Consider the following 115,343-nt stretch of genomic DNA (forward strand, 5'->3'; position numbering starts at 1 on the left):
GAGGCGACGGCGCTGGTCACCGTCGAGCGCGAGGGCGTGCTGTCGAGCTTCGTCACGCCGCTGAAGGGCACCGACCCGGTGGTGAAGGTCAAGCTGCCCGCGACCTATGCCCCCGACGTCTATGTCTCGGTGATGGCGGTGCGCGGGCGCGTGACCGGCGGCGAAAGCTGGTTCCGCAAGATGAAGCGCGCGGTCGGCTTCCGCATCGAAAACAGCGAGGGCGCGCCGCCCACCGCGCTCGTCGATCTCGCCAAGCCCGCCTATCGCATGGGCATCGCGCGGATCAAGGTCGGCTGGGAAGGCCACCGGCTCGGCGTCAAGGTGAAGGCCGACAAGGAGAAATATGCGGTGCGCGAAACCGCGAAGGTGGCGATCGAGGTCAGGACCCCGAACGGCAAGCCCGCCGCGGGCGCCGACGTCGCCTTCGCCGCGGTCGACGAGGCGCTGCTCCAGCTCGCGCCGAACGACAGCTGGGCGCTGCTCGACGCGATGATGGGCGACCGCACGCTCGACGTGCTGACCTCGACCGCGCAGATGCAGGTGGTCGGCAAACGCCACTATGGCCGCAAAACACTCGCCCCCGGCGGAGGCGGCGGCGGCGACCTCAGCGGCCTGACGCGCGAGGATTTCCGTCCCGTCCTGCTGTGGAAGGGGCATGTCCCGCTCGACGCAAAGGGCCGTGCGACGGTCGAGGTGCCCATGTCCGACAATCTGTCGGGCTTCCGCCTCGTCGCGATCGCCACCGACGGCGCGCAATATTTCGGCACCGGCGAAACGAGCGTGCGCACCGTGCAGGACCTCGCGGTCTTTGCCGGGCTTCCCGAGCTGGTGCGCACCGGCGACACCTATGACGCGCGCTTCACGCTGCGCAACGGCACCGACCGACCGATGGAGGTCGTTGCGACCCCGACGCTGTCGCCCGCGGTGGCGACCGGCCAGTCGCTGACCGTCACCATCCCGGCGGGCGGCGCGGTGCCGATCAGCTGGTCGATGACCGCCCCCGCCGAATCGGGACCGCTTGAATGGACGATCGAGGCGGTGTCGAAGAACGGCCGGCAACGCGACCGGCTGGTTTTCGCGCAGCAGGTCGAACCCGCCGTGCCGGTCGAGACATGGGCCGCCAGCCTGTTGCGCGTCGGGTCGGACACGTCATTGCCGATCGCCATTCCGGCGGGGGCTCTGCCCGGCGGCACCGTCGACATCGCGCTGGCGGGCACGCTCGCGCCGCCGCTTGCCGGGGTGCGCGACTATATGGCGATATACCCCTACGACTGTTTCGAACAATCGACTTCGCGCGCGGTCGCGCTTGGCGACCTCGGCCGCTGGCAGGCGCTCGCGGGCGCGATGCCGACCTATCTCGACGACGACGGCCTGCTGCGCTATTGGCCGAGCAGCCGGCTGGAGGGTTCACCCGAGTTGACCGCCTATGTCCTCGCGATCACCGCGGCGAACGGCTTCGCGATCCCCGAGGCATCGAAGACGAAGATGGTCAAGGCGTTGCAGGCGGTCGTCGAGGGACGGTTGGCCCGCAAGGGATACGGCCCCTACGATATCCGGCCGGTGCGCGTTGCCGCGCTGGCGGCGCTCGCGCGCAATAATGCGGCCAGCCCCGCGCTGGTGGCCGCGATCGACATGGCGCCCGCCGACATGGCGACCGGCACGCTCGCCGACTGGCTCGTCGCGATCGAGCGGACGCCGGGCGTCCGGGGCGCGGCCGCGCTGCGCACCGCCGCCGAGGCCGAACTGCGCAAGCGGCTCGTCTACGAAGGCACGCGTCTCGACCTCGTCGACGACGCGAAGGCGCCATGGTGGATGATGACGAGCGGCGACGAGATGGCGATCAAGACGCTCGAAGCCGTGCTCGGCCGCAAGGGCTGGGAAGACGATGCGGGCCGGCTGATGGTCGGCGTCGCGCAGCGCCAACGCAAGGGTCATTGGGACACCACCCCCGCCAACGCCTGGGGCGCAGTGACGGTGCGCCGCTTCGCCGATCTCCATCCGGCGAGCGCGATCACCGGCACCACCACCGTCGGCCTCGCGGGCGCCGGCGCGTCGCAAGGCTGGCCGCTGCCCGCCGACGCCGCGCCGCTGCGCCTTCCGCTCGCCGCCGCGCCGATGACGCTCGCCCACCAGGGCAGCGGAGCGCCATGGGCGACCGTCCGCGTCCGGGCGGCAGTGCCGCTCAAGGAACCGCTCAACGCCGGCTATCGCATCAAGCGGTCGATGCACATCGTCAAGGCGGCGAACAAGGACCGGCTGACGCGCGGCGACGTCGTCAAGGTGCGGATCGAGATCACCGCGGCGGCGGGCCGGACATGGGTGATCGTCAACGATCCGATCCCGCCCGGCGCTACGATCGTCGGCAACCTCGGCGGCCAGTCCGAAATGCTTGCCGATCAGGCCAGCGGGACGGGCTGGCAGCCGAGCTATGTCGAGCGCGGGCGCGACAGCTGGCGCGGCTATTTCGGCTGGATGCCCGCGGGCACCCACGCGGTCGAATATGTCGTGCGGCTCAACGGATCGGGCCGCTTCACCCTGCCCGCGACGCGGGTCGAGGCGATGTATTCGCCCGCGATCCGCGGCCAGTGGCCGAACGCACCGCTGACGGTGGCGGCGGAGTGATGGAGCCGAAGCGCATCTTTCCATCGCCGTGATGATGGCGCGCATCGCAAGTTCGCAGTCCGACGATGACTGAACACGTCCCCCGCAAACGCCGCTGGCGCAACGCCCTGCTGTGGACCGCACTTGCCATGCTCGTTCTCGTCACGATCGCGCACCTTCTCACCCGACCGCCCGCGATGCCCGATTACGAAACGGTGCGCGCCGGCTGGAAGCCCAGCGAGGCGTGGCTCTACGACCGCGACGGCCGCCTTCTCGACAGCGAACGCGTCGATTTCGAGCGGCGGCGGACGGCGTGGGTGCCGCTGGCAGCAATCGGTCCCGCGCTGCGCGACACGGTGGTCGCGGCGGAGGACAAGCGTTTCTGGTCGCACGGCGGCGTCGACTGGCTCGCGATGGCGAGCGCGGCCCGCGCGCGCTGGAGCGGCGGACGGTCGCGCGGTGCATCGACGCTGCCGATGCAGCTCGCCGCCTTCCTCGCGCCCGAACTCGCACAGCCGGGGCAGCGCGGCTGGCGCGCGAAGCTTCGCCAGATGCGCGCCGGGCAGGCGCTCGCATCGCATTGGACCCGCGAACAGATGCTCGAGGCCTATTTCAACCTCGTGCCGCTGCGCGGCGAGGTCCAAGGGGTCGGCGCCGGCGCGCGCAGCCTGTTCGGCAAGCCACCGGCACAGATGACGCGCACCGACGCCGTGCTGTTCGCGGCGCTGCTTCCCAATCCGGCGGCGGACGCCGGGGCGCTCGGGCGGCGCGCCTGCCGCCTCGCACGCGCCGCCGACTGCGCCCCATTGCGCGCCGCCGCCGCGACTTTGGCGGCGGGCGAGCGCGCCGCGCGCTTCGACCCCGCGCTCGCCCCGCATCTCGCGGTGCGCCTGCTCGACGCGCCGGGCAAGCGCGTGACGACGACGATCGACCGCCGCATCCAGGGCGCGGCGATCGTCGCGATGCGCCGCCAGCTCGCCGGACTCGGTGCTGATCGGGTGCGCGACGGCGCGGTGGTCGTCCTCGACAATGCCACCGGCGACGTGCTCGCCTATGTCGGCGGGGTCGGGCTGAAATCGACCGCCGCCGCGGTCGACGGCGCCAACGCCCGGCGGCAGGCGGGCTCGACGCTCAAGCCGCACCTCTATGCGCAGGTGATCGAAAAGGGCTGGCTCACCGCCGCCTCGATCCTCGACGACAGCCCGGTGCAGCTCGACACCGCCTCGGGCCTCTATGTCCCCAAGAATTACGACCGCAGCTTCAAGGGGCCGGTCAGCGTGCGCCACGCGCTCGCCGCGTCGCTCAACGTTCCCGCGGTGCGCGCGCTCGTCATCGACGACGTCCGGCAGTTCCGCGACCGGCTGTGGGCGCTCGGCTATCATGGGCTGGTCGAGGACGGCGACTATTACGGCTTCAGCCTCGCGCTCGGGTCGGCGGAGGTCAGCCTCGTCGAGCAGGCGAACGCCTTCCGCACCCTCGCCAACCGGGGCCGCTGGTCGCCGGTCCGTTTCGTGAAGGGCGCGGCACAGGGGGAGGAGCGCCGGATCGTCGATCCCGGCGCCGCCTTCATCGTCGCCGACATCATGGCCGATGCCACGGCGCGCGCCGACGCCTTCGGTGCCGACAGCGCGCTGCGCCTGCCCTTCTGGGCCGCGGCAAAGACCGGGACGTCGAAGGGAATGCGCGACAATTGGTGCGTCGGCTTTTCGGATCGCTACACGGTCGCGGTCTGGGTCGGCAATCTGGAGGGGGATTCGATGCGCGCGGTATCGGGCACGTCGGGCGCGGCGCCGGTGTGGCGCGACGTGATGCTCGCGCTCCACGCCGGCCGCCCCGGCAGGCCGCCGGGGATGCCCGAAGGCGTCGAGGCGCGCCGCGTCAGCCTGCCCGGCACGCGCGAGCCGCCGCGCCGCGAATATTTCCTGCGCGGCACCGCGCAGGCCGAGATGGCGGCCGCCCCCGCCGCCGCGCGCCGCCCGCGCATCACCAGCCCGGTCAGCGGCAGCGTCTATGCGCTCGACCCCGACATTCCGGCGGGCCGCCAGCAGCTCGCGGTCGTGGTCAGCGGCGAGGTCACGGGTTTCCGCCTGATCCTCGACAAGCAGGTGCTCGGCGACGCCGACGCGGGACAGCAGATCGTGCCGCGCCCCGGCAGCCATATATTGACCCTCACCGATCCCGGCGGGCGGACGATCGACCGCGTGCGCTTCACGGTGCGATAGGACAGGCCGGCCACCGAACCGCGCCCAGAGCCGCCGAATTCACGGCGGAGCGATGGAAGCGAAGTTAAGCCATTCCCCATGAAATTATGTTGCGCTGACCGGCGGAGCGGTTAGTCTGCGCCGCCAGGAGACGGGCGGCGGCCCTTGCCGCCCGACAAGGGGACACTCGCATGATATTTGGTCGTGTCAAACCGCTGGACGCCATATTGGCGACGGCGGAAAAGAAATCGTTGCACCGTTCGCTCGGCGCCTTCCAACTCACCATGCTGGGGATCGGCGCGGTGATCGGCACCGGCATTTTCGTGCTGACCGCCGAGGCGGCGCAAAAGGCCGGGCCGGGCATGATGATCAGCTTCGTCATCGCCGGCTTCGTCTGCGCCTTCGCCGCGCTCTGCTATGCCGAAATGGCGGCGATGGTGCCGGTTTCGGGTTCGGCCTATACCTATAGCTACGCGGTGATGGGCGAACTGATCGCCTGGATGGTCGGCTGGGCGCTGATCCTCGAATATGCGGTGGCCGCGGGCGCGGTCTCGGTCGGCTGGTCGGGCTATGTCGTCGGGCTGGCGGAGAATGCGCTGGGGATCGACATACCCTCCACATGGGTGCTCGGGCCGTTCGATGGCGGGATGATCAACCTGCCGGCGATGGCCATCGCGGGGCTGGTCACCTGGCTGCTGGTGATCGGCACGCGCGAATCCGCGACCGTTAACGCGATCCTCGTCGTCATCAAGGTGGCGGCGCTGACGCTGTTCATCGCGCTTGCGGTGCCGGTGATGAACATGGAGAATTTCGAACCCTTCGCACCGCTCGGCATCGGAGGGATCGGCGCCGCCGCCGCCTCCATCTTCTTCGCCTATGTCGGGTTCGACGCCGTGTCGACCGCGGCGGAGGAAACCAAGAATCCGCAACGCAACATGCCGATCGGCCTGATCGGCAGCCTCGCGATCTGCACCGTCTTCTACCTGCTCGTCGCCGCGGGCGTCATCGGCACCGTCGGCGCGCAGCCGGTCGGCATCGACGCCGCCACTGGTCATGCGCTGGAACCCGGGAGCCGCGCGCTGGCGTCGGCATGCGGCGCGATCGGCGACCAGGCGGTCGTCTGTTCGAAGGAAGCGCTGGCCTGGACGATGCGTGAAATCGGCTGGCCGCAGGTCGGCAACTTGATCGGCCTCGCCGCCGGGCTCGCCCTGCCGTCGGTCATCCTGATGATGATGTTCGGCCAGACGCGCATATTCTTCGTGATGAGCCGCGACGGGCTGCTGCCGCAGGCCTTCTCGCGGATTCATCCGAAGTTCCACACCCCGCATGTCATCACGATCATCACGGGCATTGCCGTGGCGCTGTTCGCCGCCTTCTTCCCGGTCGGACAGCTCGCCAACATCTCCAACTCGGGCACGCTGTTCGCTTTCGCCGCCGTGTCGATCGCGGTGATGACGATCCGCCGCACCGATCCAACCCGGCACCGGCCGTTCAGGACGCCGATGATCTTCGTCACGGCGCCGATCGCGGTCCTCGGCTGCATCTATCTGTTCTTCAACCTCGATCACAAGAGCATCACGCTGTTCCTGATCTGGGCGGCGGTCGGCCTCGTCGTCTATTTCATGTACAGCCGCTCGCGCAGCTATGTCGGCCGCGGGATCATCGACGTGCACGAAGACGACCCCGACGCACCGCCGCAGCCGGTGCCCCCGATCCCCTGAGCCGGCGATCGGAACTCGAAAGACGAAAGGGGGCCTCGCGCCCCCTTTCTCTTGCGTGTCCTATTCTGTTGTGCGGGGGCGCCGTCCGGCGCATCAGAAGGGGGTTTTGGCCGCCGTCCCCGGCCGGGTGAACAGCTTGCCGCGCTCGGCCCACAGGACCAGCGCTAGGCCGATGACGGCGCAGGCGCAGAAGGCATAGGCGAGCGGCAGCGTCGTCCCGTCGTACAATTGCCCGATCAGCGCCCCCGCCCCCGCGGCGAGCAGCGTCTTCGCAAAGCTCTGATAGGAGGAGGCGACGCCCGCCATATGGCCGAAATCCTCCATCGCGATCGAACCGAAATTGCTGCCGATGAACCCGATCAGGCCGACGTTGATCATCATCAGAACCGTGAACATCCACAGCGTCTCGCCGCCGCTCAGCGCGACGAGGATCTGTGCGATCGACGTCGCCATGAAGGCGAAGACGGCGCTTTGCGACACGCGCCGTGCACCGAAGCGCTCGACGATCGCCGCGTTCGAGAAATTCGCCGCCGCGATGCCGATGGCGACGCAGGCGAAGACCAACGGAAACAGGCTTCGCGCGTCGAAGACGTCGGCGATGATCTGCTCGCTACTATTGAGATAGCCATAGAGCGCGGCCTGCATCATGCCCGAGGCGATCATGTAGCCCGCGGCGCGGCGGTGCCGCGTCACCGTCGCCCAGCCCGCAACCATCGTGCGCCAGTCGAGCGGGCGCACGTCGGCGTGAGCGAGCGTTTCGGGCAGCCGGCGCAGCCAGAGGATCATCACCACCCCCATCACCGCGAGGACGATGAAGATCGCACGCCAGCCGGCGACCGCCTCGACCCCCGCGCCCATCGTCGGGGCGATGATCGGCACGACCATGAAGACGAGGAAGATCAGCGACAGGCGCTTCGCCATCGCATCGCCCGAAAAGAGATCGCGGATCACCGCGACGACGATCACGCCCAGCGCAGCGCTGACCAGCCCATGCCCGAAACGCAGCGCGAGCAGCATCGGAAAGCTCATCGCGAGCCCGCAGCCGATCGACAGGATCACATAGCCGACCAGCGCCGGCACCAGCACCCCCTTGCGCCCGAAGCGGTCGGCGAGCGGGCCATAGACGAGCGAACCGATCCCGATGCCGAGCAGATAGACCGAGATCACATATTGGCGGTGGTTCGCCACCGCGACCTCCAGCCCGCGGCCGATCGCGGGCAGCGCGGGCAGCATCGAATCGATGGCGAGCGCGTTCAGCGCCATAACCATCGCCATCATGATCACCATTTCACGATCGCCGGGGAGGCTCAACCGCGGCGAAGGCTCTGTCATTTTGTGCATTGCAACAATGTATGCACATGCCGCCGCTTTGGATAGCCCCTATCCACGTGCCGGCCGGCGAAAGACTGGACGGCCCCATAAGCAAAGGGCCGCCCCGGTCGCCCGGGACGGCTCTCTGCCGGAAATATGATCCGGATCGGACGGTCAGGCCTGGCGGGTGCCGGTCATCGCCATCGAACCGAAGGGACCGGCCTTGATCGTGCCGGTCAGCGTGTCGCCGTCGATGGTCGCTTCGCATTCGAGCGTCATCGGCATCGGCACCTTCATGTTCATCGTCCAGTTCAGCTTGTTGCCGTCGACCTTGCCGTTCTCGACGTCGAGCGATCCCATCGTGCCGGCGTTCTGGCCGGTGAAGCTGTCGCCCTCGCTCTTCACGGTGAAGACCGACTTCTGGTCGCCCATCGGCGACTTGGTCACGCAATCATAGCTGCCGTCGACTTGAGACATCGAAACCCTCCTACTGAAACTAATGTCAATTAGCTGGAGCCACTGTTTCGACGTTCAAACCCAGTCCGTCAAGCTGTGGTTTCACGATCGAGGCGTCGCCGACGACGACATAGACGAGATCGTCGACGCTCAGCGCCTCGCGCGCCGCGGCGTCGACGGCGGGCATGGACATCGCCTCGTATTTCGCGGCGATCGTCTCGTAATAATCGTCGGGGCGATCGAACTTGACGATCGAGCGCAGCCCGCCGAGCACGTCGCCCGACGTCTCGAAGCTGCCGGGCAATTCGCGGACGCTGCCGTTGACCGTCCGCTCCAGCTCCGCCGCCGTCACCCCCTTGTCGCCGAGGAAGGTCTGGAGGTCGCTGCGGAACTCGCGGATCGAATCGCCGGTGCGGTCGGCCTGCACCGGCGCGACCACGACCCAGGTCAGCCGGTCCTTGTCGGCGGAGACCGCCGAACGCACGCCATAGGACCAGCCCTTGGTCTCGCGCAGGTTCATGTTGAAGCGCGACAGGAAGTCACCGCCGAAGATGTCGTTCGCGGCGCGCAGCACCTCGAGGCTGTCGGAGCCCTTCGCGGCGAGCACCTTGCCCGCCATGATGACCGATTGCGGCGATTTGGGCCGGTCGACCAGCAGGATGCGCGGCTGCGGCGCGGGGATGGCGATGTCGAAATGCTTCTCGCCCTTCGGCGCCGCGGGCGGCTTCCACTGACCGAGCGTCGCGTCGAGCTGCCGCCGCACTTCGGCGAGCGTGGTATCGCCGACGACGAAGATGCGGGCGTTGTCGGGGCGGATCCACGCCGAATGGAAGGCGACGAGCTGGTCGCGCGTCGCCGCCGCGACCGCCTTGGCATTCCCGAGGCCCGAGGGCGGGATACCATAGGGATGGTCGGCGCCATAAAGCGCCGGCCGCAGCACGCGCGAGGCGATCGCGTTCGGGTTGTTGAGCTCGGCTTTCAGGCGATTGAGCTGCTGCGCGCGCACCCGCTCCAGTTCCTGCGCGTCGAAGGCCGGGTGGCGGATATAGTCGGCGAGCAGGCCAAGCGAGGCGCTGAGGTTGGGCTTGAGCGCGAACAGACTGAACACGGTCTCGTCGGCGTTGGCGGTGCCGTCGATCTGCGCGCCGAGCCGCTCCTTCGCCTCGGCGAAGGCGATCGAATCGAGGCTGGTCGTCCCCTCGTCCATCAGGCTGAGCATCAGCGACTGGGTGCCCAGCGCATCGTGCGGGTCGGCGGCATAGCCGGCGTCGAAGCTGACCGCGACCTGCACCGTCGGCACCGCGGTCCGCCGCGCGAAGACGACCTCGATCCCGTTGCGCAGCGTCGTGCGCTCGATTGCCGGGAAGTCGAGCGCGGTGAGCCCGCTCACCGCCGGCAGCTGCGACCGGTCGGCGATCGCCGTCGCGCCCATCGCGCCCGTGTCGGGTCCGACGTCGCCGAGCGCCGCGTTCCAGTAGCGGTCGGGCGCGACAGCCGCCGCGGCCTTGCCCGCCGTCACCGCGCCGCCGCGGTTCTCGCCGCCCTCGGTCCGCTCGCCGGGCGTGTAGGTGAGCGAAAAGGCCGGTCGCGCCATCCATTTGCGCGCCACCGCCGCCGCCTGCTCGGGGGTCGTCTTCGCAAGCCGGTCGAGCTCGGTCCGGTAATGATCCGGATCGTTCGAATAGAGCGCGCCCTCGGCCAGCGTCACCGCCTTGCCGCCGAAGCCACCAACCGATTCGAGCCCGGCGATCGTGCCGCCCAGATAGCTCGCCGCCGCGCGTTGCAGTTCGTCGGCGGTCGGCCCGGTTTCGAGGAATTTGGCGATCTCTGCGTCGAGCCGCTGGCCAACCAGCGCCGGATCGACGCCTTCCTTCACATCGGCCTGGACGATCAGTATGCCGGCATCCTCGAAGGTCTGGGCAAAGGCGGCGACCGCGACCGCGACCGGGTCCTTGCGGACCATCGCATTGTCGAGCCGCGAAGAGGACAGCCCGCCGAGTACGGTCGCCGCCATCTGCAGCGGCACCGCCTCGGGATCGTTGAGGCCGGGGATCGCCCACATGCGATAGAGGCGCGTCGTCGGGATCAGGTCACGGACCTCCCTGGCGAGCGGCGCGGGCAGCGTCGGCACCGACACCGGCGGCGCGGTCACCGCCGGGCCCTGCGCAATGTCGCCGAACCATTCGGTCACCTTTGCCTTCGCGGTCGCGACATCGATGTCGCCCGCGAGCACGAGCACCGCGTTGTTCGGTCCGTAATGGTCGGTGAACCAGCGCTTCACATCGTCGAGCGACGCCGAATCGAGGTCGGCCATCGAGCCGATGGTGCTGTGATGATAGGGATGGCCGGTGGGAAAGAGATTCTCGAAAATCTCGTAGCGCAGCAGGCCGAAGGGATTGTTGTCGCCCTGCCGCTTCTCGTTCTGGACGACGCCGCGCTGGTTGTCGAGCTTGTCCTGCGTCACCGCGCCGAGCAGATGCCCCATGCGGTCGCTTTCGAGGAACAGCGCGCGGTCGAGCGCGCCGGTCGGCACCGTCTCGAAATAATTGGTGCGGTCCATGCTGGTGGTGCCGTTGAAATCGGTCGCGCCGACCTGTTGCAGCGGCTCGAAGAAATCGCCGGGCGCATTCTCCGACCCGTTGAACATCAGATGCTCGAACAGGTGCGCGAAGCCCGTCTTGCCCTTCGGTTCATGCTTCGACCCGACGCGATACCACACCGACACCGCGACCACCGGCGCCTTGCGATCCTCGTGCACGATCACGCGCAGGCCGTTGTCGAGCGTGAAAGCCTGCCACGGAATGTCGACCGCCTTCACCAGTTCGGCGACCGGCGCGGGCTGCGCCGCCTTGCTTTTGGCGAGCGCGGGACCGGCGGCGACCAGCGCGGTCGACAGGGCAAGGGCGGCGAGACGGGAAAGACGCGGCATGGACATCCTCTCGAACGGGGAGAAACCGGCCGGCCTGCGGACCGGCCGTGCCGAACGGCAGTGTATCAATGGTGTAGGACGGCCGTGCGGGGCTTTCAAGGCCGATAGAAACGCGCCCCGCTGGCGCGCAGCGCCGCCGGGTCGAACAGCACCGGCTTCAACCTGTGCGCCACGAACAGCGGCGCCTGGTCGTTATAGTGCGGACTGTCCGGCCGCGTCGTCGCGGCCCCGAAGGGCTGGATTGATTCCGAATGCACCCGCCCGTCGCGGTCCCACGTCACGAACAGGATGAAGCTGTCGCCGTGGCGCACTTTCAGGCGCCCGTCGGGCTCCACGTCCCACAGCGTCGAGGCGCGGATCGTGTCGTTGCCGCCGTCGAGCGGCAGGTCGACACGGTGCGGTCCCTCGCCGTGCCGCAGCCGCAGCACCGTGCCCAGCTTCGGATCGAGCGTCGCGAAATGGTCCTGCAGATGCACGACCGTCTGCTTGAGCACGGTCAGCGGGTCGGGCGGCGGGCGTCGCTGGTAATGGCGCCCGCCCGCGGGGCGCAGCAGCATCAGCGCCAGCGCATCGCCATGCCCCTTGCCGTCGAGGTTCCAGTCCCACTTGCGCAGCAGCTGCTGCGCCTCGGCCAGCGCCGGGTCGCCGCTGACGTCGAGCGCGAGCAGCCGGTCGATCCACGCCTTGGCATAGCCGGTCTTCGCATAGCTGGTGTCGTATTTGATCGCCTTCAGCCGCGCCTCGTCGATCAGCCCCGACGCCTCGAACAGCTCGATCAGCCGAGCCGCGCGGTTGGTCATGTCGTCCTCGATCCCCAGCAAGGGCGAAAAGGCCGCAGCGTCGAGCTCGTCGCCCGGCCCCGCCGCGACCCACGGCGTGTTGTTCGCGTTCATCACATAGCCCGAGCGCGGATTGACCAGCGCCGGCACCCGGTCGAAGGGCAGCGCCTTCGTCCACAAATTCGCCGATGTGTCGCCCGGCAGGACGCCGCGCCAATTATAGCCGGCGGGCCGGTCGGGGAACATCGCATTATAGAAGAAGCCGATATTGCCCCTGGCATCGGCATAGACGAAATTGGTCGCCGGCACGCCCTGCCCCGCCATCGCCGCACGCCACTCGGCGAAATCGCGCGCCTTGTTCAGCCGGTAATATTGCGTGACCATGTTCGCCTGGTCGATCCCGGCATAGCGGATGGCGAAGGCGCCCTTGGCACCGACGATCACCGGCCCGTGCACCGAGCGATGGACGGTGCGCGGCACCGGCAGCACGAAGGGACCATATTTGACGCGCAGCCAGACCCGCTTCGTTTCCAGCGGCACCCACTTCCCGTCGAAGCGGTAATTCTCGCCGCTGTCATCGAGTGCCAGCTGGTAGACGTCGATCAGGTCGGGCCGGTTCACCGTGTTGGTCCAGCCGAGATACTTGTTGTGACCGAGGAAAGGATAGGGCGACCCCGGAAAATTCGCCCCGGCGAAATCCCAGCCCTCGCCCGAATGGACGACCAGTTCGTACCAGGCGACGCCGCCCGTCCACGGCTGGTGCGAGTTGGAGACGAGCCGCGTCGCGCCGTCGGTCGAGCGCGACGGTGCGACCGCCATCGCGTTCGAGCCATTGTCGTCGGGATCGCGCCCGACCGGGGTCAGGTCGCGCGCGACCGGCTGCCCCTTGGGGTCGAGCGCCGGCCCGCCCTCGCGCGCCAGCGGCGTGCCCTCGGCGAGCGAGCCGATCGTCGAATCGAGCCCGAAGAAGAAGGGCGACCGCAGCACGAAGCCTGCGACGACATCTTCGCCGGTGACGGGGAACAGCCCCGACAGGCGGACCTCGCCCGGATGCTTGTCGGCATAATGATTGAGCCCGGCGGCATAGGCGGTGAACAGCGCCCGCACGTCCGCAGGCAGGCGCGGCCAGTCGCGCGCGGTGGTCGCGCGCACGCCGAGCAGTTCGGCGACATAGTCGATCTTCGCCCCATCCTCGCCCAGCATCGCCCCGGCGCGCCCGCGGGTCATCGCAAGCACCTCCTGCAGGGTCGAGAAATCATCCTCGGCATGGGCATAAGCGACGCCATAGGCGACGTCGGCATCGGTCTTGCCGAAGATGTGCGGCACCCCGAATTTGTCGCGCGCGATCTGGACGTCGGTCGGCCGGAAGGCAGGCGCGGCGGGCGCCTGCGCCGTCAGCGGCTCCCACAAGGCCAGCCCCAGCGCGGCGGCCGCCAGCAGCAGGAGCAATCCCAGCAAAGCCCGTCGCAGCATGTCCGCCATCCTTCCTGTCTTCGGCCGCGATGGTGTGGCGGGCGAACGGTGCGAAGGCAAGCGGCTGTGTCGCCTGGGGGCTTCGGAAACGATTCGCGCAGAGGCGCAGAGATCGCAGAGATTATGTTCACGCGGAGCCGCGGAGGCGCGGAGATATGGTTAGGGCCGACAGGCCCCATATTTTCCCGATCTCGGCGCCTGACGACAAGGTGGGCGAGAAGAAGCCGCTTCGCGGCAAGCGCGATTTCTCCGCGTCTCCGCGGCTCCGCGTGAACCCGATTCAAACTCTCTGCGCCTCTGCGCGAATCTTCCCCAACACTGCGCTCCTCCCGGCCGATTTTCGCCGCACCTCCCCCTCTCCACGCGAATCTCGAAACGCGCTCTTGTGTTGCATAACGGCAACACTATCTCTGTCGGCAAGAAAGGGGATCCTTTACATGAACCTCGAAAAATTCACCGATCGCGCCAAGGGTTTCCTCCAGTCGGCGCAGACGATCGCGATCCGCATGAACCACCAGCGGATCGGCCCCGAGCACATCGCCAAGGCGTTGCTCGAGGACAAGGACGGCATGGCCGCCGGCCTGATCCAGCGCGCCGGCGGCGATGCCGCCCGCGCCGTGCAGGGCATCGACGCCCTGCTCGCCAAGGTGCCCGCCGTGTCGGGATCGGGCGCGCAGGCCACGCCGGGGCTCGACAATGACGCGGTGCGCCTGCTCGATCAGGCCGAACAGGTCGCCAGCAAGGCCGGCGACGGCTTCGTCACCGTCGAGCGGCTGCTGCTCGCCATGGTGCTCGCCGCGACGACCCCGGTCGGCAAGGCCTTCGCCGACGCCGGCGTGAAGGCCGACGCGCTGAACACCGTCATCAACGAGCTGCGCCGCGGCCGCACCGCCGACACCGCGGGCGCCGAGGACAGCTTCGAAGCGCTCAAGAAATATGCCCGCGACCTCACCGAAGTCGCGCGCGAGGGCAAGCTCGACCCGGTGATCGGCCGCGACGAGGAAATCCGCCGCACCGTGCAGATTCTCGCGCGCCGCACCAAGAACAACCCCGTCCTCATCGGCGAACCCGGCGTCGGCAAGACCGCGATCGCCGAAGGGCTCGCACTGCGCATCGCCAACGGCGACGTCCCCGACAGCCTCAAGGACCGCCGCCTGCTTGCGCTCGACATGGGCGCGCTGATCGCGGGCGCCAAATATCGCGGCGAGTTCGAGGAGCGCCTCAAGGGCGTGCTCGACGAGGTCAAGTCGGCCGAGGGCGAGATCATCCTGTTCATCGACGAGATGCACACGCTGGTCGGCGCCGGCAAGGGCGAGGGCGCGATGGACGCCTCGAACCTGCTCAAGCCCGCGCTCGCGCGCGGCGAGCTCCACTGCATCGGCGCGACGACGCTCGACGAATATCGCAAATATGTCGAGAAGGACCCCGCGCTCCAGCGGCGGTTCCAGCCGGTGTTCGTCGGCGAGCCGACGGTCGAGGATTCGATCAGCATCCTGCGCGGGCTCAAGGAGAAATATGAGCTGCACCACGGCGTGCGGATCACCGACGGCGCGATCGTCGCCGCGGCGACGCTGTCGAACCGCTATATCACCGACCGCTTCCTGCCCGACAAGGCGATCGACCTGATGGACGAGGCCGCGAGCCGCATCCGCATGGAGGTCGAATCGAAGCCCGAGGAGATCGAGACGCTCGACCGCCGCATCATCCAGATGAAGATCGAGGAAGCCGCGCTCGGCAAGGAAAGCGACGACGCGTCGCGCGACCGGCTTGCGAATCTGCAGGCCGAACTCGCCAACCTCGAACAGCAGTCGGCCGAACTCACCCAGAAGTGGCAGGCCGAAAAGGAGAAGATCCACGCCGAGGCGAAGATCAAGGAACAGCTCGACGCCGCGCGCGTCGCGCTCGACCAGGCGCAGCGCGCGGGCGACCTCGGCAAGGCGGGCGAGCTCAGCTACGGCACCATCCCCGCGCTCGAAAAGCAGCTCGAGGAGGCGCAGGCCGTCGCGGGCAATGCGATGCTGCGCGAGGAGGTCACCGCCGACGACATCGCCGCGGTGGTCAGCCGCTGGACCGGCATCCCGGTCGACCGGATGCTGGAGGGCGAGCGTGAGAAGCTGCTCGGCATGGAGGCGCATCTCGGCCAGCGCGTGATCGGGCAGGACGAGGCGGTGCGCGCGGTCTCGACCGCGGTGCGCCGCGCGCGCGCCGGGCTGCAGGACCCGAACCGGCCGCTCGGCAGCTTCCTGTTCCTCGGCCCGACGGGTGTCGGCAAGACCGAACTGACCAAGGCGCTGGCGCGCTTCCTGTTCGACGACGACAATGCGATGGTCCGCATCGACATGTCCGAATTCATGGAAAAGCACAGCGTCGCGCGGCTGATCGGCGCGCCGCCGGGCTATGTCGGCTACGAGGAAGGCGGGGTGCTCACCGAAGCGGTGCGCCGCCGCCCCTATCAGGTCGTGCTGTTCGACGAGGTCGAGAAAGCGCATGGCGACGTGTTCAATATCCTGCTCCAGGTGCTCGACGACGGGCGGCTGACCGATGGGCAGGGCCGCACGGTCGACTTCACCAACACGCTGATCATCCTGACCTCGAACCTCGGCAGCCAGGCGATCGCCGCGCTTCCCGACGACGCGCCGGTCGAACAGGCCGAACCCGCGGTGATGGAGGTCGTCCGCGCCCATTTCCGGCCCGAGTTCCTGAACCGGCTCGACGAGATCGTGCTGTTCCACCGCCTGGGCCAGCAGCATATGGGCGGCATCGTCGACATCCAGGTCGCGCGCGTGCAGAAACTGCTCGCCGACCGCAAGGTGACGCTCGACCTCACCGACGCGGCGCGCAGCTGGCTCGGCCGCGTCGGCTACGACCCCGTCTATGGCGCCCGCCCGCTGAAGCGCGCGGTGCAGAAATATCTGCAGGACCCGCTCGCCGACCTCATCCTCAAGGGCGAGGTCAGGGACGGTCAGACGGTCAAGGTCGACGAGGGCGACGGGGCGTTGGTGCTGACGCCGGTATAAGGAGGCCAAAGACAAGACCACCGGTCTGGATTCGATCCAGACCGGTGGTTCTGAAATCCGCTTCTACCGTATGTCTCGCCGTGTCGTCAGACTATACTGTTCGGCGCCGACGATTATTGCCCGCTCGGGCGACCGCGGCTGTAATCGATGATGTCGCGGGCGGTCGCATTGCCGGAATCCGCCAGACGGCGCCATTCGCCGCGCGTCTTGCACACCCGTTCCTTGCGGGCGAGCGAGCCGGTCACGTCGACCCGGCGGCAAACCATTTCCGCATCGGGGTCGTCTTTCTTGTCCGCCACGGGCTGCGGGTTGGACGCCTGCAAGAGGGCGCTCAGGATAATGGATGCCACGTACATGTCTGCCCCTTCCGGCCAATCAGCCCGAATTACCAATGGATCGCGCCACTCGCAAGAGGCTCATCGCGCCGCCGGCTCGGTCAGCGTGTCGGCTGTCCGGCAATAATCGGCGATGACGGCCTGCTCTTCGGGGCTCAAATGCGGGTTCCACACGTCGAAGATGAGGATGGCGCGCAGCGAATCGCTTTCGTTCCAGGCTTCATGTTCGATGGTATCGTCGAAAGCGAAGGGCCGGCCTTCGACCCATTCGCGCGTCTCCCCGCCGACGCGGAAGCCGCAACGCGGCGGCACGATCAGCGGCAGATGGATGATTGCCCGGGTATTGGTGACGCCGGTGTGCGGCGGAATGCGCGTATGCGGGCGCAACATCGAGAAAAAGGCGCTGGGCGCCCGGCCCGGAATATGCGCGCTGGGCGTCGCGGCGAGCGCGGCAGCGGTTTCCGGACAGCGGTCGAGGACGGGCTGGTTGGGCTGGCCATACTCCCACAGGAAGCAGGCGCTCCAGTCGGCATTGTGGTCCAGCTGGTCCCACTGGCTGCCCGATGCACCTTTGTCCATGCGGACATAGGGCCGCAGCGCGTCGCCGGGATCGGCGAGCAACGCCTCGAGTTCGGCGCGGATTGCCGGAGCGCGCGCGGCCAGATCGTCGAACCACGGAAAATGGTGGTCGTCGAAATATTCGTCGGCCGGCAGGAACGGATAATGGAGGCCTGCGCACTGGTTCCGATAGACGCGGCGACGCCCGAGGGCATGGTCGAGGAAAGCGGTGGAACGCCGGCGCGCCGTTTCATCGAGCGCCGAAAGGCGCGAACCGAATTCGCGCTCGACGAAGCCGGCGAGCGCGGCCTGTTGCGCCTGGCAATAGGCGCGCGCATGGTCGAGGATCTGCACAAAGGCCGGCGCCGGATCGGCGATCTGCTCGCCGAGCTGGAGCACCGCCGACCAGCGCAGAAGCGCGTCGCGCGTTTCGCCGCGCCGTTCGTGCAGTTCGGCCAGCCGGACGAGCGCGGCAACGTCGCGCTGGTCGGTCTCGAGCGCGCCTTGCAAGGCCCGCCGCTCACCGTCGTCGTCACCGAGCAGGCGGTGCGCATGCGCGAGATTGCGCCACAGGCTTCCGGCTTGCGGATCGACTGAGACGGCGTGCGTGAACAGCCGAACCGCGGTCGCGGAATCGCCGACGTTCAGCGCGACGAGCCCCTGAGCATTGGCTTCGTGGGACGAAAGAGTCGACTTGGACATGACTTTCCCTACGCTGCGAACGGCGCATTGGAAAGACGGCGCTTGTCGCCCGGCCGGTCGCGATTATGGTGCGACCATGGTTTCCACGCCCGCTTTCGATCCCGCCGATCCGACATGGCTTGCACACCGCTACGACATGGCGGCGGACCGCCTGCTGTTCCGTCACGTGCCCCACGCAATGCACGCCGCAGGACCATTTCTGACCGACGAGCTCGTCGGCGGGCAGCCCGAGATCGTGGCGCCGCGCGCCGCGAGCGTCGAGGCCGCGCGCGGTAACGCTGGCGCGATCCATTTCCTGTTTCATTCCGCCTTCTGCGCCTCGACGCTGCTCGTGCGGGCGCTGGATATTCCGGGTCATTCGATGGGTCTTTCCGAACCCGTCCTGCTCAACGACATCACCGGCATCCATCGCCGTGGCGAGCGCGGGGGGGCGGAGCTTGCACATCTGCTCGACGATGCGCTCCTGCTGCTCGCGCGGCGCTGGACACCGGCGGAGACGGTCGTGGTCAAGCCTTCCAACATCCTTGCGGGGCTGATGACGCCGATGATGGCACTGCGCCCCGACGCCCATGCGCTGCTCCTGCACGCACCGCTGCGCGAGTTTCTGCTGTCGGTCGCACGCAAGGGTTTATGGTGCCGTCTATGGGCGCGCGAGCTTCTCGAAGGATTGCTGCGCGAGAATCTCGTCGATCTGGGGTTCGAGGCCCGCGACTATTTCCGGCTCAGCGACCTTCAGGTGGCGGCGGTCGGGTGGCTGGCCCAGCAGCGCCTGTTCATCGCACTGGCCGAACGCTTTCCCGATCGCGTCCGCACCCTCGATTCGGAAAGCCTGCTGGCCGACCCCGCCGCCACGCTGAAGGCGCTCGCGGACTTTTCGATGCTTCCGGCCGCAGCGGCGGCAGGCGGCGACCTGGCCGGCCGCACCGTCTTCTCGCGGCACAGCAAATCGGGCGCCGATTTCTCGGTCGAAGCGCGCAAGCAGGAGCGCGCCGCGGCGACGGCAGCCTATGGCGACGAGATCGACAAGGTGCATGATTGGACGCTAGCGGTGGCTGACACCGCCGCGATCCCGCTGGTCCTGCCAAACGCCCTGCTACCCCCTGCCGGTGCGCGTTAGCGCGGGACGACTGTCGCTAGAATCGCCGGCGAAAGCGGGGTCCGCGCGAGGCGGACCATGCTATCTGGAACCTCGCTTTCGCCGGGGTTCCGGAAGGCGAAACGGTCTCCGACCAAGGCGATATGGCTTTGGATCGGGAAGATGGATCGGCTGTCCCGCTCACGTGCGGCGTTTCGAATCGATTTCCCTGACATAGCGAAAGGCGTGAATGGCGTTGCCGCCCAGAAGAACCGTGCCTCCCTTTCGAGTAAAACCGTTCGAGCCATTCTTCAGCGATCACCCATAAAAAAGGGAGCGGGCATCACTGCCCGCTCCCGATTTTTTCGCGTATTCGCTCTTAGAAGCGGACGCGAGCCGCGGCGACGTAACGGCGTCCGATCGAATCGTAGGTCGACGGGAAGGTGTTGCCGCTGTTGTAGGTCGTCGAACCCGCTTCACCACCAACCAGCGGCGGCTTCTTGTCGAACAGGTTCTGCACGCCCACCGTCACGGTCAGATTCTCGAGAACGTTGAACCGCGTCGTCAGGTCGAAATAATCATATGCCTTGATACGATTGAAGTTAACCTGCTTGCCGGACAGGGTGCCCGTGCCGGCGCCCAGCGCGCCCTCGAAGATCTCGCGCGAGTTGTCATCGAAGCCACGGTCCGCGTAGTCGCTGGCCAGACCTTCATACTTGCTGCTGCCGATGTGGCGCCACAGCAGCGAGACGTCGAAGTCGTCGAACGCCAGCGAGGTGCGAAGCGACCACTGCCACTCGGGAATCGGCTGACCGCAGTTTGCCGAGAAATAGCCGACGCAATCGCGATTATAGCTGCCCGGAGCCGACTGGAACTTCGACTGCTCCGTCCAGTTCAACTGGCCGGCAAAGCTGAGGTTCGCGAAGCCCACGTCGCGCGAGTAGTTCAGGTTGACGTCGATGCCGCTGGTTTCCAGCGTGCCGAGGTTCGACGTCGTCAGGAACAGACCCGGTGTCGTGTTCGGATCGCCATTCAAACCACCCGTCAGCGGATCGCGACGGATCGACGTACAGGCGGCCGTCGACGACGCACCAGCCGCCGGCGACGAGGGATCGGCACCGAAGCAGGCCGAGATAGCGTCACCAGGGGTCGGCGACGTGATCGCACCCGTGATCTTGATGTGGTAATAGTCAACCGACAGCGACAGCTTCGGAACGAAGCTGGGCTGCAGCACGACGCCGACCGTCCAGGTCTTGCCGATTTCCGGCCCGAGGTTCAGGTTACCGCCGCCCGTGGCGTTGGCCTGGCCCGAAATCGGCTGGGCGATGAAGTCCACCGTGCTGGCCGGCGTGCCCGGCGCGAGCTGCGCAATACAGACAGCGCGCAGTTCGCCGGTCGGATTGGCCCGAATGATGTTGCCGTTATCGTCGCGCGTCGCGCACGGGTCGTCCTGCAGGTTGGTCAGTCCCGTATTCACCGGCGAGAACAGTTCGGCGATATTCGGCGCACGAACCGCCCGCGCATAGTTGCCGCGGAACTTGATATCGCTGATCGGGGTCCAGCTGCCGCCGACCTTCCACGTCGTGGTGTTGTACGACGGGCTGCCGACCGCATCGACCTTGTAGGACGAATAGCGGATGCCGCCTTCGATGGTCAGATCCTCGAAGAAAGGCTTGTCCTGGACGAGCGGAACGATGAGTTCACCGATCGCTTCATAGACGTTGAAGCCACCATCGATGTTCGGCGCGGCACCGCCAGCACCGCCGAGGTCACCGCCGGCCGCGAGTGTATCGGACGCCTGCGACGCCTTATACTCGCGATATTCGCCGCCGACCGCGAAAGAGATCGGGTCTGACGCCATCGGGCTGGCAACGCCGAAATCACCGCTGAGCATCGCGCGGGCCTGCGCCATCGACGTCTTGGTGCGGACCGTCGACACCTCGTTCAGGAAGCTGATCGCCTCGGGCGTCCAGCTGCTGTTGCCTTCCACGCCGAACCAGTTGATCGGAACGCAGCCTGCGGCCGTGCCGTCAAAACAGCTTGTCGTGTTGTTCGCGAGGAAGCTGTCGCGCACCCGCGAGTTCAGCGTATAACCGCCGATCTGCTGCAGATTTTCGGATTCGCCATAGCTGCCGAAGACATCCCAGCTGATCGTATCGGTGACACCACCACGGAAACCCAGCCGATAATCGAAGAAGTTGGTCGTGTATTCGCTGATACGCGGACCGACTTCGGTCGCACGACGGAACAACGAACTCGTCACCGTCCGATAGGCCGCATCGCCCGGCGTCAGAGACGGATCGGCGGCGGCAGTGCAGGTCGCCGCATCAATGCCGTTCGCATCACAAAAGGTGGTGCGCAAAGTATCGTTGAGGAACGGGTTGTTCAGCGGAATATTGACCCCGATACCAAACGCGCCCGACGGTGCGATGATCGTGCTGACGGTATTCTTCGAGAAAACGCCGCGCGTATAGACTTCAAGCGCATCGCTGATCTCATAGTTGGCAGCGCCGTACATGTTGAACCGCTTGAAGGGCGTCTGGTAGACGTTGTACGGGTTGAAGTTGAACGCCGTAAAGCTGGTGCCCGGATTGAAGTCCGTGCCGGCGGCGTTGATTTGCCGCGTACCCTGCCCAGGAAGCGAAAAGCGCGACGGAACCGCGGTGCCCGAGCCGCCCGCGCCACCAGAACTGGAGCTGAGGGCATAGAGGCCATGCTCGCGGCCGCCCTGATAGATGGGATCCGATTCCTGATAGCCGATGCTGAACACGGCGTTGCCGCGACCATCGTCGAAGTTCGCGCCGATCGTCACGTCGGCGCGTAGCGTGTGGCCGTCGCCGCGCTCGGTGATCTGGTTCGAGATGTTGGCTTCGATACCCGCGAAGTTGCGCTTCGTGATGAAGTTGACGACGCCCGAGACGGCGTCGGCGCCGTAGGTCGTCGAAGCGCCGCCGGTCAGCACATCGACGCGCTCGATCAACGCCAGCGGAATGTTGTTGAGGTCGAAGCGACCATTCAGTTCGGCCGGCACCAGACGGACGCCGTCGATCAGGACGACGTTGCGGTTCGAACCGAGGTTGCGCAGGTTGACGAACGACGCACCGCCGTTGCCGTTGTTGACCGCCGAGCCGATCGACGGCGTGACGCCGGGCAGTTCGCGCAGCAGTTCTTCGGCGACGTTCGCCTGCTGCATGTCGATCTCATCCGCACCGATGGCGGTAACGGGCGAGGCCGATTCCAGGTTCGGGTTGCGGATCAGCGTGCCGGTCACGACGATTTCCGAGCTGCTGGTCGCGCCTTCGTCCTGCGCATAGGCAGGAGCCGAAACGAGGGCGACGCCGAGCACCAGCGGCGCAGCGCCCAGCTTCAGCTTCGAATATTGGGTTTTCTTCACAGTGCAGTCCCTTGCTCTGATGGATCGAGATACCCGGGCATACACGGCGTGGACGATTCAACGCCCCCGCATAGACACCCCGATAGCGTGCGGGATGGCCGGTCATTCATCTGGAGTAAAGGAAATTCCCGGCGCTTTCTGCCGTTTCGCCAGCGATTGTGACGTATTTGCAACAACCCGGAGACGCCGCGAAACACTATGCGCCGGGGCGGCCGCTTTGCGTTATTTTGTTTCAACGGTTACGATTTTGCGGCTCGGCTCCCGTTGGTCAGCGCGGCATCGGACCCGCGAGCGTGCCGGGGTCGAGCCGCGCGCCGCGCCACATCAGGCCCCAGTGCAGATGTGGCCCTGTGGCGCGGCCGGTCCGGCCCACCGTCCCCAGCACCTGCCCCTGCGCCACCCGGTCGCCGACCGCCACGTCGAGCCGCTGGCAATGCAGGAAGGCACTGTTGAGGCCCATGCCGTGGTCGACGATGAGCAGATGGCCTTCGAGCGTGAAGGGGACCGCCGCCGCCAGCACGACGACGCCGTCGGCGGGGGCGCGGAAGGGGGTGCCGGCGGGAACCGCGACGTCGGTGCCGCTGTGATAGCTCCCCGGCTTGCCCTGATAGACGCGCTGCGACCCGAAGAAGCCCGATAGGCGGCCGGTCGCCGGCCAGCGGAACGTCTGGCGCCAGCCGTCCGAATCGGCCTGCACCGCGCGCGCCGCGCGGATTTGCGCCAGCTCGTCGGGGCGCCGCCGCTCGAACTCCGCGTCGCTCGCCGCGCTGCCGCGCCAAGGCGCGTTGACATGCTCGATCCGCCACTGGCCCACCGCGACCGCCAGCGTCCGTTCGACCCGTCGCCCGTCGGACAGCGTCGCGACGAGGCGCTGGGCCGCGGGCGCGTCGCGGTCGAAGGCGACCAGGAATGCCCCGTCGGCGGCGAGCGCCACCGCTTCGCCGTCGAGCGCCAGCGCGCGCGTGCCGCCGGGCGCCTGCCCGATCAGCGCACCGCCCTGGATGGCGGTACCGCGAAAATGGAAATCGGCGGGTCCTGCGACAGCAGGCGGCGGCGCGGGCGGCGTCGGGACGGACGCCTCGGGCGCAGGCGGTCGCGGAGATGGGGCCGGCGGCGCGTCCTCCGCCACCGGAACGCAGCCGGCGACGGCGATCGCGCCAAGCAGCGACAGGAAGACCGGACCCCGGGGCCGCGCCCCGCGTGCCGTCATGCGCCGGGCACCGCGTCCAGCATCGCCCGCGTCGCGATTGCGGCGCTCGCATAGGGTTCCTGACGCGCCACCGACCAATAGCGCAGTTCGTCGAGCCCGATTGGCGCGCCGCTGACCGCGCACAGCACATGGTCGCCGGGCGACAGGGTGCGAAAGCCGTTCGGGCCGTATTGCAGGCGGGCGAGGCGGTTGCGGCTGGCGATCAGCATGATTCGATGTCCGTTCGAGCGTAAATCATGGCAGAGCTTATAGCAGCTCCGCCCCCGGCGGCCACCCCCGCCGCCGTCAGAACAGCTCGCCCTGCCCGCGTCCGGGCGCAGCGAGCGGCGGCTTGCGGGCGGGTTTCGGCGCGGGCGTAGGCGGCGTTCCATCGGCCGCCGCCTGCACCGGCACCTCGCCATCGGCGAACTGGAGCCGCAGATGCCCCGCCGCGCGCGCGCCGGCCGCGGTCGTCACGATCGTCCCGCCGGCATCGCGCACCATCGCATAGCCGCGCGACAGCAGCGCGCGCGGATCGAGCGAGGCGAGCAGCCGCGCCAGGCCCGACAGCCGCGCCCGGTCGCGATCCCATGCCCGCGCCAGCAGCGCCGGGCGCAGTGCCGCCGACCGACTCGCCAGCCGCTCGGCGACGACCGCGAGCCGGTGGCGCTGACAGCGGTCGAGCCTGTCCCCGGCATCGTCGAGCCGCTGGCGCTGCGGCGCATAGAGAGCCTCTCGCCGCGGCAGGTGCCGCGCCAGCGCAGTCAGCCGCTCGCCTGCCAGCCCCTGATGGCGATTCGCCGCGCCGAGCATCCGCCCGCGCCACGTCGCCAGCTGCGTCATCAGTTCGGCGCGCACCGGCACCGCCATCTCGGCCGCCGCGGTCGGGGTCGGAGCGCGCATGTCGGCGGCATAGTCGGCGAGCGTCACGTCGGTCTCGTGCCCCACCGCGCTGATCGTCGGGATGCGGCAATCGGCGATCGCGCGCACGACGACCTCCTCGTTGAACGCCCACAGATCCTCGATCGAACCGCCGCCGCGCGCAACGATGACGAGGTCCGGGCGCGGCACCGGGCCGCCGGGTTCCAGCGCGTCGAAGCCGCGGATCGCGGCCGCGACCTGCGCCGCCGCGCCCTCGCCCTGCACCAGCACCGGCCAGACGATCACATGCGTCGGACAGCGGTCGGCGAGGCGATGGAGGATGTCGCGGATCACCGCGCCGGTCGGTGAGGTGACGACCCCGATGGTGCGCGGCAGGAAGGGCAGCCGGTCATATTTCCGCTCGCGGTCGAACAGCCCCTCGGCGCCGAGCCGCGCCTTCAGCTTCTCGAACAGCAGCATCAGCGCGCCCTCGCCCGCGACCTCGAGTGATTCGACGACGAGCTGATATTTGGAGCGGCCGGGATAGGTGGTGAGCTTGCCGGTCGCGATCACCTCGATCCCGTCCTCGGGCCGGAAGGCGAGGCGGCCCGCCTGCCCCTTCCACATCACCATGTCGATCAGCGCATTGTCGTCCTTCAGGCAGGCATAGAAATGCCCCGACGCCGCGCGCTTGGTGCCAGACAGCTCGCCGCGGACGCGGACGCGGCCGAACCCGTCCTCGACCGCGCGCTTGATCGCCGCCGACAACTGGCTGACCGTCATCGCGGGCGCGCCGGACGCCCCGGATGCCGCGGACGCATTGTCGCGCGCGCCTGCCTCGGCTAACAGCCGCGCGGGCGCTTCGCTGTCGGACGCCGGATCGGGAAAAGGGACTGCCATGAATATCCTGCTCATCGGGTCGGGGGGCCGCGAACATGCGCTGAGCTGGCAACTGGCACAATCGCCAAGCTGCGCCAAGCTCTATGCCGCTCCCGGCAACCCGGGGATAGAGGCGCACGCCGAATGCGTACCGATTCCCGCCGACGACCTCGACGGCCTCGTCGCCTTCGTCCGGACGCACGCCGTCGACTTCGTCGTCGTCGGCCCGGAAGCGCCGCTCGTCGCAGGCCTCGCCGACCGGTTGCGCGCGATCGGCGTCGCGGTCTTCGGTCCCTCGGCCGCCGCGGCGCGGCTCGAAGGATCGAAGGGCTTCACCAAGGATCTGTGCGCGCGCGCCGGCATTCCCACCGCCGCCTACGCCCGCGCCACCTCGGCCGAGGAGGCGCTGGCGCTGCTCGACGGCTTTTCGATTCCCGTCGTTATCAAGGCCGACGGCCTCGCCGCGGGCAAGGGCGTGATCATCGCCGCGACGCGCGCCGAGGCAGAGGCGGCGATCGAGGACATGTTCGCCGGCGCTTTCGGCGGCGCGGGGGCGGAGGTCGTCCTCGAAGACTATCTGACCGGTGAGGAGGCGAGCTTCTTCGCGCTGTCCGACGGCACCGACGTCATCGCCTTCGGCAGTGCGCAGGACCACAAGCGCGTCGGCGACGGCGACACCGGCCCCAACACCGGCGGCATGGGCGCCTACAGCCCCGCGCCGGTACTGAACCCCGATCTCGAGGCGCAGGTGATGGACCGCATCGTCCGCCCGACGGTCGCGGCGCTCGCCGCCGACGGCACCCCCTATGTCGGCGTGCTGTTCGCCGGGCTGATGCTGACCGACACGGGGCCGCAGCTCATCGAATATAACTGCCGCTTCGGCGACCCCGAATGCCAGGTGCTGATGATGCGCTTTCTCGGCGATTTCGCCGGATTGCTCCATGCCGCCGCGACCGGCGCCCTCGCCGGCGCGCCGCCGCCGGCCTTTTCGGGCGACTATGCGCTGACGGTGATCATGGCCGCGAACGGCTATCCGGGTACCCCCGAAAAGGGCGGCGCCATCCGCGGCATCGCGGAGGCGGAGGCGGGCGGCGTGCGCGTCTTTCACGCCGGCACCGCACGCACCGACGGCGCGATCGTCGCCGCCGGCGGCCGCGTGCTCAGCGTCACCGCGACCGGCCACAGCGTCACGGAGGCGCAGGCGCGCGCCTATGCCGCGGTCGACCGGCTCGATTTCCCCGGCGGCTTCTGCCGCCGCGACATCGGCTGGCGCGAAGTCGCGCGCGAGGCGCGCTAAGGGCGGAATCGCCTGAAAAAACAGCCTTGTGCTCCCGCGCAGGCGGGAGCCCAGAACGACGAAAAGCCTGCGTGGTATTATGCCGCTCTGGGTCCCCGCCTGCGCGGGGACCCAGCCCGACCGCGATGGCGCGGCACTGGACGCGCCGCGCGCCGCCGCATAAACTGACGGCAAAGCAGGGAGATCATCATGACGTGGCTACAGGAAAACTGGATCATCGCGGTCGTCGGGCTCGTCGTCGCGATCGCGCTTCTCTGGTGGCTGTTCGGGCGATCGAAAGCCGAAGAGGCCGCGCCGCCGACCGTCGCGCCCGCCGAGCCGCGCAAGCCGCTCGAACCGGCGAAGCCCGACATCGTCGCCGCCGAGCCCGCGCGCTTCAAGCCCGCCGAGCCGGCCCCGGCTCCCGTTCCGTCTGCGCCGCCCCCGCCCCCCGCTCCGGCTGCTGAAGCGCCGCTGCCAGATCCGGCGCCGGCCGAAGCCCCGGCGGCGCCCGCCCAGCCGGCGGCGCCCGCCGACAATCTGCGGCTGCTGAAGGGCGTCGGCCCGAAACTCGCCGCGCTGCTCGGCGGCCTCGGCATCACCCGCTTCCAGCAGATCGCCGACTGGAGCGACGCCGACATCGCCGCGATCGACGCGCAGCTTGGTGCATTTCAGGGCCGCATCGCGCGCGACAATCTGGTCGATCAGGCAAGTTATCTGGCGCGCGGCGACAAAGCCGGGTTCGAGGCGCAATATGGCGCGCTGGGCGGAGAGCTTTGACCATCCTCTTCCCGCAGTGAAAGGGGCGCGTGGTGTTCGGCCTGTTTGACCGGCTCTATCGATGGGAAGGCGCAAGCCGCCGCTGGGCCCTCTCGCGGCCGCTGGCGGTCTATGCGGCCCTGTTGGCACCCGCCGTAATGGCGTTGACGCTGCTTCTGCTCATCGGAAACAGGCCGATATGGCACGCGATCCTGTGGCCCATATTCTGGCTGTCGATCGGCATGATGTTCGCGTGGATGACCTATTCCATCCTCCGCACGTTGCGCGCGGTCTGGAAAGCCATTCGCGGCCAGCCCCATGAACTGCAACATTGGCGGGAGCCGTAGCGCCACTGCGGCGCATCACTCCTCCCTGTCGTCATCCCGCGCCCGCGCTTCGCTGACCAGCAGCTTGTCGATCTTGCGCCCGTCCATGTCGACGATCTCGAAACGCCAGCCCCTGTTGGTGAAATACTCGCCCTCCTCAGGCAGGCGCTTGAGCACCGCGAGCGCATGACCGGCGGCGGTCGCATAGTCGCGGTCGTCGTCGAGTTCGATCCCCAGCCGCTCGGCCATCTGGTCGGCGGGCATCGATCCGGCGATCAGCAGGCTGCCGTCGTCACGCTCGACGACGAAGGGCTCGCTGCCGATATCCTGGTCGGACGCGAATTCGCCGGCGATCGCTGACAGCAGGTCGGCGGGGGTCACCAGCCCCTCGAAATGCCCATATTCGTCGTGGACGAGCAGCATCGGCACGTCGGCCGCACGCAGGCCTTCCAGCGCGTCCATCGCGTCGATCTGATCATGGATGACGCTCGCATGGCGGGTCAGCGTCTCGAGCGCGAGCGTCTCGCCGCGGAACAGCGCGGCGGCGATGTCGCGCGCCTGGACGACGCCGACGATGTCGTCGACCGATCCGCGCGCCACCGGCAGCCGCGTGTGCGGCGTTTCGAGCAGCTTGGCGCGCACCGCGGCGGCGTCGGCGGCGACGTCGATCCAGTCGACGTCCTTGCGCGGCGTCATCACCTCGCGCACCGGCCGGTCGGCCAGCCGCACGACGCCCGAGATGATCGCGCGCTCGCTTTCCTCGATCACCCCCGATTTCGACGCCTCGGCGACGATCAGGTGCAATTCCTCCGCCGTCACCCTGTCCTCCGATTCGCGGTTGAGGCCGAGCAGGCGAAAGACGAGACTCGAACTGGTGTCGAGCAGCCAGACCAGCGGCGCGGCGATGCGCGACAGCCAGTACATGAAGGGTGCGACGATGATCGCGACGCGCTCGGGCGAGCGCAGCGCGAACTGCTTGGGCACCAGTTCGCCGGCGATCAGCGAGGCATAGGTGGTCAGCGCGATGACGATGGCAAACGCCGCGCTCAGCGCTGTCTGCGGGTCGATTCCGAACAACGCCGCCAGCCGGTCGGCGACCGGCTGGCCCAGGCTGGCGCCCGAATAGGCACCGGTCAGAACGCCGATCAGCGTGATGCCGACCTGCACCGTCGACAGGAAGCGGCCCGGATCGGCGGCGAGCTGACGCGCGATCCGCGCGCCGTTGCTCCCTCTTTTCTCGGCCGCTTGCAGCCGCGGGTCGCGCGACGACACGATGGCCAGTTCGGACATGGCGAAAACGCCGTTGAGCAGGACGAGGATCGCGATGATGGCGACGTCCGACCAGGGGAAGGGCGTCATGGGACGGGCAACGGGCGCTCCGGCGCCTGGCCCCTGCAAGGATCGGTCATGCCGCCCCTATACGGCAAAGCCGCCGCGTTGCACAACAATATGCTCCGCACGCCGGCGAACGGGTCTGGATATGGCCGCAAGAAGGCGCCTCCCCTCCCGCAAGCGGGAGGGGCAGCGAGGCTTGCCGGCTTGCTGGCCAGCCACGGCGGGTGAGCAGACGCAACGCCGCCGGGAGAGTTGACCCGCCACCTTCCGCCCGTCGGCTCAGCCGCCGTTCAGCAAGATTCTGGAACCAGATGCGCGGCCATATGTTATCGCCATGGAGGGCGGCCGCCGCAAGACCAGCCGGCGGCGCCCATGAAAGGGAGCGACCCATGAAGAACAGGACGATCAAGCTCACCATGTTCACCGCCGTCGGCGCGCTGATGCTCACCGGCTGCGTGACCGATCCGGAGACCGGACAGCAGCGCATTTCCAAGGCCGCGATCGGCGGCGTCGGCGGCGCGCTCGGCGGCTATCTGCTCGGTGACCTCATCGGCGGCAAGCGCGACCGCACCGAAAAGATCGTCGGCGCCGGCATCGGCGCCGTGGCGGGCGCGGGCGCAGGCTATTACATGGACCAGCAGGAAAAGAAGCTGCGCGAACGCACCGCCGGCACCGGCATCGACGTCGAGCGCCAGGGCGACCAGCTCGTCCTCAACATGCCCGGCGACGTGACCTTCGACTATAACAGCGCGGTCGTGAAATCGCAGTTCCGCAGCGCGCTCGACAGCGTCGCCTCGACGCTCTCCGAATATCCCAGCACCTATGTCGACGTCTACGGCCACACCGATTCGACCGGCAGCGACAGCTACAACCAGGGCCTGTCCGAACGGCGCGCCTCGTCGGTCGCCGACTATCTCGCCGGCCGGGGCGTCAACCGCGCGCGCATGGCGACGATCGGCTATGGCGAATCGCAGCTCAAATGCGCGCCCGAACGCAGCGAGGCCGATTATCAGTGCAACCGCCGCGTCGAAATCCGCATCGCGCCGGTGACGCAGAACGACGTCAACGCCGCGCGGTAAGCCACGCTCCCCCGTCCGGCCTCCCGCGCTTCGGGATGCCGGGCGGGGCCTGCGTCAGGCCAGCGTCGGGAAGCTCGCCTTCAGCCCGTCGATCACGAACTGCGCGGCAAGCGCGGCGAGCAGCACGCCGAGAAGGCGCGTGATCACCGCCTCGCCCTTGTTGCCGATCAGCCGCATCATCGGCCCCGCCATCAGCAGCGCCGCCAGCGTCAGCAGCAGCACGAGCAGCAGCGCGGCAAAGATCACCAGCGCGCGGTCGAGCCCGTTGTTCTGCGCGACGAGCAGCATCACCGATGCGATCGAGCCGGGACCCGCAAGCATCGGCATCGCCATCGGGAACACCGACACATCGTCGACCTCGGCCGCGGCCTTCACTTTCTCGGCGCGTTGTTCGCGTCGTTCGGTGCGTTTCTCGAACACCATGTCGATGGCGATGATGAACAGCATGATCCCGCCGGCGATGCGGAAACTGTCGAGGTCGATGTGCAGGAAGCTGAGCAGCGCCTCGCCGAACATCGCGAAGAAGATCAGGATGCAGCCCGCGATCGCGACCGCGCGGAACGCCATCGAGCGCCGCTGCGCCGCGCCCGCGCCGGTCGTCAGGCTGGCATAGATCGGCGCGCAGCCGGGCGGGTCGATCACCACGAACAGCGTGACGAAGGCGGAGATGAAGAGGTCGATCATGCCGCCGCGCCGGGCGCCGCGACCACGTCGTCGACGACGGGCACCATCGCCTCGCCGTCCCAGAGGCGGATGGTGACGCGCCGCGACTTGTCCGGCCGGACGGTCGAGGCCCAGCTCATCGTCTGGTCGCGCGACAGGCCGACCGTGGTATCGTCGCCCTCACCGCCGGCCGCGATCCCCACCGCCGGGCGGGCGCCGCACGCCGCCTGCTTCGATGCGATGAACTCGGGCGCTTCGCGCGGCGCCGCCAGCCCGTCGCCATGGTCGAGCACCCAGCGCAGTTCGCCCTTCAACGGGTCGCGCAGCCAGACGGTGGTGTAATAGCCGGTGCTGCCGTCGGGCTGCTGCCACGCCCCGGTCGTCGCGCCGGCGCTGCCGTCGCAGCTCGAAAAGACCGCGTGCGGTTGCCAGCGGACCGACGCCGGCGGGTCGGCGCGCCCCTTGAGCCAGGCCTTCGCATTGACCCGCTCCGGCACGAACATCACCGCATCGGGCGCCGAGGTCTCGCGGAACGCCGTCCATTGCCCCTTGTCCTGCGCAAGCCGCGCGAAGGCCAGTTCGGCGGCGACGAAGCCGCTCGGATTGGGCGCGAGCGGCCGGTTCCGCATGTCGGACCCCGGCCCGGCGCAGGCGCCGAGCAGCGCGACCGCGGCGCCCGCGAGCCAGAGCCGCCGCATCAGAATCCCTCCGGATCGGCGAGGCCGGCGCGGCGGTGCGCCGCGACCAGCGTGTTGCGGAGCAGGCAGGCGATGGTCATCGGACCGACGCCGCCCGGCACCGGGGTTATCGCGTCGGCGACGGCGGCCGCCTCGGCATAGGCGACGTCGCCGACCAGCCGGCCCTTCGCCGCGCCGTCGGCGGGCGGCAGGCGGTTGATGCCGACGTCGATGACCACCGCGCCGGGCTTGATCCAGTCGCCGCGCACCATCTCCGGCCGCCCGACCGCCGCGACCACGATGTCGGCGCGGCGGACGAGCGCGGGCAGGTCCTTCGTGCGGCTGTGCGCGACGGTGACGGTGCAGTTGGCGCCGAGCAGCAGCGCCGCCATCGGCTTGCCGACCAGGATCGAGCGGCCGACGACGACCGCATCCTTGCCGCTGAGGTCGCCGAGCCGGTCCTGCAGCAGCAGCAGACAGCCATAGGGCGTGCACGGCACCATGCCGGCTATGCCGAGCGCGAGGCGCCCGGCGCTGACCGGGGTCAGCCCGTCGACGTCCTTGTCGGGATCGATCGTCGCCACCGCGCGCTGCTCGTCGAGATGGCCGGGCAGCGGAAGCTGGAGCAGGATGCCGTCGACCGCGTCGTCGGCGTTGAGCGAGGCGAGCAGCGCCTCGACCTCTTCCTGCGTCGCATCGGCGGGCAGGCGGTGCTCGAAGCTTTCCATGCCCGCGGCGACCGTCGCCTTGCCCTTCGAGCCGACATAGACCGCGCTCGCCGGATCGTCGCCGACGAGCACGACCGCCAGTCCGGGCGCGCGCCCGGTCGCGGCGCGGAACGCCGGCACCGCTTCTGCGATCCGGGCCCGCAGGCCCGCCGCGAACGCCTTGCCGTCGATGATGTGCGCCCCCGCCCCCATCACGCGAGCCCGTTGGTGTAGGCGAAGCGCGCGAGGTAGCCGAGCACCGGTCCCTGCAGGATGATGATCAGGATCAGCACCAGCATCGGCGTCAGGTCGATGCCCCCGAAATCGGGCATGATGCGGCGGAAGGGCCGGTAGAGCGGTTCGGTGATCCGGTCGAGCACCATCCACAGCTGGCCGACGAAATCATTGTGCGTGTTGATCACATTGAAGGCGATCAGCCACGACATCACCGCCTGCGCGATGATGAACCACCACAGGACCGTCAGCAGGATGTCGACGATCTGGAGGAGCATGAGAAGCAAGGCAGGGTCTCCGTCTAGAGGCGTTGGTCCGCTTTCTTAGCGGTGAATGAGCGTGCCCGCACCCCTTGCGGTGAAAATTTCGAGCAGCATCGCGTGCGGGATGCGGCCGTCGAGGATGACCGCCGCCTCGACCCCTGCGTCGACCGCCGCCAGGCAGGTGTCGACCTTCGGGATCATGCCGCCGGTGATCGTCGCATCGGCCTTCAGCGCCTCGATCCCGCCGCGGTCGAGATCGGTGAGCAGCGCGCCGTCCTTGCCCAGCACCCCGGCGACATCGGTGAGCAGGAAGAAGCGTTTCGCACCGAGCGCGCCGGCGATCGCCCCCGCCATGGTGTCGGCGTTGATGTTGTAGGTCGCACCGTCGGCGCCGAGCGCGACCGGCGCCACCACCGGGATGAAATTGTCGTTCGCCAGATTGGTCAGGATCGTCGGATCGACCGCCACCGGCTCGCCGACGAAGCCCAGGTCGACATGGCGCTCGATCCCCGAATTGGGGTCGGGTTCGGTCCGGCGCACCTTTTCGGCGAGGACGAGGTTGGCGTCCTTGCCCGACAGGCCGACCGCGCGGCCGCCGAGCCCGGCGATCCAGCCGACGATCTCCTTGTTGATCTTGCCCGCGAGTACCATTTCCGCGACCTCCGCGGTCGCGGCGTCGGTGACGCGCAGCCCGCCGACGAAGGTCGATTCGATCCCGAGCTGTTTCAGCATCCGGCCGATCTGCGGGCCGCCGCCATGGACGACCACCGGGTTGATCCCCACGGCTTTCAGCAGCACGACATCCTCGGCGAAGTCGCGCTGCGCCTCCGGATCGCCCATCGCATGGCCGCCATATTTGATGACGAAGGTCTGGCCGGCATAGCGTTGCAGATAGGGCAGCGCCTCGACGAGCGTTTCAGCCTTGGCAAGCAGGTCGGGCATTTTCGAAGGGTCGGTCATCGATATCATCCAGCGGTCTTTGCATCGAGGTTGCGGCCGAGAGCGACAAGGCCGGTGATCACGAACGGGATGACGAGCACCGACAGCGCGACCTTGGCGAGCATCTGGCCGCCCATCAGGTTCGCGATCGGAAACACGCCGTAAAAGGCAATGGTGACAAACAGCAGCGTGTCGACGATCTGGCTGAGCGCGCTGGCGATCGCGCCGCGGATCGCCAGCCACGTCGACGTGCCTGTCCCGACGCTGCCGCGCAGCCGGGAAAAGATGGTGACGTTCAGGAATTGCGACGTCCCGTAGGCGACGATGCCCGCCGCCATCAGGCGCGGGCTCTGCCCCAGGATCATGTCGAACGCCGCCAGCCGTTCGGGCTGCATTTCGGGCGACGCGGGAAGCGCGAGCACCAGCGCCGTCAGCATGATCGACAGCACCAGCGGGACGAACCCCCACAGCACCAGCCGATTGGCGACCGATTGTCCGTGCAGTTCGGACACCGCGCTCGACAGGGCGACCAGCAGCAGGAAGGCGAATATTCCGGCCTCGACCGCCAGCCAGCTTCCCAGCGCCACCTGCTTGTTCCCGAGCACGCCCGCCAGCACCACCATCCCGCCGTAGAGGATTGAGAACAGGAACAGCGATGGGGACAACGTGCGCGGCAACGCCGTCGATGTGGTATCGGTCATGCCGCCCGATAGTCGGTTTTGCCAGGACAGGGAAGGCCGAGAAACACGGCTCGGCGCGCGCCCCTTGCCCCGCCGCCAAAGCCCGCTAGACAGGCGAAACAACCTTGCGGGGGACGCACTCTATCCATGGAACGCCTGATCGGTCTGCTCGGCATCGTCGCATTGCTCGCGATCGCCGTGCTCTTTTCCTCGAACCGCCGCTGGATCCGCCTGCGCGTCGTCGTCCCCGCCTTCCTGCTGCAGGCGGGGTTCGCGCTGCTGGTGATCGGCACGCCGTGGGGGCGCGCGGTGATCCAGGCGATGTCGAACGGCGTTTCCAACCTGCTCGGCTATGCGAAGGCGGGCACCGACTTCATCTTCGGGCCGCTCGCCTCGCCCGAAATGGGCGCGAACAGTTTCGCCATCGCCGCGCTGCCGGTGATCATCTTCTTCGCATCGCTGATCTCGATCCTCTATTATCTCGGCATCATGCAGCTCGTGATCAAATGGGTCGGCGGCGCAATCCAGAAGGTGACGGGCATCACCAAGGTCGAGAGCCTGGGCGCCGCCGCGAACATCTTCGTCGGGCAGAGCGAAAGCCCGCTGGTCATCCGCCCCTATCTGGCCGGGCTGACGCCGTCGCAGCTCTTCACGGTGATGACCGTGGGGATGGCGGGGGTCGCGGGGACGATCCTCGGCGCCTATGCGAGCATGATCGGCGAGCAGCTGCTGCCCTATCTGCTCGCCGCGAGCTTCATGTCGGCGCCCGGCGGCATCCTGATGGCGAAGATCATGATGCCCGACGACCCCAGGGACATCGGCATCGAACCCGTGATCATGCCCGAGGCGAGCCATGACGAGGAGAAGCCCGCGAACATCATCATGGCGGCGGCGCAGGGCGCGCAGACCGGCGTCCGGCTGGCGGTCGCGGTCGGCGCGATGGTGCTCGCCTTCGTCGCGCTGGTCGCGCTGGCGAACGGGCTGCTCGCGGGGGTCGGCGGCTGGTTCGGCCAACCCGACCTGTCGTTCCAGGCAATCATCGGCGCGATCTTCCGCCCGGTAATGTGGCTGATGGGGGTGCCGTGGGACGAGAGCGCGTCGGTGGGCGGGCTGTTCGGCACCAAGGTCGTGCTCAACGAATTCGTCGCCTTCATCGACCTCGGCAAGATACAGGGCGGGCTGTCGGCGACCTCGGTGGCGATCGCGACCTTCGCGCTGTGCGGCTTCGCCAACTTCAGCTCGATCGCGATCCAGATGGCGGTGACCGGCGGCCTCGCCCCGAACCAGCGCCCGATGATCGCGCGGCTGGGCCTGAAGGCGCTGCTTGCGGGCAGCCTGTCGAACCTGATGTCGGCGGCGCTCGCCGGGCTGATGCTGTCCTTCACCGCGCCGCTGTAGCCGCCGCCGCGGCGCTCCACCGCCCCTCAAAGCATCGTGCGTTAAATCTGAACCGTTTGCCCTGAGCTTGTCGAAGCCTGTCCTGAGCGCCTGCAAGGCAGTCGAAGGGGGCCGTCCTTTCTTTCGGGGACGCAAGAAGAAGGACGGTGCTTCGACAAGCTCAGCACGAACGGCAGAAAGGGTGATGCCTCTTCCGAAAGGTGCATCAGAGCGTCATCAGGGCGAAGGCGGCGCGAAGCTCGGCGACGAACAGGCCCGGCTGTTCCCACGCCGCGAAATGACCGCCGCGGTCGAGTTCGTTCCAGTAGACGATGTTTCGGTAGCGCCCCTCGGCCCAGCGGCGCGACAGGCGCATGATCTCGTTCGGGAACAGGCTGCACCCGGTCGGCACGTCGATCGCGCCCGCCGCGAAGCTGCGGAAGCTGTGCCAGTAGAGCCGCGCCGAAGAGGCCGCGCTCGCGGTGAACCAATAGAGGCTGACCGTGTCGAGCATCGCTTCGCGCGACAGCGCCTTTTCGGGATGGCCGCCGACCGACTGCTCGCCCGGCCGGTGCCCGCAATCGGTCCAGCCGTGGAATTTCTCGACGATCCACGCCATCTGCCCGACGGGCGAATCGGTGAGCGCGTAGCCGATCGTCTGCGGCCGCGTCCCCTGCTGGGTCGCATAGCCATTGTCCTTGTCGCGATACCAGCCGAAGCGCGCGAGATAGCGTTTCTCCGCATCGGTGAGGTCGGCCATCGTCGCGGGATCGGGCTGGCCGACGACCATGTTGACGTGGATGCCGGCGCAATGGTCCGCATGATGCATGCCGAGCGCGCAGGTCACCGCGCTGCCCCAGTCGCCGCCCTGCGCGAAATAACGCTCGTAGCCGAGGGCGCGCATCAGCGCGTCCCACGCGGCGGCGATCCGCTCGACATCCCATTCCGCGACATCGGGCTTGCCCGAAAAGCCGTAGCCGGGCAGCGACGGGATCACGAGATGATAGTCGGCCGACAGCGGTTCGACGACGTCGAGGAATTCGAGCACCGACCCCGGCCAGCCGTGCGTCAGGACCAGCGGCCGCGCGGCGGGATTGGCCGACCGGACATGCAGGAAATGAATGTCGAGCCCGTCGATCGTCGCGAGGAAATTGGGCAACGCGTTGAGCCGTGCCTCGACCCCGCGCCAGTCGTGATGATCACGCCACCAGGCGGCAAGCTCCTGCGCATAGGCGAGCGGAACGCCCTGGTCCCAATCGGCGACGGTCTCCTTCTCCGGCCAGCGCGTGCGCGCGAGCCGGTCCCGCAGGTCGTCGATCGCGGCCTGCGGGACCGCGACGCGGAACGGACGGATATCCTGAACGTGCATGTTCCCCCCTCCCCCGATCCTAGGGCCGCGCCGGCGCCTTGCAACCGCGCTGAAGGCCGACGCCTTTCAGGAAGCCGCGCCGGACGGTGCCGGCATAGACCGCCTCGGCATAGCGCCGCCGTTCGGCATTGGCGCCCGTCACCTCGCCGATCAGTCCGCCGAAGGGGATGACCGAGCCGGCGACGGTGCCCGCGACGCGGCCGGCGGTTTCCTCGCGCTTCTTTGCCAGGCTCTTGTCGACGCGCTCGTTGACGTCGGGGCCGAGGACGGCGTTCAATTCCTTAACCTCGCGGATGATCGCCGCGCATTTGCCCAGACCGGCGAGCGAATAGGGGTTGTCCTGAATGGCCTTCAATTTCTCCGGCGCCTCCTTGCCGTCGAAGGGCTCGGTGACCGAATCGCCGGTCTTCTTGAGCGTCGGTTCGTCGGGCGCGCCCTGCTGCGCGAGCGCCGGCGCGGCGGACAGCGACAGCGCGGCGGCGGCGAATGCGAAAACCCCGGCCTTGAGCATGACATGATCTCCACTGATGTTTCGACCGATCAACGCGCGAAGGCGCGATTCGGCTCCCGCCTCCTATCCGCGCGCGCGCAGCGCCCGCTCGGCCATCCGCGCGGCGGTTTCGCGTTCGGCCATCACGACATGATCGGCGCCGCGGCGCACGAGATCATCGACCTCTTCGTCCGAATGCGCGCGCGCGACGATCAGTAGCTTCGGATTGATCGCGCGCGCGCGCCGCACGATCGCGCCCGATTCGACCCCCTCGGGGATCGCGATCAGCAGCGTCGCGGCGGTGTCGATCCGCGCCTGGCGCAGCACGCCCTCGCTCGCGGCGTTGCCGACGATCACGATCGCCCCCGCCTCGACGGCCGCCGCGGCGCGGTCCTTCTGGTCCTCGATCACCGTCAGCGCCTCGCCGCGCCCGCACAGCAGCGTGCCGATATGGCTGCCGACGCGGCCGTAGCCGATCAGCACCGTGCGCGCCGCCTCGCGTTCGGGCGGGGGCGAATCGGGGGCATCGGGCGGCGCCTCCGCTTCCTCGCCGCGCGTCCACCGGATCGCGAGCGTGAAGACGAGCGGGTTGAAGAGGATCGAGAGGATCGATCCCGCGAGGATCAGGTCGCGCGCCGCGTCGGGCATGACTTTCAGCCCGACGCCGAGCGAGGCGAGGATGAAGGAGAATTCGCCGATCTGCGCGAGGCTGGCGGCGATGGTCAGCGCGGTCTGGTTCGAATGGCCGAAGGCACGCACGATCCCCCACGCCGCCGCCGACTTGCCGACCATGATGATCGCGACGGTGGCGATTAGCGGTCCCGGCTGTTCGAGGATCACGCGGGGGTCGAACAACATGCCCACCGACACGAAGAACAGAACCGCGAAGGCGTCGCGCAGCGGCAGCGTCTCCTCCGCCGCGCGGCGCGAAAGCTGCGTTTCGCCCAGGATCATCCCGGCGAAGAAGGCGCCGAGCGCGAAGGATACGTCGAAGATCACCGCCGCGCCGAAGGCGACGCCCAGCGCGATCGCCAGCACCGACAGCCGGAACAGCTCGCGCGACCCCGAATGCGCGACCCAGTGCAGCACCGCGGGCAGCACCCGCCGCCCGAACACGAGCATCAGCGCGACGAAGCCCGTCACCTTGAGCAACACGATCGCGGTCGAGCGCAGCAGCCCCATCGCGTTCGCCTCGTCGCCGCGCGAGCCGAGCATCGCGGGGAGCAGCACCAGCGCCAGCACCATCGCCAGATCCTCGACGATCAGCCAGCCGACCGCGATCCGCCCCCTTTCGGTCTCGATCAGGTCCTGCGCCTGCATCGCGCGCAGCAGCACCACGGTGCTCGCGACCGACAGCGCGAGGCCGAAGATCGCGCTGCCGGCGAACGGCCAGCCGAGCCACAGGCCCAGCGCGATGCCGAGCGCGCTGGCGACCGCGATCTGGACGATCGCCCCGGGCACCGCGATCCCGCGCACCGCGAGCAGGTCCTTGAGCGAGAAATGCAGTCCGACCCCGAACATCAGCAGGATCACGCCGATCTCGGCCAATTGAAGCGCCAGTCCGGTGTCGGCAACGATTCCCGGCGTGAACGGTCCGACGATCACCCCGGCGAGCAGATAGCCGACGATCGGCGCGACGCGCAGCCGATGCGCGAGCGCACCCATCAGGAACGCCACGCCGAGCCCGGCGACGATGGTTCCGATCAGGCTGGTGTCGTGCGGCATGGCCCAGCCTAAAGGGCGGCGCGGCGGCCGGTCAAGCAACTCAAGTGATTCCGTTGCGATTGGGCGGAAAGCCCACGGCAAGGCATCGATGTCGCTTCGGATATCGGCCCTAGACCGTCCCCTCTTCCTTCTCCGCCTGCTGGCGCGCCCACATGTCGGCGTAGAGCCCGCGCATCGCCAGCAGCTGGTCGTGCGTCCCGGTTTCCGCCACCCGCCCCTTTTCGAGCACGATGATGCGGTCGGCACCCGTCACCGTCGACAGGCGGTGCGCGATGACCAGCGTCGTGCGCCGTTCGGCGATGCGGTCGAGCGTCGCCTGGATCGCCGCCTCGGTCCGGCTGTCGAGCGCGCTCGTCGCCTCGTCGAGGATCAGCACCGGCGGGTTCTTGAGCAGGGTGCGCGCGATCGCGACGCGCTGCTTTTCGCCGCCCGACAGCTTGAGCCCGCGCTCGCCCACCTCGGTGTCATAGCCTTGCGGCAGCAGCGCGATGAAGCCGTCGATCGCCGCGCCCTCGGCCGCCGCAGCGATCGCTTCGGCGCTCGCACCCTCGCGGCCGTAGGCGATATTGTAGCCGATGCTGTCGTTGAACAGCACCGTATCCTGCGGGACGATGCCGATCGCAGCGCGCAGGCTGGCCTGCGTGACCTGCGCGATATCCTGTTCGTCGATCAGGATACGCCCCTGCTGCGGATCGTAGAAGCGGAACAGCAGCCGCGCGATCGTCGACTTGCCCGCCCCCGACGGCCCGACGATCGCCAGCGTCTCGCCCGCCCCGACCGCGAAGCTGACCCCGTTCAGGATCGTGCGGTCGGGTTCGTAGCCGAAGACGACATTGTCGAACGTCACCGCGCCGCCGGCCACCACCAGCGGCCAGGCATCGGGGGCATCGGCGATCTCCGGCGGGGTGTCGATCAGGCGGAACATCGCCTCCATGTCGATCAGCCCCTGGCGGATGACGCGATAGACCATGCCGAGCATGTCGAGCGGGCGGAAGAGCTGCGCGAGCAGCGTGTTCACCAGCACCACATCGCCAACCGCGAACTGCCCCTTCGACCAGCCCCACACCGTATAGGCCATCGCCCCCGCCATCGCCGCGTTGGTGATCAGGCTCTGCCCGACGTTGAGCCAGGCGAGGCTGTTCTCGCTCTTCACCGCGGCGCGCGCATATTGGTCGGCGACGTCGCGATAGCGCGCCGCCTCGCGCGCCTCGGCGCCGAAATATTTGACCGTCTCGTAATTAAGCAGGCTGTCGACGCTGCGACCGACGGTCAGCGTGTCGAGATCGTTCATCCGCGTCCGCAGCGCGTTGCGCCAGTCGGTGACGCGGCGGGTGAAGACGATATAGACGACGACCATCAGCGCGGTCGCGCCCGCGAGGCCGAAGCTGAACTTGCTCCAGAAGATGACGAGCACCGCGACCAGCTCGATCAGCGTCGGCGCGATGTTGAACAGCAGGAAATAGAGCATCGTGTCGATGCTCTTGGTCCCGCGCTCGATCACCTTCGTCACCTCGCCGGTGCGCCGCGCGAGGTGGAAGCGCAGCGACAGCGCGTGAAGATGGGTGAAGGTCGCGGTCGCCAGTTCGCGCGTCGCGTCCTGCCCGACGCGCTCGAAGACGACGTTGCGCAGATTGTCGAACAGCACGCCCGCGAAGCGCGCGCCGGCATAGGCGAGCACCAGCCCGATCGCGAGCGCCACGCCTTGCTCCATCCCCGGCGCCATGCGGTCGATCGCGGCGCCGTAGAGGAAGCCCATCGAAAGCTGCACGCCCTTCGACGCGAGCACGATCAGCGCGGCGAGGACGATGCGCACCTTGTGCCCGCGATGCCCCGCCGGCCACAGATAGGGCAGGAAGCGCTTCAGCGTCGCAAGAACGGGTGGTTCGCGTGCCGCATCGGCAGAGGAGATCGTGTCGGGCGGCATGAATGCCCCATGTAGGGGCGCGGGGCGCGAACGCCAAGGCACGGATAAACCGCCCTCCCTTCCCGGAAGGGGGCTCCGCCGGCTTGCCCGGTTACTGCCCCTTGCGCTCCGGCACGGTGAAGGTGCCGGTCACGCGGCCGCCAGTGCCGCCCTGCACCGCATTGCCGTCGGGGCCGCGCGCGGCGCCGCGGCCGTCGACGGTCGCGCGCCCCGAATTGAGGTCGATCAGCAGCCGCCCGCCCGACAGGCGGTTGCCACGCTGGCGCAACTCGACATTGCCGACCATCGTGATCAGCCGCCGGTCGAGGTCGTAGATGGCAACATTGCCCTTCGCGGTTTCGTCGCCCTTGGTCACGGTGACGCCGCCGGTCGCGTCGAGCCGGTTGACGTCGGTGCCGCCCTGCCGCGTGTAGGCGACGGTCATGCGCGGCGCGGTGACGGTCAGCCCGGCCTGCGTCACGCGGACATTGCCGGCGAGGACGACGCGGTCGGCGCGATCCTGCACCTCGATGCTGCCGGCCGAGAAATCGACGGGGGCGCCGCTGTTGTGATTCGCGAGCGCCTGCGCATGCGCGGCGCCGCCGCCCTGCCCCGCGGCGAGGATGGCAAGGCTGGTCAGCGCGAAGCTCGCGCCGCCGAGCGCGAAACCCTTCCAGCCGGATGACGGACGGTTCATTTGAGCACTCCCTGGTTGATCCTCAGCCGCGCGTTGCCCGACAGGCGCACGATCCGCCGGTCCAGATCGGCATAGAGTTCATCGGCGGAGAAATGACCGATGTTGAGCGTCCCGTCGACCCCCGATCCGCCGGCGAGGCTGCGGTTCTTGAGGTCGATCGCGACGCCCTGCGCATCGATCCGATAGCCGTCGGCGCTCTTGACCTGCACGAGGCCGGGCACCGACACCTTTTCGCTGTCCATGTCGTATTGCGCCTGCCGCGTGGCGATCGTCGCGGGCCCGTCGGCGAGGCGGATCGCACCCGACAGGTCGGTCATCCGCACGATCGGCTCGGCGCTCGACTTCTGCACCGCGCTGCCCGCGACCAGCGCGAAAGGCTGTCCCTTCGCATCCTGTCCGCGATATTCGGCGCGCGTCACGCGCATCCGTTCCTGCGCCACCTCGACCTTGTCCTTGGCGAGCAGGAAGCTCACCTCGGCGCGCTGGGTGAAGGGAGAGAAGACGAGCACCGCGGCGATGACGCCGATGACGACCGGCAGCGCGAAGCGCAGCAGGCGCACGACGCGGTCGTGGTTCGACCCGCGCGCCGCCCACATGCGGCGCATCGTGCGATCAAGGTCGGCGCGTTCGGACATGGCTCAGCCGGCTCGCTCGCTCATCGTCATCACGTATGCGCGAAGATGTCGACCTCGGGCCAGCCCGCGAGGTCGAGCGCCGCGCGCGCCGGCAGGAAGTCGAAACAGGCCTGCGCCAGTTCGGTACGCCCCTCACGCGCGAGCCGCGCGTCGAGCACGGTCTTCATCGCGTGGAGAAAGCGCACGTCGCTCGCGGCATAGTCGCGCTGCGCCTCGGTCAGTTCGGCGGCGCCCCAGTCGCTCGACTGCTGCTGCTTCGACACTTCCTGCCCCAGCAGTTCGCGCACCAGTTCCTTGAGCCCGTGGCGGTCGGTGTAGGTGCGCACCAGCTTCGAGGCGATCTTGGTGCAATAGACGGGCGCGGTGACGACCCCCAGCGCATGCTGCAGCGCGGCGATGTCGAAACGCGCGAAATGAAAGAGCTTCAGGCGGCCGGGGTCGGTCAGTATCGCCTTCAGCACCGGCGCGTCATAGGCGCTGCCGGGGCCGAAGCGGACGAGATGCTCGTCGCCCGAACCGTCGCTGATCTGGACGAGGCACAGCCGGTCGCGCAGCGGGTTGAGCCCCATCGTTTCGGTATCGATCGCGACGGCGCCGGGCCCCAGCACGCCTTCGGGCAGGTCTTCTTCGTGGAAATATACGCTCATGCGCCCGCCTTAGGCGAAGCGGCCGCGTCGCTCAATGACTGGTTTGCGCGGCCGCGCCGGGCTTTCCGCGTCGCGCGGCAAAGCGTGCGAAACCGGGCACCGACGCCGTGCATTTTCTGTTCGCAGAAGCCATTCATATAGGCTATATATTGCGCCGCAAGCGGCACGGGACGAGTCTGTGCTCATGGTGAACTGCGTCCCCGTCCGGCGCAATGAGCCGGTAAATGGGGTGTGGACGAACCGAAAGCGACTACTAAGCAATGAGTTTCAACAAGGATCGCCGCGGCCATCGGGGACGCGGCAAGCGCGATGACTTCGGCAATTTCGACAGTTTCGAACCGGCGCCCTACAGCGGCGACAGCTATGGCGGCGGCCGTGGCGGGTTCGGCGATCGGGATCGCGGTGGTTTCGGCGGTGGTGACCGCGGCGGATTCGGCGGCGGCGATCGCGGCGGCTTCGGCGGCGGACGCGGTGGCGGCATGCCCGCGCAGGTCGTCGGCGAGGGCCAGGGCCAGGTGAAATTCTTCAACCCGGCAAAGGGATTCGGATTCATCGCACGCGACGACGGCGGCGAGGACGTGTTCGTCCACATCAGCGCGGTCGAGCAGGCGGGGCTGCAAGGGCTCGCCTCGGGCCAGCCGCTCGGCTTCACGCTCGTCGAGCGCAACGGCAAGGTGTCGGCGATCGACCTCAAGATCGAGGGCGAACCGATGCCGGTCGAGGAATTCGCGCCGCGGCGCGACGATCGCGGCGGCGAGCGCCCCGGCGGCGCGCGCGGTCGGCGCCAGCTTACCGGCGAGCGCACGTCGGGCACGGTCAAGTTCTTCAACACGACCAAGGGATTCGGCTTCATCGCGCGCGATGATGGACAGGCCGACGCCTTCGTCCACATCAGCGCGGTACAGCGCGCCGGCATGGCCGGCCTCGAAGAGGGCGACCGCGTCGCCTTCGACATCGAGGTCGACGATCGCGGCAAGTTCGCGGCGGTCAACCTCCAGCCCGCAAGCGAATAAGCCTTCGCCACAGCGAAACGACGAAAGGGCGGCCTGCGGGCCGCCCTTTTGCGTTTCGGGGCTCCTCGCTGGCGGGTCTTGCGCGGAGCATATAGAGCGATGACTTTGGATTGACCCGCTTCGTCATTGCGAGCGGAGCGAAGCAATCCAGGGCGGTTTACGCGACTCTGGATTGCCGCGCGGCTTCGCCGCTCGCAATGACGAACTCAACCGATGTCATCATGCTCTAAATCTGCGCCGTTTCGATCGGGTGAGTCAGATATAGGGCTCGACGCTCCAGCTCGGACCCCGGCCCTAATCGCCCCAGCGCAGCGGCGGGCGCCAGCCCGCTTCGTCGACCGCGTCGCTGACCTTGTAGACCAGGCCCTTGCCGTTGAGGAACAGCTTCTCCATCTCGGGCCGGGTGAAGGGGCGCGAGCCGATGCGGCCGAAGATCGCGATCTGACCGCCGCTTTCATCGACCGCGCGGTCGCGGTCGAGCCCCTTCGACAGCGCGAGCGCGGGCGCCGGCGTCTTCGCCCACGCGATCAGCTCGGGCGTCGGCTTCGGCGAGAAGCCGTAGAGGCCCGGATTGTCGGGGCTGGTGAGCTGGAGCACCTTGATGCCGTTCCGCCCGTCGGCGACATAGGCGAAGAGTGAGGCGTTGGTCGATCCGACGATGACGTCCTCGGCATCGCTCATCGCGCCGCCGAAGGTCAGCCCCGGCCACGCGACCGGCGCCGCAGGCCGCGTCACGTCGACGATCACCAGCCCGTCCTGCTTCGCCGCGACATACAGATAGGTGCGCGCGACATAGAGCTTGCGCGCATCGGCGAGCCGCACCGTCCCTTCGGGCACCGGCACCGGCCGGTCCATGCGGGTGATGTCGAACAGCTTCACCCCCTCGGCATCGCTCACCCACAGATAGCGGAACTGCGCCGCGCTGGCGCGCGCGCCGGTCAGCGGCAGCCGCGCCGTCACCTTCGGTTCGAGCGGCGTCGACAGGTCGACCACGACGAGCCCGCTGTCGGCGGCGATATAGGCGTGGTCGCCCGCCAGCGTCACGTGCCGCGCCCCTGCAAGCAGATTGTCGGGGTTCCAGGTCAGCGCCCGCGACAGCTTGTTGTTGCGGAACTCGCCGTCGGCCAGCGTGTCGATGTCGACGAGGATCAGCCCCTCGACGCTGTCGGTGACGACCGCATAGCGATAGAGCGGGTGCAGCGCCTGCTCGTGATTCTGCGGGAAGTGCTTCCGGATGAAATCGTTGCGTTCCATGCTGATCGGCTGGTTGGTGCCGATCGCCATGCAGGTCGCATTGCGGGTCTTCACATGCGTGTCGTGGCCGAGCGGCGAGAAGGGCGCGCGCGTGATGCGTTCGGAAAAGCCCTTGTTGCCGATCGAGGCGACGTCATAGACGCGGAAACCGCCCTTGCCCTCTGCCACGAACATATATTCGCCGCGCTGCTGGAGGCAGTTCACCCGGCCGCTCGTCCCCTGCACGATATTGCGGAATTCCTCGAGTGCGCGGCTCTCGCCCGACCCCTTGCCGTCGAAGGCCTTGCCGCGCACCCAGTTCTTCAGTTCGCGCCCGTTCCGTTCGACGTGCAGGCGCCAATAGTCGGGATAGGCGTATTTCTGCAGATAGCTGCCGATCACCGCCTGCGGCTCGTCCCATTCGGTGACGCGCGTCGCCTGGAAACCGTCCTCCAGCCCCGACCAGACGTTGAGCCCGACGAAGTTGACGAAATTGGTGCCCATCAGCAGCAACTGCGACATGATCGCATTATTGTCGTCGGCCGCCGACAGGTGGCAGTCGGTGCATTGCTTGGTTTCCTGGCGGCGGACCGTGTGCGGGAAGTGCGGCGCGAAGGCCTGGCTGGAGAAGCCCGCGGCCGAGATCGGCGGCTGCTGTACATAGATGCGCTCGCGATTGACGTTGGTCGACGACAGGATCAGCGCCGACGACGAGCGCACCGGCGCGATGATACCGCGCGGGTTGCCGTCGGCGTCGGGTTCACCCGGCTTGGTGAGCTGGTGCCGGCCGAGCTGGAACATCTCGTCGCGCGCCACCTGCGGGTTGTAGGTGGCGAAGTTCCGCGATTCCTCCCCTTCGAAATGGTGCGAGCTGGTCTTCCAGTTCGCCTCGATCGGCAAGTGGCAGCCGCCGCAGCTCGTCGTCCACGACAGGTGGCAGGTGAAACAGGTCATGCGGTCGTCGCCATGCGCGCGATCGGCCTTTGCCACCCCCGGCCCCCAGGCGAAGCTGCCGTCGTCGGCGCCCGACCGCGACATCAGCTTGGCGCGCGCCGCCTTCGCGTTGAAATGCGGCCCCGGCGTCACCGCCTGCTTGACGAGGCTGACCTGCCATTCGAGCTTCGGATCGACGATCGAGCGCTGGATCAGGCCTGTCACCTCGCCGTCGTCGTCATAGCGGAATTCGAAGCGGCGCCGGCCATCGGGGTTGCGGAGCAGCGCAAGGTTGGTGCCCTGCGGCCGCGCCGCGACATTCGAGGTCAGCAGGTTGGGCAGCGCGTCGGCAGTACCGTGGCAATCCTTGCAACCGATCTCGATCGCATTGGCGACCTCGCCCTGGATATAGCCGTTGCCGTGCGAATCCTGCGCGAAATGGCAATCGGCGCACTGCATCCCCTTTTCGGCGTGGATATCCATCATGTGGACCGTCTTGCCAGGGTTGAGGCCGGGGGGCACGAACTTGCCCTCGACCCCCGGCCGGCCCGGATCGGCGCTCGCCAGGCAGAGGTCGCGCTGCTTCGCATCGCTGTAGCTCGCGCAGTTCTTGCGCCATTTCTCGGGATCGTTCGGGTCGACGATATGCGCCGTGTCGGTGCCGTAGGTCGCCATATTGCCCTCGGCATCGAGCAGATTGCCGTTGCGGTCGCGCTTGAAGACGCCACGGAAGTTCCAGCCGTGGCCGTGATAGTCGGCGAACTGCGTCACCCTGTTCGTGTCGTTGACGTCATAAACGTCGCGCAGGAACTCGACGTCGGACCACAGCCCGCGCGGCCCCGCCCCTTCCGGGTTGCGTTCGAGCGTCCGGTGCACCTCGGCCGCGGTCGGATAATGCTGTTGCTTGTAGAGGCGCTGATAGTCGGCGTCGCTCATCCCCGGCGGGCGCGGCGCGGTATTGTCCGGGCCGGGCCACAACTGCGGCGCGTCCGATTCATAGTCCCACATCGTGTAGCCGAGATAGGAATTCAGGAAGATGTTCGGCTGGTGCATGTGGCAGGTCATGCACTGCGAGGTCGGGATCGCGCGCGTGAAGGCGTGGGTCAGCGGATGCCCCGATTCGCCCCGCTCGCTCGCCGGGGCCGCCGGATCGATCAGCGCGCCGTGGCCGCCATCATGGCCGTCGCCTTCGGGCTTCGCCTTCTTGCCGGCGATCGTCGGGTCGATCGTCGCACTCTCTCCGTCGCGGCCATATGGGGCATAGATCAGGCTGTGCCGCGGTTCGCGGTCGTTGGCATAGACGACATGGCACCCCGCGCAGCCCGAATGGCGGTAGTCGCCGGGCTGGTCGTTGGTGCCCATGAACCACATATAGGGGTCGTTGAGACGCGTCTTGTGGATGTTGAGCACCGCGATCGCGACGCGCAGCCCGGTGCCCGGCCCGCGGTTCGACTGCTTGAGGTCGGGGCGCCCCGGCTCCTCGAGCCGCTGGATCTGCCCGGTCGAGTTGGGTAGCCCGACCTCGGCGAACTGGGTGCTGACGTTGCGCCCGCCGCGTTCGAAGACGCGGAACACGTCGCTGGGCGGCATGACGTTCCAGCGCGGCAGCGGATAGATTTTGACGAGCGCGCCGCGCTTCTTTTCCGCGTCGGTCAATATCTTGTCGAAACCAAAGTTCGGCTTGCACGCCTCCTTATACTCTTCGGCGGTCAGCAGCGAAGAGGGCGACAATAGGCAGGCCGCCACGCCCTCACGCGTATAGGCTTCCCCGAACAGCGAGTTCTTGAACGGCAGGATGCCGTTGTTGTAGGCACCGCCCGCCCAGAACATCGCCGCCGTCGCCATCAGCGACCGCTCGGCCGCCTCGATCGTCTCCTGATGGCAGGCACCGCACGCCTCGCGCGCGACGCGATAGTCGCTGGGATTGACGAAGCGGATAAACTCGGGCGCCTCCTTGTTGAGCAGCGTATAGCTGCGCTTCGGGTTCGCCGAGGTGTCGCCCCACGCGCCCGGCAGCGTCGGCTGCGGGTGGGCGCGCGCCATCACCGCCCGGTTGCGCGGATCGTCGTAGCCAAGGCGCGGGTCGCCGACCTGAGCCGCGTCGCCGCCGTGGCAGTCGGTGCAGCCGAGCCGCACCGCGGGGCTCGCGTGCATCGTCGGCCGGTCGGTGCGGACGTGGCAGCTGTAGCAGCCCTCCGACTTCGTCATCATCGCCGCCTCGCTCTGCTCGCGCGGAGCTGGCGGGGTGAAGCGATATTCGACCTTGACCGGCTTTTCCCCCTCGGACGCGCGCGCGGCATGCGGGCCGACCGCGAGCATCGTCAGCACGAAGGCGAAGAGGGCGAGGAGCGTACGGATCATCGGCTAGAAACTCAGCACCAGATTGGCGAGGATCGACACATAGGCATCGTCCCGCGCCTTGTTTTCGAACAGGTCCCTGAACCCCTTGCCGGGGAGCAGCACCGCGGCGCTCAGGCGCCCGACGATATTCTGCGTCGCCTTGGGCCGCCAGATGCCGGCGACCGACAGGTCCCAGCCGATGTCGGTCGGGATCGACCCTTCGCTGCGCAGCACCTGCAGCGTCGCGGTATCTTGGAACCACAGATGGTTGAAATTGGTGCTGACCCGCACCTCGGGCGACAGGTCGAAATCGCCCCCCGCGCCGACCAGGATCGTGCCGGGGTTGTTGAAGTTCGACTGTCCCTCTTCCTTCGACGAGCGCAGCGAATTGAGGATGCCGTTGCGACCGTTGATCGCGATCGCACGCCCGCCGCCCGCGAAGGGGATCGTCTGGCGGATCCAGTAGCTGGTATCGGCGCCGGCGAAGACCGGGTTTTCGAAGATCGCGTCGAAGCCGCCTTCGACGTCGTCATAGGGATCGCCGTCGCCCGTCGCGTAGAGGCCCGAGAGGCGGAACCGCATCCAGTCCTGATCGTAGCTGAGCTCGGCCGCCGCGAGCCCTGCGCGGATGCGGGCCGGGCGGCTGGTGAAGATGCTGTTGCGATCCCGTCCCAGCGCGGCATAGAGGCTGGCGGTCAGGTTGAGGCGCCCGATGCGCCCGTCGGCGCCATAGCCCAGATAGACGACGTCGTAGGACCGCCCGCGCAGATCGCCGAGCAGCGCCGGCCGCACCGGAAAGCCGTTATGGTCGATCTGGATGTCGCCGCGTTCGCGGTTGATGTTCCACGTCGCGCTGACTTGGCTGGTCAGGCCGACAAACGGGAAATCCTGCCGATAGAGATTGGCGGTGAGGACGAAATCGTCGCGCGGCGTCTGGGTGACGTCGTTGAGGCCGCTGTTGGTATCCTTTTCCAGCCGCCAGAAGGCCGCGAGATTATATTGGAAGCGGTTGTTGTCGCGATTGCCGAACAGCCGGATGCCGAGCTGGCTGTCGTTGAACAGGAAGCCGCGGAAATCGCTCTGGAACGGCTGGATGCCGACGCGGATCGAATGGAAGTCGTAGCGATCGCTGTCGTTGCCCAGATGCTTGTCGACGAAGGCTTCCTGCACCCCCAGGAACGCGTCGGTGCGATGGCTGGGCCGCGACGGACGCACGTCGAGCACGCGCCGTTCGGGCACGTCGACATGGTTGACATTATAGGCGAGCGTCAGGCGATATTCGACGTCGGGCGGCTTGAATGCGGTGTTGCCCTTGATCAGCGCGAAGCCGCCGATCAGCGTCTGCGACAGCACGACGCTGCGGTTCTTGCCGAACACATCGAGGCTGCCCGGGCGCGCCGACGTCTGGATGCCGTTCGGGATCGGGAAGGTGCGCGGTTCGACTACCGTGTCCGAAATCAGGTTGGCGACGAAGAACCAGTCGTCGCCCCGGATCGGCAGCCACTTCACCTTGTCACGGTCGATCGGCCGGTCGCCCTTCAGCGTGTTCTGGTGATAGGGGTCGAACCAGCGTTCCTTGACCACCCCCAGCGTCTCGATCAGCCGCCAGCGGTCGGGGATCGGAAGCTGATCCTCGATCCCCGGAAAGGCCTGCGGCGGCGGCGGCCGCAGCGCGCCGACATTGTCCTGGCTGGGTCGTTCGGGAAGGTCGGGGCGATAGCCCGGCCGGCGGCGCCCATCGAGAATCCGGGTGACGAGATCGTCGTCGAGCATTTCCTTCCATTCGACCGGCGGCGGGGGCGGCACCGGCTCCTCGGCCTGCACCTCGGCGGCGGACGGCGCGGGCGGCACCGAGGGCGGCTCGCCGCCGGGCGCGCCCTGTGCGGCCAGGCTGGCGACGATCGGCCAAAGGCTTGCCCCCGCGCTCACCGCCTACAGCCCGTCGCAGACATTCTGCTGCGCCGTGTCGAGGAAGGGCGCGAACGGACAGGCGATATAGCGCAGGCGCACCGTCTTGCCGTCGGCGAGGCGCACGACGACCCGGTCGGCGCGCATCGCGGCGGGCGCATTGCCGATGCCGCCGGCCCGCGCGCCGCCGTTATGCGCGCCGAGGAAGCTGATCATGTCGTCCTGGTCGATGCCATCGCCCGACACCCCGATCGCCCCGACGAGCCGGTCGCCGCGATAGATGGGAACCGAACCCGGGAAGATCTGGATGCCGTTCTGCAGGCGGTTCATGCCCGGCGCGACATCGGGCAGCGTCGTGCAGCGCTGCGGCGTGTCGGTCGCGCTCGCTCCCGACACGAAGCCGAGGTGCTGGCCGAGGTTGCCGATGATCAGCGCCGACTGGAGCCCGGTGGAAAAGGGATTGAACTGCGCGATCGGGCGTGACAGCGGCCCGTTCGGCCGCCCGACCTCGCCATCGGGGAAATAGGGGCGCGACAGATTGCCGTTCGCGCGGTCGGGGAAGGCGATTGTGCCGGTCAGCGCCGCCGGATCGTTCAGGAAGCTGCGCAGCGCAGGAACGAACTGGCGCACGTCGGCGCTAGCGTTGGCGGCGAGTTCCGCGCCCGCCTGCGCGCCCGAAAAGAAGGCGGCGGTGCGCGCCTTCTGCAAGCTGACGTCGGTGCCGAAGATCGGCGCGTCGGGCGAACGCACGATGCCGAGCGGCGCGCCGTGCGTGTCGACGACGCTGATCGACACCTGTGCGCGGCTGTCGAGCGGACGGCGAATCTGCGCGCGCGCGCGGCTCATCACCGCGAACGCCTCTTCCAGCACCGCGCGCACCTCAGCCTCGGTGAGCGGCGCGCCGTTGGTCGCGCCGTCGGTACCGGCGCGGATCGGATAGCGGTTGGCGCCGCTGCCGTCCGACAGCACGAACGCGTCGCGGTTCGAAAATTCGGCGCCGGTCGATGGCCGGATGCCCGACGCCTCGCTGCCATAGGCGGTCCCGGCGACGACCGCCGCGCCGGCATAGCCGATGACCGCGACCAGATTGCCGGCGGTGCCGTTCAAGCTAGCGAAGCTCGCGCCGCCGCCCGCCTTCAGCCCCGCATAGGTGGCGTCGGAGAAGCGCAGGGTCGTGCCGTCGATGCTGATCCGGTCGGCGGCGATGCCAACCGGCGCCTCGAACCCGCGCGTGCCGGCGAGCGCAATCGCCTCCTCGGCATCGTCGTCGATGTCGAGGATGTCGGGATCGCTGCCGTAGACGCCGTCGCCCATCACGCCGATGCCGCCGACGAGCACGCCATTCTTGTAGAGCGGGAAGCCGCCCGGATCGGCGGCGAGGCCGAGCGGCGAGCGCTTCGGCCCGATCAGTGCCGCGCCGCCCGCCGCGCCGAAGCGCGCCGACAGGTCGCTGCACGGCAACTGGCTGAACTGCACCCCGAACAGCGGTCCGCTTTCCAGCCCCACGGTGGTCGGCGCGGGCGGGAAATGCTGCTGGACGATCTGGCTCGCAGTGCGGGTCGAAAAGGCGTTGCCGCCGCTCGACAGGTAGGCGCCGGTGATCGCCTTGGCGATCGCGCCGCCCTCGGCCGGGAAGGTGACGTTCTGCGCGTCGATGCTGTCGCCGTTCGGCGCCTGCGAGGTCGTCGCGGTCGCGCGCGCGCCGGTCATGCGAAAGACGCCCAGGACATTGCCAACGCGGTCGGTCACCGCGATCACCGACGGCAGGCCGCGCGCCTGCGCCTCTGCAATCGCCTGCGCGAGGATCGTCTGCACGTCGGCGACGCTCAGCGCTTCGGCGGCGGGCGGGACATAGACGCCGGTCGGCGTCGGCGTGGGGACCGGGGTCGGGGCGGGCGACGGGGTCGGCGTCGAACTGCCGTCACCGCACGAGGCGAGCAGCAGCGCGGCCATGACCGCCTGCGCGGAGGCACGGAAAAGGAACGGGCGGAAAAGAGGCGCGCGGATCGTCATCGCCCTCACCGCAGCGCCCGGATCGCTTGCACCGCGCGACCCAGCGCCGCCTGGAATTCGGACGGCTTGTAGCCGTTGGGGTCGGCGACCGCGGTATAGGCGCGGTCGATGTCGCTGCGGATGCCCGCCGCCGCGCCGACCGTGACGCGCCCCGAAGAGACCATCGCGCCGAGCAGCGTGTCGACCCCCATCACCGCCTGCTGCGACCCCGCATAGTCGGTGAAGCGGTCGCTGACCGCCTTCGCGGCGATCGCGTCGACCATCGTGAACGTATCGGTGCCGGCGAAACGGCGCGCGGCGAAGGCGCCCTTGAGCGCCGCGACCGTCTGCGCGAGCTGCGCCGCCGCGGCGACGGCGCTCGGCCGGTCGGTCGCCATCGCCCGGTGGAACGCCGCGCTGCGCACCGCGAGCTGGTCGGCCAGCGCCGGCGCCGCGACGCGCGCCGCCGCCGCCAGCATGATCAGATTCTCGTCATTATAGGGCGGCATGCCCTCGGGGATGCCGGGGCGGCCCGGATTGTCGAGACTCGTCTTCACCGGCTTCGCCTGGTCGTAGATGCGGCGGTGGCAGCTGTGGCAGTCGAGGAAAAAGAATTCGGGAAAAATCCCTTCGGTCCCGCGCTTCGACTGGAACAGCGCGAGGCTGCGTTCGAGCGCGGTCGCCTGCCCCACCGCCCACATCTGGACGTGATCGGTGCGCGCCGACGGCGCCCCGAACTTGCGCCAGCCATAATCCTCATCCTCCTGATGATGCGCCTGGAGCGAGGAAAAGAGGTCGAGTTCGAACGCGATGCGCGGATGCCCCGCGGCCATGATGCGGTGGGTGACGAACTGCCCCTCGCCCGCCGCGCCGAAATGGCAATCGACGCACACGCCGGCGCGCACCACCGGGTCCTCCAGCTTGCGCAGGCCGGCGCGCAGGTTCGCCAGATGCTTCTCGCGCATCTCCGCCCCCGGATTGGCGTTGGTGCCGACGCCGGCATAATGGCTCGCGATCCAGCCGCCCGCCGGACCGTGGCACGATTCGCAGCTCACCCCGTCGGCGAGCGGCGCGGTGCCGCGGCTGACGGCGGCGTCGCTGTGACAGCCGAGGCACATCGGCGCCCGCGCCGGATCGCCGATGCCGAGGTTGCGCGCGATGAACTGGCTGCGGCCATTGCCGAGCACCGCCCAGGCGCGGCTGTGTGCGCCGCCGGGGGTGGAGGGGTCCTGCCAGCGCATCAGCTCGTCCTGGCGAACGACGGTGCCGTCGCCTTCCATCCGGCCGTGGCAGGTCGAGCCCGCGCAGGAGGCGACGCCCAGAAAGCGCCCGCCGCTTTCACCCTGCGACCGCGCGGGCGGCGCGGCGATCAGGGCCGCCGCCGTCAGCGCGAGCAGCAGCGCCGCAAGGGCCGCCATCGCGGCCCACGGCCGGTCGCTGCGCCCCGTGCCAGCGTGCATCCTCATTCCCGCCATCCCCCGTTGCCCCGTTCGTGCCCTAGGGTCTGGACCGGCGCCGCGCAAGCGGCCGGGTCGCGGCGTCGCCCTCCGTCACCGTCGATCGATCGACGTGGTCTGAAACTGCCATGGCACCTGCCCCCTGCAAATCGGGAAATCCGGTGCGACCCCTTGTTTTGCGATTTTATCGTTGACCGACCTTGATCCTCAAAGGCTACACCATCGCCGGGCAAAGGCAATATGCCTGCGATCACAGCCGGGATTTTCGAGGGGCAAAAATGAACGAGAGCAAGAAGATGACGGCCACCAATCGTGCGATCCTGATCGCCGCCTTCCTGCTGCTCGCGGGCGCCGTCGGCTATGCGCTGTGGCGCGATGCGCGGTCCGCGGCCGGCGTCCCGGCGGGAATGACCGCCGCCGACGCGCCGCCATCCGACCGCCTCGCCGCGCTCGAGGCGCGGACCCGAAGCAACCCCGGCGACGCCGAGGCATGGACCGCGCTCGGCGCGGCGCGCTTCGACCTCGAGGATTATCCGGGGGCCGCCGAAGCCTATGAACGGGCCGTCACCCTCGCGCCGAAATCGGCGGGGTTGTGGTCGGCGCTAGGCGAGGCGCGCGCCTATGCGAGCAAGCGCGACCCGCTGCCCCCCGCGGCGCTCGAGGCGTTCGAAAAAGCGATCGCGCTCGATGCGCAGGACCCGCGCGCGCGCTATTTCATGGCGGTGAAAAAGGATCTGGCGGGCGACCACCGGGGCGCGATCGACGCCTGGTTCGCGCTGCTCGCCGACACGCCGCAGGGCGCGCCGTGGGAAGCCGACCTGCGCCGCACGATCGAGCAGGTCGGCGCGATCCACAAGATCGACGTCGCGCCCCGCCTTGCCGCGACGCAGGCGCGCCCGCTGAAAGCCGAGGAGATGCCCGTTGCCGCGCGCGCGATCCCCGGCCCCAGCCGCGCCGACATGGAAGCCGCCTCGCAGCTTCCCAAGGGCCAGCAGGACGCGATGATCGAGGGCATGGTCGCCAGCCTCGAAGCGAAGCTGAAGGCCGACCCGTCCGACGTCGACCGCTGGATCATGCTGATGCGCAGCCGCATGACGCTGGGCGAGACCGCGAAGGCGGCGCAGGCGCTGAAGGACGGCGTCGCCGCCAACCCCGCGGCGGCGGCGCGGATCAAGGCGCAGGCGCAGATGCTGGGCGTGCCGGGGGCGTGAGTTTCCGTTTCAGGCGGAGGCGCGAAACGCCTATCCCGCCATCAGCGCCGCATTGCCGCCCGCGGCGGTGATGTCGGTCGAGATCGACTTTTCCTCCGCGAAACGGTGCAGATAGTGCGGGCCGCCGGCTTTCGGACCGGTGCCCGACAGGCCGCGGCCGCCGAAGGGCTGCGAGCCGACGATCGCGCCGATCTGGTTGCGGTTGACATAGACGTTGCCGACCTGCGCGCGCGCCGCGACATGCGCCGCGACCGCATCGATACGGGTATGGATGCCGAGCGTCAGGCCGTAGCCCGAGGCGTTGATCGCATCGATCAGCGCGTCGAGTTCGCCGCCCTTCCACGTCGCGACATGCAGCACGGGGCCGAAAATCTCGCGCTTGAGGTCGGTGACATGGTCGAGCCGGATCATCACCGGTGGCACGAAGGTCCCGCCGTCGGGCAGCACCGTCCGTGCGGCTTCGGCGATCACGCGGCCGGCGCTGCGCGCCTCGGCGACATAGGCGGCGATATTCGCCTGCGCCTCGGCATCGATGATCGGGCCGACGTCGGTCGAGAGGATCGCCGGATCGCCGACGTTCAGTTCGGCCATCGCACCCGCGACGATCGCGATCATCGTCTCCGCCACATCCTCCTGCACGCACAGCAGGCGCAGCGCCGAGCAGCGCTGCCCCGCCGACTGGAACGCCGACGCCACCGCGTCGCGCGCCACCTGTTCGGGCAGCGCGGTCGAATCGACGATCATCGCGTTGGCGCCGCCGGTTTCGGCGATCAGCGTCGCGATCGGGCCGTCGCGCCCGGCGAGGCCGCGGTTGATCATCCGCGCGACCTCGGTCGATCCCGTGAAGGCGACGCCGATCAGGTCCGGGTGCCCGGTCAGCGCCGCGCCGACCGTTTCGCCGCGTCCGGGCAGATAGTGGAGCACGTCGCCCGGCACGCCGGCTTCGAGCAGCAGCGCCACCGCGGCATGCGCGATCAGGGGGGTCTGTTCGGCGGGCTTGGCGAGCACCGCATTGCCCGCGGCGAGCGCCGCCGACACCTGGCCGAGGAAGATGGCGAGCGGGAAGTTCCACGGGCTGATGCAGGCAAAGACGCCCTTGCCCTCGAGCATCAGTTCGTTGCGCTCGCCCGTCGGGCCGGGGAGCGCGACGGGATGGGCGAAATCGGCGCGCGCCTGCGCCGCGTAATAGCGCAGGAAATCGGTCGCCTCGCGCACCTCGGCGATCGCGTCGGCGAGCGTCTTGCCCGCCTCGTCCATCGCAAGACCGAGGAAGAAGGCGTCGCGTTCCTCGAGCAGGTCGGCGGCGCGTTCGAGCCGTTCGGCGCGGAAGGCGCCGCCGGCGAGGCTCCAGTCGCGTTGCGCGGCGCGCGCCGTCGCGACCGCCGCGTCGACCGCCGCGGCGTCGGCCTCGATCACCTGGCCGACGATCGCGCCGGTCGCGGGATTGCGCACCGGCTCGGGCCGGCCATCCCGCGCCGCGCCGCCAACAATCGGCGCGGCGACCACATCGCCGCGCCGCGCCCCGGCGATCGCGGCCATCAGCGCCTCCGGCACTCCCGGATCGCCGAGGTCATAGCCGCGCGAATTGCGCCGCGCCGGGTCGAACAGGTGCAGCCCGGTGGGGATGGTCGTCGGGACGCTCGCGATGCTGCGCGGGTCGACCGCAAGGTCTTCCGCGGTCACCTCAGGATCGGAGAACTGGTGCACGAAGCTGGAGTTGGCGCCGTTTTCGAGCAGCCGGCGGACGAGATAGGCGAGCAGGTCGCGGTGCGTGCCCACCGGCGCATAGACGCGCACCGGGCGCGGCGGCGGCGACAGCGCGAGGATCGCGTCGTGGGCGCCCTCGCCCATGCCGTGCAGGCGCTGCAATTCGTAATCGGCGCCGTCGAACAGTTCGGCGACGAAGGCCAGCGTCATCGCATTGTGGCTGGCGAAGGCGGGGAACAGGCAGTCCTGGCATTCGCGCAGGATCTGCGCGCAGACCATATAGTTGAGATCGGTGTGATTCTTCGCGGTGAACACCGGGAAATCGTCGAGGCCCAGCGTCTGCGCGCGCTTGATCTCGGTATCCCAATAGGCCCCCTTGACGAGCCGCATCGACAGCTTGACCCCGCGCGCCCGCGCCTTGGCGGCGACCCAGCGGATCACTTCGGGCGCGCGCGGCTGATAGGCCTGGATGACGATGCCGAGCCCGACCCAGTCGTCGGCCAGCCCCGCGTCGATCAGCGCGGCATAAACGTCCATATGCGGTTCGAGCCGGTCGCTTTCCTCGGCGTCGATCATCAGCGGGATGTTGACCGCGCGCGCGGCGCGCGCGAGTTCGACGACATTGGGGACCAGCTCGTCGCGGACGCGGTCGCCCTGCAGATATTCGTAGCGCGGGTGGAGCGCCGACAGCTTGATCGATATGCCGTGGTTGGCGAAGGGATCGCCCGGTCGGGCGTCGCGGCCGATGCGCGCGATCGCCGCGGCATAGCTGTCGTAATAGCGTCGCGCATCCTCCGCGGTGCGCGCCGCCTCGCCCAGCATGTCGAAGCTCGCAAGCTCCGTCTTCGCCTTGTCGGCGCGCTTGACCGCGGCATCGATCGTCTGGCCCATCACGAACTGCTGGCCGAGCAGCTTCATCGCAGCGAGCGCTGCCTGCCGGATCACCGGCTCGCCCGAGCGCCTGACCATCGCCTTGAGCAGGGTCAGCGGGTTTGCCTTGCTGCCGAGCGCGTCGAGCATCAGCGTCGCCGAACCGAGCGACAGGCCGCGCGCCGACAGCGCGACGATCAGCGGGCTGTCCTCGTCCTCGCCCTCGTTCCAGCGGCGTCCGGCGATCTTGTCGCGAATCAGCGCATTGGCGGTCGCGCTGTCGGGAACGCGCAGCAGCGCCTCGGCGAGGCACATCAGCACGACGCCTTCCTCGGTCGAAAGACGGTAGCGATTCATCAGCTGCGCGACGAGCGTCTCGCGCTCGCCCTCGGCCTTCGCCTTGCGAATCAGCGCGAGACCACGCCGCGTCGTCGCCTCGACAGTCGCGGGCGAATCCGCCAGCGCACGCCGCAGATCGGTGACGATTTCGGTTTCGGGACGGCGAGCGAGGGCGCGAAGAGCCGCGCGGTCGGGGGCGATGGTCATGGCTCGTCATAACAGAAAGCTATTGGTCGATCTGCCCTGATATGAAGCAATTATTTTACGGTTTGACCAAAATATGGACAGAAGTTAGGCAAAATGGATGAAGAAAGACGGCATCATAGTGGAATTGGATGAGTTCGACCGCAAGATCATCGCGATCCTGGGGCGCGACGGACGCATCACCTATACCGAGCTCGCGCAGCGCGTCGGCCTGTCGAAGACGCCGTGCCAGCAGCGGGTCAGGCGCCTGGTCGACAGCGGGCTGATCATCGGTTTCCGGGCGATCGTCGATCCCGCCAAGGTCGGCCTCGACCATGTCGCCTTCGCCGAGGTCAAGCTTTCCGACACGCGCGAGGAGGCGCTGCGCGAATTCAACGCGGCGGTGCGCCGGATTCCCGAGGTCGAGGAATGCCACATGATCGCGAGCGGCTTCGACTATCTGCTCAAGGTCCGCACCCCCGACATCCGCCGCTATCGCATTGTGCTGGGCGAGAAGATTTCGAGCCTGCCGCACGTCGCAAGCACCTCGACCTTCGTCGCGATGGAGACGATCTGCGAATCGGCGCGCTAGGACGGATCGTCCTGGCTTGCAGAGCCGCGTGCTCCCGCGCAGGCGGGAGCCCAGAGCTTCGAAGAGCCGGGGCCGGCATCACATCGCTCTGGGTCCCCACCTTCGCGGGGACACGGCGTGGTTCATCCAGACATGATGACGCCGCCAGACTCTGTCCTGTCTGGCTTGAAATCGAACCCATCCCCTGAAGGGGAGGGGCTTATCAGGCCGCCTCAACCTGGACAGGACAGATCATAAGATACCGGTTTTGATTCACGCGCTCCGACGCGCATCGGAGGCCGCAGCGAAAGGCGTCAGGGCGCCGCAGGGGTAAGCGGCTTGACCATGCGCAGCAGCGGGATGTCGACGCTTCCGACGCGGTCGAGCACCGCCTCCTTCGGCCGATAGCCGCAGGCACGATAGAGCGGCTCGCCCGCCATCGTCGCCATCAGCTCCGCCGCGCGGAAACCCGCCGCGGCCGCCGCCGTCTCCGCCGCCGCCAGGATATGGCGTCCGACCCCGCGCCGCGTAAAATCGGGGTGGGTATACATGGCGCGTACCCGCGCCGCCTCGTGCGCCGGGTCGAGCAGGCGCGGTTCGCGCAGCCCCGCGCTTGCGTCGTTGCCATAGAGGGTGGCGCGCCGGCTCCAGCCCCCGCACCCGGCGACGCATCCGTCGATCTCGACCAGGAAATAGGTGCCGTCCTCGACGAGCTGTCGATCGAGCCCCATGATCGCATGGCTCGCGGCGACCTGCGCGGGATCGAGAAAACCCTGCTGCAACTCGTCGATCGCGCGGGTCATCACCCCGCGCATCGCGGCAAGATCGTCGAAGGTCGCAAGGCGGCAGGACAGGTCGGACATGGCAGCCATCGGGAGGAAGAGGAAACCGCCCTGCGCCTTCGGACCGCGACCCGCAAGCCCCGTTTTCCCATCTCCTGTCAGCCTTTGTCATCATTGCGACGAACATCGTCACCGGACAGGACCCCCGCCCGAATCCTAGATCGTGCCGGACCCAACGACCGGACGGATTCACCCTATGCCGAACAGATTCCTGACCCTTGCCGCGCCGATCGGGCTGGCGCTGCTCGCGCCGCTGGCCGCGCAGCCGGCGCTCGCGGCCCAAGCGCCCCCAACCGCCGCCCCCGCCAACCCGGCCGCCGGCGTCTATGCCGAACTTGCCGCCGAAGCCGACCGGCGTGCCGGCGATCCCGATTTCGACTATCGGCTCGGCATCGCCGCGCTCGACGCGGGCCATTATGGCGAGGCGGTGATCGCGCTGCAGCGCGTCCTCGCGGTGCAGCCCGGCAATGCGCCGGCGCGCGCCGAACTGGCGCGCGCCTATGCGATGGCGGGCGACATCGACACCGCGCGGCAGGAATTCGCGACCGTGGTCGACGATCCCAGCCTGCCCGATCCGGTGCGCCAGCGCTTCACCGGCTTCGTTCGCCAGTTCGACCGGCAGATCGGGGGCGGCGGGTCCGACGTGTCGGGGTTCCTCGACGTCCGCGCCGGCTATGACGACAATATCAACGCCGCGACCGACCTGACCACCATCGTCATCCCGTTGTTCAGCTTCCTCGGCCCCGGCACGCTCGGGCCGGGCGCGGTGGCGCGCGGCGACGAATATTACGAGATACAGGGCGGCGTATCGGGCGTCACCGCGATCGGGCGGCAGGACCGGCTGTTCGCCAGCGCGCTCGGCAACTGGCGCGACAATGTCGACAGCCGCGCCTTCGACCAGGCGGCGCTGACCGGCACCGCGGGCTATGCCCACAGCTTCGCCAACCGCGACGTCGTCTCGCTGTCGGGGCAGGTGCAGAAATTCTGGCTCGGCCACGACGGCTACCGCACCTCTTACGGCGTCATCGGCCAATATACGAAACCGCTCGCCGGCGGCCGCGCGCTGACCCTGTCGGCGCAGTGGAACCGGTTCGATTACGACGGCGCGCCGCTGCGCGACGCCGACCGCTATGCCGTCGGCGTCGGCTATGTGACGCGCACGCTCGCCGCGGGCGTGTCGGGCGGCAAGGAAGAGACGCGCCGGCAGGTGGGCGACGCCGAATCGAACTGGTTCGCCGGCGCGAACATCGGCGGTGAATTTCCCGTCGCGGCCAAGGTGGCGCTGGTCGCCGGCGCCGCCTTCGACCTGCGCCGCTACGACCAGCCCGACGCGCTGTTCCTGACCCGCCGCAAGGACGAGCGGGTCGATTTGACCGCCGGGGTCAAGGTCGCGCTGACCGACGCCCTCTTCTTCCAGCCGCGCGCCACCTGGTCGCGCAACTGGAGCAACATCGCCCTTTACGATTACGAGCGCTGGACCGTGTCGGCCGGCCTCCGCCTCGAATTCTGATCCGCGGGAGAATATCGCCATGACCCCTAATCCGAAGCTTCGCCTCGGCGCCGCGCTGATGGTCACCGCCTCCAGCCTGTCGCTCGCCACCCCCGCGTTCGCCGCGCACATCCTCTTCTCGTCGAAAGGCGAGACGCAGCCGCAGATCGGCGAGCGGGTCAACCAGATCGCGGGGCTGAAGCAGGTCCGGCTGGACAATGGCGCCGTCGTGTCGGTGCTCGACACCGCCGACTATCGCATCAATGCCGACGGGTCGGTCGACCTCTATGCCGGCAGCGTGACGGTCGCCGGGGGCGACGCCACGACGATCGTGCGGATGCCCGACGGGGTCGAGGGCCGCGTGACCGGGCGCGGATCGGCGGCGAGCTTCAGCGTCGCCGCCGACGGCGCCGCGCGCGGCCATGTGCTGACCGGACAGGCCTTCATCGGCCGCGCCGACGCGCTGCGCCGTTTCGGCACCGGCGAGATGTTCGCCGTCGCGCCGGGCAGGAAGCCCGAGCTAGTCGTGTCAAACGGGGCGCAGACCACCCCCGACGCGAGCGATGATGCGGCGCAGGTCGCCGACATGGCGGCGGACGGCCCGGCGGCGGCGGCGCAGAACGGCGTGCCGGTGACGCTGGGCGACGCGCTCGCCGCAGCGGGCGCGTCGAGCGACATATTGGCGGCGGCACGACGCGTCGACGCCGCGGTCGCCAACCCCGCGATCGAACGCTTTCCGAGCGGCGACCTCGCGCGGCTGGTCGCCGCCGCGGGCGGGCTGGAGCGCGCCTATGGCGGCACGCCCTTCCCCGCCGCGCAGGCCGACATCATCCGCACCTATCTGGGCTGGCTCGCCTCGGGGCGCGGCGGTGCCGACTTCCTCACCGCCTATGCCGGCTTCCTCGGCCAGTATCTCGACCTGATCCGCTCAGGCGCGGCGCCGTCGCGCTTCGAACGCGCGAGCCTTGCCGACATCAACGCCTTCCTCGCCTATGCGGCGCGCAGCGGACGGCTCGCCGAACTCGCCGCACGCGACCGGACGCTGGTCGACGCCTATCTCGCCTTCCTGCGCGGCGGCGGCGATCCCGACCGCTTCGGGCAAGGCTTCACCGAACTGACGCAGGCCTATTTCGCCTTCATCCGCGGCGGCGGCGTGCCGGCCGATTTCACGCAGGCGAGCGCCGCGACGCTCGATGCCTATATCCGCTTCCTGTCCGACAGCGGGCTGGCCGAGGCGCTGAGCGCGGCCGACCGCGCGCTGCTCGCCGCCTATCTCGACAAGGGCGGCCTCGCCTTCGCAGGCCAGTATCGCAACGCGCTCGACGCCTATTTCGCATGGCTGGCAAGCGGCCGCCTGCCGAGCGGCTATGCCGCGCTCGACGCGGCGACGCTGCGCGCCTATCTCGAGACGCTGTCGAGCGCCGGGCTGCTGACGACGCTGGCGGGCGACAAGGCGCAATTCTATGCCGCCTATCTCGCCTTCCTCCAGGGCGGCGGCGCGCCCGACGCCTTTGCCGGCCTGCCCGCCAATGTCTTCGCGGGCTATGCCAGCCAGCTCGACGCCTATTTCGCCTTTCTTGCCGCGGGCAACCTGCCCTCGGCCTACAGCGGCGCCGATCTCGCGCAGCTCCAGGCCTGGCTCGCGCAGCTCCAGGCGGCGGGCGCGCTCGACCGCTTCCTCGGCGAGCGGGCCGATTTCTTCGCCGCCTATCTGGCGTTCCTTCAGGGAGGCGGCCAGGCCGATGCCTTCGCGGGGCTCAACGCAAACGTCTTTACGGGCTATGCTCAGGCGCTCGCGGCCTATTACGACTATCTGGCGCGCGGCGGTGTGCCGTCGGGCTATACTGCGCTGACGCAGGCGCAAATCCGCGCCTATCTGGCCGCGCTCGACAGCGCGGGGGCGAGCGGGGCCTTCCTCGACAGCCTCGCCGATTTCTATGCCGGCTATTTCGCCTTCGTCGCCGGCGGCGGCGATCCCGACCTGTTCGCCGGACTGCCGGTGCCGCCCGATTATCCCGCCTTCGCCGCCGCGCTCAACGGCTATGCGGCCTTCCTCGCGGGCGGTGGACTGCCCGCCGATTATGACGCGCAGAGCCTCGCGACGCTGCGCGCCTATCTCTCGGCGATCGCCGCGGCGGGGCAGACGGGCGACCTGCTCGGCGCCAATGCCGGGCTGCTCGACGCCTATTTCGCCTATCTGGCCGGCGGCGGCGCGCCCAACGGCTTCGCCGGGCTGCCCGTCTATGCCGACTATGTCGCGGCGCTGAACGCCTATTACGCCTATCTCGCCGGCGGCGGCCTGCCGACGGGCTATGCGGCGCTGACGCAGGCGCAGATCAACGCCTATCTCGCGGCGCTCGACGCGGCGGGTGGCTTCGCCTCGCACGCGAGCCTCAACGCCTTCTTCGCGCAATATTACGCCTTCGTGCGCGCCGGCGGCGATCCGCTGAAATATGCCGCCCTGCCCGTCTATTCGGACTATCTCGCCGCCGTGCAGGCCTGGTACGCCTTCGTTCTCGGCGGTGGGCGGCCGTCCGACTATGCGGCGCTGACCCCCGAACAGATCGAAACCTATCTGGCGCTGCTCGGCGACGCGGGGGTGCTTCAGGCGCAGCTTTCCGACACGGCGCTCGTCTTCCTGACCGACTATCTCGCCTGGCTGGGCACCGGCGCCGACCCCGACCAGTTCGCCGGCCTGCCGGTCAACACGCCCCCGGACCCGCAATATAATAGCGTCCCCCAGCCGCCGCGGCTTGCCTATGCGGGCGGCTTCAATCCGGCGACGGCGGCGGTCAATTTCGTCACCACGCTGAACGTCGGCAACGGGCAGACGGTGCCCGGCAGCGAAGCCGGCTTCACGACCACCGCCTATGCGCTGGACGGCGACGGCGGCCTGACCAGCTACACGCGGGCGGGCGGCGTCACACGCACCAGGGGGACGACGACGGTCACCGACATATCGGGCAACGCCGACATCGTGATCGGCCGCTGGAGCGACGGCGTCAGCACGGGCGCGAATCCCTTCACGCTCAGCGCAGCCCAAGGCTTCCACTATCTGCTCGCGCGGCCGGTCGATGCGGGCTTCGCGCTGCCTGCGCAGGGCGTCATCGCCTATGACCTGCTCGCCGCGACGCGGCCGACGATGGTCGACGGCTCGCTGCCGGCGGGCGGCTTCGCCGGCGACATGGCGATCGTCCTCGGCGCCGCGCCCAAGGTCGCCTTCGACGCCACGGTGACGATGCCCGGCCTCGTCGGTCAGCCCGACCGGACGTTCCGCTATGCGACCGCCGGCGGCGTGACCGACCCGACCCAGTCCCAGACCGCGCTGACCCTGGCGAGCGGCGGCAATTTCCGCATCCTCGTCCCCGGCGTCGCCGGGGCCGATTGCCAGACGACCAATTGCCAGTTCGACGCCAGCGGCGTCTTTGCCGGCAACGCGAACCAGCTCGGCCTGACCTATGCCGCCCATAATGATCTGGGCAGCGCCAAGGCGGCGATCGGCGCGGCGATCTTCGGCAACGGCACGCTTTCGGGCGGTCCGCCGCCCGAGCCGACCTTCGTGACCGCCAACCTTCTGAGTTCGGAGGCACGGCTCAGCTCGACCTACGACGCCTATACCATCCACCCGATCAACCTGTCGGTCACCTCCAGCCCCAATGCGAACCAGGGGTACGAGATCGACGCGAGCGGCGCGATCGTCGGCGTGCGCACGATCGGCACCTATGGCGGGTACGACCGGATCGGCACCGCGACGCACGCCGACAGCGGGGCGAGCGACAGCGGCGTCCTGCAATGGACGCGCTGGACCGGCGGCCTGCTCGACATGCGGCGCAACGCCGGCACCGGCGGTCGCGGGCCCGTCACGCTGTCCGACAACCAGGGCTATCACTTCATCGTCGGAGCCCCGGCCACCAACCTGCCCGCTTCGGGGCGCGTCGACTATCAGCTCGTCGGCGGCACACGGCCGACGCAGGGCTATGGCGCGGCTGCGCCGGGCACGCTGGTCAGCGGCGCCGCGGCGGTGCAGTTCGGCACGCAGGCCAAGGTCGGGATCGACCTGGTGTTCGACTATAACAGCGATCGCTTCACGGCCCGGACCGCCGGGGGGCTCGCCAATCTGTCGGCGAGCGAGCTTTCGCTCTCCAACGGGGCCTTCTATGCCATTGGCGCGAACGGCAATGTGACGAGCACGGGCGGCACCTGCACCACCAGCTGCCGGGCGATCTGGAGCGGCTTCCTCGCGGGCCCCGCGGGCAAGGAAATGGGCCTCGAATATGTCGTCCAGCTGGGAACTTCGACCAACGAGGTGATCGGCGTCGCGGCCTTCGAGGCACAGCCCGCCCCGACCTTCTCGACCGGCGAATATACCAACCAATATGTGCTCAACGTGACCTACGCCCGGACCAACGACTCCGCCTATAATTCAAAGGTCACCTATGACGCGAACGGGATGGTCACCCAATGGACGCGCAGCAACGGATCGCCGGTCGGCGTCCTGCCGGAGCATCGCGGGCCGGCAGAGGAAAGCGGCAGCGTCAACGGCGTGATCGGCTGGGCACGCTGGCTCGACGTCAATAATATCGGGGCCGGCAACCCCAAGCTGCCCAATTCGGGCAATCCAATCCTGACGGGCACGCTGGCATCGGCGCTGCCGACCAGCGGCGGGGTCGAATATCAACTGATCGGCCAGACGCGGCCGGTCGACCGCGCGGGTAATCTGGAACCCGGCACCTTCACCGGCAACCTTGCGGTCGATTTCGCGACGAAAAAGGTCGGTTTCGATTTCGCCGTCGCCATCGATCAATATGGATGGGAAGTCCGAACCGCTGGCGGCGCGGCCAACCCGGCCAACGGCGGCCAGAACCTGTTGGGACTCGACCGGACCGCGTTCGAAGGCGCCCCGATGATCAGCGGAACGACCGCCGCGAGCTGCACGGTCAGCTGTTCGAGCGATGTGCGCGGCGCCCTGTTCGGACCGGGGGCATCGCATGTCGGCCTCGGCTATGCGATCAAGGACGGAAGCCTGGCGGTCAGCGGCGTCGCGACCTTCGCCGCGCAACCCCCCGCGCCCCCGGTGCCCTGAGATCGCCGGTCCCTAACGGCGATTGTCATCTCTCTGACAGCCTTGGTGTGTGGGCCGCGCCGGCCGTGCCCGGCATGATCGGCGCGACCCACAAGCCAAGGGAGGGAATTTCCATGAAGACGAAGGTTACGCTGATCACCGCCGCCGCGCTGCTCGCCGGCACCGCCCCATCGGCGATGGCCGCCGAGCAGGAAGCGGTCGCGCTCAACAAATGCGCGCAAAGCTATGGCTCCATCGCCGTGGTCGAAGGCGACACGCAGGGCTGGTCCGACTACGGCCTCGGATCCCCGCGCGAGCTGATCAATTCGCTCGCGATCGAATCGGGCTGCTTCACCCCGCACAGCCCGGCGAGCGGCACCCCCGCCGATTTCCTGATGAACGTCGTTGCGGGCGATTCGGAAGAGGTCGACAAGTCGGTCGAGATGGCGAAGTCGGCGGCGGTCGAGGGTCTCGTCCGATCGGGCGCCGCGACCAGCATCATCTCCAAGGTGCCGGTGGGCGGTGCCCTGTTCGGCGCCTTCGGCGGCCTCGGCGGCAAGAAGAAGCGCGTCGCGGCGGGCATCAAGCTGCTCAGCCCCGCGACCGGCCAGGCGATCGTCGCGGGCACCGGCGAAGTGCGCAAGACGTCGATCAGCTTCGGCGGCGCCAACGCCTGGTCCGCCGCGGCGAACGCGAGCGGCTACGCCGGCAGCAAGGACGGCAAGATGTTGGTCGAGGCCTTCGTCAAGGCGTTCAACGCCGTCTCGGCACAGGGTTCGGCAATCGCCGCGATCCCGAAGGCCCGGCCGGCGCAGGCCGCCGCGGCGTCAGCGGGAACACAGGTCGCGATCGACACGGTGATGCGCGCGGCCCCCGCCGCCGACGCCGCCACGGTGCGCGCGCTGCGCGCCGGGACCGACCTTGTCCCCACCGGCCAGCGCAACGGCCTCTTCATCGAGGTCAAGGACAGCTATGGCACCCAGGGCTGGGTGTCGGTCGAGGACCTTGGCTGAGCGCCCCGCTTGCCCCGGCCCCCTGGCTATGCCAGAAGGGCCGGGGTCGCTTATCCTGGGGGAAGATGGCGCCAACAGCATGGAAACGCTGAAGATCCTGTATGTCGAGGATGACCAGCGCGCGGCCGGCGAGATTCAGGAACTCGCGGCGGCGCGCGGCGATACGCTCGTCTGGGAGAATAGCGGCACCGGCGGGCTGCTGCGCGCCGGGATGGAAAAGTTCGACGTCATCATCCTCGACCGCATGCTTGGCGATCTCGACGGGCTGACCATCCTCCGGCGCCTGCGCGAAAGCGGCGTCGGCACCCCGGTGCTGATGCTGTCGGCGCTCGGCCGCACCAGCGACCGCGCCGAAGGGCTTGACGCCGGCGCCGACGATTATCTCGCCAAGCCGTTCGAGGCCGAGGAGCTGATGGCGCGGCTGCGCGCGCTCTATCGCCGTGCGTCGGGGCGCGAACATAGCGCGGTGATCCTCTACGGCGCCTTCGAATGCCATGTGAAGGCGCGCACCGCCTTTCGCCAGAACCGCCACCTCGCGCTCAGCCCGCGCGAGTTCGAGCTGTTCCGCTATTTCATGGAGAATGCGGGCGAGGTGGTGACGCGCGAGATGCTGCTGCGCGACGTGTGGAACATGTCGTTCGACCCGCAGACCAACGTCGTCGACGTCAATGTCGGCCGGTTGCGCCGCAAGCTGGAGGACGGCTTCGGCGCCCCCGCGCTCGAAACCATCTGGGGCTCGGGCTACCGCCTGCTCGACGGGCGCTGAGGGTGGCGGCGCGCCGCTCGATCTTTTCGCGGATCGTCCTCGCCGCGATCCTGCTGTCGATGGTGCTGCTCGCCGCGCTGTGGGCGCTCACCGACCAGACCATCCGCGCGACGGTCGCCGAATCGGCGCACAAGGCGGTCGACGTTGATCTCGCGGGGCTTGCCGACATCCATGCGACGAGCGGCCGGGCCGAACTCGAACGCCGGATTCGCGACCGGCTCGCGATCACGCCGTCGGACGGCGGCGCGCCGCATTATATGCTCGCCGACGCGCGGGGGCGATGGATCGCGGGCGATATCCGCACCTGGCCGCGGCTCGACCCGGCGATCTCGGAAAGCGGGTCGATCCGCCTCGGCGAAGGCACGCGCGCCCATGCCCGCGCGACGCGGCTCGGCCCCGACCTGCAACTGATTGTCGCGCGCGAGACGCGCGGCGGCGCGCCGCTGCGCTGGCGCGTCGCGCTGGTCTTCCTCGCCGGCGGCGCGCTGTTCGTGCTGCTCGTCGGCACCCTCGGCAAGATCGCGGCGGGGCGGCTGCACTGGCGGATCGAGCGCATCAACGACGCCTTCCGCGATCCCGACGAAGAGCGGCTGATCGCGATGACCGCCGACGCGGAAAGCGACGAGATCGACGAACTGGCCGGGCACAGCGCCGCGGCGCTGGCGCGGCAGAAGCGGCTGATCGAGGCCTATCGCGAAACCACCGACCAGATCGCGCACGAAATCCGCACCCCGCTGATGCATCTCGACGGGCGGCTGACCAAGGCGCTCGCCGCGGGGCCGGGCGAGACGGTCGCGGCACGGCTGCTCGAAGCGCGCGTCGACATCAAGCGGCTCGTCACGATGCTCGAATCGCTGCTCGACATCGCCGCGAGCAAGGCGCGGCAGGGCGACCGGCACGGACTGAAGCCCGTCGACCTCAGCGAGATGGTGACGCGCATCTGCGAGCTTTACGCCGACAGCGCCGAGGAATCGGGGCATGATTTCACCTGGGTCGTCGAACCCGGCGTGACGATCGACGGCGAGGAGACGCAGCTCGGCCAGCTCGTCACCAACCTGCTCGACAACGCCTTCAAATATGTCCCCGCAGGCGGCAGCGTGCGGCTCGGGCTCGCGCCCGGGCCGGTGCTGACGGTCGAGGACGACGGCCCGGGCGTCCCCGAGGCCGAGCGCGAGAAAATCTTCCGGCGCTTCCACCGCGTCGCGGGCACCCGGCACGATATACCGGGAAGCGGCCTCGGCCTCGCGCTTGCGCGCGCGATCGCCGAGCGCCACGATCTGACCATCCGCCTGATGCCATCCGACCGGGGCGCCAGGTTCGTCGTGAAAGAGGGAGCGGCATGAACGGACGCCAATGGGGACGGACATGGGGCATCGGCCTTGCGGGGGCAGCGCTGTCCGGATGCGCCGCGCACGGCTCGGAGCCGCCGGCGGCGCGCACCGCCGCGGCCGCCGAATCGCGGGCCAGCCAGCTCGCCGCCGACCTCGCCGCCGCCGATACGGCGTTCGAGGCGCAGGACAGGCCGGCGCTCGTCGCGGCGCTGACGCGCATCACGCGGCGCAGCGCCCGCCCGCTCGACCCCGGGGCGCCCGATCCGGTGCCGCTGTGGCGCGCGGCGGTGCCGGGCGACGTCCCGCCGCTGCGCGGCCGCGCGCTCGGTCCCGGCTATGTTCGCGGCACGCTGGCGCCCGGGGCGGCGACGCAGCTCGAACAGCTCTTCCTGTCGGGGCAGGCGGCGACGGTCGCCGCCAATTCGCGGCCGCGGGACGACCTGCGGCTGCGGCTCTACGACGCCGCAGGCAAGCTGGTCTGCGAACGCGCGCCGGCGTCGGCGCGCGACTGCCGCTTCACGCCGGTCTTCACGCAGCGCTATCGGATCGAACTCAACAACGCGGGCGCCGCAGCCGCGCGCTATTATCTGGTGGTCGATTGAGGCCGTCACGGGGACCAAAAGGGGGGACGCAATGACCAGGGGAATGGGCAAGAGGCCCGCGCGCGCGGCGCTGTTGGCGGTGGGCCTGGCATGGAGCGCCGCCGCGTCGGCCGCCCCCGCCGCCGCGCCTGACCGCCCGCCCGACCGCACAAGGCTCGACACGCTGATCGCGCGTTTTGAGGCTGCCGATTCGGAAGCCGATCCCGCCGCCTATCGTGCCGCCGCGGCCGATGCGCTCGTCGAGGCGCGCCGGCTCTATCCCCCGGACCATCCCGAAATCGCCGCGCGCTCGCTCTACGTCGCGATGGGACGCGCGGCGGCCGGGGAGATGGACCAGGCGCTTGCCGAGGCGGACCGGATCATCCCGATCCTCGCCGCCGCCCCCGCCTATCGCGCCGACTGGCGCAACGCGCTGAACCTGCGCGCCTATATCCTCAATTTCAAGGGCGATCACGCCGCGTCGCTGGCGATCAACGAGCGGCTGGTCGCCGACTATGCCGCCAATCCCGCGGGCGTCGCACCGCGCGATCACGCCACCACCCTGTCCAATCTCGCCGCCTCCTATCTGGAGCATGGGCGGCTCGACGATGCGTTGGCGCGCAACGCCGAAGCGATCGCGGTCGGCCTGACGCTGAATCCGGTGCCGGGCGACGTCGCGATCTGGAACGCCAATCGCGTCGTCTATCTCTATTCGTCGGGGCGTACGGAGGAAGCGATCGCGACCGCGCAGGAGGCGATCGGACGCCTCGGCAACGCGATCGGGGCCGATCACCCGATGATGGCCAACCTCTATGCCAATCTGGGCGCGATCCTGTTCCGGCTGAACCGGCCGCACGATGCGATGCCGATGATCCGCCGCGCCTATGAGCTGATCGAGAAAGCGGGCGGCGGCCCCAACCAGAACAGCGCGGCGATGCGCGTGCAGTTCGCGCAGGCGCTGATCCGCGCCGGCCAATATGACGACGCCATCGCCTTTCTCGACGCCGCGACGCCGATCATCGACGCGCAGCTCGGCGCGGAGAGCGACCGCGCGCTCGCCGCGCGCGACACGCGGCTGATCGCGCTGATCGCCACCGGCCATGGCGCCGAGGCGGCGGCGCTGGCGCGCGACCTGATCGCGATCCGCGACGCGCGTCTGCCGGAGGGGCATCGCGACCGCGCCAACGCCCGCGACAATCTGGCGAAGGCGGCCTTCGCGAACGGCGACTGGGCCGCGGCGGCGGGCGCCGCGCGCGAAGCGGTGGCGCTGCGCACCGGGATGCTGCCGCCCGACCATCCCGACCTACTGCTCGGCCGCGCGCTGCTGCTGCGCGCCGAGGATCGCGGCGATGCCCGGCCGGCCACCGATCTGGTCGCCGACGCGCGCGCGCTGTTCGACGCGCTGACCGGCAATGCCCATCTCGCGCGCGGCTCGGCGCAGGCGGAGCGGCAGCGCCCGGCCTATGGCTGGCTGGCGGAGATTTTCGCGCGGCGCGGCGCGGTCGAGGACGCGTTCGAGGCGCAGCAGTGGGCGGCGCGCAGCAGCCTCGACGATGCGCTCGCCGTCGCCGCCAGCGAACGCGCCGCCGCCGCCGATCCGGCGCTGGCCGCCATCGCGGGGGAGCGCCGCCAGCTCCTCGCCGCGCGCCAGGGACTGGAAGCGAAGCTCGACGCCAATCTGATGCGCCCGGATGCCGCCTTCGACCTCGCCGGCCTGACCCGCGAGCTGGACGGTAACCGGCAGGCGATCGCCGCGCTCGACGCCACGCTGACGCCCGATCAGCGGGCGGCGCTCCTCTTCATGCCGTCGCGGCTGGCGGATCTCGAAGCAGCGGGTTCGCGCGCGGCCGCAACCGTCATGATGACCGACCTTGGCGGACCCTGGCTCGTCACCGCGGCCGGCGGCGGCAAGACGCAGCAATATCTGATCGCCGCCGACGCACCGATCGACGCGCTCGTCGGCCGGTTGCGTGCCTCGATCGACGCGGGCGAGAAGGACACCTTCGACCGCGCTGCCGCCGCCGAACTTCATGCCCGCCTCTTTCCCGGCGCGACGGCAAAATGGCTCGCCGCGACGCGCAGGCTGGCCGTGATCGCCAACGGATCGCTCGGCGCCCTGCCGTTCGGGCTGCTCGTTCCCGACGTCGGGAAGCCCGGCTATCTGGCCGACCGGACGACGGTCAGCCGGATGGTGCGCGCGCCGCGCGCGGGCGACGCCGCGCCCGATGCCGGGCCGGCGGACGCGGTGCTGATCGGCCTCGGCGGGGTCGAGAGCGGGCGCGCCGGGACGCTGATGGCGATGCGGTCGGCAGGGACGGCGCGCGCGATCGACGAGCTGCCCGCACTGCCCGGCGCGCCGCGCGAACTGGCGGCGCTGGCCGCGGCGCTGGGCGATGACGGCGCGCGGCTGCTGATCGGCGACGACGCGACCGAGGCGCAGCTTCGGGCGATGCCGGTACCGCAGGGCGCGGTGCTCGCCTTCGCCACCCACGGCCTGCTGTCGGGCGAGCTCGACGGGCTCGACGAACCTGCGCTGCTGCTGACCCCGGCGGGCGGCGACGATGGCCTGCTCAAGCCCAGCGAGATCGGCGGGATGACCCTGCCGGCCCGGCTCGTCATCCTGTCGGCGTGCAACACCGCGGGGGCGGCGGGAACCGACCGACCGCAGCTGTCGGGCCTCGTCGAGGGCTTCTTCCTCGCCGGCGCCGAGCGGGTGATGGCCAGCCACTGGCCGGTCCGCGACGATATCGCGCGGCGGCTGTCGGTCGGTATGGTCAAGGGGATGCGCGCGGGCGAGGATCCCCCCGCCGCGCTGCGCGCCGCCATCGCGGCGGTCCGCACCGGCCGCGACGGCGAAGCCCGCGCCGATCACCCCGCGCTCTGGGCCCCCTTCGAGCTCTTCTCGCGCTGAACGGGTGCGGGCCGCAGCCGCATTCTGTGGATTGACCGGCGCCCGCTTTGGCGGCAAAGGCGACGCATCGCGAAGGCAACTGTAAAATGCGCCGTAAAGCGGCGCACGAAATAACGGTTGAGCCTTTGAAACGCGGGTGTAGCTCAATGGTAGAGCAGAAGCTTCCCAAGCTTACGACGAGGGTTCGATTCCCTTCACCCGCTCCATCTTGACGACTGCGCGCGGGCACTGATGGTTGAAAAAACCCAGAAAACTGACTATTTTTGGGCATTCTCTGGCTCCCGGTGATTGCCGATGGTCGCGCGCTTCGGCGACCGCGACGCCGCAACGTTCGGCGCCTTCGTCGCGGCGGCCTTCGGCCTGCTCGCCGTCGCGATGCTGCGCCGCCTGCCGCGCGTTACGCGGTCGGCGAGCGAGACGGGCGATCAGATGCCGCCGTCGGTGACCGCATAGCCCGCCGCCTCGATCGCCACGGTGAGCGCCGCGACGCAGGCGGCGACGGCCGCGCCGTCGGTCGAGCGGATGACGAAATTGGCGCCGGTGCGTCCCTCGCGGAAAAAGGGATAGCTGCCGATCGCGACGCCGGCATGATCGCGCTCGGCCGCGCGCAGGACGTCGGCAATCTCGCTTTCGGGCGCCCAAGCGCCGATCGTACGCGCGACCAGCGGCGCCCCGCCCTCCAGCGTGCCGGTCAGCGCGTCGAGCATCCCCGCGGTGATGTGCGGAACCCCCGCCATCAGGAACAGGTTGCCTAGCCTGATGCCCGGCGCGCCCGACATGCGGTTGGGGATCAGTTCGGCACCGTCGGGAACGCGCGCCATGCGCAGCCGCGCCTCGGTCAGCCCGCCGCGCGTGGTGTAATAGCGTTCGAGGATCGCGCGCGCCTCAGGATGGATCACCACCGCGACCCCCAGCGCCTTCGCCACCGCGTCGACGGTGATGTCGTCGTGCGTCGGCCCGATGCCGCCGGTGGTGAACGCATAGTCGTAGCGCGCGCGCAGCGCGTTGAGCGCGTCGCCGATCTCCGCCTCGTCATCGGGGACGATGCGCACCTCGCGCAGGCGGATTCCCTGCACGTCGAGCCAGGTCGCGATCTGCGCGACATTCTTGTCCTGCGTGCGGCCGGAAAGGATTTCGTCGCCGATCACCAGCGCGGCGGCGGTCCAGATGCGTTCGTCGCTCATCCCCTTGCCTTAACCTGCTGCCATGACAAAACAAGGGTGCCGGATATGCCATGAAAGGAAGGTGCGCGATGGCCGCCGAACTGATCTTCTACACCAATCCCATGTCGCGCGGGCAGATCGTCCGCTGGATGCTCGAAGAGATCGGCGCGCCCTACGAAACGCGGCTGCTCGACTATGGGACGACGATGAAGGGCGCCGATTATCTGGCGATCAATCCGATGGGCAAGGTTCCGGCGATCGTCCATGCCGGCAGGACCGTCACCGAATGCGCGGCGATCTGCGCCTATCTGGCCGACGCCTTTCCGGACGCGGGCCTTGCGCCAGCGCCGGGCGACCGCGCCGATTATTACCGCTGGCTCTTCTTCGCCGCCGGGCCGCTCGAACAGGCGATCACCGCGAAGCAGTTCGGGTTCGAACCCGAGGCCGATCAGCAACGGATGGCGGGTTTCGGCTCGCTCGCATCCGTGCTCGAAGCGCTGGAAGGCGCGGTCGCGGGCAAGGCCTTCGTCGCCGGCGACCGCTTCAGCGCCGCCGATGTCTATGTCGGCAGCCAGATCGACTGGGGCCTGCAATTCGGCACCATCCCATCGCGCCCGGCGTTCGAAGTCTATGTCGCGCCCCTGCGCGAGCGCACGGGCTACAAGCGCGCGAAGGAGATCGACAATGCGCTGATCGCGGACATGCAGGCGGCGGGGCCGGCCTGAGCGCCGCGCCCGACCCGAAAGAAAAAGCCCGGCGGATCGCTCCGCCGGGCTTCCTCGTTTCGCCTTGTCCGTCCGCTTATTCGCGGTTGCCCAGCAGGTTGAGCAGGAAGGTGAACATGTTCACGAAGTCGAGGTAGAGCGTCAGCGCGCCCATCACCACCGACTTGCCGACGAAGTCGGTCCCGCGGACATAGAAGTACATGCTCTTGATCTTCTGCGTGTCATAGGCGGTCAGGCCCGCAAAGAGCAGGACGCCGATGATGCTGATCGCCAGGCTCAGCGCGCTCGACTGGACGAACAGGTTGATCAGCATCGCCACCAGGATGCCGACCACGCCCATGATCAGAAAGGTGCCGAAGCCCGACAGATCCTTCTTGGTCGTATAGCCGTAGAGGCTGAGGCCCAGGAAGGCCGCAGCCGTCGCGAAGAAGGTCGTCGCGATCGACGTCTGGGTAAAGGCCAGGAAGATCGTCGACATCGACAGGCCCATGATCGCGGCATAAGCCCAGAACAGCGCCTGCGCCGCGCCGGTCGACAGCTTGTTGATGCCGAAGCTCAGCACCATCACGAACGCCAGCGGCGCCAGCATCACCACCCACATCAGCGGGCTGCCGACCAGCGACAGCGTGAAGCCCGTCGAATAGGCGAGCATTGCGACGATACCGGTCAGCAGGACGCCTGATCCCATATAGTTGTAGACCGACAGCATGTACGACCGCAGGCCGGCATCGACGGCCTGATCCATCCCGCGCGCGGTGCCAGGAAAGCCGGACGCCGCCATATTGGGGTCGTTCCAATTAGCCATTGTTGTTTCTCCATATCTGGCCAGGGCATACCGGCCATGGGAACAATATCGGCATTTCGCGCCGCCGTTTCAAGCGAAACCGGACAAGGCGCCGTCGGACGTTCCCCGCCGCGTCCGTCGCCGCGCGGCGCGCGGGATGGCATCCGCCGCCGCCGGGCCTATGCTGGCGCCATGTCCACCCATCGCCTGTTCGTCGCCCTGCGCCCGCCGCGCCCGATTCGCGCGATGCTGCTCGCGGCGATGCACGGCGTCTCGGCGGCGCGCTGGCAGGACGACGACCAATTGCACCTCACCCTGCGCTTCATCGGCGAGGTCGACCGCCATCGCGCCGAGGACATCGCAGCGGCGCTCGGCGGCCTGCACGCCTCCACCGTGACCGCACGCATCGCCGGGGTCGGACTGTTCGAGCGGCAGGGACGAACGCACACGCTGTGGGCCGGCATCGAGCCGCACGCCCCGCTCGCCGCGCTGCATCGCAAGGTCGACCAGCGCCTCGCGCGCGTCGGCCTCGCCCCCGAACCGCGCGCCTTCGTGCCGCACATCACCATCGCGCGCCTGAACCGTGCGGCGGGGCCGGTCGCCGCCTTCCTCGCGCAACACGGCGATCTGGCGAGCCCCGCCTTCGCCTTCGACCATGTCGTCCTCTACGAAAGCGAACTCGGCCATGGCGGCTCGCGCTACCATCCGGTGGCGCGCTATCCGCTCGCACCATAGGTCGCGACCAGCGCGGCGGCCACTGCGCTGACATCGTCCCAAGTCGCGGCAAAACCATCCTCCGCGCCATAATAGGGATCGGCGACGCTTTGTCCCGCGCGCCCCGGGACAAGGTCGAGCATCAGTGCCAGCCGCGCCGTCGCGTCGATCGGCGCCAGTGCGCGCGCATCGCGCAGATTGGCCGTATCGGCGGCGAGGATCAGGTCGAAGCGCTGGAAATCCAGGCGCCCGAGCTGGCGGGCGCGCAGGTCGCCGATGTCGATCCCGCGGCGGCGTGCCTCTGCCTGCGCGCGCGGATCGGGGGCGCGGCCGACATGCCAGTCGCCGGTGCCCGCCGAATCGAGCGCCGCCTCGATCCGCGCCGCGGCAAAGGCCGCGCGCGCCGCCCCTTCCGCCAGTGGAGAGCGGCAGATGTTGCCGAGGCAAAGAAAAAGGATTGCGGGCCGGTCGATCATGGTCTGTGTTGGCTCCTGGAAAGAAAATAAAGTTGAACCGGTTTTCAACTTTGCGCGCCCCCATGGCTCTGCTAGCGAAGGCGACAAAGCGATAACGGGTCAGGGAGAGGCTTGCCAGATGGTCGAAACCGCGCGCGACACAGAATCGACCGCTGGCGTAGCGCCGCTTCCTCCTTCACGCTCCTATGCCTGGTATGCGCTCGGCATCCTCTTTCTCGTCTATGTGCTCAATTTCATCGACCGGCAGATCATCACGATCCTCGCGCCCGACCTGAAGCGCGACCTCGGGCTCGATGACGCCGATATCGGCTTTCTCTACGGCACCGCCTTCGCGGTCTTCTATGCGCTGTTCGGAATCCCGCTCGGCCGGCTCGCCGACGCCTGGCACCGCGTCCGGCTGCTCACCGCCGGCCTCGCCATCTGGTCGGCGATGACGGCAGTATCGGGGCTCGCGGCGAACAAGTTCCAGCTTGCCGGGGCGCGCATGGGGGTCGGCATCGGCGAGGCGACCGCCAGCCCCTCGGCCTATTCGCTGATCTCCGACCTGTTCCCGAAGAATATGCGCGCGACCGCGCTCGCCATCTATTCGGCCGGGCTCTATTTCGGCGGCGGCATTTCGCTGATGATCGGCGGCTTCATCGTCGAAGGCTGGAACGAAGCCTATCCGCAGGGCGGCCCCTTCGGGCTCGTCGGCTGGCAGGCGGCGTTCATGGCGGTCGGCATCCCCGGTCTGCTGCTCGCCGCGTGGGTCGCGACGCTGCGCGAACCGGTGCGCGGGCTGGTCGACGGCGTGCCGACCCAGCCTTCGCCGACGCCGTTCAAGGGCTTTTTCGAAGAATTATACGCGGTGATCCCGCCCTTCACCATCCTATCGGCGATGGCGCGCGGCGGGCGGGCGCTGGCGATCAACCTCGGCGCGGCGGCGCTGCTCGCGCTCGGCGCGCTGGCGATGATCCGGCTGACCGGCGCGACGCTGCAATGGATCTGCATCGCCTTCGGCTATTACGCGGTCTTTTCCTGGGCCAGTTCGCTGCGCAGCCGCGACGCCCCGACCTTTCGCCTGATCTGGGAATCGAAGGCGTTCCTCGCCACCATCCTCGGCTATGGCACCGTCGCCTTCGTCTCCTATGCGTCGAGCGCCTTCGCGCCGGTCTATGCGCTCGAGGCGCTCGGCGAGGATGCCGGTACGGTCGGTTTCTGGGTCGGCGGCTCGGGCGCGCTCGCCGGCTTCCTGGGGGTCATCCTCGGCGGACGCATGTCGGACCGCTTGCGGTTGCGCAACGAAGCGGGCCGCATCCTCGTGGTCGCCTTCGGCCTGATCGCGCCGATCGTCCCGATCGTGATCGCCTTCACGACGCCGTCGACGCCCGGCAACGGCGATTTCATCCGCTTCACCGTCTTCGCCTCGCTGGGCGGCCTGCTCGCCAGCAGCGCGCTCGGCGCCGCAGCCGCGACGACGCAGGACCTCGTCCTGCCGCGGATGCGCGGCACCGCAACCGCGACCTTCTTCCTCGCAACGACGCTCGTCGGCCTCGCGCTCGGCCCCTATATGGCCGGACAGGTGTCGGCGATGACCGGCAGCCTGTCGACCGGGGTGCTGTCGACGCTGGTCATCGTGCCTTTCGGCCTCGTCGCGCTCGTCATCGCCTATCGGCGCGTTCCCGACGCCGCCGCCCACGTCATCGAGCGCGCGCGCTCGGCGGGCGAACCGGTTTAGAGAATGATCATCCTCGAATAGGATAGCGCCGTGTCCCCGCGCAGACGGGGACCCAGAGCGTTCTGACGCCTGCGCAGGTCTTTCGCCGCTCCAAGCTCCCACCTTCGCGTGAGCACGAAGCTCGGAAAATTTAGAAGGTCACGCCCCGGGAGCGTGGCGCGAGGCCGATCGGCGAGGCGCGGAAATCAGACCGACGCGCTCAGCCCGCCGGTGTCGCGATCACGCCGCAGGCGACGCGCCCGCCGCTGTTGCCCGCCGGGTCGGTCCGCATGTCGTCAGGGCCGGCGTGGATGACGAACGCCGCGCCATCGGCGTCGAGCAGCCCGCCCTCGCCGGTCAGCCGCGATCCGACCATGTGCAGCGTCGCGCGGCCGATCATGCCCGATTCGACGACCAGATTGGGCAGGTCGCCATGGTGGGCACCCATCGGATTGTCGCGGCCGTGCTGCGCGCCGGTCGGGTTCCAGTGCGGTCCGGCGCTGCTGAAATCGGGCGCCGCGCACTGTCCGACCGCATGGACATGCATGCCATAGGTGCCGGGTCCGAAGCCGCGTGCCACGACCTCCAGCCGTAGACCGGACGAATCGCGGAAGATGTCGACGCGCCCGCGGTCCGCGCCGCGCGCGTCGCGCAGTTCGGCATAGGCATCGGGCGTCGGGAGGTTGCTCGACCCGCCTTTGTCCGTCGTGGCGCACCCCGTCAGCGCCAGCGCGCCGAGCGCGACCGTGCTCCAGACCAGACTATGCGCGATCCGCCGATGCTCGATCATTCCGATGCTCCCTTGCTGCCACGGTGCCGCCGGCGTGGACGGACGGCTTCGGTCCGCGATCATGCCCTCATTCGGCGCTGCTTCCAATAGCGATATGGCGGAAACCGTGCCGCAGCACCTCGTCGCGACGATAGATATTGCGCAGGTCGACGAGCAGGCGATCGGCCATGACCCCGCCGAGCCGGCCGAAATCGAGCGCGCGGAACGCATCCCATTCGGTGACGATCGCGACCGCATGCGCGCCGTCGGCCGCGGCATAGGCGCTCTGCTGCATCTCGACCTCGGGCATCATCGGCGCCGCGATGGCCATGCCTTCGGGATCGTAGGCCGTCACCCGCGCGCCCGCGTCGAGTAGCGTCTGGACGATCGCGAGGCTGGGCGAATCGCGCATGTCGTCGGTGTTCGGCTTGAAGGTCAGGCCGAGGAGCGCGACGGTCTTGCCGCGCGCGCTGCCGCCCATCGCCTGGACGATCTTGCGACCCATCGCGCGCTTGCGAAGATCGTTCGCCTGCACCGTCGCCTCGACAAGGCGCAGCGGCACGTCGTGGTCCTGCGCGGTCTTGAGCAGCGCAAGCGTATCCTTGGGGAAGCAGCTTCCGCCATAGCCGGGTCCGGCGTGGAGGAATTTCGCGCCGATGCGGTTGTCGAGCCCGATGCCGCGCGCGACGTCCTGCACCTCGGCGCCGACCGCCTCGCACAGATCTGCGATCTCGTTGATGAAGGTGATCTTGGTCGCGAGGAAGGCATTGGCGGCATATTTGATCAATTCCGCGGTGCGGCGGCGCGTGACGAGAATCGGCGCCTCGTTGAGGAACAGCGGGCGATAGACTTCGCGCAGCACCGCCTCACCGCGCGCATCCTCGGTACCGATCACGATGCGGTCGGGGCGCTTGAAGTCGCCGATCGCCGCGCCTTCGCGCAGGAATTCGGGGTTGGAAGCGACGCTGTGCGCACGCGCCGGCGCGCCCTCGCGCAGGATGCGCTCGACTTCATCACCGGTGCCGACGGGAACGGTCGACTTGGTGACGATCACGCAGTCATGGTCAAGTGTTGCGGCCAGTTCCTCGGCGGCGCCGAAGACATAGGACAGGTCGGCGTGGCCGTCGCCGCGCCGCGACGGCGTGCCGACCGCGATGAACACCGCGTCGGCACCGGCGACGGCCGTCGCCAGATCGGTGGTGAAGGATAGGTGCCCCGCCGCGACATTGGCGGCGACGAGCGCGTCGAGACCAGGCTCGTAGATCGGCATACGGCCCGCGTGCAGCGCATCGATCTTGCTTTCGTCCTTGTCGACGCAGACGACGTCGTGCCCGAAATCGGAGAAACAGGCCCCGGAAACCAGACCGACATAGCCGGTTCCGATCATGGCGATCTTCATGGGCGCTTACCTCTTGTCCTAACTGCCGTGGGATGCCCCGCACCGGTGCGGGCGGATGGCGCGTCCTTAAGGCGAAAAGACGCAAAGAAAAAGGGCCGCGAATGACTTCGCGGCCCCGTTCTCTTTGCGGCTCGCGCCGATCAGCGATCAGAAGGCGCGGGCATATTGCTCGTTGCCGACGAAGCCGAGCTTGCCGACGCCGCTGCGCTTGATGACAGCCATCACGCGATCGACGACGATATAGCGAGCATAGGGGTCGGGCTGCACCTGCAACTCGGGCTCGACCGGCAACGTCTTGGTCTGCTCGAGATACTGGGTGAGTTGCGCCAGATCGACCGGCGTCCCGTTCCAGGTGATCGTCCCGGCCGGGTCGATCATGATCTTGTTCTTTTCCGGATCAACATTGGTCGGCGCGTCGTTGGGCACCGGCAGATCGATCTTTACCGCGTGGGTCTGGACCGGGATGGTGATGATGAACATGATGAGGAGCACGAGCATGACGTCGATCAGCGGCGTCATGTTCACTTCCATCATCGGTTCGTCATTGCCGTCTTCCCTCACAGCTGCGGACATGGCGTTATTCCTTCAAACTAGGGGGGATCGCGCCTTTAGAGGCGGCCCAGCGTGGCCGAACCAGGCGCAGGCTCGGAAATGAACCCGATCTTCTGGAAACCGGCATATTGCATCGTGTAGATCACCCCGCCGATGCACTGGTACGGCGTGTTGACGTCGCCGCGGATATGCACTTCGGGGAAATTCTCTTCGGTAATGTTCTGCACGCCGCCGATCTTCTCGATCAGATCCTCGAGCTTCTTCTGCCCGCGTTCGAGCAGCTGCCGCGAATCGACCGGGGTCCGGCCCCAATAGACTTCGCACGACGCGCTGTCGGCGTTGGGCTGGCCATCGCCGTCGGTGTCCGCCGAGCGGACCGAGATATTGACGTTCTCGGGCTTGGTCGTCGTGGGTTCGAAAGGCACGTCGGGCAGTTTGAGGTTCACCGTCTCCAACACCACGGGAACCGTGATGAGGAAGATGATGAGCAGCACCAGCATGATGTCCACGAGCGGAATCACGTTGATTTCCGACATCGGGGCCTCATCGCTAATTTCACCTACACTCATCGCCATAGGATCAGCATCCTGTCACAAATTGATTTCGTGGGACGACCCGGCGCCCGCCGACCTGCCCTGACGGCAGGAGCGCCGGACGTCGGTTCGCCGAATCCTCAGGCCTTCTTCGGCGCCGCAGCCGGAGCAGCCGGCTTGCCGGCCGGGGCGGGCGCGACGGGGCGCACCTGGCCGCCCGACATGATCGAGCCGAGAACGTCGTTCGAGAAGGTCGACAGGCTGCGCGAGATCGCCTTGTTGCGGCTCTGCAGCCAGTTGAACGCGAGCACCGCGGGAACCGCCACGATCAGACCGATCGCGGTCATGATCAGCGCTTCGCCGACCGGGCCGGCGACGGTGTCGATCGAGGCCTGGCCCGACGCACCGATCTTCACCAGCGCGCGGAGAATACCGATAACCGTACCGAACAGGCCGACGAACGGCGCGGTCGAACCCACGGTGGCGAGGAAGGACAGGCCGCCGTTGAGCTTCGAGTTGATGTGGCCCTGCGACCGCTCGAGCGTGCCGTGCATCCAGTCGTGCGCCTCGATCGGGTTGGTCAGCTTGCCATGCTCTTCATGCGCACGCAGGCCGTCCTCGACCACCTGGCGGTAGGCACTGTTCTTCTCGAGCTTCGCGGCGCCCTCGGCGAGCGTCGGGGCGCGCCAGAAATTGGCGGTGACCGTCTTGCCCTGGCTCATCACCTTGTTCTGCTCGAACAGCTTGGTGAACAGGATGTAGAGCGATCCGACGAACATGATCAGCAGCACGAGGAAGGTGAGCTGCGACACGATGCCGCCTTCGCACAGCGCCGGGATGAGGCCGTAGGGGCTCTCGCCCTCGCCGACGGTGCACATCGATGCCGGCATCAGGGTCATCCCCGTCGGGGCATGGCCACCCGCCGCAGCGGCATTTGCGATCAGATTAAGCATTGGTTATTCCCTCTCAAAAATCGTGATATTCATGAAAGCTGATGTTGCCTGTGGCCGACACGCGCAGGATTACTGCGGAATCTGCCACCGGATACGGTTGCTGTAGGAGCCGCCCTTCGGATTGCCCTCGCGGTCCTTGCCCGGGTTGAAGCGGGCGCGGCGCGTGATGAGCTTGCAGGTCTCGGCATCGAGGTCGGAATGGCCGCTCGACGAGGTCACGTCGCACGAGGTCACGCGACCATCGGCACCGTAACTGACGCGGAAACCCGTGGTGCCTTCGCGGCCTTCACGCATTGCGCGCGCCGGATAGTCGTCGTTGGTCGCCCAACGCCCGGGGTTGCCCTTCGGCGTCCCTTCCTGACTGAGATCGGGGGCCGGCGGAGCCGGCGGAGCCGCAGGCGGAACATAGATCGGCGGCGGCGGAGCCGGCGGAGCCTTCGGCACCGACTGGATCACGTTCGACGTCACCGGCGGCGGAATCGGCGACGGAGGCGTCACCACCGGCGGCGGCGGCGGAAGCTTGTTGTCCGGCGGCGGCGGCGGCGGCGGTTCTTCCGGCGGCGGCGGTTCGTTGACGTCCACGACGTCCAGTTTCTCGGCGAGTTTCTTGACGATGCTGATATTCAGGCCGTTGACCAGGCCATAACCCAGAACTGCCGTAAACAGACCAACCAAGACAATCGCCACTACCCTGTTTTTAGGGTCGACATTATCACCATAAGCCATTCAGGGACGACGCTCCTTGCTAGATCATCCTGACACCAAAAATCCTTCCCGACGGGTTGGGTTGCCAACATGCCCGGATAATTTCCGATCCATTCCGCGAGACCCGACGGTTAGCAGCCGGCATGTTCTGTTCTTGCCGGACGCTTCGTCGCCCGTCCTATCGTGGTGGCGGCAAGTTCGCAAACCCTTTATCAGCGGTTAATGTGCCATAGCCCAATGCAGGGTTTCCGCGCGCCTTTCGAGCGCCCCGACAAACAGAAACGGATCGATCCATGCGCATGACTCCGCCCGCCATCGCCGCTCTCCTCGCTTTGATAAGCTCCGGAATCCCTAGCGTTTTTGCCATGGAGCAACCGGCACCCGCGGTCGCCGCCGCCGCCAGTCCCTACAGCTATGCGGACCTCGCCGACCTTGCCGTCGCGGCGCCGATGGCGATCCACGCGCGCATCCGGAAGGCCGCGGCGCTGAAGCCCGAACAGGCCCCGGGGCTCGCCGCGGGCCATGTGCGATTCTTCATCGAAGCCGATGTGGTCAGCCTGATTCGCGGCTCCGGACCGCTCGCCGCGCGCATCTCCTACCTCGTCGACCTGCCGCTCGCGGCAAACGGCAAGGCGCCGAAGCTGAAGAGCAAGCAGCCCGTCCTGATCTTCGCGCGCCCGGTCGCAAGCGGCACGACGACCGACACCGGCAGCGTCCGCCTCGTCGCGCCCGACGCGCAGCTCGCGTGGGACCCCGCGACCGAGGCGCGGCTGCGCGCGATCCTGACCGAGCTCGTCAAACCCGGCGCCCCGCCCGCGATCACCGGCATCGCCAACGGCTTCCACGTCCCCGGCACTCTACCTGGCGAGGGCGAGACGCAATTGTTCCTCAACACCGCGACGGGCGATCCGGTTTCGCTGACCGTCATCACCGCCGCCGATGGATCGCGCCGCTGGGCGGCCGCCTTCGGGGAGATCGTCGACGGGTCGGCGGCGGTGCCGCGCCGCGACACGCTCGCCTGGTACCGCCTCGCCTGCGGCCTGCCCAAGGCGCTGCCGCTCGACAAGCTGGCGGGCACCGCGCCCGAGGACCGCAAGAAGGCCGCCGCCGACTATGCGATGATCCTCGGCGCGCTCGGCGAATGCACGCGGACCCGCGCACCCGTCGGCGGCTGACGCCCCGTAGCCGCCGCGACGGCGCGAACAGAAATTCTATCGCGCTTGTTCCCTTGTTTCCGCCGGAAAAGCCGATAGGGGGCGCTGGCAACGGCGGGCGATGGCCCGCGCCATCGACGGAGTAGCCGCATGTCCCCCCTTCCCTCTCCCACCGCGTCCCGCCCCCCGCTGCGCGTGGCGCTGGCGGGCATCGGCGTGGTCGGCGGCGGCGTCGTCCGGCTGCTCGAGGCAAACCGCGAGCTGATCGCGCGCCGCGCCGGGCGGGCGATCGAGATCGTCGCGCTGTCGGCGCGCGACCGCCACAAGGACCGCGGCGTCGACCTGTCGGCCTATCGCTGGGAAGACGACATGGGCGCGCTGGTCACTGCCGACGATGTCGATGTCGTCGTCGAGATGGTCGGCGGCGCCGACGGCCCGGCGCTGACCCTCGCGCGCGCCGCGCTCGGCGCGGGCAAGGCGCTCGTCACCGCGAACAAGGCGATGATCGCGCATCACGGGCTGGATCTCGCGCGGCTGGCCGAGGCGCGCGACACGCCGCTCAAATATGAAGCCGCGGTCGCGGGCGGCATCCCGGTGATCAAGGCGCTGCGCGAAGGCGCGTCGGCGAACCAGATCGCGCGCGTCTACGGCATCCTCAACGGCACCTGCAATTATATCCTGACGCTGATGGAGCGCGAGCGCGCGAGCTTCGCCGACGCGCTCGCCGCCGCGCAGGCCGAAGGCTATGCCGAGGCCGACCCGACCTTCGACGTCGACGGCATCGACGCCGCGCACAAGCTGTCGATCCTCGCCGCGCTCTGCTTCGGGACGAAGCTCGATATCGGCGCGGTCACCGCGACCGGCATCCGCGGCCTGATCGCCGCCGATATCCGCGAGGCCGAAGCGCTCGGCCATCGCGTGCGGCTGATCGGCATGGCCGAGCGCGACGAGACCGGCCTCTATCAGCATGTCCAGCCGTGCCTCGTGCCCGCCGACCACCCGCTCGCCTATGTCCCCGGCGCGCTCAACGCCGTGGTCGCGGAGGGCAATTTCGTCGGGCGGCTGTTCTTCGAGGGCGCGGGCGCGGGCGCGGGGCCGACGGCATCGGCGATCGTCGCCGATATCATCGACATCGCGCGCGACGAATATGGGCCGGCTTTCGCGATGCCGGTCGACGCGCTCGATCGGGCCGCCACCGCCGACGCGGGCGCGCGCGTCGGCAAGCATTATGTCCGCCTGGTCGTCGAGGACCGCATCGGCGTCCTCGCCGAGATCGCGACGGCGATGCGCGACGCGGGTGTGTCGATCGAAAGCTTCATCCAGCGCGGCGACGACGCGGACGGCGGCGTCGTGATCGCGCTCGTCACCCACGCCGGCCCGGCCAGCGCGATCCACGCGGCGCTGGCGACGCTGTCGGCGTCGGACCACGTCGTCGGGACGCCGATGCACATGCCGATCCTGGCGCTCTGACACGCCGGAGGCGTGCAGGAAAATCTCACGCGAAGGCGCGAAGAAGTCGCTCTTGCCGCGAAGCGGCTTTTTGTCCAGCCATGCGGCAAGACGCGCCGCTGAAAGAAAAGGGGGCCTTACGGCCCAACTCTTCTCCTTCGCGTCTTCGCGTGAAACCCATATGGCGCGGTGCCGACCACATGCGCCGGCACCGGAAGGCCCATCACCCAGCTGGCAGGGAAAGCCGTCAAGGCGGCTTCGAATCGGGCGAAGCCTTCTCGACAAGCGGCGCGGGCGACCATATGGCGCGCAGCAGGCCCGCGCGGCGCGACACGGATACAGACGGAGAGTCAGGACAATGACGAACAGCAGCAGCAACCTCGACCGGGTGCTCGTGCTCGAAATGGTGCGCGTCACCGAAGCCGCGGCGATCGCTGCCGCGAAGCTGATCGGGCGCGGCGACGAAAAGGCCGCCGACGCCGCCGCGGTCGAGGCGATGCGCGCGGCCTTCAACACGCTCTATATGGACGGCACCGTCGTCATCGGCGAGGGCGAGCGCGACGAGGCGCCGATGCTCTATATCGGCGAGAAGGTCGGCGCCGCCCCCGGCAAGGGGCCGAAGATCGACATCGCGCTCGACCCGCTCGAAGGCACGACGATCACGGCAAAGGCCGGGCCGAACGCGCTCGCGGTGCTCGCGATCGCCGAGGAAGGCTGCCTGCTCAACGCGCCCGACGTCTATATGGACAAGCTGGCGGTCGGCCCCGGCTATTCGCCCGACATCGTCAACTTCGACAACAGCGTGCGCGAGAATGTCGAGGCGATCGCGCGCGAAAAGGGCGTGGCGCCCGCCGACATCATCGTTTGCGTGCTCGACCGGCCGCGCCACGAGGCGCTGATCGCCGAGCTGCGCGCGATCGGCTGCGGCGTCGCGCTGATCCCCGACGGCGACGTCGCCGGCGTGATCGCGACGACCAACCCCGAAACCAACATCGACATCTACATGGGGTCGGGCGGCGCGCCCGAGGGCGTGCTGGCGGCCGCGGCGCTGCGCTGCGTCGGCGGCCAGTTCAAGGGCCGGCTGCTGTTCCGCAACGACGACGAGCGGCAGCGCGCGCGCAAATGGGGGATCGAGAATCTCGACCGCGTCTACGACCTTCAGGATCTGGCGAAGGGCGACGTGATCTTCGCCGCGACCGGCGTCACCGACGGATCGCTGCTGCGCGGCGTCAAGCATCGCCGCGGCGGCATCCTGACCACCGAAAGCATCGTGATGCGCGCCTCGTCGGGCACCGTGCGCTGGGTCAAGGGCGAACACCGCGAGGGGTGAGCGACTCATTCTCCCCTCCCGCTTGCGGGAAGGGAGCGTTGCTTTTTCAGAAAATCCCCGCCGCCAGCCCCTCGGCCAGTGCGGCGCCCAGATCGCGCGCTTCGGCCAGCCGGTCTTCGGGGATCGTCTTGGGCGCGAGGATCGCCTCGGGCGTCTGGGCGTCGGTGTTCACGATCAGCGGATCGGCGACGCGCCGCAGCCGCCAGCCGGTGGCGATGCGGTCGAGCTGGCGCTGCGCATTCTCGCCGTCCGATCCGGCGCAGATGATCGTCGCATAGGGCCGCCCCTCCAGCCGGCCGAGGCACGGGTAATAGCAGCGGTCGAACATCTCCTTCATCGTCCCCGACAGCGCCGCGAGATTTTCGGGGCCGACGAACAGATAGCCCTGCGCCGCCAGCAGGTCGGCCGGCGCCGCCCGCCCGGCGGGGACCAGCCGCGCCGCCGCGCCGCCGCCTTCTGCCGCCGCTTCGGCCAGCGCGCGGCTGCCGCCGGTACGGCTGTGCCAAATGACAAGAAGTTTGCATTTCGACATCGGCGAATCCTCTACGCGGGGTGCGGCGTGCGGGGGCATCGGCTTGCCAATTCCCCGGGCGAGGCGCAAGCTGGACGAAAAGCGAGGGGGGATGCGATGAAGCGTGCGATCGGCCTGATACCAATGCTGCTGTGGGCGAGCGGTGCGGTGGCGCAGGACGCGGCGAGCGAGGCGACCCGCGCGGCGCAGGCCGAACTCGCCGCGCGCCTGCCGCTGGACGATCCCGCCGACATGGCGAACGCGACCCGCGGCAAGATCGCCGAGATCGCGGACGGCGTGATCCTCGGCAAGGACGGCCGGATCGTCTGGGACCGCCGCCCCTACGCCTTCCTCGCCGCCGACCAGGCGCCCGATACGGTCAATCCCTCGCTGTGGCGGCAGGCGCGGCTCAACGCGGTGCACGGCCTGTTCGAGGTGGTGCCCGGCAAGATCTGGCAGGTGCGCGGCTACGATATCTCGGTGATGACAATCATCCGCGGCGAATCGGGCTGGATCGTCGTCGATCCGCTGCTGACCGAAGAGGCGGCGGCGGCGGGCTGGAAGCTGTTCGCCGACACCGTCGAGGCGAAGGCGGGCAAGCGGCCGATCCGTGCGGTCATCTTCACCCACAGCCACAGCGACCATTTCGGCGGCGTCGGCGGCGTCGTCACCCCCGAACAGGTGCGCCGGGAGAAGATCCGCATCATCGCCCCGCACGGCTTTTCGGAGGAAGCGACCGCGGAGAACGTCCTCGCTGGCAATGCGATGGGCCGCCGCGCGCTCTACATGTTCGGCGCGATCCTGCCGCCCGGCCCGACGGGACAGGTCGACACCGGGCTGGGGCCGAAGCTGTCGTCGGGCACCATCGGCTATATGGAGCCGACCGAGACGGTGCCCGCCGCGGGCGCGACGCTGACGATCGACGGGCTGGTATTCGATTTCCTCGACGCCGCCGGCACCGAGGCGCCCGCCGAATTCGTCTTCTACATCCCCGCCTACAAGGCACTGCACACGACCGAGGTCGTCACGCACAACCTCCACAATATCCTGACGCTGCGCGGCGCGCAGGTGCGCGACGCGCTGCACTGGTCGAAGGTGATCGACGCGATGCTGCTCAAATGGGGCGGCACGGCCGAGGTCGCGCTCGCCTCGCACCACTGGCCCACTTGGGGGCAGGGCGCGGTGGCGAAGTGGCTGGCCGACCAGCGCGACGCCTATCGCTATGTCCACGACCGCACGCTGTTCCTCGCCAACCGCGGCGCGACGCTCCACGAACTCGCCGACCAGACGGCCGAGGCGCCGGTGCAGGGCCGCGATTTCTCGACCCGCGATTATTACGGCACGCTCAACCATAATATGAAGGCGACCTATCAGCGCTATTTCGGCTGGTGGGACGGTAATCCGGCGCATTTCAACCCGCTGCCGCCGGAGCAATCGGCACCCAAATATGTCGCGCTCGCCGGCGGGCCCGACAAGCTGCTCGCCGCCGGGAAGGCGGCGATCGCGGCGGGCGACTATCGCTGGGCGGCCGAACTGCTCGACAAGCTCGTCTTCGCGCAGCCCGACAGCCAGGACGCGCGCGCGGCGCTGGCCTCGGCCTACGACCAGCTCGGCTATCAGGCCGAATCGGGGGCGTGGCGCAACTATTATCTCGCCGCCGCCGCGACGCTGCGTGGGACCGAGCTCGACACGCTCACCGGCAACGGCCAGAGCCGCAGCTTCGTCAGCGCGATTCCCACCGCGGTCTTCTTCGACGCGCTCGCGACGCGCTTTGACGCGGCAAAGGGCGCTGCGCTCGCCGGCACCTTCCAGTTCGTGCTGCCCGACAGCCGGGAAGCCGTCGCGGTGGTCGTCGGCGGCGGGGTCGAATTCCCGCGCCACGGCGTCACCGACCCCGCGCCGACCGCGACGATCACCATCGACCGCAAGACGCTCGACGACGTAATGCTGGGGCAGGCGCAATTCCCGGCGCTGCTCCAGTCGGGTGCGATCCGCATCGACGGCGACCGCGCCGCCTTCTTGTCGTGGTTCGCGCTGCATCCGCCCGCCGATCCGCGCTTCAATGTGGTTGTGCCTTAAGGGCGCATGCGCCTATCGAGGGGGATGAGCGACGCCGCCATCCCCCACCCCACCGACCCCTTCGCGCCCGAGGCGATCAACGCCGTCGACGGGCTGACGCCGGTCGATCCCGCCTTTCGCCACGTGCTGCGCATCGCGACGCTGCTCAACGCGCTGCCGCTGGCGATCGCCGCGATGCTGGCCGACATCTTCCTCGTCCGCGCGATCGACGGGCCCTATGGCCTGCTGACCGTGCTCGGCTGGCTGCTCGGCGCGCTGGCGGTCGCCATCCTGCCGTCGCGGCGCGCGCAGCGCTGGGGCTACCGCGTCGGCGAGGGGCAGCTTCGCGTCGCGCACGGCTGGCTGTTCCGCACCGACACGATCGTCCCCTTCGTCCGCGTCCAGCATATCGACGTCGGGCAGGGCCCGGTCGAGCGCTGGTTCGGCCTCGCGCATCTGGTCGTCCACACGTCAGGCACCCACAACAGCACGGTGACGCTGCCCGGCCTGCCCGCCGACCTTGCCGCCGCGATGCGCGAGACGATCCGCCGCCATATCCACACCGATTTCGCATGACCGACGCCGCCGCCCCGCCCGCCGCGGAAGCCGAGCCGCACTGGCTGCGCCTCCACCCCGCGACGCTCGCGCTGTCGATCGCGAAGCTCGGGCCGCGCTCGCTCAATTTCCTGCCCGCGATCGCGGCGCTGGGGGTCACCGGCAACTGGGCCTATATCGTGCCGGCCTTCCTGCTCTTCCTGCTTTTCTCGCTACTCGCGGCCTGGCTTCACTGGCTGCGCTTCCGCTTCGCGGTGGGGGCGGACGAAGTCGTCATCGAAAGCGGCGTGCTGGCGCGCCAGCACCGCACCATCCCCTTCGATCGCATCCAGGACGTCAGCATCGAACAGGGATTGATCGCCCGCGCGCTCGGCATCGCGAAGGTCGAGTTCGAGACCGGAGCGGGCGGCGGAAAGGACCATGACGCAAGCCTCGACGCGGTCGGCCTCGACGCCGCGGAAGCGCTGCGCGGCGCGATCCGCGCGCACCGCAGCGAACGGGCTGCCGCGCTTGCCCCGGCCGATGCGCCGGGAGCGGAGGACCGGCTGCTCTTCGCGATGGGCGCGCGCCGGCTGCTGATCGCCGGGCTGTTCAACTTCTCGCTCGCGGCGCTCGCGGTCTTTGGCGCGGCCATGCAGTTCTTCGACAATCTGCTGCCCTTCGACTTCAACATCTTCAACCCGGTCGACTGGATCGATGTCGCCGAAGCCTACGGCCTCGACGCCTGGCTCGTCGCGCATCGCTGGGTCGCCGGGCTGGGCGCGGCGATCTCGCTGCTCTTCATCGGCTTTGCCGGCGGGGTCGCGACGATGTTTTTCACCAACTGGGGTTTCCGCCTGACGCGCGAAACACGCGCGTTGCGCCGCACCCGCGGGCTGACGACGCGCACCGACGTCGCGATGCCGGTGCGCCGCGTGCAGGCCGCGATCCTCGTCACCGGCTGGCTGCGCGAGCGGTTTGGCTGGCACGAGCTGCGGCTCCAGAGCCTGGCAAGCGACGGCGGGAAGGAGCGCGACCACCAGGTGGTGCCCTTCGGTACGCTGCGCGAGATCGATCCGGTGCTCGCGACCGTGGCGATTGATCGTCCGCCCGGGGAAACGCGCTGGGAACGCAGTCACCATATCGTTGCGCTCGGCGGGCTACTCGGCGCCGTGATAGCCGCGTTCGGCGGCGCGGTGGCGATCGCACTCGGCGAACCGCTCGGCAGCCTCACGATTGCGGCGGCCGTCCTTGTGGCGCTGGTCGCGCTGGTCGGCGCGCGCTTCCGCCTGTGGGCCGACCTCGGCGACCGGGTCGCGATCCGCCGCGGCTGGTGGAAACCGAAGCTGACCCTGCTGCCGCACGCCTCGGTGCAGAGCATCGACCTCAGGACCGACTTCGTCCTCCGCCCGCTCGGCCTCGCGACGCTGGTGTTCGGGGTGCCCGGCGGCAGCGCGCTCGGCAGCCATGCGATCCCCGCTATCCCAGCCGGCGTCGCGCAGGCGCTGCGCACGCGCATCCTCGCGGCGGGAGGCGCGGCATGACCGACACCGCGCTCGGCATCGCGCAGTCCATCCTCGGCCAGCCATGGCGCTGGCGGCGGACCAGCGCACAGATGGGCGGCGAAAGCCTCGCACCCGACGATCTCGTCACCCAGCTCCTGCTCGCGCGCGGGGTGCCGCGCGACGATATCGAGCGCCAGCGGGCGCCGACATTGCGCGCCTTCATGCCCGATCCGTCGTTGTTCCGCGACATGGACGCCGCCGCCGCGCGGCTCGCCGACGCGGTCGAGGCGCGCGAGGCGGTCACCGTCTTCGGCGACTATGATGTCGACGGCGCGACCTCGGCGGCGCTGCTCGTCCGCCTGCTGCGCGCGCTCGACGTCCCCGTCGGCGCCTATATCCCCGACCGGCTGATGGAAGGCTATGGCCCCTCGGGCGCCGCGCTGGTCCGGATCGGCGCGGCCGGATCGCGGCTCGTCGTCACCGTCGATTGCGGCGCGCAGGCCTTCGACGCGATTGCCGAGGCCAAGGCCGCAGGGGTCGAGGTGATAGTCGTCGACCATCACCAATGCGCGACGACGCTGCCGCAGGCCTTCGCCGTCGTGAACCCCAACCGGCTCGACGAGGCGCCCGACGCGGCACTCCACGGCAATCTCGCCGCGGTCGGGGTCGCCTTCCTGCTCGGCGCGGCGCTGCTCCGCACGCTTCGCGCGCGCGGCTTCTTCGGATCGCGGCCCGAACCCGCGCTGATCGACCTGCTCGATCTCGTCGCGCTCGGCACCGTCGCCGACGTCGCGCGGCTGACCGGCTTTAACCGCGCGCTGGTGACGCAGGGACTGAAGGTAATGGCACGGCGCGGCAACATCGGTCTCGCGGCGCTGATGGACGCGGCGCGGCTCACCAAACCCCCGACCGCGAGCGATATGGGCTTCGCGCTCGGCCCGCGCATCAACGCCGGCGGCCGCGTCGGCAAATCCGACCTCGGCGTGCGACTGCTCACCACCTCGGACCCGCAGGAAGCCGCCGATATCGCGCAGGAACTGAATCACCTGAACGACGAGCGCCGCGCGATCGAGGCGGCAGTGCTCGACCAGGCGATCGAGGCGAGCATCGCCTGTGCCAACGCCCCCGTCGCGCTCGTCGCCGCATCGGGCTGGCACCCCGGCGTGATCGGCATCGTCGCGGGGCGGCTCAAGGAACGGCTGCACCGCCCCGCGATCGTCGTCGCGCTGGGCGACGACGGCATCGGCAAGGGGTCGGGCCGCTCGATCGCTGGCGTCGACCTCGGCGCTGCGGTGCTCGCCGCGAAGGAGACGGGGCTGCTCGTCGCAGGGGGCGGTCACGCGATGGCGGCGGGACTGACCGTCGCCGCCGACCGCATCGACGCGCTCGGCGCCTTCCTAAGCGACCGGCTCGCCGCCGACGTCGAGCGGGCGAGCGGCGACAAGGCGCTGCTGATCGACGCCGTGCTCGCGCCGCGCGGCATCAGCCCGCTGTGGTGCGAAGCGATCGACAGCGCGGGGCCCTATGGCGCCGGCTGGCCCGCGCCGCGCGTCGCGACCGGCCCGGTGCGTATCGTCGAGGCGGGGATCGTCGGCACCGATCACCTGCGCCTGATCGTCGCGGGCGACGACGGTGCGCGTTTCAAGGCGATCGCCTTCCGCAGCGCCGAAGGCCTGCTCGGCCAGACGCTGCTCCACGCGCGCGGCGGCCGCAAGCTGTGGCTCGCAGGCCGCGCGAAACGCGACGACTGGGGCAGCCGCCCCGCCGCCGAACTGCACCTCGAGGATGCCGCCTGGGCCGACTGACCGGCGCCGGCAATATTTCTGCCCTGCCGGCCACCGGCGCGCTTGACCGTAGGAACACGCGCGTCTAAGGCGCCGCTTCACCGACTGACGGCCCCTTCGTCTAGCGGTCTAGGACGTCGCCCTTTCACGGCGAAAACACGGGTTCGAGTCCCGTAGGGGTCACCATTGGCGAGTTTTCGCCGTTCTGGGATCATGAAGCGATCCCTTTGATTCGGTTGCCCCAGCGCCCTTATCGGCTCGTTTTAACGGCCCGGATCGTGGTTGCGAGTGGCGTCATTTGCGCGGATCGGGGCGGGCTAGGATCATCATCGCGGAGAGCGCCAGCGTCTGGGCGCCGCGTTTGATCGTCGGTTCGGGCACGGGCGCGAAATAGGGTGAGTGGTTGACCGGCAGCGGTTTTCCTTCCGCCTCGTACCGTGCGATCATCGCCGGATCGTAGCCGCCGATCGCGAAGAAGACCGAAGGCACGCCTTCGTCGATGAAGGCCGAGAAATCCTCGCTGGCGGTGCCGCCCGCCGCGCTCGCGGGGACGAACTGCACATCCTTGCCGAAGGCCGTCGTCAGCATCGCCGCCGACCGCGCCGACAGCGCCGCGTCGTTGCGGACGGCATTCGTGCCCGTCGGCTGCGCGATCGTCGGTTCGGGCGCGCGCGCCATCGCCGCGACCGAGCGCGCGGTGCGCTCGACGCCTTCGACGAGCAGCTTGCGCGTCGCCTCGTCGTGCGAGCGCAGGGTCAGCTTCAGGTCGGCGTGGTCGGGAATGATGTTGTTGACCGTCCCCGCGACGAAGGCCCCGACGGTCACCACACCGAACGCCTTGGGATCCTTTTCGCGGCTGATGATCGTCTGGACGTCGGTGACGAAACGGCTGCCCATCATCACCGGATCGATGCTCTTGTCGGGCATCGATCCGTGTGCGCCGACGCCGTGGAAGGTGATGTCGATCGCGTCCGAGGCCGAACTGACGACGCCGTCCTTCACCACCACCGTGCCGACCGGCATCGGGCCGACGTGCGCGGCGAAGCCGAAATCGGGCTTGGGCCAGCGGGTGAACAGCCCGTCGGCGATCATCGCCTTCGCGCCGCTGACATTTTCCTCCGACGGCTGACCGATGAACATCAGCGTGCCGCTCCACTGATCCTTCATCGCCGCGAGCGCCGCGGCGGCACCAACCCACCAGGCCATGTGGCTGTCGTGGCCGCAGCTATGGTCGACGAAGCTCAGCTTGCCGTCGACGGTCTGCTGGGCACGGCTGGCATAGGGGAGACCGGTCTTTTCCTCCATCGGCAGCGCGTCCATTTCAGTGCGCACGAGCAGGGTCGGCCCTTCGCCGTTCTTCAGGATCGCGACGATACCGGTCTGGCCGACCTTTTCGGTGACAGTGAAGCCCAGCTTGCGCATCTCGGCCGCGAGCAGGGCGGCGGTGCGCACCTCCTGAAAGCCGACCTCGGGATGCGCATGGAGATCCTTGTAGAGCGCGTCGAGATGCGGATACTGCCTGTCGATCGTCGCGTCGATGCGCGCCAGCGCGGCGGCGACGTCGAAGCCGGGGGCGGTCGGTGCGGGCTGCGCCAGGGCAGGAAGCGCCGCGAGGCCGGCGGTCAGGGTGAGCAATATCTTGTGCATCGGGCGGTCTCCGCTGTGGGATGGAAAGGCGGCGGGCTGGCTCAGCGCAGGAGCGCGATCACCAGACGCTGGAGGAAATCGTCGCCGAGCGGCCGGCCGGTGAGATAGCCCTGGTCGATGGTGGCAGCGAGGGTGAAGATGATCTCGAACGGCGGCAGGACAGGGTGGATGTCCTGCACGTCGAGCGAGCGCGTGAGGATTGTGATACTGGCCTTGCGTCGTATATGCTGGGCATCGGCAATCGGGGCGATCAGATCGGGCGCTACGCGACGTGCCTCGTATATGGCGGGCAGGCAGGTCGCGATGACCGGATCATGGTAGCGGTTGCGAACAGCGGTCGCAAAGGCAAGCAGATCGGCCGCCACGTCGCCGGTATCGCCGAGCAGCGCATCGTCGAAGCGATCGTTGAATGCATCGATGAACGCCGCGATGGCCGAAGGCCAGCGGCGATAGAAGGTCGGGCGGGGAACGCCCGCGTGCCGACAGACGCGATTGATCGACAGGCCGGCGAAGCCGAACTCGCCCAATATGGCGACCGCGCTGGCCTTGATCCGCTCGTCGAGTTCGGCCTGCCGCGGCCGTCCCGCCGTCGTGTCCCTGTCGCCCAATATCGTGACTTCCATCTCCACCGCACTCGCAATGCCCGATCGCACCGCTCCAGGCGAACGAATAATATCGATACATAGATGTATCGTAATATCGCGGCGGGTCAAGGGCTTCGCCCGCGAATGCCGGTTCGGGGCCCCCGCCCTCCCCCGTTCGAGGCTTGACACCCGCACCGATTCTACGCCAAAGCCCCTTTCGATGCATGATTGTATCGTAATCATGCATGGCAGCGACCGATAATGACGAGGGGCGCGCCCGACCGGCCAAGCCCGCACCGCCGTTGCCGGCAAACAGGGAAGGGCTCTTCAAAATGTTGGACAATCGCAAATTGTTGCTCGTGGTTTCGGCGTCGGCCTTGGCGCTCACCGGCGCCCCCGCCCTCGCGCAGGATGGGCCGGGCGGCGGCGAAGCGACGGCCGGGGCGGCCCCGAGCGAGATCGTCGTCACCGGATCGCGAATCGCGCGGCGCGACTTCGAGGCGGCGAGCCCGATCGTCACGCTGGGCGCCGACGCCGTCGCGGCGACCGGACAGGCAACGCTCGAAGGCGCGCTCAACCAGCTTCCGCAATTCTCGGCGGGCTCGACCGCCTTCTCGAACGACCTCAACGCGACCGGGCAGGCGACGCTCAATCTTCGCGGCCTCGGCGCGCAGCGCAACCTCGTGCTGCTCGACGGCCGTCGCCTGCAGCCGTCGAACTCGAGCCAGGTCATCGACATCAACACCATCCCATCGATCCTCGTCGGCGGGACCGAGATCATCAGCGGCGGCGCCTCGGCCGTCTATGGCTCTGACGCCATCTCCGGCGTCGTCAACTTCAAGGTGCGCGACCTCGACGGGATCGAGATTTCGGGCCAGAACACGCTGACCGAGCGCGGCGACGGCGGCATTCGCGAGATTTCGATCGGCGCCGGCACCCGCTTCGCCGACGGCCGCGGCCGCATCATCGTCGGCGCCGCCTATACCGACCGCGATGCGGTCAACATCAACAGCCGCGCCTTCTTCCGCCGGAATCAGGGCGTGTCGGGGACGATTCCGTTCGGTATCTTCACCCCGGGCGCGAACCCCGCCAGCCAGGGCGCGCTCAACGACGCCTTCGCCGCCTATGGCATCGCGCCGGGATCGGTGCTCCCCTCGTCGGGGATCGGGGTCAATGCGGACGGCACGCTCTTCGCCAACGGGCGCGGCGTCTATAATTATCGCGACGATGAGCCCTATCTCTACAATAACGGGCAGGCGCTGCTGCAGGTGCCGTCGACGACCTACACCCAGATTCCGCTCGAGCGCATCTCGACCTTCGGCCGCGCGACCTTCGAGGCGAGCGATACTATCAAGCTGTTCGTCCAGGGCCTTTATACCGACTATACGTCGACGACGATCCAGGACCCCGCCCCGAACGCCGGGCTGTGGACGATCCGCGTTCCGCGGTCGAATCCCTTCATCCCGGCCGCGCTGAACCCCATCCTCGATTCGCGCACCGACCCGACCGCGCCGGTCGTCGTGACCAAGCGCTATAGCGAAGCCGGTCCGCGCAGCGTCGATCATGAGGCGACGACGTGGCAGATCCTCGGCGGCGCATCAGGGTCCTTCGGCGGCAGCGGCATCACCTGGGAGCTGTACGGATCGACCGGCAAGAGCATCGTTGACGACATCTCCTACGGCTCGGTCTTCACCAGCAAGGTGCAGCAACTGGCATCGGCGGCCGACGGCGGCGCGTCGATCTGCTCCGGCGGCTATAATCCGTTCGCGGTCACCAACTCACCCGAATGCGTCGCCTTCATCAGCGGCGTGACGCGCAACCGCACCGAAACGAAGCAGGACGTGGTCGAGTTCAACCTGCAGGGCGGCATCGCGCAGCTTCCCGCGGGCGAACTGCGCTTCGCGGCGGGCGTCGGCTATCGCCACAATGAATTCGCCTTCACCCCCGATCCCGAGCAGATCACGGGCAACATCGTCGCCATCGCGCGCACCTCACCGACCGCGGGTTCGACGAGCGCGAAGGAAGCCTATGCCGAACTGCTGATCCCGCTGCTCCACGACATTCCGCTGATTCAGGACCTCACGATCGACGCCGCCTATCGCTATTCGGACTACAAGCAGAGCGGCGGGGTTTCGACCTACAAGGTCGATGTCGACTGGACCGTCGTCGACGGCGTGCGCCTGCGCGGCGGCTATCAGCGCGCGATCCGCGCGCCGAACGTCGGCGAGCTTTATACCGCGACCACCGGCCTGTTCCCGACCATCGGTTCGGTCGCCAACGGCGCCGGCGATCCGTGCGACACGCGCAGCGCGTTCCGTACCGGCGCTAACGGGGCGCAGGTGCGCGCGATCTGCGTCGCGCAGGGAATGCCCGACGTGCTTGCCGACTCCTATATCAACAACGTCACGCAGGTCGCGGCCTTCCTGTCGGGCAACGCCAATCTGAAGCCCGAAAAGGCCGATACCTGGACGGTCGGCGCGGTGCTGTCGCCGCGCGCCGCCTCGCCCTGGCTGTCGAACCTGCGCGCGTCGATTGATTATTATAATATCGCGATCGACGACGCGATCGCGACGATCCCGGTGTCGGTGTCGCTCAACAAATGCTTCAACGCCGATGGCAGCAACCCCGGCTATGACGCGAACAATTTCTTCTGCGCGCTGATCGGCCGCGACGTCAATTCGGGCGGCATCACCAACGCGCTGCAGCCCTATCTGAACCTAGGCGGCTACAAGACCGCCGGGGTCGACGTGCAGCTCGACTGGTCGGTGCGCCTTGCCGATATCGGGGCCGGCGACGGGTCGGGGCGCTTCGGCATTTCGTCGGTGATCAACTATCTCGACAAGTTCGAGATTCAGAACCTTCCCGGCGGGCCGTTCCAGGATTTCGGCCGCACGATCGGATCGGGAACCACGCTGCCGCGCTGGCGGTCGACGACCTCCTTCACCTTCGGCACCGACAGCTTCAACGCGCTGGTGCGCTGGCGGCACATCGGCGCGATGATCGACGCGTCGAAGGTGACGAACGCGGCGAGCACGACGCCGGGGGTCAAGGCCTACGACTATTTCGACCTGTCGCTGCGCGTCGACCCGGCCGAGCGCTTCAGCCTGCGCTTCGGAGTGAACAATCTGTTCGACAAGACGCCGCCAGTGGTCAGCGGCGTGCTCGGCCAGACCGACGCCAGCACCTATGACGTGCTCGGCCGCACCTATTATCTGGCGGCCACCGCGCGCTTCTGAAGAACGGGACAGGAGACAGATTATGTCGAAATGGATGCGATCGGCGGCAGTTCTCGCCGCATTCGGCCTCGCAGCGGCAACCCCGGCGCTCGCGGCGCAAGCGCCCGCCGCGCAGGCGGCGCCCGCACCGGCAGCGGGCGCGTTGATCGAAAGCGGCCCGCTCGCGCCCGAGTTCGGCCTCGACGGTGCGGCGCAGGCCTTCGCGATCCGCTATGGCTCGACCGACGGCGTCGTCGGCAACGGCACGGTGCCGGTGACCGCCGCGCTGTTCATCCCCAAGGGCACGCCGCCCGCGGGGGGCTGGCCGCTGATTGCCTGGGCGCATGGCACCGTCGGCATCGGCGACGATTGCGCGCCGTCGCGCAACCCGCGCTCGGCGCGCGACCGCACCTATCTCGACCATTGGCTGGGCGAGGGCTATGCCATCGTTGCCACCGACTATCAGGGGCTCGGCGGGCCCGGGCCGCATCCCTATCTCAACAGCCGCGCCGCCGCCTATTCGACCCTCGACGCGGTGCGCGCGGTGCTGGGGGGCGATTTCGGCCTCGCCAACAAGGTGCTGCTCGTCGGCCAGTCGCAGGGCGCCGGTGCGGCTTTCGCGACAGCGGGCTATGCCGCCGACTATGCGCCCGACGTCAATGTGCGCGGGACGATCGCCACCGGCCTGCCCAACCTCGCCGTCGCGGGCGCGACGAGCGGCGGCGACGGGGACAAGGTCGATCGCCTGATCGCCTATCTGCTCTACATCGCCTCCGCGGCGGAACAGATCGATCCCAGATACGATCCCACGGCGGTGCTGACCGATCGCGCGATGCCGCTCTATCGGCGCGCGGCCGACACCTGCGTCGTCGATATGTTCGGTGCGGTGGTCGAGGCGGGGCTGACCCGCGCGAACAGTTTCAAGACCGATTTCTGGCGCGCCTATGCGCCGATGCTGACCCACGCCGGCTATCCGACGCTGCACATCGCGACGCCGGTGTTCATCGGCACCGGCGCGGAGGATGTCGATACGCCGGCCGCGATGCAGAAATCGGTCGTCGACGGGGCCTGCGACGCCGGATCGACGATCGAATGGCACGTCTATCCGGGGCTCGACCATTCGGGGACGGTCAACCGCTCCTTCACCGATTCGCGCCTCTTCGCCCAGCATGTCATGGCGGGCCACGCCATCGCGGGGACCTGTCCGCAGGCCGCCGGCTAGGCGTTCGCTCTCGCCGCGTGAGGGCACCGGACGGATCGGGATGACCCGACGAAGCGGGCGCTATTCGCGGTCGACGGGACCGGTATTGACGAACCATTGTTCGCCCCTCTGGCGCTGACGCCGCATGATCTCCTCCCGGAATTCGAACATTCCGGGCATGGGGTCGCGGCGCAGCACCGGCGATGCGCCAAGCTCGAGGAAATATTCCTCCTCTCCATAGGGACGCCAGTCGGGCGCACCGACCGCCGACGGAATGCCGCGCGCGGCGAAGCTGGACCAATAATCGACCATCTGCCGGGCAAGCCGGCGATCGTCGTCCCCCGTCGCCGCCGGCCAGTTTGCCGCCTGTACAACGGCGCGACCGATGCTGCCGAACATGAAGGGAATCTCGCTGGCGTGAAATGCGCACAGCTTCCGCGCCCGCGCGGCGTCGTAGCAATGGTCGAACAGATAGAGATAGGAAGGAGCGCCTGCCGCGGTCTGCTGCCGCACGAGCCGCTCGACGGCCCAGCCATAGACGATGTCGCGCGTCGCGGCGATCAGGCTCTCTTCCATATCGGACGCGGGATAGAGCCGCAGGAAGGCCGGCGCGAGATCGCCGTAGCGACGGGCGGCTCCCGCGGCATAGGCGGCCGCATCGACGGGCACCGGGGGCAACAGGCCGCGCTGGCTCCGCACCTCGCCGCTGTTGAAACCGGCGAGGACCGGCACCTTGATCTGCTCGCCGCGATCGAAGACGTCGACGATCTGCGCCGGAAGCAGCGCCCCGTCGATCGTCGGCTGCGCTGCAAAGCGCGCACGCAGTGCCGCGGCGGTCAGCGTTTCGGCGTCGAGGGCGCGAAGGGCGGCGGGATCCTTCGCGCCGACGCTTTCGGCGAAGGCGGCGCCGATCACTTCGGCCGACGGCAGGCCATAGGCCGGATCGCGCAGCCGCGGGACCGCGCGCATATTGGTGCTCTGGACGATCGCGCGGCCGAACAGCCCCTTCGCGCGCGGGGCGGCGAGCAGATAGGTGACGCTGAGCGCGCCCGCCGATTCGCCCATCGCGGTGACATTGGCCGGGTCGCCGCCGAACGCCGCGATATTGCGCTTCACCCATTCGAGCGCGGCGATCTGGTCAAGCAGACCATAATTGCCCGAGACACGATCGGGCGCTTCGGCGCTGAGCCCCGGGTGCGCGAGCCAGCCGAAGATGCCGAGGCGATAGTTGATCGACACGAAGACGATCCCGCGCTTCGCATATTCGCGCCCGTCGTACATCGGGCTCGCGCTGCCGCCATGCTGGAGCGCGCCGCCGTGAATCCAGACGATCACCGGCGCGCGCGCCGCGTTGCGCGGCGCCCAGACGTTGAGCGTCAGGCAATCCTCGCTCGTCGGACGCGGCGGCTCGAAATAGACGCTGTCGGCGGGATAGGGCGGCTGCACGCAATCGGGGCCGAAGGCGTGGGCCTCGCGCACACCCTGCCACGAAGCAGGCGGAGCGGGCGGGCGCCAGCGGCGCGCCCCGACCGGCGGCAGCGCATAGGGAAGCCCCTTGAAGACCCGGACCCCGTCCTCCAGACTGCCGGCGACGCGGCCCTCGGCGACGGTGGCCGCCGGTCGGCCGGACGCGGCGGCGACGGGAACGGCGAATGCGGCCAGGGCGCCGAGCAGCGGAGCGCCGAAGACGAGGGCGAAGGCCCGTCCGGACAGCAGCATGTCTTTCGTTCCTCTTCCCGGCGGCGATGCTTGCCATCGCCCGCCCGTCGATTTACGCTCACAAGAGAGTGAATATCAAGTGCGGACGAATGGACGACGGGAGAGGTGCAGCATGACGGACCCGACGCGACGCGGCTTCCTGGTCGGGGCGGCGGCGCTGCCCCTCACCGCCCCGGCCGCAGCGGCCCATGACGCGGGCGCGTCCGACTCGATCGCCGCCGATCTGGCGACCTATATCGGCTTCGGCAACAAACAATCGGGCGGCCCCGGTGACGACGCCTGCGGTCATTGGCTCGCGGACGAACTGGCGCGCGCGGGTTTCGCGACCGAAAAGCCGGCCCTGTCCGTCCCCTGGTTCGAACCGGGCAGATGCGAGATCGCCGCCGGCGACGCGCGCGCGCCGCTCCATCCCCAGCCGATCGTGATCCCGACGCCCGCAGGCGGCGTGTCGGGGCCGCTGGTCCGCGTCGATGCCCACGGCCGCGCCGATGCGCCGCTGGCCGGGGCGGTCGCGCTGGTCGATCTGCCCTATGGCCGCTGGTCCTCGGCGCTGGCCAGGCCGGTGCGCGCACCCGTCGATGCGGCCTTCGCAGGCGGAGCGAAGGCCGCGGTGATCGTCACCAACGGTCCGACCGGCGGCGTCATCGCGCTCAACGCCGATGGCCGCGCGCCGATGTTCGCGGGGCCGGTCGGTCTGCTCGCGCCCGCTCGGGCCGCCCCCTTCCTCGACGCGGCGATGCGACACGACACAGCCACGGTAACGCTGACCGGGCGCGGCGGCCGCAGACCCGCCTTCAACATCATCGGTCGGCTCGATCGCGGCAAGGGGCGCTGGATCACCATATCGACGCCGCGTTCGGGCTGGTTCGGCTGTGCCGGCGAGCGCGGCGGCGGCATCGCAGCGTGGCTCGACCTCGCCCGCGCCGCCCCCGCGCTGCTGCCCGACCACGACCTCGCCTTCCTGTGCAACAGCGGGCATGAATATGAGAATCTGGGCGCCGAGGAATCGCTGAAGGCGGTGGCGCCGAAACCGACGGAGACGCATTTCTGGCTCCACCTCGGCGCCAATGTCGCGGCGCGCGACTGGCACGAAGGGCTGTTCGGGCTGGCCCCGCTGAGCGGCGCGGATTCGCAGCGCTATCTGGTCGCTAGCCCGCCGCTGCTGCCCGCCGCGCGCCGGCTGTTCGCGGGACTGGCGGGACTCGAAAACCCCTATTCCAGCGAAGCGCTGTCGGCGGGCGAACTGACCGCGATCATCGCGGCAGGCTATCCATCGGTGGCGGGAGTCTTCGGCGTCCATCGCTTCCACCATGTCGAGGGCGACGACGAACGCTGCGTCGACGCGGCAAGCGTCGCCGCAGCGGCGGCGGCTTTTCGCGAACTGCTGCTGGTGGCAGTCGGCCGAAACAGCGCGCGCTAGCTTGCATCACCCAAATCCGTTCGTGTCGAGCAGGATGGCGAGTCGGATATTCGACGCAGCATCTTTGGTGTGGTGCCACCGGAAAGCTTCGTCATTGCGAGCGGCGAAGCCGCGCGGCAATCCAGAGCAGGCGGTCACCGCTCTGGATTGCTTCGCTCCGCTCGCAATGACGCAAGGGGGCAATCCCAAGCCAATCGAAATCTAGATGCGATTGGCGCGGGCAATCGCGCCCAGGTGCCAGGCGCTCGGGCGCGGCGTGCGCCTGAAGCTCTGCCGGTCGACTGTGGCGAGCCCGAAGGGGATCGAATAGCCCGACGTCCACTCGAAATTGTCGAGGAGCGACCAATAGATATAGCTGTGGACCGCGATCCCCTCGTCGAGGCAGGACCTCACCCCGTCGAGCGCCTGGTCGATGAAGGCGATGCGGCGCCGGTCGTCGTTCACGGCGACGCCGCTTTCAGTCACATAGATCGGCTTGCCGATCGCGCGGTGAGCCCATCGGATCGTGTTCGCGAGCGCCTGCGGATAAAATTCATAGCCCGACAGTGTCAGTTCGGCGCCCGCCGGCGGCGCGACCATTCCGCGCTCGTCGAACCGCAGGCGGGTGTAGCATTGCACGCCGAAGAAATCGGAATGGCTGCGCGCGACGTCGATCCAGTCGCCGTAAAGCTGCCGCTCGTAATGCGCGACCAGCGACGGCGCGCCCGTCGACTGAATATCCTGCGTGGTCAACGTGATACCCACCGGCAGGTCGGGCCGCGCGGCCTTGATCGCGTCATAGGCCTGACGGTGCGCTTCCTGCAGGATCGGCGTCGCGATCGCGGGATCGGCGAAGGCGAGGCGCGAGAAGCGCGGCGACCCGGTGGCGGCCACCGCCGCGGCATTCGCGTCGCGGGTCAGCTTCATCGCCGCTTCGGACCCAGGGAAAAGCGCGACCAGCAGGCCGATGTTCGCCTCGTTGAATGTCGTCGCCAGATGCATCAGGCCGCCGAGCCGCTCGGCGACGATACGGCAATAGCGCGCGAAAAGGCGCGGCGCGTCGTCGACCTCGAAACCGCCGCGGGCGGCGAACCACAGGGGCGTCGTGAAATGGTTGAGAGTGACGATCGGTCGCAACCCGCGCGCGCGGCACGCCTCCAGCATGCGCGCATAATGGTCGAGCACGGCGTTCGAGACACGGCCTTTGCTCGGTTCGATGCGCGCCCATTCGATGCCGAACCGATAGCAGTTGAAACCCAGCCGTTCGGCAAGCGCGAAATCCTCGTCGAAGCGATGATAGCTGTCGCATGCGTCGCCCGACCGGTCCCGAAACAGGGTCGGCGTGACATTCTCTGCCAGCCAGGCGTCGCTGTTCGTGTTGTTGCCCTCGCTCTGATGCGCCGAGATCGCGGTGCCCCAGAGGAAGCCGGGCGGCGCCGGCCGTCGCGCCGCCAGCGCCGGCGCGCTTCCCAGCAGCGCGGGCGCCGCCGCCGCCCCTGCGGCCGCCCGCATCAGGTCGCGCCGCCCGATTGATCCGTCCGCTTCGGCCACGACCCTTCTCCCTCGTCAGGCTTCGATATCGCGCTTGTAGGTTTCGGGCAGGAAGAAGATGCCGACGACCGCGGTGATGGCGGCGATCACCACCGCATACCACAGTCCCTGATAGATATTGCCCGTCGCCGCGACCATCGCGAAGCCGATCGTCGGCATGAAGCCGCCGATCCAGCCATTGCCGATATGATAGGGCAGCGACAGCGAGGTATAGCGGATGCGCGCCGGAAACAGTTCGACCAGCAGCGCCGCAAGCGGGCCATAGACCATCGTCGCGAGCAGGCCGAAGACGCAGAGGATCGCGATCACCCGCCCCTTGTCGACCGCGGCCGGATCGGCGGCGGCGGGATAGCCCGCGCGCGAAAGCCCGGCATGCACTTCTTCCTGGAACGCCGCGATCGCCTGGGCCTTCGCCTCGCCCTTCAGCTTCGCGGGGTCGGGCGCGGTGTGGCTCTCCTCGCCGATCCGCACCGTCGCGACCGTGCCCGGGGCCGCATCGATATTGGCGTAGTTGATCCCACCGCGCGCCAGATAGGCCTTGACGATGTCGCAGCTCGTCCGGTCGAAGCTGTTCTTGCCGATCGGGTCGAACTGGAACGAGCATTCGCGCGGGTCGGCGACGACCTGCACCGGCGCATGCTCGACCGCCGCCGCCATCGCCGGATTGGCCGCGGCGACCAGCGCCTTGTAGAGCGGGAAATAGGTGAAGACCGCGATGACGCAGGCGGTCATCATGATCGGCTTGCGCCCGATCCGGTCGCTGAGCCAGCCGAAGAAAACGAAGCTGGGAATGATGATCAGCAGCGCGGTGGCGACGAGGAAATTGGACGTCGCCCCGTCGACCTTCGCGATCTTCTCAAGGTAGAAAAGCGGATAGAGATGCGCGGCGAAGCCGATCACCGCCTGCCCCGCCACCGCCCCGAACAGCGCGATCAGCACGATCTTCAGGTTGCGCCATTCGCCGAAGGCCTCCTTCAGCGGCGCCTTCGACGTGGCGCCCGCCTGCTTCATCCGCTGGAAGACCGGGCTTTCCTCTAGCTGGAGCCGGATCCAGAGCGCGATCGACAGCAGCACGATCGAGAAGATGAAGGGAAGGCGCCAGCCCCAGGCATTGAAGCTGTCGGCATCCATGAACAGGCGCAGCGACACGACGAAGGTCGATGCGAGGATTAGGCCGATCATCGCCGTGGTCTGGATGAAGCTGGTGTAGAAGCCGCGCTTTCCCGGCGGGGCATGTTCGGCGATGTAGACCGCCGCGCCGCCATATTCACCGCCGATCGCGAGCCCCTGGAGCAGGCGGAGCAGCATCAGGATGATCGGCGCGGCGATTCCGATCGTGTCGTAGGACGGCAGGAAGCCGACGGCGAAGGTCGACAGCCCCATGATCGCCATGGTGACGAGGAAGGTGTTCTTGCGCCCGACAATGTCGCCGACCCGCCCGAAGACGAGCGCCCCGAACGGCCGGATCGCGAAGCCGGCGGCGAACGCCATCAGCGCGAGGATGAACCCCGTCGTCTCGTTGACGCCCGCGAAGAAATGCATCGAGATCGCGCTCGCGAGCAGGCCGTAGAGGTAGAAGTCATACCATTCGAACACCGTCCCCAGCGACGAGGCGGCGATGACGAGAGTCTCGTTCTGGCCCTTGCCTTCGGCGGGCAGGGTTTCGCTGTCGGTTGCCATATCCTTCTCCCTTTCTCCCGGCAGCGGCGGCGGGCTCTTTCACCGGCCCGTTCGCCCTGCTCCCGGGGGTTGTCAGCGGTTGACCGCCATCGTCGGCGCGGTGAAGCCGGCGCTCGCCAGTTCGCGCTCGGCCTGCGTGAAACCATAAGCGGGAACGATCTCTCCCCGCCGATCCGAAATGCGGTCCCATTCGGAAATGACGCGCTGCGCGGCATCGTCGGCGCGGCCGATGAAGGCGCCGTCGGTCAGCGTGACGTTCGCGGTCGCGAAATGACCGGCGCCCGCGCACAGGATGTTGCGCGTCGGGGCATCGTCGCCGACCAGCGCGAGCAGGCCCGGACTCACCGCCTCGGGCGCCAGGTGGGCGAGCGCGTCGGGCGCGAGCACGCCGTCGGTCATCCGGGTCGCCGCGGTGGGGGCGAGGCAGTTGACGCGGATGCCGTATTTCTCGCCTTCGAGCGCGAGCGTCTGCATCAGCCCGACGAGCGCCATCTTCGCGGCGCCGTAATTGGCCTGCCCGAAATTGCCGTAGAGGCCCGACGAGGATGTCGTCATCACGATGCGGCCGTGGCGGCGCTCGCGCATCTGGTCCCACACCGCCTTGGAACAGGTGGCGGCGCCCATCAGATGGACGTCGACGACGAGGCGGAAGTCGGCGAGGTCCATCTTGGCGAAGCTCCTGTCGCGCAGGATGCCGGCGTTGTTGACCAATATGTCGATGCCGCCCCAGGCCATGGTCGCGGCATGGACCATCGCCGCGACCTGCTCCGCGTCGGTGACCGACGCCGGCGCCGCCATCGCCCGGCCGCCCGCGGCCTCGATCTCGGCAGCGACGCGCTCGGCGGCGGCGCCCTCGCTGTCGTTGACGACGACGCACGCGCCATGGCGCGCCAGCATCAGCGCATGCGCCCGGCCGAGCCCTCCGCCCGCGCCCGTCACGATCGCCACCCGGTCCTGCAATGCCTTCGTCATCCTGCCCCTCTCGCTATCCGAATTACTATAACTCACTTGTGAGTGAATGAAAATTGAAACAGACGGGAGACGGAAAGCGCCCGCCTGCCCTTTGCTATACTCTGATGACTTTGGATTGCCCCACTTCGTCATTGCGACCCCGGACCTGATCCGGAGGAAGCAATCCAGAGCAGTTACCGCACGCTCTGGATTGCCGCGCGGCTTCGCCGCTCGCAATGACGAGTCTTTCCCACGTCATCATGCCCTAGTCCCCGTCTTTCGCGCGCTGTTCGCAGATATCGCGAAAGCCCGCCGCCATGAAGCGCGCCATGCGCTGCTTGACCGCCGCATAATCGTCCGACCGGCAGAGCCCCTGCGACAATTTGTCGATGCGGCCGGTGCGCGCGAGCGTCAGCATCAGCGCCCCGGTGACGAAGTGATAGCCCCAGAAGATGTCTTCCTCCGCCGCCTCTGGCAGCGCCTTCTTCAATATGCCGATCAGCCGCAGCACGACCGGGTCGAAATGGGCGTCCATCATCCCGGCGCCCCATTCGGGCGTGTTGGCCACCTGCGCGCTGAGCGCCCCATAGTTGCGCCAGCCCTCGCCACCCTCGATATAAAGGTCGAGGTCGGTGTCCAGAAAGGCATGGAGCGCGCCCTCGATCGTCGGCTTTCCCCCCGACGCCCGCTCGTAATCGTCGAGCACCTTCATGCGGCGCTCGCTCGTCACCACCGCGCGGCGGGCGAACACCGCATCGAACAGCTTCTTCTTGTCCTCGAAATAATAGTTGAGCAGCGTGTGATGCACGCCCACCCGCTTGGCGACATCCTTGAGCGTCACCCCGTAGAGTCCGTTGCGCGAAAAGAGATATTCGGCGGTGTCGAGAATCTGCTCGATCGTTTCGGCGCGCTGCTCCGCTTTCGATGGCCGTTTCGTCCGACTCTTTGCCTTGGACTCCAAATCTCTATTCCTCTCGAAACCTTCGTTCGCAGGGCGGCGGGGCCTTTCGGCCTACACCTGTCCGTAATCGAGCCGCAATTGCATTTTGTCGATCTTGCCGGTCGGCGCGAGCGGCATCGCGTCGAGGCGCACGACCGTGTCGGGGACCCACCAGGACGCGACCCGCCCGGCGAGCGGCTCGAGCAGTTCGGCGTCGCTGATCGCCGCATCGCAGGTGACGAGCAGGACCGGCCGCTCGCCCCATTTGGGATGCGGGCGCCCGATGACGGCGGCCAGCGACACCTGCGGCAGCGCGCCGACGATCGCCTCGATCTCCGCCGGGTTGATCCATTCGCCGCCCGATTTGATCAGGTCCTTCGCGCGGCCGGTGATGACGAGGTTACCCGCGTCGTCGATCCGCGCGAGATCGCCCGTGTCGAACCAGCCGTCGGCGTCGGTGGCGGGTTCGCTCTGGCCGAAATAGCGTTCGACGACCGAGCCGCCGCGCACGCGCAGATGCCCCTCGGTCCCGCGCTGCTCGGGCAGCGGGCGGCCGTCGGCGTCGGCGACGAGCAGGTCGATGCCGATTGCCGGACGGCCCGAAACGGCCGCACTGCGATGCGGATCGCCCGGCGGCGCGGCGGTGCCGAGCGGCGACAATTCGGTCATTCCCCAGCTTGTCTGCACCTCGGCGCCGAGGCGGCGCTCGATCCGGTCCATCAGCGCCGGCGGCATCGGCGACCCGCCGACCAGGATACGCTCGAGCGACGGCACATCGCCGCCTTCGGCCTCCAGATGCTCGACGAGGCCGAGCCAGACGGTCGGCACCCCCGCGGCAGCGGTCACGCCTTCGGAACAGATGAGCCGCGCGAGATGCGCGCCGTCGCTCTGGCGCCCCGGAAGCACCAGCTTCGCCCCCACGGCGGGCGCCGCGAAGGGCAATCCCCATGCGTTGGCGTGGAACATCGGCACCACGGCAAGGATCGCGTCGCGCGCGGTCGGCCCCAGCACGTCGGCCTGGAGCTGGCGCATCGTGTGCAGATAGCAGCCGCGATGGGTATAGGTGACGCCCTTGGGCGCGCCGGTGCTGCCCGAGGTGAAGCAGAGCCCCGATGGCGTGTCCTCGGCGAAATCGCCCCAGACCGCGTCGCGCGGCGCTGCCGCGACCAGCGGGTCGAAGGCATCGGCGCCGTCTTCGTCCGCGTCGGTGTCGAGCAGCAGGATGCGCCGCAGCGACGGCAGATTCGCGCTCGCCTCGCGCGCCAGCGGCAGCAGGTCGGGGCTCACCAGCAGCAGCGCCGCCCCCGACTGCGCGAGCATCGCGGAAAGCTGCGCCGCGGTCAGGCGCGGGTTCAGCGTGTGACAGATCGCCCCCATGCCCATGATGCCGTACCAAGCCTCGACATGCCCCTGCGTGTTCCAGGCGAGCGTCGCGACGCGGTCGCCGCGGCCGATGCCGAGCGCGCGCAGCGCACCCGACACGCCGCGCGCACGATCGTGCAGCGCGGCGTATCCGGTCCGCCGCACGCCGCCCGCCGCCGTCGCCGACACGACTTCGGCATCGGGGTGCCATTTGGCGGCGTGGGATAGGAATTTGTCGAGCGTCAGGCCGTAATATTGCATCGAACCGTCGATCATTGGCAGCCCTCGGTCTTCGGCGGCAGCGGCGGCGACGCGACGCCGATATTCCAGTTCCACGGCACGTCCCCGGCGGCACGACGGCGGCAGACGACCGCCTCGTGCAGCGCCGCGGTACCGGGAAACAGATTGTGCCCGGCGCGCGGCGTGTCGGCGATGTGCAGAAAACCGCGATTGTCGGCATAGTCGGGCCAGTCGGGCCCGCCCTTTGCAACGGGTCGGCCGGTGGTGGCGAAGCTCGCCCAGTAATCGCCGATCGCGGCGATCAGCCTGCGCTCTGCCAGGCTGTCGGGAATCTTCGGCCACAGGGGCGGCGTCCGCGCCGCGGTCCCGAACACATAGGGCAGCTCGGCGGCATGGAAAGCGTGGAGATTCCACTGCGCGGTCGCCGGATAGCCATGGTCGAAAAGATAGAAATAGGCGCCCTGCCCCAGCGCCGCCTGGTTCGACACCAGCCGCTCCGCGGTCCAGCCATACATGGCGTCGCGCGTCGCGGCGAGCATGCTTTCACCGATATCCTTCGCCGGATAGCGGGTCAGGAAGGCATCGGCGAACTCGCCATAGGCGGTGCGGATCGTGGCTTCATAGGCGGCCGCGTCGGCGGGAGGTTTGGGCAGCAGGAACCGCAGCGAGCGAATCTCGCCGCTGTTGAAGCCGGCGAGGATCGGCACCGGCGCCTGTTCGTCGCGATCGAAGGTGTCGACGAGCTGGCGCGACAGCGTCTTGCCGTCGATATTGGGAAAGGGGAAATAGCCCGTCGCGGCGACCCGGGCCGGGATGTCGGCCGCCGGCAATGCGCGCAGCGCCGCGATGTCGGCGGCACCGAGCTTCGCCGCAAGTTCGGCGCCCTGCACCTCTGCAGGGACCATGCCGTTGATCCGGTCGCGCAGGCCGGGCGCGGAGACCATATAGGCGCTCTGCGCCACCGCCTTGTGGAACAGCCCGCGCGCCGCCGGAGCCGCCATCAGATACATGACGCTGAGCGCGCCCGCCGATTCCCCGGCGATGGTGACGTTCCCCGCATTGCCGCCGAAGGCGCCGATATTGCGCTTCACCCATTCGAGCGCCGCGATCTGGTCGAGCAGACCGTAATTGCCCGAGACATGGTCGGGCGATTCCGCACTGAGCCCCGGATGCGCGAACCAGCCGAACATGCCGAGGCGATAGTTGATCGACACCACGACGATGCCGCGCCGCGCGAGCGCGCTGCCGTCGTAAATAGGGTCGGCGCCCGACCCCGACGCCAGCGCGCCGCCGTGGATCCAGACGAAGACCGGCGCGCCGCGCGCATCCTGCGGCGCCCAGATGTTGAGCGACAGGCAATCCTCGCTCATCGCCGGCAGGTCCCAGCCATAGATGCTGGGTGCCTGCGGCTTCGGCTGCATGCAGGCGGCGCCGAAGCGGGTAGTATCGCGGGCGCCGTCCCAACGCGGCAGCGGTGCCGGCGCACGCCAGCGGCGCTCGCCGACGGGCGGCTCGGCATAGGGAATGCCGCGAAAGACGCGCAGATCGCGGTCCTGCACGCCGTGCACGACGCCCGCGGGCGCATCGACCACCGGTTCCGCGGCCGCGGCGGCCGCCCCCGGGAGGAGGACGGCCAGAACGAGAGCGAGGGTCCGCAGGCGACGCATGGGCGGCTTCCTTCTTCCGGCGCCGATCAGAAGCGATAGTCGGCGCGAACGCCGATCGTGCGCGGCCGCAGGCGGGCGTAGCGCCCGTCGAGGAAGGCTTCGGGATGGACATAGGTGATCGATGTGTCGTCGAAGAGATTCTCGACATAGGCGGTCAGATTCAGCGCCCCCAGCTTCGCCCCGGCGAACAGGTTCACATTGGTCCACGCCTCGGTATGGTCATACGTCGGGCTGACCGCGTTGGGATTGCCCGGCACGTTCGGGAACTGGTTCGGGAAGGACCCGGCGTGCGATACGTTGACCGACCCGAAGGCGGTTTTCCCGTTGCCGATCGGGAAATCGTACCGCAGCGTTCCCGATCCCTGGAAATGCGGCGAGGCAAGCCGGGTGCCCAGCTCGGCACCGGAGATCGCCGCCTCGATCGCGGACAGCTTCGTCACCTTCGCCTCGTTGAACGAGCCGTTGAGCACGAGACTCAGCCCCGAAAGCGGCCGCGCCATCACTTCGAACTCGAGGCCATAGCTTTCCGCAGCGCCGATGTTGGTCGCGAACTGGATCGAATCCGACACGCGGTTCGCCTGGACCTGGATATTCTTCCAGTCGATATAATAGCCCGCAAGATTGGCGGTCAGATTGCCGCCCAGCCAGCGCCCCTTCAGCCCGACCTCATAATTGGTCACGCTGTCCGACTTCGCGCCGTCGGGTATGACGATGTCGCTGGGGTTGATCGTGCTGACCAGCCCCGCGCGCGCGTTGACCACCGGGGTACGGAAACCCGTCGAAACCGTCGCATAGGCGGTCAGTTCGGGCACTGGTTTCCACGAGACGCTGGCCTTCCACGACAGGCGGTCGTCGGACACTTTCAGCCCTTCGGCGTAGGGAATCGGGTCCCTGCGCATGACGACATTGTTCCAGCCGGGCGTGGCGCCGACCGCCAGATAGCCGAACTGCGGAAGCGCAGCGACGACATAATTATAGCCGCCGCCCCGGGTGAAGGTCTGGACGTCCGTCTTGCCATAGCGCAGCCCGCCGGTGACCCAGAAATTGTCGCTGAGATGCGCCGTCACCTCGCCGAAGCCGGCGATCTCCCTCTGGTCCGTATAGCTGTTGAAACGCTGATAATACTCATTTTCCATGCCGATGATATTGCGCTGGGCGATGAATTCGAGTGACGAGCGATAGGCGAAATCGACGGTCCGCCGCTTGTCGTAGTAGAAAAAGCCCGCAACCCATTCGATCGGCCCGCTGTGGCGCGACACCAGCCGTGTCTCCTGAACGAAAAGATCGTCATAGCCATAGGCGTCGAGCGCGAAGGGAAAAGCCTGTGCGAAAGTTCCGGCGAGGTCGACATAGAAGGACGCGTCATAGTCGGACAGCGTCGTCGAACTGACCAGCTCGGCGAAATCGAACTCGTAATTGACCGTGATATTATAGTTGGTGAGCTTGCCCTGGAACAGGTCGGGACGGTCGGAGTTGCGCACGAACTTGCCAAGGGTGGGGTTGGTCAGCGCCGAATCGGCCGGCTTGCTGTTCTCGTAGGAGACGAGCAGCTTCACCTTCATCCGGTCGCTCGGCCGCATTAGCAGGATCGCGCGTCCGCCGAAGGCTTCGAGGCTGTTCGAATCCTTGATACCGGTGCCGATATTGTCGACCCAGCCGTCCTCGTTCCGATAATAGCCCGAGACGCGCAGACCCATTTCGTCGGTCATGATCGGCAGGTTGACCATCGCATTGTAGCGCTGGCGCAGCGAGCCCGAACCGACGACGCCCAGGTCGACGCTCGCCGATCCCTCGAACTTGCTGAGGTTGGGACTGCGGGTGATGATCCGCATCGCGCCGGCGAGCGAGTTGGAGCCGAACAGCGTCCCCTGCGGCCCGCGCAGGAATTCGACGCGTTCGACGTCGTAGAGATTCGGATCGAGGATGGTCGAGTTGCCGTTCGCCGAGATCGGCAGTTCGTCGACATAGATGGCGACCGCGCTCTGCAGGCCGGCGCTGTAACCGTTGGTGTTGATGCCGCGGCTGGTGAAATTGTTGAAATTCTGCGTCGGCCGGTTGACGACGATGCCGGGCGTGTTCTGGGCGATGCCCTCGTAACCGACGATGCCCAGATCATCGAGTTCCTCCTGCCCGAAGGCAGAGACGCTGAGCGGCACGTCCTGAAGCCGCGCGGTACGGCGCGTCGCCGTGACGATGATGTCGTTGTCGCCGCGATTGCTTTGCGCGGAGGAAGCGGCCGGCGCCTCATCCTCCGTGACCTGCGCCATGGCCGAGACCGGAAGCGCGAACAGGGCGACCGCCGAGGCGGACGCGAAAAGCTGAGCCTTCATACAAACTCTCCCTCCCGTTGGCGGTCGTTGCCGCCGAACCGTCCTTCTTATCCGTCACATTCTCGAATGAGTCAACATTCACTATCACGCGCGTGAATAAATTTCTCGTGGAGCGATTTTGCGCTTCGCAGCCCTGCCGATCATGAGGCGAGCGGCCGGGAATTCGTCGCGATCGGGGATTGGGGGTGGTTCGGGAATCGGAGCTTCTTGCGCTCCAAGCATCGGTGGGCGGACCCTGCTCACGGATGCGGTCTGCGAACTGAATGACTTCCGGGTCCAGCGCGAAAGCGAGGAGTGATCGTTACGGCGGACAACCATGCGCTCCCGCGGAGGCGGGGACACGAAGATGTTTCGTTCAAGGACGAGCACGCCCCAAACAAGAACCGCCGGTCGATCGATCCCCAGGAAGGAAACGGCCGACCGGCGGAGCGTTCGCCTTGCTCTCGACGGGGACCTGGCCCCCTTGTCCTAGAAGCGCGCGTTCAGGCTCACCCAGTAGCTGCGCGCCTTGTCCTTGTTGTTGTAGTGATCAACGTAGGTCGGCGAGTAGGCACCGCTCACCGGATCCGGGACACCGAAATCGACATCATAGGCGCGGAAGTCCTGATCCAGCAGGTTGTTGACGCGCGCGGCGAAGGTCAGGTGATCGTTGATGCGATATTGCGCACCCAGATTCAGCACCTGATAGCTCTTGTAGAAAAGATGATTGCCGCTCCCATCAAGACCACGATATCGACGCGAGCGATGCTCGGCTGAAAGCTGCGCCGACAGGCCATCCGCTACCTGCCAGTCGAGCGTCGCATTGGCCATATGCTTTGCCGTCTGGGTCAGCGGCTGCCCCGCAGAATTGCCGGTCAACTGCTTGCTGTCGGTATAGGTGTAGTTGGCGCGGATCGAGAGGCCGGGGAAGAACTGGTAGCGCCCCGCCACCTCGGCGCCCTTGATGCGCGCCTTGTCGATGTTGATCGGCACGCTGATCGTGCCGCCGAGCCCCAGCACGGCCCAATAGTCGCCGAGATTGGCGCAGGGCCGCACGAAATTGGTCACCG

85 protein-coding genes and 2 tRNA genes (2 of these 87 only partly in view) are annotated in these 115,343 nt (G+C 68.5%); 36 read left to right on the forward strand and 51 right to left on the reverse strand.

What is annotated here, in order from left to right; translation table 11 throughout:
• The 3 genes from AC2S9W_RS02570 to AC2S9W_RS02580 form a co-directional block, all read left to right on the forward strand.
• Positions 1-2,622, forward strand: the 3' end of a protein-coding gene (locus AC2S9W_RS02570; protein WP_486571592.1) for an alpha-2-macroglobulin family protein. It extends 3,210 nt beyond the left edge of the window; the window shows 2,622 of its 5,832 coding nt (coding positions 3,211-5,832); the start codon falls outside the window, past its left edge; the stop codon is at positions 2,620-2,622.
• A 65-nt stretch (positions 2,623-2,687) separates the two neighbouring features.
• Entirely contained in the window at positions 2,688-4,823 is a 2,136-nt protein-coding gene (gene pbpC / locus AC2S9W_RS02575; protein WP_475283023.1) for a penicillin-binding protein 1C, read from the forward strand.
• 170 nt (positions 4,824-4,993) lie between these two features.
• A complete protein-coding gene (locus tag AC2S9W_RS02580) occupies positions 4,994-6,523 on the forward strand; it encodes an amino acid permease (RefSeq protein WP_475283024.1) in 1,530 nt (509 codons plus the stop codon).
• A gap of 93 nt (positions 6,524-6,616) precedes the next feature.
• Here AC2S9W_RS02580 and AC2S9W_RS02585 read toward each other — a convergent pair whose 3' ends face one another.
• The 4 genes from AC2S9W_RS02585 to AC2S9W_RS02600 form a co-directional block, all read right to left on the reverse strand.
• Positions 6,617-7,801 (reverse strand): multidrug effflux MFS transporter, encoded by a 1,185-nt coding sequence (locus AC2S9W_RS02585; protein WP_234002514.1) that lies wholly within the window; start codon positions 7,799-7,801, stop codon positions 6,617-6,619.
• 207 nt (positions 7,802-8,008) lie between these two features.
• Positions 8,009-8,311, reverse strand: a complete 303-nt coding sequence (locus AC2S9W_RS02590) for a hypothetical protein (RefSeq protein ID WP_067107285.1) — start codon at positions 8,309-8,311, stop codon at positions 8,009-8,011.
• Positions 8,312-8,336: 25 nt separating this feature from the next.
• Positions 8,337-11,219, reverse strand: a complete 2,883-nt coding sequence (locus AC2S9W_RS02595; RefSeq protein WP_475283025.1) for a M16 family metallopeptidase — start codon at positions 11,217-11,219, stop codon at positions 8,337-8,339.
• Positions 11,220-11,314: 95 nt separating this feature from the next.
• Positions 11,315-13,471, reverse strand: a complete 2,157-nt coding sequence (locus tag AC2S9W_RS02600) for an acylase (RefSeq protein ID WP_475283026.1) — start codon at positions 13,469-13,471, stop codon at positions 11,315-11,317.
• 437 nt (positions 13,472-13,908) lie between these two features.
• On the opposite strand from AC2S9W_RS02600, the gene clpB reads away from it, so the two are divergent.
• On the forward strand, positions 13,909-16,488 hold the full coding sequence (clpB, locus tag AC2S9W_RS02605) for an ATP-dependent chaperone ClpB (RefSeq protein WP_475283027.1): 2,580 nt from the start codon (positions 13,909-13,911) through the stop codon (positions 16,486-16,488).
• Positions 16,489-16,601: 113 nt separating this feature from the next.
• Here clpB and AC2S9W_RS02610 read toward each other — a convergent pair whose 3' ends face one another.
• Together AC2S9W_RS02610 and AC2S9W_RS02615 are read right to left on the reverse strand one after the other, a co-directional pair.
• On the reverse strand, positions 16,602-16,844 hold the full coding sequence (locus AC2S9W_RS02610; protein WP_286749495.1) for a hypothetical protein: 243 nt from the start codon (positions 16,842-16,844) through the stop codon (positions 16,602-16,604).
• Positions 16,845-16,904: 60 nt separating this feature from the next.
• Positions 16,905-18,083: an aspartyl/asparaginyl beta-hydroxylase domain-containing protein gene (locus tag AC2S9W_RS02615; RefSeq protein ID WP_286749494.1), complete on the reverse strand. Its 1,179-nt coding sequence runs from the start codon at positions 18,081-18,083 to the stop codon at positions 16,905-16,907.
• A 76-nt stretch (positions 18,084-18,159) separates the two neighbouring features.
• Between AC2S9W_RS02615 and AC2S9W_RS02620 the strand changes: the two genes are divergently transcribed.
• A complete protein-coding gene (locus AC2S9W_RS02620; RefSeq protein WP_286749492.1) occupies positions 18,160-19,200 on the forward strand; it encodes a hypothetical protein in 1,041 nt (346 codons plus the stop codon).
• A 337-nt stretch (positions 19,201-19,537) separates the two neighbouring features.
• Here the strand turns inward: AC2S9W_RS02620 and AC2S9W_RS02625 are convergent, their stop codons facing one another.
• The 4 genes from AC2S9W_RS02625 to xseA form a co-directional block, all read right to left on the reverse strand.
• Positions 19,538-22,552 carry a TonB-dependent receptor gene (locus tag AC2S9W_RS02625; RefSeq protein ID WP_475283704.1) on the reverse strand — a complete coding sequence of 1,005 codons (3,015 nt, stop codon included), beginning with the start codon at positions 22,550-22,552 and terminating at the stop codon, positions 19,538-19,540.
• 268 nt (positions 22,553-22,820) lie between these two features.
• A complete protein-coding gene (locus tag AC2S9W_RS02630; protein WP_475283028.1) occupies positions 22,821-23,762 on the reverse strand; it encodes a M23 family metallopeptidase in 942 nt (313 codons plus the stop codon).
• Positions 23,759-23,971 carry a DUF2093 domain-containing protein gene (locus tag AC2S9W_RS02635; RefSeq protein ID WP_067107269.1) on the reverse strand — a complete coding sequence of 71 codons (213 nt, stop codon included), beginning with the start codon at positions 23,969-23,971 and terminating at the stop codon, positions 23,759-23,761. The genes AC2S9W_RS02630 and AC2S9W_RS02635 overlap by 4 nt, the downstream gene beginning before the upstream one ends.
• Before the next feature lie 76 nt (positions 23,972-24,047).
• Entirely contained in the window at positions 24,048-25,502 is a 1,455-nt protein-coding gene (gene xseA / locus AC2S9W_RS02640) for an exodeoxyribonuclease VII large subunit (protein WP_475283029.1), read from the reverse strand.
• Between xseA and purD the strand changes: the two genes are divergently transcribed.
• From purD to AC2S9W_RS02655, 3 genes are all read left to right on the forward strand, one after another.
• Positions 25,501-26,778: a phosphoribosylamine--glycine ligase gene (gene purD, locus AC2S9W_RS02645; protein WP_424538854.1), complete on the forward strand. Its 1,278-nt coding sequence runs from the start codon at positions 25,501-25,503 to the stop codon at positions 26,776-26,778. The genes xseA and purD overlap by 2 nt on opposite strands.
• A 189-nt stretch (positions 26,779-26,967) precedes the next feature.
• The gene (locus tag AC2S9W_RS02650) at positions 26,968-27,537 is read left to right on the forward strand and encodes a hypothetical protein (protein WP_475283030.1); all 570 of its coding nucleotides are present in this window, start codon (positions 26,968-26,970) and stop codon (positions 27,535-27,537) included.
• Positions 27,538-27,569: 32 nt separating this feature from the next.
• Complete coding sequence (locus AC2S9W_RS02655; protein ID WP_486571593.1) at positions 27,570-27,863, forward strand: hypothetical protein; 294 nt, start codon at positions 27,570-27,572, stop codon at positions 27,861-27,863.
• Between the two features lie 15 nt (positions 27,864-27,878).
• Here the strand turns inward: AC2S9W_RS02655 and AC2S9W_RS02660 are convergent, their stop codons facing one another.
• Positions 27,879-29,201: a hemolysin family protein gene (locus tag AC2S9W_RS02660; RefSeq protein ID WP_475283032.1), complete on the reverse strand. Its 1,323-nt coding sequence runs from the start codon at positions 29,199-29,201 to the stop codon at positions 27,879-27,881.
• 365 nt (positions 29,202-29,566) lie between these two features.
• On the opposite strand from AC2S9W_RS02660, the gene AC2S9W_RS02665 reads away from it, so the two are divergent.
• Complete coding sequence (locus AC2S9W_RS02665) at positions 29,567-30,256, forward strand: YiaD family glycine zipper/OmpA-like lipoprotein (protein WP_076077288.1); 690 nt, start codon at positions 29,567-29,569, stop codon at positions 30,254-30,256.
• Between the two features lie 54 nt (positions 30,257-30,310).
• Here the strand turns inward: AC2S9W_RS02665 and AC2S9W_RS02670 are convergent, their stop codons facing one another.
• From AC2S9W_RS02670 to AC2S9W_RS02695, 6 genes are read right to left on the reverse strand one after another with little or no spacing between them, the layout of a single operon-like run.
• A complete protein-coding gene (locus AC2S9W_RS02670) occupies positions 30,311-30,940 on the reverse strand; it encodes a MarC family protein (protein ID WP_067107249.1) in 630 nt (209 codons plus the stop codon).
• The gene (locus AC2S9W_RS02675; RefSeq protein ID WP_286749485.1) at positions 30,937-31,617 is read right to left on the reverse strand and encodes a hypothetical protein; all 681 of its coding nucleotides are present in this window, start codon (positions 31,615-31,617) and stop codon (positions 30,937-30,939) included. The genes AC2S9W_RS02670 and AC2S9W_RS02675 overlap by 4 nt, the downstream gene beginning before the upstream one ends.
• Positions 31,617-32,516: a bifunctional methylenetetrahydrofolate dehydrogenase/methenyltetrahydrofolate cyclohydrolase FolD gene (gene folD / locus AC2S9W_RS02680; protein WP_286749518.1), complete on the reverse strand. Its 900-nt coding sequence runs from the start codon at positions 32,514-32,516 to the stop codon at positions 31,617-31,619. The genes AC2S9W_RS02675 and folD overlap by 1 nt, the downstream gene beginning before the upstream one ends.
• Positions 32,516-32,815: a YggT family protein gene (locus AC2S9W_RS02685; protein WP_067107243.1), complete on the reverse strand. Its 300-nt coding sequence runs from the start codon at positions 32,813-32,815 to the stop codon at positions 32,516-32,518. The genes folD and AC2S9W_RS02685 overlap by 1 nt, the downstream gene beginning before the upstream one ends.
• Positions 32,816-32,860: 45 nt before the next feature.
• Complete coding sequence (argB, locus tag AC2S9W_RS02690) at positions 32,861-33,769, reverse strand: acetylglutamate kinase (protein WP_404950385.1); 909 nt, start codon at positions 33,767-33,769, stop codon at positions 32,861-32,863.
• Positions 33,766-34,440, reverse strand: a complete 675-nt coding sequence (locus AC2S9W_RS02695) for a queuosine precursor transporter (protein WP_067107241.1) — start codon at positions 34,438-34,440, stop codon at positions 33,766-33,768. The genes argB and AC2S9W_RS02695 overlap by 4 nt, the downstream gene beginning before the upstream one ends.
• 126 nt (positions 34,441-34,566) lie before the next feature.
• Here AC2S9W_RS02695 and AC2S9W_RS02700 point away from each other — a divergent pair, with 126 nt between their 5' ends.
• Positions 34,567-35,817 (forward strand): NupC/NupG family nucleoside CNT transporter, encoded by a 1,251-nt coding sequence (locus AC2S9W_RS02700; RefSeq protein ID WP_067107239.1) that lies wholly within the window; start codon positions 34,567-34,569, stop codon positions 35,815-35,817.
• Between the two features lie 205 nt (positions 35,818-36,022).
• Here AC2S9W_RS02700 and AC2S9W_RS02705 read toward each other — a convergent pair whose 3' ends face one another.
• The 7 genes from AC2S9W_RS02705 to AC2S9W_RS02735 form a co-directional block, all read right to left on the reverse strand.
• Positions 36,023-37,165 (reverse strand): epoxide hydrolase family protein, encoded by a 1,143-nt coding sequence (locus AC2S9W_RS02705; protein WP_286749484.1) that lies wholly within the window; start codon positions 37,163-37,165, stop codon positions 36,023-36,025.
• Positions 37,166-37,184: 19 nt separating this feature from the next.
• On the reverse strand, positions 37,185-37,676 hold the full coding sequence (locus AC2S9W_RS02710; RefSeq protein ID WP_286749483.1) for a hypothetical protein: 492 nt from the start codon (positions 37,674-37,676) through the stop codon (positions 37,185-37,187).
• A gap of 63 nt (positions 37,677-37,739) precedes the next feature.
• Positions 37,740-39,380 (reverse strand): cation:proton antiporter domain-containing protein, encoded by a 1,641-nt coding sequence (locus tag AC2S9W_RS02715; protein ID WP_486571594.1) that lies wholly within the window; start codon positions 39,378-39,380, stop codon positions 37,740-37,742.
• A gap of 109 nt (positions 39,381-39,489) precedes the next feature.
• Positions 39,490-41,304 (reverse strand): ABCB family ABC transporter ATP-binding protein/permease, encoded by a 1,815-nt coding sequence (locus tag AC2S9W_RS02720; protein WP_286749481.1) that lies wholly within the window; start codon positions 41,302-41,304, stop codon positions 39,490-39,492.
• A 91-nt stretch (positions 41,305-41,395) separates the two neighbouring features.
• Positions 41,396-41,980, reverse strand: a complete 585-nt coding sequence (locus tag AC2S9W_RS02725; protein ID WP_067113226.1) for an LptA/OstA family protein — start codon at positions 41,978-41,980, stop codon at positions 41,396-41,398.
• Positions 41,977-42,615: an LPS export ABC transporter periplasmic protein LptC gene (locus AC2S9W_RS02730; protein ID WP_486571595.1), complete on the reverse strand. Its 639-nt coding sequence runs from the start codon at positions 42,613-42,615 to the stop codon at positions 41,977-41,979. The genes AC2S9W_RS02725 and AC2S9W_RS02730 overlap by 4 nt, the downstream gene beginning before the upstream one ends.
• Before the next feature lie 29 nt (positions 42,616-42,644).
• Entirely contained in the window at positions 42,645-43,262 is a 618-nt protein-coding gene (locus AC2S9W_RS02735) for a ribonuclease D (protein WP_067186362.1), read from the reverse strand.
• Between the two features lie 260 nt (positions 43,263-43,522).
• On the opposite strand from AC2S9W_RS02735, the gene AC2S9W_RS02740 reads away from it, so the two are divergent.
• Positions 43,523-44,275, forward strand: coding sequence for a cold-shock protein (locus AC2S9W_RS02740; protein ID WP_067113233.1), 753 nt, complete (start codon positions 43,523-43,525; stop codon positions 44,273-44,275).
• A gap of 294 nt (positions 44,276-44,569) precedes the next feature.
• Here the strand turns inward: AC2S9W_RS02740 and AC2S9W_RS02745 are convergent, their stop codons facing one another.
• The 4 genes from AC2S9W_RS02745 to AC2S9W_RS02760 all read right to left on the reverse strand — a co-directional run bounded on the left by AC2S9W_RS02745 (position 44,570) and on the right by AC2S9W_RS02760 (position 54,147).
• The gene (locus AC2S9W_RS02745; protein ID WP_486571596.1) at positions 44,570-48,802 is read right to left on the reverse strand and encodes a hypothetical protein; all 4,233 of its coding nucleotides are present in this window, start codon (positions 48,800-48,802) and stop codon (positions 44,570-44,572) included.
• A 3-nt stretch (positions 48,803-48,805) separates the two neighbouring features.
• Positions 48,806-50,710, reverse strand: coding sequence for a hypothetical protein (locus tag AC2S9W_RS02750; RefSeq protein ID WP_486571597.1), 1,905 nt, complete (start codon positions 50,708-50,710; stop codon positions 48,806-48,808).
• A 3-nt stretch (positions 50,711-50,713) separates the two neighbouring features.
• Positions 50,714-52,642, reverse strand: coding sequence for a heme-binding protein (locus tag AC2S9W_RS02755; protein ID WP_486571598.1), 1,929 nt, complete (start codon positions 52,640-52,642; stop codon positions 50,714-50,716).
• A gap of 65 nt (positions 52,643-52,707) precedes the next feature.
• Positions 52,708-54,147, reverse strand: coding sequence for a multiheme c-type cytochrome (locus AC2S9W_RS02760; RefSeq protein ID WP_486571599.1), 1,440 nt, complete (start codon positions 54,145-54,147; stop codon positions 52,708-52,710).
• Positions 54,148-54,416: 269 nt separating this feature from the next.
• On the opposite strand from AC2S9W_RS02760, the gene AC2S9W_RS02765 reads away from it, so the two are divergent.
• Positions 54,417-55,349 carry a tetratricopeptide repeat protein gene (locus AC2S9W_RS02765; protein ID WP_486571600.1) on the forward strand — a complete coding sequence of 311 codons (933 nt, stop codon included), beginning with the start codon at positions 54,417-54,419 and terminating at the stop codon, positions 55,347-55,349.
• Between the two features lie 30 nt (positions 55,350-55,379).
• Here AC2S9W_RS02765 and putA read toward each other — a convergent pair whose 3' ends face one another.
• Positions 55,380-58,472 carry a bifunctional proline dehydrogenase/L-glutamate gamma-semialdehyde dehydrogenase PutA gene (gene putA / locus AC2S9W_RS02770; RefSeq protein ID WP_486571601.1) on the reverse strand — a complete coding sequence of 1,031 codons (3,093 nt, stop codon included), beginning with the start codon at positions 58,470-58,472 and terminating at the stop codon, positions 55,380-55,382.
• A gap of 97 nt (positions 58,473-58,569) precedes the next feature.
• Between putA and AC2S9W_RS02775 the strand changes: the two genes are divergently transcribed.
• The gene (locus AC2S9W_RS02775; protein WP_067186371.1) at positions 58,570-59,040 is read left to right on the forward strand and encodes an Lrp/AsnC family transcriptional regulator; all 471 of its coding nucleotides are present in this window, start codon (positions 58,570-58,572) and stop codon (positions 59,038-59,040) included.
• Positions 59,041-59,333: 293 nt separating this feature from the next.
• Here the strand turns inward: AC2S9W_RS02775 and AC2S9W_RS02780 are convergent, their stop codons facing one another.
• Complete coding sequence (locus AC2S9W_RS02780; protein ID WP_067112583.1) at positions 59,334-59,882, reverse strand: GNAT family N-acetyltransferase; 549 nt, start codon at positions 59,880-59,882, stop codon at positions 59,334-59,336.
• Between the two features lie 175 nt (positions 59,883-60,057).
• On the opposite strand from AC2S9W_RS02780, the gene AC2S9W_RS02785 reads away from it, so the two are divergent.
• From AC2S9W_RS02785 to AC2S9W_RS02825, 9 genes are all read left to right on the forward strand, one after another.
• Positions 60,058-61,371, forward strand: coding sequence for a tetratricopeptide repeat protein (locus tag AC2S9W_RS02785; RefSeq protein ID WP_076077318.1), 1,314 nt, complete (start codon positions 60,058-60,060; stop codon positions 61,369-61,371).
• 19 nt (positions 61,372-61,390) lie between these two features.
• Positions 61,391-66,433 carry an alpha/beta hydrolase family protein gene (locus AC2S9W_RS02790; RefSeq protein ID WP_104960133.1) on the forward strand — a complete coding sequence of 1,681 codons (5,043 nt, stop codon included), beginning with the start codon at positions 61,391-61,393 and terminating at the stop codon, positions 66,431-66,433.
• A gap of 113 nt (positions 66,434-66,546) precedes the next feature.
• Entirely contained in the window at positions 66,547-67,425 is an 879-nt protein-coding gene (locus AC2S9W_RS02795; protein ID WP_067186376.1) for a hypothetical protein, read from the forward strand.
• Positions 67,426-67,504: 79 nt separating this feature from the next.
• Positions 67,505-68,191, forward strand: coding sequence for a response regulator transcription factor (locus AC2S9W_RS02800; protein ID WP_067112595.1), 687 nt, complete (start codon positions 67,505-67,507; stop codon positions 68,189-68,191).
• A 2-nt stretch (positions 68,192-68,193) separates the two neighbouring features.
• Complete coding sequence (locus tag AC2S9W_RS02805; RefSeq protein WP_486571602.1) at positions 68,194-69,534, forward strand: sensor histidine kinase; 1,341 nt, start codon at positions 68,194-68,196, stop codon at positions 69,532-69,534.
• Positions 69,531-70,124, forward strand: coding sequence for a hypothetical protein (locus tag AC2S9W_RS02810; RefSeq protein ID WP_067186377.1), 594 nt, complete (start codon positions 69,531-69,533; stop codon positions 70,122-70,124). Before AC2S9W_RS02805 ends, AC2S9W_RS02810 begins: the two co-directional genes overlap by 4 nt.
• A 31-nt stretch (positions 70,125-70,155) precedes the next feature.
• Positions 70,156-73,014: a CHAT domain-containing protein gene (locus tag AC2S9W_RS02815; protein WP_486571603.1), complete on the forward strand. Its 2,859-nt coding sequence runs from the start codon at positions 70,156-70,158 to the stop codon at positions 73,012-73,014.
• Between the two features lie 132 nt (positions 73,015-73,146).
• Positions 73,147-73,220 (forward strand) — tRNA-Gly (locus AC2S9W_RS02820).
• Between the two features lie 88 nt (positions 73,221-73,308).
• Positions 73,309-73,467 carry a hypothetical protein gene (locus AC2S9W_RS02825; protein ID WP_241942013.1) on the forward strand — a complete coding sequence of 53 codons (159 nt, stop codon included), beginning with the start codon at positions 73,309-73,311 and terminating at the stop codon, positions 73,465-73,467.
• Here AC2S9W_RS02825 and AC2S9W_RS02830 read toward each other — a convergent pair.
• Complete coding sequence (locus tag AC2S9W_RS02830) at positions 73,440-74,198, reverse strand: competence/damage-inducible protein A (RefSeq protein WP_486571604.1); 759 nt, start codon at positions 74,196-74,198, stop codon at positions 73,440-73,442. The genes AC2S9W_RS02825 and AC2S9W_RS02830 overlap by 28 nt on opposite strands.
• 68 nt (positions 74,199-74,266) lie before the next feature.
• On the opposite strand from AC2S9W_RS02830, the gene AC2S9W_RS02835 reads away from it, so the two are divergent.
• The gene (locus AC2S9W_RS02835; RefSeq protein WP_486571605.1) at positions 74,267-74,902 is read left to right on the forward strand and encodes a glutathione S-transferase family protein; all 636 of its coding nucleotides are present in this window, start codon (positions 74,267-74,269) and stop codon (positions 74,900-74,902) included.
• 76 nt (positions 74,903-74,978) lie between these two features.
• Here AC2S9W_RS02835 and AC2S9W_RS02840 read toward each other — a convergent pair whose 3' ends face one another.
• Positions 74,979-75,707 (reverse strand): Bax inhibitor-1/YccA family protein, encoded by a 729-nt coding sequence (locus AC2S9W_RS02840; protein ID WP_067105949.1) that lies wholly within the window; start codon positions 75,705-75,707, stop codon positions 74,979-74,981.
• 171 nt (positions 75,708-75,878) lie between these two features.
• Between AC2S9W_RS02840 and thpR the strand changes: the two genes are divergently transcribed.
• The gene (thpR, locus tag AC2S9W_RS02845) at positions 75,879-76,421 is read left to right on the forward strand and encodes an RNA 2',3'-cyclic phosphodiesterase (RefSeq protein ID WP_486571606.1); all 543 of its coding nucleotides are present in this window, start codon (positions 75,879-75,881) and stop codon (positions 76,419-76,421) included.
• Here thpR and AC2S9W_RS02850 read toward each other — a convergent pair.
• Entirely contained in the window at positions 76,403-76,876 is a 474-nt protein-coding gene (locus AC2S9W_RS02850) for a low molecular weight protein-tyrosine-phosphatase (protein ID WP_486571607.1), read from the reverse strand. The two genes, thpR and AC2S9W_RS02850, sit on opposite strands and share 19 nt — an antisense overlap.
• A 118-nt stretch (positions 76,877-76,994) precedes the next feature.
• On the opposite strand from AC2S9W_RS02850, the gene AC2S9W_RS02855 reads away from it, so the two are divergent.
• Positions 76,995-78,593: a spinster family MFS transporter gene (locus tag AC2S9W_RS02855; protein WP_486571608.1), complete on the forward strand. Its 1,599-nt coding sequence runs from the start codon at positions 76,995-76,997 to the stop codon at positions 78,591-78,593.
• Between the two features lie 199 nt (positions 78,594-78,792).
• Here AC2S9W_RS02855 and AC2S9W_RS02860 read toward each other — a convergent pair whose 3' ends face one another.
• The 6 genes from AC2S9W_RS02860 to AC2S9W_RS02885 all read right to left on the reverse strand — a co-directional run bounded on the left by AC2S9W_RS02860 (position 78,793) and on the right by AC2S9W_RS02885 (position 83,504).
• Entirely contained in the window at positions 78,793-79,362 is a 570-nt protein-coding gene (locus tag AC2S9W_RS02860) for a superoxide dismutase family protein (protein ID WP_076077326.1), read from the reverse strand.
• 67 nt (positions 79,363-79,429) lie between these two features.
• Positions 79,430-80,740: a UDP-glucose dehydrogenase family protein gene (locus AC2S9W_RS02865; protein WP_067186396.1), complete on the reverse strand. Its 1,311-nt coding sequence runs from the start codon at positions 80,738-80,740 to the stop codon at positions 79,430-79,432.
• Positions 80,741-80,887: 147 nt separating this feature from the next.
• Positions 80,888-81,313 carry an ExbD/TolR family protein gene (locus tag AC2S9W_RS02870; protein ID WP_067105956.1) on the reverse strand — a complete coding sequence of 142 codons (426 nt, stop codon included), beginning with the start codon at positions 81,311-81,313 and terminating at the stop codon, positions 80,888-80,890.
• Positions 81,314-81,348: 35 nt separating this feature from the next.
• Positions 81,349-81,867 (reverse strand): ExbD/TolR family protein, encoded by a 519-nt coding sequence (locus tag AC2S9W_RS02875; protein ID WP_067105958.1) that lies wholly within the window; start codon positions 81,865-81,867, stop codon positions 81,349-81,351.
• Positions 81,868-81,965: 98 nt separating this feature from the next.
• On the reverse strand, positions 81,966-82,724 hold the full coding sequence (locus tag AC2S9W_RS02880; protein ID WP_067106044.1) for a MotA/TolQ/ExbB proton channel family protein: 759 nt from the start codon (positions 82,722-82,724) through the stop codon (positions 81,966-81,968).
• A gap of 123 nt (positions 82,725-82,847) precedes the next feature.
• Complete coding sequence (locus tag AC2S9W_RS02885; protein WP_067105960.1) at positions 82,848-83,504, reverse strand: energy transducer TonB; 657 nt, start codon at positions 83,502-83,504, stop codon at positions 82,848-82,850.
• 344 nt (positions 83,505-83,848) lie between these two features.
• Here AC2S9W_RS02885 and AC2S9W_RS02890 point away from each other — a divergent pair, with 344 nt between their 5' ends.
• The 3 genes from AC2S9W_RS02890 to glpX all read left to right on the forward strand — a co-directional run bounded on the left by AC2S9W_RS02890 (position 83,849) and on the right by glpX (position 87,416).
• The gene (locus tag AC2S9W_RS02890; RefSeq protein ID WP_067186398.1) at positions 83,849-84,658 is read left to right on the forward strand and encodes a hypothetical protein; all 810 of its coding nucleotides are present in this window, start codon (positions 83,849-83,851) and stop codon (positions 84,656-84,658) included.
• 129 nt (positions 84,659-84,787) lie between these two features.
• Positions 84,788-86,107: a homoserine dehydrogenase gene (locus tag AC2S9W_RS02895; RefSeq protein WP_286749474.1), complete on the forward strand. Its 1,320-nt coding sequence runs from the start codon at positions 84,788-84,790 to the stop codon at positions 86,105-86,107.
• Between the two features lie 337 nt (positions 86,108-86,444).
• On the forward strand, positions 86,445-87,416 hold the full coding sequence (gene glpX, locus AC2S9W_RS02900; protein WP_067186401.1) for a class II fructose-bisphosphatase: 972 nt from the start codon (positions 86,445-86,447) through the stop codon (positions 87,414-87,416).
• Between the two features lie 46 nt (positions 87,417-87,462).
• Here glpX and AC2S9W_RS02905 read toward each other — a convergent pair whose 3' ends face one another.
• Complete coding sequence (locus AC2S9W_RS02905; protein ID WP_067186402.1) at positions 87,463-87,948, reverse strand: flavodoxin family protein; 486 nt, start codon at positions 87,946-87,948, stop codon at positions 87,463-87,465.
• Between the two features lie 96 nt (positions 87,949-88,044).
• On the opposite strand from AC2S9W_RS02905, the gene AC2S9W_RS02910 reads away from it, so the two are divergent.
• The 5 genes from AC2S9W_RS02910 (at position 88,045) to AC2S9W_RS02930 (ending at position 93,994) form a co-directional block, all read left to right on the forward strand.
• Positions 88,045-90,006, forward strand: coding sequence for an alkyl/aryl-sulfatase (locus AC2S9W_RS02910; protein ID WP_067186404.1), 1,962 nt, complete (start codon positions 88,045-88,047; stop codon positions 90,004-90,006).
• A gap of 24 nt (positions 90,007-90,030) precedes the next feature.
• Complete coding sequence (locus AC2S9W_RS02915) at positions 90,031-90,561, forward strand: PH domain-containing protein (protein WP_067105972.1); 531 nt, start codon at positions 90,031-90,033, stop codon at positions 90,559-90,561.
• On the forward strand, positions 90,558-92,063 hold the full coding sequence (locus AC2S9W_RS02920; protein WP_076077337.1) for a PH domain-containing protein: 1,506 nt from the start codon (positions 90,558-90,560) through the stop codon (positions 92,061-92,063). The genes AC2S9W_RS02915 and AC2S9W_RS02920 overlap by 4 nt, the downstream gene beginning before the upstream one ends.
• Positions 92,060-93,829 carry a single-stranded-DNA-specific exonuclease RecJ gene (recJ, locus tag AC2S9W_RS02925; RefSeq protein ID WP_067186406.1) on the forward strand — a complete coding sequence of 590 codons (1,770 nt, stop codon included), beginning with the start codon at positions 92,060-92,062 and terminating at the stop codon, positions 93,827-93,829. Before AC2S9W_RS02920 ends, recJ begins: the two co-directional genes overlap by 4 nt.
• Before the next feature lie 89 nt (positions 93,830-93,918).
• Positions 93,919-93,994 (forward strand) — tRNA-Glu (locus AC2S9W_RS02930).
• 108 nt (positions 93,995-94,102) lie between these two features.
• Here the strand turns inward: AC2S9W_RS02930 and AC2S9W_RS02935 are convergent.
• Together AC2S9W_RS02935 and AC2S9W_RS02940 are read right to left on the reverse strand one after the other, a co-directional pair.
• The gene (locus AC2S9W_RS02935) at positions 94,103-95,455 is read right to left on the reverse strand and encodes an amidohydrolase (protein ID WP_067105978.1); all 1,353 of its coding nucleotides are present in this window, start codon (positions 95,453-95,455) and stop codon (positions 94,103-94,105) included.
• Between the two features lie 41 nt (positions 95,456-95,496).
• Complete coding sequence (locus tag AC2S9W_RS02940) at positions 95,497-96,078, reverse strand: TetR/AcrR family transcriptional regulator (protein ID WP_076077345.1); 582 nt, start codon at positions 96,076-96,078, stop codon at positions 95,497-95,499.
• 293 nt (positions 96,079-96,371) lie between these two features.
• Between AC2S9W_RS02940 and AC2S9W_RS02945 the strand changes: the two genes are divergently transcribed.
• Complete coding sequence (locus tag AC2S9W_RS02945) at positions 96,372-99,275, forward strand: TonB-dependent receptor domain-containing protein (protein WP_076077347.1); 2,904 nt, start codon at positions 96,372-96,374, stop codon at positions 99,273-99,275.
• A 22-nt stretch (positions 99,276-99,297) separates the two neighbouring features.
• Positions 99,298-100,476 carry a lipase family protein gene (locus tag AC2S9W_RS02950; RefSeq protein ID WP_486571609.1) on the forward strand — a complete coding sequence of 393 codons (1,179 nt, stop codon included), beginning with the start codon at positions 99,298-99,300 and terminating at the stop codon, positions 100,474-100,476.
• A gap of 60 nt (positions 100,477-100,536) precedes the next feature.
• Here AC2S9W_RS02950 and AC2S9W_RS02955 read toward each other — a convergent pair whose 3' ends face one another.
• Positions 100,537-102,174 (reverse strand): carboxylesterase/lipase family protein, encoded by a 1,638-nt coding sequence (locus AC2S9W_RS02955; RefSeq protein WP_067186415.1) that lies wholly within the window; start codon positions 102,172-102,174, stop codon positions 100,537-100,539.
• Between the two features lie 112 nt (positions 102,175-102,286).
• Between AC2S9W_RS02955 and AC2S9W_RS02960 the strand changes: the two genes are divergently transcribed.
• Positions 102,287-103,594, forward strand: coding sequence for a hypothetical protein (locus tag AC2S9W_RS02960; protein WP_067186417.1), 1,308 nt, complete (start codon positions 102,287-102,289; stop codon positions 103,592-103,594).
• 201 nt (positions 103,595-103,795) lie between these two features.
• On the opposite strand, the gene AC2S9W_RS02965 is transcribed toward AC2S9W_RS02960, so the two are convergent.
• The 8 genes from AC2S9W_RS02965 to AC2S9W_RS03000 all read right to left on the reverse strand — a co-directional run.
• Positions 103,796-105,124, reverse strand: coding sequence for a glycoside hydrolase family 1 protein (locus tag AC2S9W_RS02965; protein ID WP_486571610.1), 1,329 nt, complete (start codon positions 105,122-105,124; stop codon positions 103,796-103,798).
• Positions 105,125-105,139: 15 nt separating this feature from the next.
• On the reverse strand, positions 105,140-106,804 hold the full coding sequence (locus AC2S9W_RS02970) for an MFS transporter (RefSeq protein ID WP_067186418.1): 1,665 nt from the start codon (positions 106,802-106,804) through the stop codon (positions 105,140-105,142).
• A gap of 72 nt (positions 106,805-106,876) precedes the next feature.
• Positions 106,877-107,776, reverse strand: coding sequence for an SDR family NAD(P)-dependent oxidoreductase (locus AC2S9W_RS02975; RefSeq protein WP_067186420.1), 900 nt, complete (start codon positions 107,774-107,776; stop codon positions 106,877-106,879).
• 244 nt (positions 107,777-108,020) lie between these two features.
• Positions 108,021-108,716, reverse strand: a complete 696-nt coding sequence (locus tag AC2S9W_RS02980) for a TetR/AcrR family transcriptional regulator (protein ID WP_067186422.1) — start codon at positions 108,714-108,716, stop codon at positions 108,021-108,023.
• 51 nt (positions 108,717-108,767) lie between these two features.
• Positions 108,768-110,333: an AMP-binding protein gene (locus AC2S9W_RS02985; protein WP_067186424.1), complete on the reverse strand. Its 1,566-nt coding sequence runs from the start codon at positions 110,331-110,333 to the stop codon at positions 108,768-108,770.
• Positions 110,330-111,964 (reverse strand): carboxylesterase/lipase family protein, encoded by a 1,635-nt coding sequence (locus tag AC2S9W_RS02990; RefSeq protein ID WP_067186428.1) that lies wholly within the window; start codon positions 111,962-111,964, stop codon positions 110,330-110,332. Before AC2S9W_RS02990 ends, AC2S9W_RS02985 begins: the two co-directional genes overlap by 4 nt.
• Positions 111,965-111,990: 26 nt before the next feature.
• Entirely contained in the window at positions 111,991-114,294 is a 2,304-nt protein-coding gene (locus AC2S9W_RS02995; RefSeq protein WP_067105999.1) for a TonB-dependent receptor, read from the reverse strand.
• A gap of 468 nt (positions 114,295-114,762) precedes the next feature.
• On the reverse strand, positions 114,763-115,343 hold the end of the coding sequence (locus AC2S9W_RS03000) for a TonB-dependent receptor domain-containing protein (protein ID WP_067186430.1). The gene runs 1,789 nt beyond the window's last position; the window shows 581 of its 2,370 coding nt (coding positions 1,790-2,370); its start codon lies off the right edge, out of view; it ends in the stop codon at positions 114,763-114,765.

The sequence above is a fragment of the Sphingopyxis sp. 550B genome (genome assembly GCF_057401805.1).

Bases quoted from the DNA above. Each gene is read 5' to 3' on its own strand.
- pbpC (WP_475283023.1), top strand. From the start codon at position 2,688: ATGACTGAACACGTCCCCCGCAAACGCCGCTGGCGCAACGCCCTGCTG.
- AC2S9W_RS02580 (WP_475283024.1), top strand. From the start codon at position 4,994: ATGATATTTGGTCGTGTCAAACCGCTGGACGCCATATTGGCGACGGCG.
- AC2S9W_RS02585 (WP_234002514.1), bottom strand. From the start codon at position 7,801: ATGATGGCGATGGTTATGGCGCTGAACGCGCTCGCCATCGATTCGATG.
- AC2S9W_RS02590 (WP_067107285.1), bottom strand. From the start codon at position 8,311: ATGTCTCAAGTCGACGGCAGCTATGATTGCGTGACCAAGTCGCCGATG.
- AC2S9W_RS02595 (WP_475283025.1), bottom strand. From the start codon at position 11,219: ATGCCGCGTCTTTCCCGTCTCGCCGCCCTTGCCCTGTCGACCGCGCTG.
- AC2S9W_RS02600 (WP_475283026.1), bottom strand. From the start codon at position 13,471: ATGCTGCGACGGGCTTTGCTGGGATTGCTCCTGCTGCTGGCGGCCGCC.
- clpB (WP_475283027.1), top strand. From the start codon at position 13,909: ATGAACCTCGAAAAATTCACCGATCGCGCCAAGGGTTTCCTCCAGTCG.
- AC2S9W_RS02610 (WP_286749495.1), bottom strand. From the start codon at position 16,844: ATGTACGTGGCATCCATTATCCTGAGCGCCCTCTTGCAGGCGTCCAAC.
- AC2S9W_RS02615 (WP_286749494.1), bottom strand. From the start codon at position 18,083: ATGTCCAAGTCGACTCTTTCGTCCCACGAAGCCAATGCTCAGGGGCTC.
- AC2S9W_RS02620 (WP_286749492.1), top strand. From the start codon at position 18,160: ATGGTTTCCACGCCCGCTTTCGATCCCGCCGATCCGACATGGCTTGCA.
- AC2S9W_RS02630 (WP_475283028.1), bottom strand. From the start codon at position 23,762: ATGACGGCACGCGGGGCGCGGCCCCGGGGTCCGGTCTTCCTGTCGCTG.
- AC2S9W_RS02635 (WP_067107269.1), bottom strand. From the start codon at position 23,971: ATGCTGATCGCCAGCCGCAACCGCCTCGCCCGCCTGCAATACGGCCCG.
- purD (WP_424538854.1), top strand. From the start codon at position 25,501: ATGAATATCCTGCTCATCGGGTCGGGGGGCCGCGAACATGCGCTGAGC.
- xseA (WP_475283029.1), bottom strand. From the start codon at position 25,502: ATGGCAGTCCCTTTTCCCGATCCGGCGTCCGACAGCGAAGCGCCCGCG.
- AC2S9W_RS02650 (WP_475283030.1), top strand. From the start codon at position 26,968: ATGACGTGGCTACAGGAAAACTGGATCATCGCGGTCGTCGGGCTCGTC.
- AC2S9W_RS02660 (WP_475283032.1), bottom strand. From the start codon at position 29,201: ATGACGCCCTTCCCCTGGTCGGACGTCGCCATCATCGCGATCCTCGTC.
- AC2S9W_RS02665 (WP_076077288.1), top strand. From the start codon at position 29,567: ATGAAGAACAGGACGATCAAGCTCACCATGTTCACCGCCGTCGGCGCG.
- AC2S9W_RS02670 (WP_067107249.1), bottom strand. From the start codon at position 30,940: ATGATCGACCTCTTCATCTCCGCCTTCGTCACGCTGTTCGTGGTGATC.
- AC2S9W_RS02675 (WP_286749485.1), bottom strand. From the start codon at position 31,617: ATGCGGCGGCTCTGGCTCGCGGGCGCCGCGGTCGCGCTGCTCGGCGCC.
- folD (WP_286749518.1), bottom strand. From the start codon at position 32,516: ATGGGGGCGGGGGCGCACATCATCGACGGCAAGGCGTTCGCGGCGGGC.
- AC2S9W_RS02685 (WP_067107243.1), bottom strand. From the start codon at position 32,815: ATGCTCCTCCAGATCGTCGACATCCTGCTGACGGTCCTGTGGTGGTTC.
- argB (WP_404950385.1), bottom strand. From the start codon at position 33,769: ATGATATCGATGACCGACCCTTCGAAAATGCCCGACCTGCTTGCCAAG.
- AC2S9W_RS02695 (WP_067107241.1), bottom strand. From the start codon at position 34,440: ATGACCGATACCACATCGACGGCGTTGCCGCGCACGTTGTCCCCATCG.
- AC2S9W_RS02700 (WP_067107239.1), top strand. From the start codon at position 34,567: ATGGAACGCCTGATCGGTCTGCTCGGCATCGTCGCATTGCTCGCGATC.
- AC2S9W_RS02705 (WP_286749484.1), bottom strand. From the start codon at position 37,165: ATGCACGTTCAGGATATCCGTCCGTTCCGCGTCGCGGTCCCGCAGGCC.
- AC2S9W_RS02710 (WP_286749483.1), bottom strand. From the start codon at position 37,676: ATGCTCAAGGCCGGGGTTTTCGCATTCGCCGCCGCCGCGCTGTCGCTG.
- AC2S9W_RS02715 (WP_486571594.1), bottom strand. From the start codon at position 39,380: ATGCCGCACGACACCAGCCTGATCGGAACCATCGTCGCCGGGCTCGGC.
- AC2S9W_RS02720 (WP_286749481.1), bottom strand. From the start codon at position 41,304: ATGCCGCCCGACACGATCTCCTCTGCCGATGCGGCACGCGAACCACCC.
- AC2S9W_RS02725 (WP_067113226.1), bottom strand. From the start codon at position 41,980: ATGAACCGTCCGTCATCCGGCTGGAAGGGTTTCGCGCTCGGCGGCGCG.
- AC2S9W_RS02730 (WP_486571595.1), bottom strand. From the start codon at position 42,615: ATGTCCGAACGCGCCGACCTTGATCGCACGATGCGCCGCATGTGGGCG.
- AC2S9W_RS02735 (WP_067186362.1), bottom strand. From the start codon at position 43,262: ATGAGCGTATATTTCCACGAAGAAGACCTGCCCGAAGGCGTGCTGGGG.
- AC2S9W_RS02740 (WP_067113233.1), top strand. From the start codon at position 43,523: ATGAGTTTCAACAAGGATCGCCGCGGCCATCGGGGACGCGGCAAGCGC.
- AC2S9W_RS02745 (WP_486571596.1), bottom strand. From the start codon at position 48,802: ATGATCCGTACGCTCCTCGCCCTCTTCGCCTTCGTGCTGACGATGCTC.
- AC2S9W_RS02755 (WP_486571598.1), bottom strand. From the start codon at position 52,642: ATGGCCGCGCTGCTGCTCGCCTCGTGCGGTGACGGCAGTTCGACGCCG.
- AC2S9W_RS02760 (WP_486571599.1), bottom strand. From the start codon at position 54,147: ATGAGGATGCACGCTGGCACGGGGCGCAGCGACCGGCCGTGGGCCGCG.
- AC2S9W_RS02765 (WP_486571600.1), top strand. From the start codon at position 54,417: ATGAACGAGAGCAAGAAGATGACGGCCACCAATCGTGCGATCCTGATC.
- putA (WP_486571601.1), bottom strand. From the start codon at position 58,472: ATGACCATCGCCCCCGACCGCGCGGCTCTTCGCGCCCTCGCTCGCCGT.
- AC2S9W_RS02775 (WP_067186371.1), top strand. From the start codon at position 58,570: ATGAAGAAAGACGGCATCATAGTGGAATTGGATGAGTTCGACCGCAAG.
- AC2S9W_RS02780 (WP_067112583.1), bottom strand. From the start codon at position 59,882: ATGTCCGACCTGTCCTGCCGCCTTGCGACCTTCGACGATCTTGCCGCG.
- AC2S9W_RS02785 (WP_076077318.1), top strand. From the start codon at position 60,058: ATGCCGAACAGATTCCTGACCCTTGCCGCGCCGATCGGGCTGGCGCTG.
- AC2S9W_RS02790 (WP_104960133.1), top strand. From the start codon at position 61,391: ATGACCCCTAATCCGAAGCTTCGCCTCGGCGCCGCGCTGATGGTCACC.
- AC2S9W_RS02795 (WP_067186376.1), top strand. From the start codon at position 66,547: ATGAAGACGAAGGTTACGCTGATCACCGCCGCCGCGCTGCTCGCCGGC.
- AC2S9W_RS02800 (WP_067112595.1), top strand. From the start codon at position 67,505: ATGGAAACGCTGAAGATCCTGTATGTCGAGGATGACCAGCGCGCGGCC.
- AC2S9W_RS02810 (WP_067186377.1), top strand. From the start codon at position 69,531: ATGAACGGACGCCAATGGGGACGGACATGGGGCATCGGCCTTGCGGGG.
- AC2S9W_RS02815 (WP_486571603.1), top strand. From the start codon at position 70,156: ATGACCAGGGGAATGGGCAAGAGGCCCGCGCGCGCGGCGCTGTTGGCG.
- AC2S9W_RS02825 (WP_241942013.1), top strand. From the start codon at position 73,309: ATGGTCGCGCGCTTCGGCGACCGCGACGCCGCAACGTTCGGCGCCTTC.
- AC2S9W_RS02830 (WP_486571604.1), bottom strand. From the start codon at position 74,198: ATGAGCGACGAACGCATCTGGACCGCCGCCGCGCTGGTGATCGGCGAC.
- AC2S9W_RS02835 (WP_486571605.1), top strand. From the start codon at position 74,267: ATGGCCGCCGAACTGATCTTCTACACCAATCCCATGTCGCGCGGGCAG.
- AC2S9W_RS02840 (WP_067105949.1), bottom strand. From the start codon at position 75,707: ATGGCTAATTGGAACGACCCCAATATGGCGGCGTCCGGCTTTCCTGGC.
- thpR (WP_486571606.1), top strand. From the start codon at position 75,879: ATGTCCACCCATCGCCTGTTCGTCGCCCTGCGCCCGCCGCGCCCGATT.
- AC2S9W_RS02850 (WP_486571607.1), bottom strand. From the start codon at position 76,876: ATGATCGACCGGCCCGCAATCCTTTTTCTTTGCCTCGGCAACATCTGC.
- AC2S9W_RS02855 (WP_486571608.1), top strand. From the start codon at position 76,995: ATGGTCGAAACCGCGCGCGACACAGAATCGACCGCTGGCGTAGCGCCG.
- AC2S9W_RS02860 (WP_076077326.1), bottom strand. From the start codon at position 79,362: ATGATCGAGCATCGGCGGATCGCGCATAGTCTGGTCTGGAGCACGGTC.
- AC2S9W_RS02865 (WP_067186396.1), bottom strand. From the start codon at position 80,740: ATGAAGATCGCCATGATCGGAACCGGCTATGTCGGTCTGGTTTCCGGG.
- AC2S9W_RS02870 (WP_067105956.1), bottom strand. From the start codon at position 81,313: ATGTCCGCAGCTGTGAGGGAAGACGGCAATGACGAACCGATGATGGAA.
- AC2S9W_RS02875 (WP_067105958.1), bottom strand. From the start codon at position 81,867: ATGGCGATGAGTGTAGGTGAAATTAGCGATGAGGCCCCGATGTCGGAA.
- AC2S9W_RS02880 (WP_067106044.1), bottom strand. From the start codon at position 82,724: ATGACCCTGATGCCGGCATCGATGTGCACCGTCGGCGAGGGCGAGAGC.
- AC2S9W_RS02885 (WP_067105960.1), bottom strand. From the start codon at position 83,504: ATGGCTTATGGTGATAATGTCGACCCTAAAAACAGGGTAGTGGCGATT.
- AC2S9W_RS02890 (WP_067186398.1), top strand. From the start codon at position 83,849: ATGGAGCAACCGGCACCCGCGGTCGCCGCCGCCGCCAGTCCCTACAGC.
- AC2S9W_RS02895 (WP_286749474.1), top strand. From the start codon at position 84,788: ATGTCCCCCCTTCCCTCTCCCACCGCGTCCCGCCCCCCGCTGCGCGTG.
- glpX (WP_067186401.1), top strand. From the start codon at position 86,445: ATGACGAACAGCAGCAGCAACCTCGACCGGGTGCTCGTGCTCGAAATG.
- AC2S9W_RS02905 (WP_067186402.1), bottom strand. From the start codon at position 87,948: ATGTCGAAATGCAAACTTCTTGTCATTTGGCACAGCCGTACCGGCGGC.
- AC2S9W_RS02910 (WP_067186404.1), top strand. From the start codon at position 88,045: ATGAAGCGTGCGATCGGCCTGATACCAATGCTGCTGTGGGCGAGCGGT.
- AC2S9W_RS02915 (WP_067105972.1), top strand. From the start codon at position 90,031: ATGAGCGACGCCGCCATCCCCCACCCCACCGACCCCTTCGCGCCCGAG.
- AC2S9W_RS02920 (WP_076077337.1), top strand. From the start codon at position 90,558: ATGACCGACGCCGCCGCCCCGCCCGCCGCGGAAGCCGAGCCGCACTGG.
- recJ (WP_067186406.1), top strand. From the start codon at position 92,060: ATGACCGACACCGCGCTCGGCATCGCGCAGTCCATCCTCGGCCAGCCA.
- AC2S9W_RS02935 (WP_067105978.1), bottom strand. From the start codon at position 95,455: ATGCACAAGATATTGCTCACCCTGACCGCCGGCCTCGCGGCGCTTCCT.
- AC2S9W_RS02940 (WP_076077345.1), bottom strand. From the start codon at position 96,078: ATGGAAGTCACGATATTGGGCGACAGGGACACGACGGCGGGACGGCCG.
- AC2S9W_RS02945 (WP_076077347.1), top strand. From the start codon at position 96,372: ATGTTGGACAATCGCAAATTGTTGCTCGTGGTTTCGGCGTCGGCCTTG.
- AC2S9W_RS02950 (WP_486571609.1), top strand. From the start codon at position 99,298: ATGTCGAAATGGATGCGATCGGCGGCAGTTCTCGCCGCATTCGGCCTC.
- AC2S9W_RS02955 (WP_067186415.1), bottom strand. From the start codon at position 102,174: ATGCTGCTGTCCGGACGGGCCTTCGCCCTCGTCTTCGGCGCTCCGCTG.
- AC2S9W_RS02960 (WP_067186417.1), top strand. From the start codon at position 102,287: ATGACGGACCCGACGCGACGCGGCTTCCTGGTCGGGGCGGCGGCGCTG.
- AC2S9W_RS02970 (WP_067186418.1), bottom strand. From the start codon at position 106,804: ATGGCAACCGACAGCGAAACCCTGCCCGCCGAAGGCAAGGGCCAGAAC.
- AC2S9W_RS02975 (WP_067186420.1), bottom strand. From the start codon at position 107,776: ATGACGAAGGCATTGCAGGACCGGGTGGCGATCGTGACGGGCGCGGGC.
- AC2S9W_RS02985 (WP_067186424.1), bottom strand. From the start codon at position 110,333: ATGATCGACGGTTCGATGCAATATTACGGCCTGACGCTCGACAAATTC.
- AC2S9W_RS02990 (WP_067186428.1), bottom strand. From the start codon at position 111,964: ATGCGTCGCCTGCGGACCCTCGCTCTCGTTCTGGCCGTCCTCCTCCCG.
- AC2S9W_RS02995 (WP_067105999.1), bottom strand. From the start codon at position 114,294: ATGAAGGCTCAGCTTTTCGCGTCCGCCTCGGCGGTCGCCCTGTTCGCG.